Below are 113,266 nucleotides of genomic sequence, written 5' to 3'. Positions count from 1 at the left end.
ACCGGGTCGACGTGCACTACGTGGCGGCCACCGACCGGGCGACCAACGCGCCCTACACGGTGACCGGCCAGGACGGCACCACCAACCACACCGTCAACCAGCAGTCCGGCACCAACGGTGTGTGGGCCTCGCTGAACGGCGGCTCGCAGATCGACTTCAACGGCGGCACCGCGGGCAAGGTCGTCCTCGGCGACGGCCCGGCGTCCACCACGACCGCGGTGCTCGCGGACGCGGTGCGCTGGGTGAACCCGGCGTCCATCGTGAAGAACGTCGGCGAGTACAACCAGTGGCACAAGTTCCCGGTCACCGACACGGTCCAGCAGTGGCTCGACGGCTCGGCGACCAACCACGGCTTCGTGCTCAAGGCCACCGACGAGTCGGGCACCGCCCCGACCGGCGGCCCCCGCTACGAGGCCGGTGACGGCGACTACGGCGGCGAGACCGCGACCATTCCGCGGCTGACGGTGACGTACGGCAAGGTCGGCACGACGCTGAACTCGCCGACCGTGGTGCACTCCACGGGCCCCGAGCTGTCCTGGAAGGCGTACTCCAACACCACCGGCGACACCGGTCTGGACATCGTCGAGTACCAGCTGCACCGCTCCACGCAGCAGGCGTTCACCCCGTCCGCGGCGACCCTGGTCGCGCCGGTCGAGAAGACGGTGACGCAGTACACGGACACCAGCGCGACGCCGACCCCGGACTCCTCCTCGGTGGAGATCGGCCGGTCGTACTACTACCAGCTCGCGGTGAAGACCAAGAACGGCCAGCTGCTCGGCTCCCCGACGCGCGTCGTCGGCGTGCCCAAGGCGGGCCGCACCATGCGGCTGATCCAGGGCACCTCCGGAGTCACGGACACCACCCTGTCGTCCACGCAGCCCACCACCAACCTGGACACCATCTCCTCCCTGGGCGTGGGCCAGAAGTGGCTGAGCGTCGGCAACAACTCCTCGACGTACGGCAAGACCCGCGCGGCGATGAAGTTCACCACGTCGACCATCCCCACCACGGCGACGGTGCTGGAGTCCCGGCTGTTCATGTGGGGCGCGGAGACCACCACCGGCACCAACGGCGCCATCTACGAACTCCACGGTCTGACCAAGGACTTCACGGAGACCCAGGCCACCTGGAACAACGCCAACTCCACCACCGCGTGGACCGCGGCGGGCGGTGACTTCTCGGCCACCGTCTCCGACACGGTCGCGCAGGTCTCGGAGGTCGGCCGGCACTGGTGGGACGCCACGTCGCTCACCCAGGGCTGGATCAAGACGCCCACCAGCAACAAGGGCGCCCTGGTCAAGCTGAAGGACGAGACCACCACCGGCCCCCAGGAGCGCACCCTGTTCCTGGCCTCGGAGGCCTCCGACTACCAGCTCGGCCCGCTGCTGCGCGTGATCTACGTCGACTCCACGACCGAGGACACGTACTACGCGCCGCAGACCCCGGCCCGGATGACCCCCAACTCCACCTACTCGGTGGACTTCACGGTCACCAACACCACGTCCAGTGCGTGGGCGGCCGGTGAGCGGGAGCTGTCCTACACCTGGAAGCTGCCCGACGGCACCGTCCCCTCCTACGCCGGCACCTCGCTGGCCACGGCGATCCCGGCGCTCAGCCCGGGCCAGTCGGCCACGATCAAGGCGCAGGTCAAGACGCCGATCAACTCCGACTCCGGCAGCAAGAGCACGCACTTCGTGCTCAACTGGGACGTCCGCAAGATCGCCGACGGCACCTGGCTGTCCGCGGGCACGGGCGGTATCCCGACCCTGCAGCAGAACGTGGCGGTCGAGGACCCGACCTCCAACATGCTGGGCCTGGAGAAGTTCTACTCCTACACCGGCAAGAACACCGGTGCCGGTTCGACGGTGATGAACAACCTCGCCTCCGGCAACACCGTGTGGTCCTACGACGCGTTCAACAACCCCAGCCGGGGTCTGAACACGTTCGCGCGGTTCGCGTACAACTCGCTGGACACCAGTGACTCGATGATGGGCCACGGCTGGTCCGGTCAGGTCACCGGCCCGATCCGGCTGGGTGCGGCGCTGGACTTCCACCCCAACCCGAACCCGACGGAGATCCGTCTGCCCGACGGTGACGGCACCACGCACGTCTTCCGCAAGCAGGCGGACGGCACGTGGCAGGCCCCGGCCGGTGTCCACTTCAAGGTGTCCTTCAAGGCCGGCACCGAGTGCACCCCGGACAAGGACAACACCCCGGACGCCTGGACGCTGCTGCGCCCGGACGGCACCCGCTTCCTCTTCGGCTGCGACGGCTACCTCTCGTCCGTCGTGGACAAGAACGGCAACACGCAGTCGTACACGTACGAGGAGCGCAAGGCCCACGGCAAGCCGACCAAGTTCCTGAAGTACATCACCGACGCCTCGAACCGGCAGACGGTGACGGTCGACTACTACGAGCGGGGCGACTCGACCTACGAGTACATCGACGGCACCGGCGCCAAGGTCAGCGGCTCCGGCCTGACCGACCCCGACATCTACGACCACGTGAAGTCCATCACGGACATCTCGGGGTCCGTGACGGGGCTGCCGACGCGGAAGATCTCGTTCTACTACACCGTGCAGGGCCTGCTCGGTCGGTTCACCGACGGTGACGGCTCCAGCCAGCCGAAGGTCTTCAAGTTCACCTACGACGCCATCCAGGGCAACAAGAACGTCAAGCTGGTGACCGCCACCGACCCGCGCGGGAACGGCACTTCGCTGGCGTACCACGAGCCGCCCACGGGTGACGCGAAGTACCACTGGTGGACCAAGAGCATCACGGACCGTCTCGACGGGGTGACCGACTTCACGTACAAGACGAACCTCACCAACCCGAAGTTCGTCGACGCCACGGTCAAGGACGCCTTGTCGCGCTCGTCGCTGTACGTCACGGACGACTTCGGCCGCCCGGTGTCGACGACCAACGCCAAGTCCCAGACGTCGAAGATGAGTTGGGACGGTGACAACAACGTCACCTACCTGGAGGAGGCCAACGGCGCCAAGACCGCGTTCTGCTACGACCAGAAGACGGGCTTCCCGCTCTGGCAGCGCGACGCGGAGAACAACACCGCGGGCGTCCCGGACCAGGGCACGACCTGTGTGTCCGACTCCACCAAGTGGCCGGCGAACGCGGCGAAGTACCAGTACCAGACCCGCGCGGACGGCTACTCGGCCGACCTGTGGCGCAAGACCTCCCCGGAGGGCCACGCCTGGCAGTTCGGCTACGACACGTTCGGCAACCTGAAGACGGTCACCGACCCCAAGGGTGTCGCGACGGCGACGGCGGGCGACTACACGTCGTCGTACGACTACGACGCCTACGGTCAGCTGACCAAGGCGACGGACGCCAACGGCAACCCGACGACGTACAGCGGGTTCGGTGCGACGGGCTACCCGAGCACCATCACGGACGCGCTGAACAAGTCGACGACGTACGTCTACGACGAGCGCGGCCAGGTCACCGAGGTCACCGACGCGCTGGGCAAGAAGACCACGCAGACGTACGACGTGTACGGCCGTCCGCTGGTCAGCACGGTGCCGAAGGACCAGACCGCGGGCGTTCTGATCACGACCCCGGCTCCGGAGTACGACGCCAACGACAACGTCACCAAGTCCACCTCGCCGGGCGGCGCGGTCTCCACGGCCGTGTACGACAAGGCGGACCAGGTGGAGTCGGCGACGGCTCCGAAGGACACGGCGACGTCGGACGAGCGCAAGTCGCTCTACACGTACGACAAGGTCGGCAACCTCAAGACGGTCACCGAGCCCAAGGGCGCGCTGACCACCACGGACCCGGCCGACTACGTCACCACCAACCACTACGACGAGATCTACCAGCTCACGTCCGTGGTCAACTCGGCCGGTGACAAGGTCAGTTACGAGTACGACAACGTCGGCAACGTGGTCACGGTCATCGACCCGCGGAAGAACGCGACCGCGGACACCACCGACTACACCACCAAGACCGCCTATGACCTGAACCACCGGGCCACGACGGTCACGGACGCGGCCGGCAAGTCGACGAAGAAGTCCTACAACAAGGACGGACTGGTCGTCTCGACGACGGACGCGGAGAACAACACCACCACCATCGCCTACGACCAGCGCGGCAAGCAGACCGAGGTCAAGGTCCCGCACTCGGGCACCTCGACCATCACGTACCGCACGACCAAGTACGAGTACGACCAGGTCGGCAACGCCACCAAGGTGCTCACCCCGCGGACCGTGGCGGCCGGATCGACGGACGCGTTCACGGCCCGTACCGAGTACGACGCCCTGAACCGCCCGGTCAAGCAGTTCCAGCCGTACGACCCGGCGGACTCCCGCTACAACAGCCCGAACGTCTACACCCAGACCACGTACGACGCGGTCGGCCGGGTGGCCAAGACGTCGCTGCCGCCGTCGGAGGGCCAGACGGTCCGCAACGACACGACCTACGCCTACTTCGACAACGGCTGGGCCAAGTCGACCACGGACCCGTGGGACATCGTCACGTCCTACGACTACAACGAGCTCGGTCTGCAGACCGCGCGCACCCTCACCTCGGCGGGCGGCTCCTCGGACCGCACGATGAGCTGGACGTACTACCCCGACGGCAAGCTGAAGTCGAAGTCGGACGACGGCGTCCCCGCGGGCAAGTCGGTCGTTCTGGCCGACAACTCCGACACCCAGAACACCTCTGCCACCGGCACCTGGACGAAGGGGAACATCACCGGCCAGCACGGCTACGACCACCAGACGCACGCGGCGGGCACCGGCACCGACGCCTTCACCTGGACGCTCAACATCCCCAAGGACGGCACGTACACCGCGTACGTGAAGTACCCGAGGGTGACGGGTGCGGCGACGACCGCCAAGTACACGCTGACGCGCGGCACGACGACCGAGCCTTCGGTGACGAAGGACCAGAACGCCTCCACCGGTACCTGGGTCAGCCTCGGCTCCTACACCCTCAAGCAGGGCGAGGACACCAAGCTGAAGCTGGACCAGAACAGCGGCGGCATCGCCGTGGCGGACGCGGTCAAGCTGGTGCGCAGCACCACGGGCGAGACGGACACCGAGAAGAAGACCTTCGCGTACGCCTATGACGTCAACGGCAACCTGACGTCGATCGACGACACCTCGTCGGGCGCGAAGATCGACGCGTACACGGTCGCGTACACGGGCCTGAACCAGGTCCAGAAGGTGATCGAGGCGCTGGCCGGCACGGAGAAGAAGACGACGTCGTACACCTACGACGTCAACGGCCAGCCGGACACGGTGACTCACCCGGACCAGTTCTCCAAGTACACGTACGACCTGCGTGAGCTGGTGAAGACGGTCTCGGTCGGCAAGTCGGCCACGGACGCCTCGCCGAAGGTCACGTCGTACACGTACACCGACCGCGGCCAGAAGCTGCAGGAGACCAAGGCCAACAGCAACACCGTCGACCACACGTACTACCTCGACGGCGCGCTGAAGACCCAGGTGGAGAAGAAGGGCAACGGCACGCTCGTTGCCTCGCACACCTACTCCTACGACCCGAACGGCAACAAGTCGCAGGACGTGGCGAAGAAGATGAACGCCGACAACAACTCGGCGTACCTCGAATCGACCACGGACTACACCTACGACCCGGCCGACCGGCTCAAGCAGCAGGCGAAGACGGGCAGCGGCGCGGGCACGGACACCTATGTCCATGACGACAACGCCAACGTCATCAGCCAGACGGTCAACGGCACGAGCACCTCGTACAGCTACGACCGCAACCGTCTGCTCAGCGCCACGACCGGTACCTCGAAGGCGAACTACACCTACGACCCGTTCGGCCGCCAGGAGTCCGTCTCCGCGGACGGCAAGGTCATCGAGCGGAAGATCTACGACGGCTTCGACCATGTGATCGAGTCGCAGAAGATCGACAGCTCCGGTGCGCTGAAGTCGACGACGTACGCCTTCGACCCGCTGGACCGCACCACGTCGAAGACGGCCGACGGCAAGACCACCACGTTCAACTACCTCGGCATGACCGGCGAGGTGCTGAACGAGGAGGTCTCCGGCGAGCTCACCAAGTCCTACCAGTACAGCCCGTGGGGCGAGCGCCTGTCGCAGGTCAAGCACAACACGGACGGCACGACCGAGGACGGCTACTACGGCTACAACAGCCACACCGACGTCGAGACGCTGACCGACAGCACGGGCGACACCAAGGCCACCTACGGCTACACGGCCTACGGCGCCGACGAGGAGGAGGAGTTCACCGGCATCGACAAGCCCGATGCCGCCGATCCCACCAAGGAGGCGTACAACGCCTACCGCTACAACGCCAAGCGCTGGGACGCCCAGTCCGGCACCTACGACATGGGCTTCCGTGACTACAGCCCGGGTCTGAACCGCTTCACCACCCGGGACATGTACAACGGGGCGCTGGCCGACATGGGCCTGGGCACCGACCCGCTCACCGGCAACCGGTACTCGTTCGGCGGTGGCAACCCCACCACCTTCATCGAGTACGGCGGTCACCGTCCGATCGAGTGCAACGAGGCCGGTTACACCTGCTCGATGAACGACGGCGGTGGCTGGGACATCCAGGCAAGGGAGACGACCTCCACCCCGTCGGCCGACTCGAACATGGTCGACGGCCCGGTGAGCTGCTCGTTCGGCGCGCACACCGCGAACTGCGGAACCACGCAGATCACGGGTGAGCACTCCTGGATGAGGGGCCTGTCCAGCATCTACGGTTCGCAGAAGGACCTCGACACCTGGAACAGCTTCAACGGCTTCCTGTTCGGTGCGCTGACGCTCTTCGGGGCGGACTCGGCCGAAGGCTACGGAGCGAAGTACAAGGACGATTTCGTCGAGGCGTACGCGGACACGATCAAGGCCGCCGCCGCCAAGTACAACCTGCCGGCCGGTCTCGTCGCCGGTGTGGCGTACAACGAGGTGGGCGGCGACCCGCCGGTGACCGACGGCATCTCCTACAAGATCAATGGGAACAAGGCGTCGTTCGGCAATCTGAGCATGCAGGTCGGAACTGCTTCCGAAATGCTCGGATACGACCAGGCGAACATGTCGGAAGAGCAGCGCAAGTTGGTCATATCGTCGCTCGAAGACAACGTCCAGAACATCTTCCTGGCCGCCCGCTACCTTTCGGTCGGACGGGACAAGATCGCTCCTGGACGAGGGGCCGGTGATTTCAGCACCGACGATCTGCGGAATGTCGGCGCCTGGTATCAGGGCGGTCCCTACTGGCAGACAAACCCGAGCTCGCAGGCATACGGCAGCAGAATTGTCGGATGGCAGTCCCAGCTGGGGTACAAGCTAGGCTAGTATCTCGCCAGCTTTAAGGGGGGCGGCGGGTTCTCGCGAACTCGCCGCCCCCCGAATTCAGATTCACCATCAATTGTTATTCGTACTTGAAAGTGAGCAGTAATGGCGAGCAAGGTCAGCGGGGGCCGCATTACGCTGGTGGCATCCATCTACATCGCCGCACTCTTCGCTCTGCTGATCAGCAGGTCGGCGACCAACGAGGCGGATATGTACGGCGAGTCGCAGACGTACGACGTCGACAGCGTGACGAACGCCTACGTCTTCCTTTTCGTTTCTCTCGCTTTCCTGGCGCTGGCCTCCTGGATGGCCCGCTCGTGGAAGGTCTGCTGGGCCATCTCCGTGGGCGTCCTCGCCCTGCTCGTGCTGCGCTGGGCCGATATTCCGCAGCTGCTTTCGTGATCGTGTCCGGTCAACGTCCCGGGCCGGTTCCACGTCTTCGCACACGTGGTCCCATCCGAACTCACCCGCAGCAGACCCCCGCAGTCGGCGGCCCCGGCCCGGCGCCGGCTCCCGCGCGCGGCCTGGGACAGGCACCGGGTCCCCCTGCTGGCGACCCTCCCCCTGCTGCCCCTCTACGTGCTGTGGTGGACCCTCCTCGCCACCGGCGGCGGTGACCTCGCGGCCCAGCAGGCCTGGGCCGACTTCGCCTCACGGCACGGCGGATCGGCGTACAACCTGTTCTGGTACGGCGGGATGCACACCGCCAACTACAGCCTGATCTCGCCCTACTTGATGGCCGCGCTGGGCGTGCGCACGGTCACCGTGATCTCGGGGCTCGCCGCGTCCTGGCTGGCGGCGGTCCTCATCACCCGCTCCGGCGTCCGCCGGCCCCTCGGCCCGGCGCTCCTCGCGTCCCTCGCCCTGTGGTGCAACGTCGCCTCCGGCCGGACCACCTTCGCCCTCGGCGTCGCCCTGGGCCTCGCCGCCTGTCTGCTGCTCACCCGCGAGCGGCGGATCGCCCTGGCGGTGGCCTACGCGGCGCTGGCGGCCATGGCGAGCCCGGTGGCGGGCCTGTTCCTGGCGGTCGTGGGCGCTGCCCTGCTCCTCGTACGGGACTGGGGTCGGGCCCTCGCCCTTCTCCTCCCCCCGGCCGTCGTCGTCGGTGTGACGACGCTGCTCTTCCCGTTCACCGGCGAGCAGTTGATGCCCCCGGCCCGCGTCTGGCCGCCCGTCGTGCTGGGCCTGGCCGTGACCGCGCTGGCCCCGCGCGCCTGGCGGGTGGCCCGCTGGAGCGGCGCGGTGTACGCGGCCGGGACGGTCCTGACGTATCTGATCCCCTCGCCCGTCGGCACGAACGTGGAGCGGTTCGCGGAGCTGTTCGCGCCGGCCCTGCTGCTCGCGGCGCTGCTGAGCGCGCCCGGCCTGGCCGGACTGCGGCGGAATCTGCTGGTCGCCGCGCTGGTCTTCTCCCTCGCCTGGGTCGGCAAGAAGACGGCGGACGACCTGAAGGTCTCGACGCCGGTGCCCGTCTGGGCCGCCCACACCCAGGGCGTCATAGGCGCCCTCGACGGCCTCGGCGCCGACCGCACCCGCGTCGAGGTCGTCCCGGCCCGCAACCACCGCGAGGCCGTGGCACTCGCCCCGCACATCAACATGGCCCGCGGCTGGAACCGCCAGCTCGACAGGGAACGCGCCGGCCTCTTCTACGACGGCACGTTCTCCGCCGCCACCTACCGGGCCTGGCTGGACCGTTGGGCCGTCGGCCTGGTCGTCCTGCCCCTGGGCAAGCCCGACGGCTACGCCGAGGACGAGGCCCGGCTGCTCACCGACCGGCGCCCGGCCTGGCTGGAGCCGGTCTGGCAGGACGCACACTGGCGCATCTACCGCGTCCGCGACGCCGTCCCCCTGGTCTCACCCCCCGCGCAGGTCGTCCGCGCGACCGGCGCCGACCTGGTCGTCCACCTGCCCCGCGCGGCCACGGTGACCGTACGCGTGGCGTACTCCCCGTGGCTGCGCGCCGAGGACGGCTGCCTCTCCCGCCGGGGCGAGTTCACCCGCCTCACGGTCACGGCCCCGGGCGAGTACCGCATCAGCTCGGAATACGACCCTTCAGCGGCTCCGGCTCGGTGTTGACGGGCGCTTCCTCGGCCGAACGGGCGCGGGGGCCCTGGAGGGCGTACGTCAGGGCGAAGCCCGCGGCGACCACCGCCGCGCCGCCCGCCGCGTCCAGGACCCAGTGGTTGCCGGTGACGACGATCGCGGTGAGCGTGAAGAACGGGTGCAGCAGGCCGAGGGCCTTCATCCACATCCTCGGCGCGACGATCGCGATGACCAGACCGCACCACAGTGACCAGCCGAAGTGCAGCGAGGGCATCGCCGCGTACTGGTTGGTCAGCGCGGTGAGCGTGCCGTAGTCCGGCTTGGTGAAGTCCTGTACGCCGTGGACGGTGTCGATGATCCCGAGGCCGGGCATCAGGCGCGGCGGGGCCAGCGGGTAGAGCCAGAAACCGACCAGGGCGAGCAGGGTGGCGAAGCCGAGGGCGGAACGGGCCCAGCGGTAGTCGACCGGGCGGCGCCAGTACAGCAGGCCGAGGACGGTCAGCGGCACGACGAAGTGGAACGACGTGTAGTAGAAGTCGAAGAAGTTGCGCAGGAAGTCGACCTTCACCACCGCGTGGTTGAGGGCGTGCTCGATGTCGAGGTGCAGAAAGCGTTCGAGGTCGAGGATCTGCTGTCCGTGCGCCTCGGCCCGCTCCCGCCCGGCCGAGTTGCTGCCCCCGGTCGCCGCGAGGCGGACCTTGGAGTAGGCGGCGTAGGTGACCCGGATGAGGAGCAGTTCGAGCAGCAGGTTCGGCCGGGCCAGCACCCGGCGCAGGAACGGCACCAGCGGCACATGCCTGAAGCGGGTGGGCACGGGCGCCGCGTACGGCGTGGGAACCGGCGAGCGGTAGTACGGCGAGGTGCGGGACAGGAACGGCACGCACGTCGCGGCGGCGAGGGCGGCCAGCAGTACGACGTTGTCCCGCAGCGGGTACAGGAACGCCATGTTCGGCAGCATCATCTTCGCCGGGAGCGTCATCACCAGGACGACGGCGACCGGCCACACGTACCGGTCGGAGGCCTTCTTGCCGACCCGCCCGACGACCGCCAGCAGCACCCACAGCAGCTGGTGCTGCCAGGCCGTGGGCGTGACGACGATGGCGGTGCAGCCGGTGACGGCCACGGCGAGCAGCAGCTGGCCGTCACGGGCGTAGTGCACGGCCCTGCGGATACCGAGCACGGCCACGGCCGCGGACAGTGCGAGGAAGAGGGCGATCTCCAGCGGCCCGTCCGTGCCCAGCCGCAGCAGGGCGCCGTGCAGCGACTGGTTGGCGAGGTCGTCGGCGCGCCCGCCGAGCCCGACGCCCGCCATGTGGTGCACCCAGTAGGTGTACGAGTCGTGCGGCATCGCGGCCCAGGCCAGCAGCGTGGATCCGGCGAACGTCACGCCGGTCGCGGCGGCGGCCTGCTTGCGGCCCGTGAACCACAGCAGCGGCGCGAACAGCAGCAGCGTCGGCTGGAGCGCGGCGGCCACGCCGATGAGGACTCCGCTGCCGCGCTGCCCGCGCACGGCGAAGCAGCCCAACAGGACGAGCAGGACCGGAATGATGCTGGTCTGGCCGAGCCAGAAGCTGTTGCGCACCGGCAGCGACAGCATCAGCAGGCTGACCGCGACCGGCGCGGCCAGCAGGGAGGTCCGTCTGCTCACGGGCTGCGGCAGGGCACGGGCGGCGACCAGGCCGAGGGCCACGACGAGCAGCAGCGTGCCGAAGGTCCAGCCCCAGCCGAGGGCCTGCTCGGCGGACTTGGTCAGGGGCTTGAGGACCAGTCCCCCGAACGGGGTGCCGGTGAACTGCGTCGAGTCGTACAGCGACCCGTTCACATGCAGGACACCGTTGGGACCGACCCAGGTCTCCAGATCCGTCAGCCGCTCGCCCCGGGGGGTGCTGAGAACGACGGCCACCTGCCGGACGGCGAGGACGGCGGCGATCAGCCACAGCCCGATGCGGGCCGCGCGCAGGCGTGCCCCGGCCGCACCGACGGCCGTCGCTCCGAACGCATCCGCCGGTCGTCGCCCGCTGTGCTCCGCATTCGCCACGCCTCGTCGGCCTCCCGCCCCGTCCGCCCGCGCGTGCCCGCGCGGGGCTCCTTCTGTGAACCCTATGGGGCTCGCGCCGCCCCCGGACAGAGACGCAGGCAACCCCCGCTTCACCTGACGTCCGCTCTCCTTTTGTCCGGATGACGATAGTCCCGGGAGGGTCCCCGCGCCCGCGCACCGCGCGAGATCGATCACAATGCCGAACCGTGTACACGAAACCGAACACGCAGCCGTACCGTCTGAAGCCCTGGCGGCGCGTGACGGAAGGGGCCGAGGTGGTTCTCGCGCGGGAACGGGCGCGCGCCCGGGTGATCGCCGTACTCCTGGCCCTTCTCGCGCTGCAACTCGGCTCCCTGCTGGCACCGGCCTACGCGTGCGGCTGCGGGGCGATGGTCCCCGGGGCCGGGCAGCGGGTGTCGGTGGAGCGTGAGGTGTCCGTGGTCCGCTGGGACGGGCGGCGCGAGCAGATCGTGATGCGGCTGAGGGTCGACGGCGACGCCGAGCGGGCCGCCTGGATCCTGCCGGTGCCGAACCGGGCGACGGTCCGGCTCGGCGACCCCGCGCTCTTCGACGAACTGGACTCCGTGACGGCGCCCGTGCACCGGGTCCGCCACCACTTCTGGCCGCAGGACGGCGACTGGCCGCTGGTCACCGGCCGCGACTACGCGGGCCGGCCGCGCGGCCCCCGGCCCGGCCGGCCGGTCGGCGTGGTGGGCCGGCAGCGGCTCGGCCCGTTCGACGTGGCCCGGCTGACGGCCACCGACCCCGCCGCCCTGGACGGCTGGCTGGACACCAACGGCTTCACGCCGCCGCCCCGGCTGGCGGACGCCCTGGAGCCCTACGTCGACCGCCGCTGGGAGTACGTGGCCGTGCGCCTGGCCCCCGAAACCGCGGGCGCCCGGCTCGGCGGCGACCTCGACCCGCTGCACATCGGCTTCGCCGCCGAGGAGCCGGTCTACCCGATGCGCCTGTCGGGCCTGGCAGCCACACCGCAGTCCCTGGGCCTGTACGTCCTGGCCCGGCACCGCATGGAACCGGCCTCCCCGATCGGCGGCGAGCGCCCCCGCGTCACCTACGCCGGCCGGGTCACCCAGACCTCCGGGCCGCTGGCCGAGCTGGCCGCGGGCACGCCGTACCTGACGGCGATCGGCCAGGAGTTCCCGCGCCCCCAGGACATCTCCGGCGACCACGAGCTGCGCCGGGCGGCGGCGGACGACCCGTTCCAGCAGGTGATCTACGAGGACCGGCTGCGCACGGTGGCCGGCGTCCCGGCATGGCTGCTGACCGTGGCCGGCGGCCTGGCGCTGTCCGCCACGGCCGCGGTGGTCCTGGCCGTACGGCGGTCCCGGCGGCCGGCGCCGGAGTATATTCCTTAGCGCAGCTACTTAGCACCTCTAACTAGCCATGCGAAAGGCACAGGTTGATGAGCGACTCGCACCTCTGGAACGACGTCGACGCCTACTTCACCGCCCACCTCTCGCCCGACGACGACGCGCTCCAGGCGGCCGTCCACGACAGTGAGGCGGCCGAACTCCCGCACGCCGCCGTCACCGCCCCGCAGGGCAAACTCCTCCAGCTCCTCGCCCAGATCCAGGGCGCCCGGAACATCCTGGAGATCGGCACCCTCGGCGGCTACAGCACCATCTGGCTGGCCCGCGCCCTGCCCGCCGACGGCAGGCTGATCTCCCTGGAGTACAGCCCGGTCCACGCCGAGGTCGCCACCCGCAACATCGCGCGCGCGGGCCTGGACAAGCAGGTCGAGATCCGCGTCGGCCCGGCCCTCGACTCCCTGCCCCGGCTCGCCGACGAGAACCCGGCCCCCTTCGACCTGGTCTTCATCGACGCCGACAAGGCCAACAACCCGCACTACGTCGAGTGGGCCCTGAAGCTCACCGGCGAGGGCAGCCTGATCATCGTCGACAACGTGGTCCGCGGCGGCCGCGTGGCCGACGCCGACAGCACGGCCCCCGACGTCCGGGGCACGAGGGCCGCAATCGAGCTGATCGGCAGCCATCCGCGCCTGAGCGGCACGGCGATCCAGACGGTGGGAGAAAAGGGCTACGACGGCTTCGCGCTGGCGCGGGTGCTGGCCTAGACCTCGTGGTAGAAGCCGACGTTGACGCTGCGCGGCGCGGTGCGGTCCTGGACGACGACCTCACCGCTGCCGCCCCGCGGCAGGGCCACGGTGCCGCCGTAGGTGATGCCCTGCGCGTACTGGCCGATGGCGATCCGGACGTCGGAGGACGGCTCGGCCTGGGACCCGCGCAGCCAGGTCACCTGCCACGTCCCGTCCGGACCGCACAGGAACTCCAGGTGCACCCGGGAGACGAACAGCCAGTCGTCGGGGGTCACGAGCCGGCATACGGACTTGTCGCGGCCCACCCGCAGCACCGCCCCCGGCTCGCTGGGCGCGTCGGCCATGAGCATGCCGGCCGTGGCACCCTCCTCGGCCGAGGTGACTGCGGCCATGGTGAGTTCGAGCACGTGCGGTCCTCCTGAAATGGGCTTGGTCAGCGGCCGCATGATAAATCGCCCGGCCTCACCGCGTCCGGCACAATGGACGCATGACCGAGCGAAAGCCACCAGGCGTCCCGTTCGAGTCCTGGGTGGACAAGCAGATCCGCGACGCCGAGCGGCGCGGCGAGTTCACCCAACTCGCGGGCGCGGGAAAGCCGTTGCCGCCCGGAACCGACACCACCTACGACGAACTGTGGTGGATCAGGCAGAAGATGGCCCGCGAGGGCCTGGCCGTGCTGCCGCCGACACTGGCGCTGCGCAAGGAGGCGGAGGACACGCTCGCCGCGGCGCTGGACGCGCCCTCGGAGCGCATCGTCCGCAAGCTCCTCACGGACGTCAACGCCAAGATCCGCGACATGATGTTCAAGCCCCCGCCCGGCCCTCCGCTGGGCATGAAGCCGTACGACGTCGAGGACGTCGTACGGCAGTGGCGGGAGAGACGGGCGGCCGGTGAATCAGACGTGTAGCAGCCGTTCGGCCAGCTCGCGGTAGTCCCGCAGGGCCAGTCGGAGCTGTTCGGTGTCGGTGGCCGAGGCGGGCTTGCCCTCGCCGCCCTCCACGGCCTGCCAGGACCCGCGCAGGGTGCGCCGGCGCTGGGCCACGGCCTCCGTGAACCGTCCCGCGACCTCCTCCAGGACGTGGTCGGCCTCCTCCACGGCGGCACGCGGGCCGTCGACGAAGCCGGAGAGGGCGTGCTGAAGCCGCAGCTCCAGCTTGTCGCACTCGTCGCGCGGGAGGAGCGGGGTGTCGGCTTCGGTCATGTCACTCAACTCTCCTTGACCTGGGGCTTGTTCTCGGATTGCTGCGCGGACTGCTGCTGCTCGGGCTCCGCCCGGTGCCGGCGCCGTTCGGCCGGCCCCACCAGCTCCTCGAAGAGATGCCGGGCCTCGACCATGGCCTCGCGCATCTCCTCGGTGCCCGCATCCGCATGCGCGGTGCGGTGCACGCGCCGGTAGCCGTCCACGTGACCGGCGTGGTGGACGGAGAGCGCGGCGAGCTGCTCCTCGTAGCGCCCGCCGTCGGGGAAGCCCCGGGCGCCGGCCAGCTCCGAGAGCAGCCGGTCCGCCTCGGTGACGGCCTCCCGCGGCGAGTCGACGAAGCGCTCCTGAGCAGCCGTCCAGCGCGTCTCGTACTGCCTACGCTGCGCGGGCTCCAACGGCCGCTCACGCAACGAACCATGCTTCTGCACACGCTCACCGAGCTCCCGCTCGGCCACCTTGACGTCCCCGTCGTGCCGGGCCACGGCCCGGTCGTACTCGGGCCCGAAGCGCCGCCGGAGGCTCCGCCGGTTGCGCGGAGCTTGGGAGCGCAGGGCAACTGCGGCGGCGCCGGCGAGGACGACCGCCACGATCACGATCAGAGCGATGATCAGGCCTGTGGACATGGATGCCTTCCCGGGTTCTTCGAACCGGTACCGGGGTCGGGTAGCCGCGGGAAGGCTGTTCAAACGGCCGCGGGCCGGTGGGGGTTGGTCGACACCCGTAACGACCCTCCTCAACTGACCCGCGCCGCCGACCCGTTGTGCGGCTGTTCGCGGTCGGAGCCGCAGAGTTCGCCGTTCAGTTCCTTGACCAGTTGGGCGAGGTCGGTCGGGCGGTCGGGGCCCCACCAGTCGCCGAGGAGTTCGGCCAGGGATTCCTCGCGGGCCTGGGCGAGGTGGTCGGCGATCTCCCGGCCCTCGTCGGTGAGGACGAGGTCGAGGCCTTCGCGTCTGGCGAGTCGGCGTTCCTCGACCTGGCGGGCGGCGGCGAGGATCACGGGCAGCGGGACGGTGCTGCGTTCGGCGAGCTGTCCGGGCTCGACCCAGCCGTACTTTCTGATGCGCAGCAGCAGCCAGCTGGCGCCGGGGAGGAGGTCGTAGCCGGCGCGTTCGGTGATCTTCCGGTAGATCTCGCGGCGGCCCTCGCGCGTGCCGAGTACGGACAGCGCCCGGCACACCTCGTCGTACGACGACCGTTCGACGGGGTTGCTGGCGAGCGTCTCGGTGACGTCGGGCGCGGTGACGGAGGCGCGCAGCCTGTCCTCCTTGAGGAACCAGGCCAGGACGAAGCCGACGAGGGCGACGGGGGCGGCGTAGAGGAAGACGTCGGTGATGGAGGTGGCGTACGCGTGCACGGCCGCGGGTTGCAGCTCGGCCGGCAGTTCGGCGATGCCGCGCGGGTCGGCCTCCAGGGCCTCCGGCGAGACTCCGGCGGGTAGTTCGGCGCCCCGGAAGGCGTCGGCGAGTTTGTCGCCGAGGCGGCTCGCGAAGATCGTGCCGAAGATGGCGACGCCGAACGAGGCGCCGATGGACCGGAAGAAGGTCGCGCCCGAGGTGGCGACGCCGAGATCCTCGTAGGGCACGGCGTTCTGCACGATCAGCACGAGCACCTGCATGACGAGTCCGAGGCCCAGCCCGAAGACGAAGAAGAAGCTGCTCATCACGGCGGTGGAGCTGTGCTCGTCGAGTTGGTGCAGCAGGAGCAGTCCGAGGGTCGTGACTCCGGTTCCGGCGACGGGGAACACCTTCCAGCGGCCGGTACGGCTGACGATCTGCCCGGAGACGGTGGACGACAGCAGCAGCCCGAGCACCATCGGCAGCATGTGCACCCCGGACATGGTGGGGCTGACCCCCTGCACGACCTGGAGGAACGTCGGCAGATACGTCATCGCGCCGAACATCGCGAAGCCGACGACGAAGCTGATGACGGCGGACAGCGTGAAGGTGCGGACGCGGAAGAGTTTGAGCGGCAGTACGGGTTCGGCGGCCCTGCGCTCCACGGCCACGAAGGCCATGACGAGGAGCACGGCGAGGACCGCGAGTCCGACGATCTGCGGGGAGCCCCAGTCCCAGGTGGTGCCGCCGAGCGAGGCGACCAGAACCAGGCAGGTGGCCACGGAGGCGATGAGGAAGGTGCCGAGGTAGTCGATGACGTGGTGCGCGGTCCGGCGCGGGATGTGCAGGGCTGCGGCGATCACGGCGAGCGCGACGACTCCGACGGGGAGGTTGACGTAGAACACCCAGCGCCAGCTCAGATGTTCGGTGAACAGCCCGCCCAGCAGCGGCCCGAGGACGCTGGTCGCACCGAACACGGCGCCGAACAGCCCTTGGTAGCGCCCGCGTTCACGCGGCGAGACCAGGTCGCCGACGATCGCCATGGACAGCACCATCAACCCGCCACCGCCCAGCCCCTGGAGGGCCCGGAAGGCGATGAGCTGGGTCATGTCCTGCGCCATGCCGCACAGCGCCGACCCGATGAGGAAGATGACGATCGCGATCTGGAACAGCCGCTTGCGCCCGTACTGGTCGCCGAGTTTGCCCCACAGCGGGGTCGCTGCGGTGGACGCCAGCAGATAGGCGGTCACCACCCACGAGAGATGCTCCATCCCTCCCAGGTCGCTGACGATCGTGGGCAGCGCGGTCGACACGATGGTCTGGTCGAGCGCGGCAAGCAGCATCCCGAGCAGCAGGGCGCCGATCGGGACGAGGACGTTGCCCGGCACGTTCTCCCGGACGGCGGTGCCGTGCCGGGCGTGGGTGTCATCGGCCATGAGACCTCCCGGACGTCTCGTTCTCGCCCATCCCATCTTCCATCGTGATCGGTGTGACCGGTTATGGCCTGTTGAGTCCTATTGGAAGCCGGTATTCAGGGGGCTGGCGGGAAGAGTGTGGAGAAGTTCTGCATAATCTCTGGAGTTCTGGAGTTCGCGAGGGGAGGGACGAACAGATGACAGACCCGAAGGGCCATCAGTGCCCGGAGTGCGGGGCGCCACGGGGGGCCGACAACACCCCGTCCTGCGCCTGCACCCAGCGGGCCTCCGAGGCCCTGCGCGATGCGCGTACGGCGGAGGCGGCAGCGGCGGAGGACTTCGACCCGCTGCGCATACGGCCGTACGTGGAGCTGGAGGGCGCTCCCGCGGACGATCCTGCGCCGGACGACACGACCATGCCCCTCTCCCTGGCGCCGGACGTCCACCTGTTCGAGGCCCCCCGGGCGCCGGAGCCGGAGCCGGAACCGGCTCGGCAGCCGCAGGCACCGCGCGGGCGCCGCCGCCGTACCGCCCTGCTGGGGGCGGCCGGAGCCGTGGTCGCGGTGGTCGCGGCGGCCGGCATGGCGAGCGGCCTGTTCAGCTACGAGACGCCGACCCGGGACACAGCACTGCCGGACGACGTACGGGCGAGCGTGCCGGACGACACGACCTCGGAACCCGCGTCGATGGCGGAACCGTCCGCCGACCGGACCTCGGCGTCGCCGTCCCCGAGCGCGACGACGTCCCCGTCCCCGTCGGCAACCAGAACCTCCGCGTCCCCCTCGCCCTCGGAGTCCGCCACACCCTCCCCGACCCAGTCGGCGACCACCGCCCGCGCCTCGGACTCCCCGGCCCCCCAGACCGGCGCCCCGTCCACCGCCACCGTCCTGCGCCGCGGCGACCACGGCGCCGAAGTGACGGAACTCCAACTCCGCCTGGGCCAGCTGTACCTCTACAACGACGACGCCCACGGCAACTTCAACCGGCAGGTCGAGGAAGCGCTGAAGAACTACCAGTGGAGCCGCGGCGTGGGCCTCGACAACCTGGGCGTGTACGACGCGCAGACGCGGGCGAGCCTGGAATCGGAGACGTCGGAGCCGTAGCCCAGGAGCGCTCGCGCACGGCTCGCGCGCCCCTCGAACACCACTGCACGCGCGGGGGAATTGTGGACTCCCCTTCCGAAAAGCGCCCTATTTCCCCTCCTGACGCGCCCCTAGATTGATGAATGGTCGGTTCCGCCGACCGACAGACATCGGGCTCAGGAGGACTCCTTGAACAGCGTGTCGACCACCCCACTGCCGCCGGCCACTCTCAAGGACACCGCCGTGGAGGTGAAGGGCGTCAACGTCGTTTTCCACCGGCGGGGTTCCGAGCCGTACCAGGCCGTCACAGACCTCAGCTTCACCATTCCCAAAGGAACGGTGTTCTGCCTGTTAGGCCCCAACGGGTCCGGGAAGACCACCACGATCAACGTGCTGAACGGCCTGCTCAGGCCGACCGGCGGGGACGTCAGGGTGACCGGACTCGACCCGGCCCGGGACCGCAGGGAACTGCTCCGCCGCATCGCGCTGGTCCCACAGGAGACCGCGCTGTACAACGAGCTCACCGGGGCGGAGAACCTGGAGTTCCACGCCAAGTACTACGGCGTCGCCCCGCGCGAGATCCGGGACCGTATCGCACATGTGCTCGAACTGGTCGGGCTGACCGACCGGGCCGGCCACCGCACCGGCACCTACTCCGGCGGTATGCAGCGGCGCCTCGCGCTGGCCCGCGCACTGCTCACCGACCCCGAGGTGCTCTTCCTCGACGAGCCCACGCTGGGCGTGGACGTCCAGTCCCGGCAGGCGATCTGGGAGCGCATCGAGCAGCTGGCCGACGAGGGCAGGACCGTCCTGCTGACCACCAACTACATGGAGGAGGCGGACGCGCTCGGGCGCGAGGTGCACATCATCGACCACGGCGCGACGGTCGCGCACGGCACCCAGGCCGAGCTGAAGGCGCTGGTCCAGGGCAGCAGGCTGGTGCTCGACTTCGCCGCGCCGGAACGGGCCCAGCGCGCCCGTGCCGTGCTCGACGCCGTCTCCCCCGCCACCATGCCCTCGGAAGCGGCGCTGAGCCTCGCGGTCCCGCGCGGCGTGGAGACCGTCGCCTTCCTGCGCCAGGTGCTCGACGAGGTCGACGCGGTGGGCGGCGTGACCGGCTTCCGCTTCAGCGAGCCCAGTCTCCAGGACGTCTTCCTGCACTTCACCGGCCGCGCGCTGCGCGACTGACCGGCCCGAGGCGGAAGGAGCCACGCGATGCGATCCATCTGGGCCCTGGCCGGCAAGGACCTCACGGTCACCCGGCGCAGCCCCACGTTCCTCGCGATCACCGTCCTCGTACCACTGGTCTTCGTCGGCCTGTACGCCCTGCTCGTGAAGGTGTCCGCGACCAGCCCGGTCGCGATCGCCCAGGAGGGCACCGGTCCGCACAGCCAGCGGATGGTCCAGGTCCTGCGGGACATGTCCAGCGTCGACGGGGAGTTCTTCGAGATCCGGACCACCGACCCGGACGAGGCGCGGCGGATGTTCGACGACGGCGAGATCGGGGCCGTACTGACGATCCCGGCCGACTTCGACCAGCGGGTCGAGGCCGGCGAGCCGGTGTCGGTACCGCTCCAGGTCTTCAACATCAACTCCGACGGCACCAAGAACTTCCAGCTCCGGGCGGAGCACGCGGTGCGCCAGTTCGCCGCGGACGAGGGCGGCTCACTGGCCACCGTGAAGGAGACCTCGGCCTTCTCCGAGGACATGCGGATCACCGTCTATCTGGGCACCGGCCTGCTGATGTTCGCCATCCTCTACGCCTCGATGGTGAACACCGGCACGCTGGTCGCCAGAGAGTGGGAGGAACGCACGGCCAAGCCACTGGTCCTCTCCCCCGTGGGCAACACGCCCTTCGTACTGGGCAAATGGCTGGCAGCCGCGGCACAGACAGTGATCAGCATGATCGGAGTGCTGCTGGGACTGGCCTGGCTGCTGGACTATCCGGTGTTCAGCCTCGGCTGGAACAGCCTGCTCGCCATGGTCGCGCTGTTCGCCTACGGCGCCGGATTCGGCGCCCTGATCGGGGTGGCCCTGCGCAAGTCGCTGCCGATGATCCCGATCTGTGTGGTGCTGGCGGTGACGCACTTCTTCGTCAGCGGCTACGAGTCGTATCTGCGGGGCTTCGCCCACGGCGGCGCCGTCGAGGGGCTGTGGCAGGCCACCCACTGGGCGCCGATGGGGCTGCTCACCGACCAGATGCGCTTCGAGGTGTCGGGGCTGAAGTCCGTCTCGCTGGACTGGTCGGCGATGGGCTGGACCCTCGCCGCGGCAGCGGCGCTCACCGCGCTCGCGGTGCTGCGGATGCGCCGGGCACTGTCGTTCGGCCAAGGCCAGTGAGGAGGGCCCCAGCCATGGAGAAGATCCGTGCTGTCCGGGCGACCAACCAGCGCAATCTGCGCCTCCTGAGGCGCCGGCCGGACCTGCTGGCCCAGTCGGTGCTCGTGCCGATCGTGATGCTCCTGCTCAGCGCGCTGATCTTCGGCGCGGGCGGAGACGACTGGCCGGTGGGCGTGACCGACCACGCGAAGAGCGAGCAGTCGGCGGCGCTGGTCGACGCGATCGAGGAGAGCAGTTCCACCATCACCCCGTACTTCCGGACCATCGAGACGGATGCGACCGAGGCCAAGGAGATGCTCGACGAGGGCCGTATGCAGCTGGTCGTCGAGATCCCGCCCGACTTCGACCGGACCCGCCAGGTGGACATCACCACCTACAACATCAACAGCGACGCGACGAAGAACCTCCGGCTGCGGGTCGAGGACGCGCTGAACGCCTTCGATGCCAAGGCGGGCAACCTCGGTGTCACCGTCGATCTGCGCACGGTCGAGCCGGAGGACATCCCGCGCTCGGAGTTCATCGCCGGCGGACTGACGCTGCTCGCGCTGTTCTTCGGCGCGGCACTGATCGCCGCGAACCTGTTCGCCGTGGAGCAGGAGCAGCGCACCACGAAGGAGCTGCTGCTGACCCCGGTGGGCGCCGGTACGGCGGCACTGAGCTGCATGCTCACGGGAACGGCGGTCGCGTTCCTCACGACGGTCCCGACCTATGTGACGGGCTGGCTGGCCTTCGGCCTGACCCCGGACCCGTCGGCCCTGCTCCAGGTCCTGCTCTTCATGACCCCCCTGATGCTGGCCTGCGCCGGTACGGGCGTCCTGCTGGCCCAGCTGCTGCGCCACCACCGCAGCATCCAGCCCCTGCTGATCCTGGTGGCCATCGCCACCTTCTTCTCGGCGGGCGGTTTCGTCAGTGTCCCCGGGCTGCCCCCGGAGGCCCGTGCCTTCGCCGACTGGTGGCCGCTGTCCCGCATCTTCGAGTGGAACAACCCGGTACTGCACCACTTCGCCGACAACTTCCCCGCCCAGCAATGGGCGTGGGCGCTGGCGGTAGCCGTACTCGGCGCGCTGGCGGCCCTGTGGGCGGCCCGCAAGGAACGCTACGCAGCGCACTCGGCGGGCCAGTAAGGACAGGTCCCCGCCGTGGAGCCCGGCAAGGTGCTCCACGGCGGGGACCTGTCAACGTCTCAGTCGAGGCAGAACTCGTTGCCCTCGATGTCCTGCATCAGCTGGCAGGACTCGTTGACACCGTCGGCGACCAGCAGTTTCCCGCGTACCGCGCCGAGCTCTGTCAGTCGCGTGCACTCGGCCTCAAGCGCGGCCAGCCGCTCCTCGCCCACGAGCCCGGTGCCGACCCGCACATCGAGATGCACCCGGTTCTTGACGACCTTCCCCTCGGGAACGCGCTGAAAATACAGCCGCGGGCCCACACCGGTGGGGTCGGCGCAGGATGCGTCCGCCGGCCCCGAATACCCCTCGGGCACCGCACGCTCGAACTCTTCCCAAGTGGCGAACCCCTCGGGTGGCGGCGGCCCGTCATATCCCAGTACCTGAGCCCAGAAACGGGCGACGAGCTGAGGTTCCGCGCAGTCGAAGGTGACTTGGACTTTCTTGATCGTCGTCATCGGCCCATCGTAGGGACGGGGTTCTCGACCGGGGGCTGAAACAGCCCGGTCGCCGCGTCAGCCCACGTGCAGCCGGACTCCGCCGTCCGCCGGCTCCACCCGTACCTCGGTGAGATCCCGGACCACCACGTCAGGCCCGTGGAAACCGGCCCGCGGGCCGACGCCCACGACGCGCATGCCCGCCGCGCGCCCGGCCTGGATTCCCGCCGCCGAGTCCTCGAAGACGACGCAGTCGGCGGGATCCACACCCAGCTCCGCCGCGCCCTTGAGGAACCCTTCCGGATCCGGCTTGCTCGCGCCGACGGACTCCGCGGTCACCCGGACATCGGGCAGGGCGAGCCCCGCCGCCGCCATCCGCGCCGTGGACAGGGCCACATCCGCCGACGTGACCAGGGCGTGCGGCACGGGCGAGGGTCCCCGCAGCGAGGCCAGGAACTCGCCCGCACCCGGAATGGCCACGACGCCGTCCATGTCCGCGGTCTCCTCCGCGAGCATGCGCGCGTTCTCGGCGTGGTTCTGCGCCATCGGCCGCCCGGGCAGCAGCAAGGCCATCGAGGCGTACCCCTGCCGCCCGTGCACGACCTTCATGACCTCGTCGCCGTTCAGTCCGTGCCGGTCGGCCCAGCGGCGCCAGATCCGCTCCACGACGGCATCCGAGTTGACGAGGGTGCCGTCCATGTCCAGCAGCAGGGCACGGGCGGTGAGCACGGTGGTGGCGGTGGCCGTCATCGGCAGCTCCAAAGCGCGGGACGAGGGACAAGGTGGTCCCGCCCGCCGGTCAGGGAAAACGAGCGGGAGCCACTTTGTTCCTCTACGGTACAAAACCAAACCATGATCACGCCACCACTCCGCCGAACGTTCACACGCCGTTCAGCAAACCCGGCGATCACCCGGCAATCGCCTCCCACAGGCTCCACACCCCCAGCGCCAGCATCAGCAGCGCCGCGATCTGCGTGATCAGCCGCAACGGCACCCGCTTCATCAGCGCCTTGCCGCCGACGATGCCGAGCCCGGCCACGGCCCACAGCGCCAGCACCGCGCCCAGCCCCACCGACAGCGGATCGTCGTACCGCGCCGCGAGGTTCGCCGTCATGATCTGCGTCAGATCACCGAACTCGGCGACGAGGATGAGCATGAACCCCGCCCCGGAGACCTTCCAGAACGACTGGTTCTCCGGCTTGCGGACCTCCTCCTCGTCCTCCCCCTTCTTCATCAGCAGCACCGCCGCACCGCCCAGGAACAGCACACCCGTCAGCGCGTGCACGATCTGCTGCGGCAGCAGCGTCAGCACACTGCCGGCCGCCACGGCGAGCGCCACATGCAGGGCAAACGCGGCGGCGACGCCCGCGAAGACGTAGGAGGCGCGATAACGGGTGCCGAGGACGAGCCCGGCGAGCGCCGTCTTGTCGGGCAGCTCGGCCAGGAAGACGACGCCGAAGACGAGCGCCACAACGCTGAAGCTGATCAAGGTTCCTCAATCGGTCGGGGCTGCCCCACCGAGAGTTCCTACCGCTGCACGGCGACACCTCGGCACGGCAGCACACGGTCAGTGCACTGCTTGCCGAAGGTCTCGCTGGCCGGTCCGCGCAACGCGGACCTGCCTCCGGGCGCCGGCTCAGACGAGCTGAGCAGTATGTCGACGGTCCGGCGAAGAGCTACTCCCCTTCATGCGCCGTCCATCGTACGTGATCGTTTCGCCGTAAACCTTGTCATGTCATGCACGCGTCATTAACTTCTCACGCAACGCACACCTCCCCGCAACACGGCGTGGCGAGCATTCAGGCGCCCGCAACGCCCAACACCCCCACACCCCCAAGGGAGTTCGCATGTCGAAGTTCTACGCGCGTCGACGGCTGAGCATACTCGCGGCCATGACCGGTCTCATAGCCTCCGTCGGCCTCTTCAACGGCCCGACCGCCTCCGCCGCCCTCCCGACCCCGGTCAGCGCCTCCACCGCCCGCACCTACCTCGCCTCGCTCACCGTCGCCACCGAGGACCGCACCGGCTACAACCGCGACCTCTTCCCGCACTGGATCACCCAGTCCGGCACCTGCAACACCCGCGAGGTCGTCCTCAAGCGCGACGGCTCGAACGTCGTCCAGGACTCCTCCTGCGCCGCCACCAGCGGCAGCTGGTACTCCCCCTACGACGGCGCCACCTGGTACGCCGCCTCCGACGTCGACATCGACCACCTCGTCCCGCTGGCCGAGGCCTGGGACTCCGGCGCCGACAGCTGGACCACCTCCCGCCGCCAGGCCTTCGCCAACGACCTGACCCGCCCGCAGCTGATCGCCGTCACCGACAACGTCAACCAGGCCAAGGGCGACCAGGACCCGGCCACCTGGATGCCGTCGATCACCTCGTACCGCTGCACCTACGTCCGCGCCTGGGTCCAGGTGAAGTACTACTACGGCCTCTCCGTCGACTCCGCCGAGAAGAGCGCCCTCACCAGCTACCTGAACAACTGCTGATCGACAGCAATTGGTGATCCCGGAACCTCCCCACCGGCCTCCGTCGTTCCGTACCGTACGGGGCGACGGAGGAGGGGATCACCGTGGCCGAGCTGCGCCTGGGACCACTGCTGAGGTACGCCGACGGCTCGTCCGCGACCGTCTGGGTCGAGGCGAGCCGTCCGTGCACCGCCGAGGTGCGCGGCGCGGACGGCGCCCACGGCACGTCCCGCACCTTCCAGATCGCCGGGCACCACTACGCACTGGTCGAGGTCACCGGCCTGACACCGGGCACGGCACAGTCCTACGAGGTGCTCCTCGACGGCGCCCCCGTGTGGCCGCCGCCCGGCTCCCCGTTCCCGCCGTCCGTCATCCGCACCCCGAGCGCCGACGACCCCGTCCGCGTCACCTTCGGCTCCTGCCGCTGGGCCGCCCCGCCGGAGGGCGAGCAGGACCCGGTCGGACCCGACGCCCTGGACACCCTGGCGGCCCGGATCGCGGCCGACCCGGGATCCGACCGGCCGGACGTCCTGCTGCTGCTCGGCGACCAGGTCTACGCCGACGAGACCTCCGAGGCCACCCGCCGCTGGCTGGCCGCGCGCCGCGACCTGAGCGACCCGCCGGGCAACGAGGTGGCGGACTACGAGGAGTACACCCGCCTCTACTACGAGTCGTGGCTCGACCCCGAGGTTCGCTGGCTGCTGTCCACCGTGCCCAGCTGCATGATCTTCGACGACCATGACGTCATCGACGACTGGAACACCTCCGCCGCCTGGCTCGCCGACATGCGGGCCACCCCGTGGTGGCGCGAGCGGCTGCTGAGCGGCCTGATGTCGTACTGGGTCCACCAGCACCTGGGCAACCTCTCACCGGCCGAGCTGGCCGCCGACCCGCTCTACGCCGCCGTACGACAGACCCCGGACGCCACCGACGAGTTGCGCGCCTTCGCCTGCAAGGCCGACGCCGACCCGGGCTCGGTGCGCTGGAGTTACCGGCGCGACTTCGGCCGCGTACGCCTGCTGATGGTGGACACCCGCGCGGCCCGCGTCCTCGACGAGGAGCAGCGCGCGATGCTCGACCCGGGCGAGGCGCAGTGGCTGCGCGAGCAGACGCTGGACGCGCGCGAGGCGTACGACCATCTCCTCGTCGGCACCTCGCTGCCCTGGCTGCTGCCGCATCTGGTGCACGACGCCGAGGCCTGGAACGCGGCGCTGTGCCGGGGTGAACGGGGCGCGCGCTGGGCCCGGTTCGGGGAGGACCTGCGGCGCCGGGCGGATCTGGAGCACTGGGCCGCCTTCCCGGCGTCGTTCGACGCGCTGGCGGAGCTGATCCGCGAGGCGGGGTCGGGGTCCGGGGCACCGGCGACGGTGTGCGTGCTGTCGGGCGACGTCCATCACGCGTACGTCGCGGAGCCCACCTGGCCCTCCGGGGCGCCCGACTCCCGTGTCCTGCAGCTCACTTGCTCCCCCGTCCACAACTCCATCCCGCTGTCGATCCGGCTCGGCTTCCGCTTCGGCTGGAGCGCGGTGGCACGGGCGCTGGGCCGCCGGATCGCCGGGCACGGCGGGGTGCCACGGCCGCGCATCGACTGGCGGCGCACGGGCGGCCCGTGGTTCGGCAACCAGCTGATGACGCTGACGCTGCACGGGCGTTCGGCGACGCTACGGCTGGAGCAGGCGCGGGCGCGCCGGGGCGAGGGCGCCCGGCTGCGGACGGTCACGGAGTCCGAACTCACCCCGTAACCCGCCCCTTTCGCAGGTTTGCCGGGCCCGTGCCGGCGGTGACGCATCCCACAGAGTCCCCGCGCTTCGGGCACGCTTCCCCCTTCTCCCGGCGGGATGATGAAGGGACCGTCCGCTTCCGGCGTGCGGTCCCCCCAGCGCCCCCCACGCCCGGGAGTCACCTCCTTGTCCGCACCCCCAGCGGCCCCCGCGCCCGTCTCCGTCGCCGTGGTCGGCGCCGGCCCGCGCGGCACCAGCGTCCTGGAGCGCCTGTGCGCCTCCGCCCCCGAGCTCCTCCCGCCCGGCACCCGGCTGACGGTCCATGTCATCGACCCGGCGCCACCCGGCCCCGGCCGCGTCTGGCGCACCACCCAGCCCCCGGAACTGCTGATGAACACCGTGGCCTGCCAGGTCACCCTGTTCACCGACACCAGCGTGGACTGCTCGGGCCCGGTCCGCCCCGGCCCCAGCCTGTACGAGTGGGCGGCGGGCGCGCTGGGCCCCGACGACTACCCCACCCGCGCCCACTACGGCCGCTACCTGGAGTGGGTGTTCGCGAAGACGGTCCGCGAGGCCCCGGAAGCGGTGAGCGTCCGGACGCACACGGCCCGCGCGATACGCCTCGACGACACCCTCGACGGCCGCCAGACCCTCACCCTCGACAACGGCGGCGTCCTGTCCGGCCTCTCCGCCGTCGTCCTCGCCCAGGGCCACCTGCCGACGGCTCCGGACGCCGAGCAGCACCGACTGACCGCGTACGCCGAACGGCACGGCCTGCACTACGTCCCGCCCGCGAACCCGGCCGACGTGGACCTGACCGCCGTACGCCCCGGAGAACCGGTGCTGTTGCGCGGTCTGGGCCTCAACTTCTTCGACCACATGACCCTGTTGACCACCGCCCGCGGCGGCCGCTTCACCCGCACCGACGGCCGTCTGCGCTATCTGCCCTCGGGCAAAGAGCCCCGCCTGTACGCCGGTTCACGCCGCGGCCTGCCCTACCAGGCGCGCGGCGACAACGCCAAGGGCCCCTACGGCCGCCATGTCCCGCTGCTGCTCACCCCCGAGGTGATCGCCGGCTTCCGCAAGCGGGCCGATGCCGGGGAGGCGCCGGACTTCGCGGCGGAGATATGGCCGCTGGTGGCGAAGGACGTGGAGACGGTCTACTACACGGCCCTCGTCCCCGCGCCCGGCTTCCGCGACCGCTTCCTGGCCACCGCGCACCGCAGCCCCCAAGAGGTGGCCGTACTGGAGGAGTTCGGCATAGCGCCGGCCGACCGCTGGTCCTGGACCCGGATCTCCCACCCGTACGCGGAGCGGAACTTCACCGGCCCCGGGGCCTGGCGCTCCTGGCTGCTGGCGTATCTGCGCGAGGACGCCGAGCAGGCCGCCCTGGGCAATGTGGCGGGCCCTTTGAAGGCCGCCCTCGACGTACTGCGCGACCTGCGCAACGAACTGCGCCGGATCGTCGACCACGGCGGCCTGCCCGGAGCCTCCCGCCGGGACCACGTGGACCGCTGGTACACCCCGCTCAACGCCTTCCTCTCCATCGGCCCGCCCCGGCGCCGCATCGAGGAACTGGCGGCCCTGATGGAGGCGGGCGTGGTGGAAGTGGTGGGCCCACGCCTGGAGATACGGGAGGACGGGGACGCCTGGACCGCCCGCTCCCCGGCCGTCCCGGACTCGGCGGTCCGCGTCACGGCCCTGATAGAGGCCCGCCTCCCGGAACCGGACCTGCGCCGCACCGCCGACGGTCTCCTCGCCCGCCTGCTGAGGGCGGGCCACTGCCGCCCGCACACGGTCGACGGCTACGAAACCGGCGGCCTGGACGTCACCCAGCGCCCCTACCGCCTGATCAACCGTCAGGGCCGCCCCCACGAACGGCGGTTCGCGTTTGGAGTCCCCACGGAGGGCGTCCACTGGGTCACCGCGGCGGGCGCCAGACCGGGTGTGGATTCGGTCACGCTTTCGGACGCCGACGCGGTGGCGAGAGCCGCTCTACGTGCGGTCACGGCGGCGGAGGGGCGGCCTCCGGGGTCTTTCACACGGCCGAATGTTGAACTTGCAAGTATCGATGTGGCCCGCCTACCGTAGGAGCCCCAACAGGAACGTCCGTCCCCACGTCCCCAAGGAGCTCCCCACATGACCGGACGCCTCAACAGCGCCCAGCCGTACGCCCTCGGGCTGTTCCGCATTGTCGTCGGCCTGCTCTTCGCCTGCCACGGCGCATCCAAGCTCTTCGGCGCGTTCGGCGGCCAGACCGTCGACGCGGGCAGCTGGCCCAACTGGTACGCGGCCGTCATCGAGTTGGTCGGCGGCAGCCTCGTCCTGCTCGGCCTCGCCACCCGCGCCGCGGCGTTCATCTCCTCCGGCGCGATGGCCTACGCCTACTTCAAGGTCCACCAGCCGTCCGCCCTGTGGCCGATCGAGAACAGCGGCGAAGGCGCCGCGATGTACTGCTGGGCGATGTTCCTGCTGATCTTCACCGGTTCCGGCGCGTTCGGCCTGGACCGCCTGCTCGCCAAGCGCGGCACGACGACGCAGGAGAAGCCGACGGTGGCGCCGGTGGCAGCCTGAGGTTCCCCGCAACGGCCGCGCCCGTCCTCGCTGTTCGGCGAGGACGGGCGCGTACTCCTTCCGTCAGGCGACGACCCAGCCGAAGGGCACGGTGAAGCAGCCGACCCTGACCTTGCTGCCCGGCTCGTCATGGATGACGAGGGAGGCGGCCTCACCCTGCCGGAAGCCCCAGCCGTGCCGGGCCCGGGCCTCGCCCGCGCCGTGCTCGTCGGCGGTGAAGTCGAGCCAGACCTCGTTCTCGGCGTTGACGTGATCCGGGTGCGCCGAGACCTCGTGCTGGTAGTGCCCGCCGGCGGCGGCCGGATCGGCGCCGCAGGGCTTCTGGTGCACATGGACGCTGTACGCATGACCGGGCTTCATGCCCGCAACCCGCAACTTGACGCTCGTCGCGCCGCCGACCGGCGCCATGTGCTGCTCCACCTCGATCCACGAGGCGGCCGGGACGAGCTCCATGTCGTACGTCACCGCCGCCGACGGAACGAAGGCTCCGGGCGGCGCGAACTGGGCGTCCGTCCGCATCGAGTAGCCGTGGGCGCCACCGTCGGCGCCGGCGGCGAGCACGGCCGCGACGAAGGCGCCCGCGCATATGCCTGCCACCATGATGAGTTCCTAACGTCTGTGTCTGCGCCCCCTGCTTCCGTGCTACGGGAGAGTCGCGGCCCCCGCTCCCCGGGGACCGTCAGCCGGGTGAACATCACGTGTTGAACACACGGGTCCCCCGTGAACCACCCGTCACTCCCGTGCGGCGTACGCTGTACAGCCACGGGGGAAACGGGGAGTCGGGGTGCTGGAAAGTTTCGAAAGTATCGGATCACTGACCGCCAGCCCATGGATCTACGGGGTAGTCGCCCTGTCGATCCTGCTGGACGTGTTCGTGCCGGTCCTGCCGAGCGGCGTACTGGTGATCATGGCGGCGACGGCGGCGGCAGCGGGTACGGCGGCGGAGGTCCCCGACATCCTGGCGCTGACACTCTGCGCGGCAACGGCATCGGTCCTCGGTGACCTGGTGGCCTACCGCCTCGCCTGGCACGGCGGCGCCCGCGCGATCGCCCGCTCCCGGCGCATCAGGTCGGCGCAGGAACGTCTCGGCGCGGCCCTCGCCCGCGGCGGCGGCGCGCTCGTGGTCCTCGCCCGCTTCGCACCGGCCGGCCGCTCGGTCGTCTCCCTCGGCGCCGGCGCCGCACGCCACCGCGCCCGCGACTTCCTCCCCTGGTCCGCCCTCGCCGGCCTCTCCTGGGCCACGTACAGCGTCGCCCTCGGCTACTTCGGCGCCCAATGGATGGGCCGGAGCTGGCTGGCCACGGGCGTGTCCCTCGGCGCACTGGCCGCGGCGGGGGCGGGGGCGACGTATTTGGTACGCCGGGGACCGGCGAAGGCGTAGGGCGACTGCGGGCCACCGCGCAGCTGCGGGCCGTCATCCCTCAGCGACTGCGGGCCGTCGTCCCGCAGCACGCCTACCCCTCCCGCACCCGCTTCAGTGACATCCGCGCCTGCACCCGCTCCGCCGCCGCGACCTCCGCCCAGAACCGGTGTCCGCTCACGAACACCGCCAGCTCGTGCTCACGGCGCCGAAGCTTCTCCACCTCCGCCTGCTCATCGGCCGTCCAGCCGGGAGAGGCGGGGCGCTCGACCTTGCGCCACCCGTTGTCGTCACTGAAACCGTCCAGCGGCTCGACCGACCAGGGCAGCCGCTTCAGCAGGGCCGACAACTCGGCCCGGACCTGATGCAGCTCCTCCTGACCGGCGAGGAGGTCACTCGGAAAGTCATAGGTCGTAGCCACGCCGCAATGCTACGCCTGTTCGATTTCGAGAGGCGAGCCGCTTCAGGGGGTTCACGCGAACGGGTGTGACTGCTGCGCCGAGCCACCCGGTGCCGCGGCTCCGGGAAGCGACGGCGGCGACGAGTCCAACCACCCCCACGTCCCGTCCATGGACACCCCTCACCCCCGAACACCAGGCTCGCCCCATGACCGGACTCCTCGCGCTGGCCCTCGGCGCCTTCGGCATCGGCCTGACCGAGTTCCTGGTAGCCGGACTCCTGCCCCAGGTGGCGACCGACCTCGCGGTCTCCGAGGCGACAGCCGGATGGCTCATCTCCGGCTACGCCCTGAGCGTCGCCGTCGGCGCGATCGCCCTCACCGCGGCAACCGCACGCCTCCCGCGCAAGAACGTCCTCGTCGCCCTGCTGACCCTGTTCGTCATCGGCAACCTGCTGTCCGCCGTCGCCCCCACCTACCCGGCGATGCTGCTGGGCCGGATCATCGCGGCACTGTGCCACGGCTCCTTCTTCGGCATCGGCTCCCTGGTGGCCCGCAGCCTGGCCGCACCGGAGAAGAAGTCCCGAGCCGTCGCCGTCATGTTCGCCGGCCTCACCCTCGCAAACGTCCTCGGCGTCCCCTTCGGCGCCCTGATCGGCGAACGCTGGGGCTGGCGAGCCGCCTTCTGGGCCGTCACCGCCATCGGCGTACTGGCACTCGCGGGCATAGCCACCCTCGTCCCCACCGCCACCCCGGACCACCGGACACACCCCGCCCTGCGCACCCAGATCCGCGCCTTCCGCTCCCCCCAGGTCTGGCTCACCCTCACCGCCACCGCCCTCGGCTACGGCGGCATGTTCGGCGCCTTCAGCTACATCGCCTACACCTTCACCGAGGTCAGCGGCTTCTCCCCGACAGCCGTCGCCTGGCTGCTGATGCTCTACGGCGTCGGCCTGGTCGTAGGAAACCTGCTCGGCGGACGCGCAGCCGACCACGACCGCGACCGCACCCTGCTCATCGCCCTGCTCGGACTCACCGTCACCCTGACCCTGTTCGGCCTGCTGGCCGCCAGCCCCACGGCATCGATCGTCCTCGTCTTCCTGCTGGGCCTGACCGGCTTCGCCGCCGTCCCCGGCCTGATCACCCGCGTCACCGACCACGCCCACGGAGCGCCGCTGGCGGCCGGCGCCAACGTCTCCGCGTCCAACCTCGGCAACGCCCTGGGTGCCTGGCTCGGCGGCCTCGCCCTCACCGCCGGCCTCGGCTACACGGCACCGCTCCACGTCGGCGCCGGGATCACCCTGACCGCCGTCGTCGTCATGGCCGTAGCCGCGGGAAATCCCTTTCGCGTTCCGGAGACACGCAAGGCAGCCTGGACGCACCACCACCAGGACCAGCCCTCACCCGAACGGAGCCCCACGGCACCATGACCACCCCCTGGACCACCCGCCCAGAAACCCCCGCCGACACCGCCACCATCCGCGAAATCGTCCTCGCCGCGTTCGAGACGCCCCTGGAGGCCGACCTGGTGGACGCCCTGCGCACCGACACCGCCTGGATCGACGGCCTCTCCGTCGTCGCCGCGGGCGCGGACGGCACACCGGTCGGCCACGCACTGCTCACCCGCTGCCACATCGGCGACGTACCGGCCCTGTGCCTCGCCCCCGTCTCCGTGCTGCCCGAGCACCAGAAGACCGGAGCGGGCGCCGCGGCGATCACGGCGGTGCTCGCGGCGGCGAAGGCGCGGGGCGAGCGGTTCGTCACGGTCCTCGGCCACCCGGCCTACTACCCGCGTTTCGGCTTCACCCGCGCCTCCGCCCACGGCATCGGCGTCACCTTCGACGTCCCCGACGAGGCACTGATGGCCCTCACCCTGGACGCCGACCACCCGCTGCCCGCGGGCACCATCCGCTACGCCGCCCCGTTCGGCATCTGACGGCGCAGCGGACCTCAACACCTCTCTGCCGACGTCAGTGCCCCGCAGCCCTCAACTCCCCCACCAGACGGGCGGTCACCGGCACGGCAACACCATGGCGCTCGGCCGCACGCAGCAGCGCACCGCCGATCGCGTCCAGCTCCAGCGGCCGCCCCGCCTCCGCGTCCCGTTGCATCGAGGACTTGGTCTGCGGCGGAAAGGCGTCGTAGCGGGCGAGGGCCTGGGCCGGATCCGCCGGGCCGCCGCACGCGCGACTCACCGCCGCCGTCTCCTCCACCAGAGCCGTCAACTCCTCGCGGTACCGCGTGCGTACGTCACCCAGCGGCAGCGCATGACGGGTCGTCAGCAGCGCAAAGGGCGCCAGGAACGACATCTTCGCCCACAGCGCCGCCGTCTCGTCCTCCAGCACCCGGGTGACCGGACCGACCGCCCCGAGAACACCGGCCAGCGCATCCAGCCGCTCGCGCGACACCGCGTCACCGGTCAGATCGACCTCCGCGAAGGGACTGGCGTGCTCGATCACACCAGGGGCGACCCGGGTCGACTCGACGCGGATGACGGCCGGGGCCACCAGGTCGTCGCGGTGGTGCGCACGCAGAACAGCGGGATGCTCGACCCCGTTCAGAAACGGCACGAGAAGCGCATCCCCCAGAGCCTTGGCCGGGATGCGTTCCAGCGCCGCGTCCAGGGCGGTGTGCTTGACCGCGACCAGACAGACATCCACCGGCTCCCGCAGCTCCGTGTCCGCCTCGACACCCGCCCGGAAGTCACCGTAGAGCCCACTGCGGACCTGAATCCCGTCCGCACCCAAGGTACGGACCGTCTCCTCCCCGGCCAGACAGATCACACGGTGCCCGGCCCGCGAGAGCAGGCCTCCGAGCAGGCCGCCGATGCCACCGGGCCCGAGTATCGCCACGGTGAGGTTGTTGCCGTCGGACATGGCTGTACATCCCTTCGTCGGTCGGCCCCGGTTCGGTGGCCGCCTCGAAGTGATCATGACAGAGCCCGGACGCGGACGGGGGCGGATTGTCAGACCCGGGGTCCAGACTGAAGACATGTGCCGCAGCATCAAGACACTTCGCCCGCCCGCACAGCCCGAGCAGGCCACCGACGCCGAGATCCGCGCCGCCGCCCTGCAGTACGTACGCAAGGTGTCCGGCTTCCGGGCCCCCGCCGCCCACAACCAGGAGGTCTTCGACCACGCAGTCGACGCCATCGCCCAGGCCACCGCGAACCTGCTGTCCGGCCTGGAAATACGCGGCCAGGCATCCCGCAAGGCCGGCTAGCCCGACACTCCCCGGGCACGCAACGAGACCGTGGCACGCGGCAAGTTCAAGGGGCAGGTTGGCGACTGGGGACGCCGTGGCTCCCGCATCACCCTCGTCGACGAGGAGGCCAGCACCGTGTTGACGAGCTGGCCAGAGGGGGCGTAGTGGCCTGCGATGATGACTGCATGGATCAAGAGCCAGCATCACCCGCCGACGAGGAGTCGGCGTGATCTACCCCGGCCTCATCGGAGGTGCTGTCCTCCTTGCCGTCGTCGTGGCGGGTGTCGTGATCGGGCGTGCGTTCTGCCTGGAGTGCCGGGCTCGGCGGGAGCGGTAGAGCGGCGCTACTCGGGATCGTGGAGCGCGTGCTTCTTCAAGCACGACAACTAGTCCTCGGACTGCGCGCGGACGCCCCAAGGGCCCGCCACCGCGCGAGCCTTCGCTGTTTCGACACTCGTTCGTGTCACAGGACCACCACTCCACCTCCACAACTCCCACACGCGGCGCAAGATGCTCCCCAACTGACTGAACACCCCTGGGGGACACTATGCGCACTCGCACCATCGCGGCCGCTCTGGCAGCAGCAGCCCTACTGGCGCTCACCGCCTGCGAAGGCACCAACGACACCAGCTCCAACAAGCCGGACACCGCCTCGCAGGACACCAGCGGCCAGACCATGCAGGACACCGACACCACCGGGGCCGGCACCGACGCGCCCGCAGACGACGCCGGCGCCGGCGAGGCTGAGTCGGAGACCGCAACACTGCCCGACCTCGTCGGCCTGGACCTACAGGCCGCCCAAGACGAGGCACAGGCCGCCGGGTTCTACGCCCTCGACGACCAAGACGCCACCGGCCAAGACCGCTTCCAGGTCCTGGACCGCAACTGGACCGTGTGCAGCCAGGAGCCCGCGGCTGGCACGCACCCCACGGACACGCTCGTGACCCTGTACGCGGTCAAGGACACCGAGACCTGTTGAGCCCCCTCGACCGGCCCGGCCTCCCTCCCGGCGGCCGGGCCTTCGCATGCCCGGAGGCGGCCATGAGCGTCGACCGGGACAAGCGACCCGTCGACGAAGACGACTACCGGCGCGTCGCCGAGCTGCACGCCCTCGGCATAGGGCGGAACGCCATCGCCCGCGAGATCAGCCGCGCCCAGCGCACCGTCTCGGTCACCCTGGGCTCTGACTCGGTCAGAGCGCTCCGCCCCACCCCCTGCCCGGGGTGGGGCGGTCTACGTTTGTGGACTTTGATCACAGGAGAGGCCTCCCGGGGGTTTCCCCGAAAGGCCTCTGACCTGCTACTTATCCTTGGTGGGCGCGGACGGTTTCGAACCGCCGACATCCTGCTTGTAAGGCAGGCGCTCTACCACTGAGCTACGCACCCGGGACAGGCCGACAGCCTACATTGTCCCGGGCCCCGCCCTGCAATCCGGTATCGCGCGGACAGGGGGTGCTCCATTCCTGGGGACTGAGCGGAAACTCGTCCTGTTCCCAGGACGAATGCCCAGCCGCGTGCCCCGAGTGGTGCTGGGCACACTGGTCGCCCGCTTTCGCTCCGCATCCGGGCGGCACGGATCGTGTCCGTGGTCCGGGCATGCGGGGGCGGGGTCCCTCACGCCTCCGGGGCTCCGGTCCGGCCTGGCTGGTCCGATGCCCCGCACGATCGCTCCGGTCGTGCGGGGGCGGTGCCATCCGTCGCCGGATCGGATGCCCGAGGGCGCGCCGTCCGATCGCCACGGCCGCCGCGTCGTGGCGCTGGGTCTTGCGAGTGGAGGTCGTCAGCGGCTTCTGCCAGTGCTGGGCACCCCACCGGGAGGTGTACGCCGGGTCCACCGCGACGATCGCGATGTTCCGTTCGGCCGCCATCGACACCAGCCGGGCACGGAGCCTGGCGGTGGGGAAGCGGGAGACGAGACGGCGGAACTTCTTGCTGCGGCCCTGCCGCTCGCGGCTCGTGCCGTCGGCGAAGTCGAGGTCCTCGATCGCGATCGCCGTGGCCCCGCTCCTGCGGGTGTGGTGCAGCAGACGGGTCAGCGCGTGCCGGATCTGCGCGTCCCGGTGCTGCGCGCTGCCCGACAGGTCGTAGAGGAACCGCCGTGGCTCTCCGACCGGGTTGCCGTGCACGTCGAGGCGCCAGGCCGCGAGGTGGTCCTCGTTCATGTCCACGGCGACCACGCCATGGGCCAGCGCCGCTCGAAGCGGCATCACCGGGACCGGCATGCGCTTCCAGGAGGCGGTCACGTACCAGCGGCAGCGCAGGGTGTCGTGGTGGATGCGATAGGCCACCGCGCGGCTCGCGACGATCCGGTCCTGCCACTCCCCGCTCCGGTGGGTGAACGCCACGGTCGCGGCGAGCACATACCGGCCGTGCGGGGCATTGGCCAGATGGGACAGGGCAGCCGGCAGCCTGATCGACACCTGTCCGGCGTCGGTGACACGGATGGTCTCGTTGCCCCAGCGCTTGCCGGACTCCCCGTCCGCGGCGAGGAACATCCGGGCAGCCTGCCACCGCTCCCGCCATGTCTCTCGGCTCAGCCCGGTCTCGTCCAGCCGGTGGGCCGTACGCGCGAGCCGCTTACCGCCACGCACCACCCGCACCCGGCCTGCCGCCCAGTCCGCCTCCAGAGCAATCAGCCTGTGCCGGAGAGCCCGGAGGCGCCGGGACTTGGCATGCCACTCCGACCGGGTGGCGTAGCCGCGCGCCGGCCCGGCCCGTTTGTCGGCCTTGGTGCCCAGCGGCCGGGCCAGGCGGGCCTCGATCCGGGTGATCTCGCCTCTCAGCCACGCCATTTCGGCCGCCTGGCCGCGCCTTGCCAGCGCCCACTGGTCGTCCGTCGACCTGGTGACGCTGCCCGCCCAGCGTGCCGAGGAGGACACGGTCAGCGCCCGCTTCCGTGAGGCCCACGAGGCAGCATCGTGGGCCGGCCCCTGCCGGGACCGCGCCGCGAGATCCGCGGACGCCAGCGAGCCGAGGAACCGTCCCACCTCGTTGAGCACCAGCGCGTCCGCCGACGTCACCCGCAGTCGCGTCCGGATCGAGACTCCGGTGGGCCCGGACACCAGGAACGGCGCCGTCAACTCCCGCAGACCGCCCACCCGCCACCCCTCACCGGAACGAAGATCCTTACATCGCATCCAACGACCGTCGCCCCGCCAGGTCACTCATTCGAGGCAAGCACTCCAGTCCCACTTCAGGGCTCCCCTGGGGTTATCCCCACCCCCAACCCGGGAGCATCCCGGATCCCCCCGAGCCCGGCGGATGCCTACCGTCGAAGGACCGTCCTAGCCGTCAGGGGGAGTCCGTCGTGGCCCGTAGCAGCGTTTCCGTCCGTGCCTTTGCCGTCAGTGGTGTTGTCGCCTTGCTTGCCCTGGGGCTCGGGGCCTGTGCGGATGCGGGGGATGACAAGGAGCCGGAGACGCGGAGTTTTGGTGTGGAGGGGCGGACGCTGACCGTCGACTCCGACGACTCGGCGTTGGAGATCGTTTCCGTGGAGGGCGCCGCGGAGGGGAAGATCGAGGTCACGCGGTGGTTCAAGGGGTCGGTGGTTGCGGGGGACGAGCCCGAGGTGACCTGGGCGATGGCGGACGACCGGCTGACGTTGCGGATGAACTGTTCCGGTGTGATCGCCGACTGTGAGGCCAAGCACCGTATCGAGGTGCCGCGCGGTATTGCGGTGAAGGTGGAGGACGGGGACGGGAGTGTGCGGGCGTCCGGCTTCGAGGACGCGCTGAGTATTCGAACGGGTGACGGTTCCGTCCGTGTCACCGACTCCAGTGGTCCGCTGGAGCTGCGTTCCGGTGACGGTTCGGTCCGTGCCGAGGTGGACTCGCGCGAGGTGCGTACCCATACCTCGGACGGCTCGGTGCGGATCGAACTCGGCGTGGTGCCCGACCTGGTGGAGTCCCGCAGCGGCGACGGTTCGGTGACGATCGAGGTGCCGCGGGCGGCCTACCGGGTGACGGCGGAGACGGGGGACGGCGGGGTGGATGTGTCCGTGCCGCGGGACGAGTCCAGCGCCCATGTGGTGAACGCGCACACGGGCGACGGCAAAGTCACGGTCCGAACCGCGAACTAACCGGCCCGTGTGTTCGTCCTTAACCGGTGGGAGAATGACAGCGCCGGGCAGGGCGGACGACAGCACGGGAGAGGGATGTGACGGCGACACCTTCGCAGTCGGACTCGCCGTCGGTGCCGCGTGCACCCCGTCAGGCGCTCAGGGACGCTCTCACCCTCGTGGGCCTGCCGCTGCTCGCCGCCCTCGCGCTGCCGGCCGCGTTCGCCGGCGGCGGCACCCGGCGCTGGTTCGGCGGGCGCGCGGACAACCAGCGGGCGGAGGCGCAGGCCGCGAAGGACGCCGCCGCGGCCGCGTTCTACGAACTCGACACCGCCCAGCGCGATCTGCGGATCTCGATAGAGACGATCACGGCCGTCGACGACTCCCCCGCCGCCCGGCGCGCGGTCACCGACTTCCGGGCGATCAGCGGGCGGATCGACGAGGCCAGCCACCAGTACATCCAGGCCGTCGACGCCCACGACCTCGACCGGGACGACCTGGAGGCCTCGGCCGCCGCTCAGGCGCGTACCGCGCTGACCCGGGCCAAGGAGGAGCTGGGGCGGGTCAAGCAGGAGCTGGACCGCTTCGCGGACGGGCTGGGGCCGCTGCTGGGCAAGGCCGAGACGCAGCTGGCCCGGCTGGCGCCCGCGGTGGAGCGCGCCCGGCAGGGGCTGCTGGCCGCCTCGAACGCCCTGGACGCCGTGCGCGGCTCAGGGCTGAAGGCGGACGATCTCGCCGCCCGGCTGGCGGCGCTCGCCCCGGAGCTGACCAAGCTGAACCAGGGCGCGGGGCAGCACGGTGTGCCGCAGACCCTGGAGCGTGCCGAGCGGGTCGCGCGGGAGGCCGAGGCGGTCCGTGTGGAGGCCGACCGGCTGCCGGAGCGGGCGGCCGAGATCGATCACCGGCTGGTGTCCCTGCGGACCCGTGCGCAGGCTCTTACGACCCGTTCCGGGCAGGTCGAGCCGGTGCTGAGCGAGTTGCGGCGGCGGTTCACCGCGGCCTGCTGGCAGGACCTGCAGTCGGTGCCTGACCACTCCGCGGAGAACGTGCGGCAGGCGGAGCTGAAGCTGAAGGAGGCGCAGGCCGCGCGGGACGCCCAGCGCTGGCCGGACGCGACCGCCCTGCTGTCGACGGTCCGGGCGCTGCTGAACTCCACCGACGAGTCCGTGTCGGCCGCGAGTGACCGCCTGCGGCGGCTGAACGCCGTGCAGAAGGATCCGCAGGCCGAGATCGACCGCACCCGGTTCGCGATCCGGGACGCGCAGCGGCTGGCCATGGCCGGCCGGCACACGCCGGATCCCCGGCATGCCCGGCCGCTGGACGACTCCGTGGCCCGTCTGGAGCGGGCGATCGGCACGCTGGAGGGGCGCCACCCGGACTACTGGCACTTCCTGACCGAGACGGAAGCGGTACGGCGGACGGTGGCGCGGGTGGTCGCGCAGATCCGTGAGGAGCGGGGGGCCTCCGGCGGTTAGGCCGGCGGTTAATCTGTCGGCATGCCTCGCTATGAGTTTCGTTGCCGATCTTGCGGCGACACGTTCGAAGTCAGCCGGCCCATGGCTCAGTCCTCGGAGCCGGCTGCCTGCCCTGCGGGGCATGAGGACACCGTGAAGTTGTTGTCGGCGGTGGCTGTGGGTGGGACCGCGAGCACCCCCGCCGGGCCTGCGCCCAAGGCGGGTGGCGGGTGCTGCGGTGGGGGCTGCTGCGGCTGAGTGGGCCACTGCGGGTGCGTTGTGGCTGGTCGCGCAGTTCCCCGCGCCCCTAGGTCGGCTTCCTCGACGTTCTCAGGAACTCCCGCAGAATCCTCTCCCCCGCCAGCACCCCCCGCTCCGGCAGCGCGGCGATCGTCGGGGCCGTCCAGCCGTCGTCGGCCAGTTCGCCGTGGCCCGGGCGCCAGCCCTTGTCCGCGGCGAGGAGAAGGTCCGCGTCGAGGAGTGAGTCGCCCGCGGCCAGCGTCAAGTCCGCGCCCGTTCGCCTGGCCACCTCGTGCATGGCCGCGCTCTTGGTCAGCGGCTTCGGTACGGCGTAGATCTTGCGGCCCTGGAGCGAGACCGTCCAGCCGCGGTTCTCCGCCCATACCGCGAGTTCCTTCACCCAGTCCTCGGGCAGGAGTTCGCGTTCGACGACGAGGTAGGCGAAGAGGTCCTCGGCGATGCGGTGCTTGCGCACCCACACCGGGTCGGCCGTCGCCATCAGGTGGTCGCGGACCTCGGCCAGTGGCGCGCACTCGTCGGCCAGCCGTGCCTGCACGCGCGCGTGCCAGTCGGCGTCCGAGACGCCGTCCACCAGCAGGTGCCCGCCGTTGGCGCAGATCGCGTAAGTGGGCGCGGGGCCGGGCAGGTTGATGCGCTGGTACTGCTTGCGGGTGCGGGTCGTCGTCGGTACGAAGACGGCCGCGTCGCCCAGTTCCCCGAGCAGCCCGGCGGCCGTCTCGGTCATGTACGACAGGGGCTTGCTCTCGTGCACCTCGACGCAGAGCAGCCGGGGTGCCCGCGCGTCCGGCATGGTCAGCGCGAGGGCCGCCGAGGAGTAGATGAGCGTACGGTCGAGGTCGCTCGCCACGAGTACCGGCATCAGACGTTCACCGCCTTGCCGTCGGCGCCCGTCGCGCCCCGCGTGTACTTGGGGTGGATCAACCCCACGCAGGTGTACGGCAGTTCGGCGACCTCTTCCACCGGGACCCCTCTCTGTTCGGCCAGCAGGCGTACGTGGTCCAGGTCGGCGCCGGCTCCGGCGCGCGCCAGGATCTTCCAGGGGACGCGGCGCAGCAGGACCCGGGTGGTCTCGCCGACGCCGGGCTTGACGAGGTTCACGTCGTGGATGCCGTACTCCTCGCTGATGCGCTCGACGGCGGCCCAGCCCTCCCAGGTGGGGGTGCGGTCGGCGGAGAGCAGTTCCTTGGCCTGGGCGTCCACCGCGTCGGCGACCTCGGGGAAGCGGGCGGCGACGGCGTCGAGGAACTCCACGGAGACATCGGCGCCGGCGAGTTCGCGGTAGAACTTGGCGCCGTGGAAGTCGTTCGGGCCGACCAGGTCCGCGCGCAGCACGGTACGGGAAATCAGGCCGGACACCGTGGAGTTGAGGCAGGCGGAGGGGATGAGGTAGTCCTCGCGGGTGCCGTAGGTGCGTACGCAGGAGCCCGGGTCGGCGAGCACCGCGATCTCCGGGTCGAAGCCGGTGACGCCCTCGGCGGCCTCGAACTCCTCGATGGCGGCGGCCAGTTCGCGGGTGATGGCGCCCTTGCCGGTCCAGCCGTCGACGAAGACGACGTCGGCCGGGTCGTGGTGGGCGGCCAGCCAGCGCAGGGCGTTGGCGTCGATGCCGCGGCCGCGCACGATGGAGACGGCGTAGTGCGGCAGGTCGAGGCCGTGGCGGTGCTGGGCCCAGCGGCGCATCAGCACGCCGACGGGCGTGCCGGCGCGGGCCAGCGAGACCAGCACGGGGCGCGGGGACCGCTCGGCGAGCACGACCTCGGTGACCGCGCCGACGGCCTGCGCGAGGCGGGCCGCGGACGCGTCCAGGGCGGTGTGGAACAGCTCCTGGTACTGCTCGCTCGGCTGGTACTCCACCGGCAGCGACTCGGCGTAGTGCGCGCCGCCGCTCTGGATGGCCTCCTCGCGCTCCTCGGTGGGCGCCTCCAGGGTCACGTCGGAGAGGTCCTGGAGCAGCCAGCCGACCTCCTCGGGCGGGTACGAGGAGAAGGCGGGGCCGCGGAGGGGCTCGGGCAGCATCGAGGGCCTTTCGGGTACGTACGAGGGGACGACCGCGAGGACGACCTGCGGCGTGTGTGCTCTGAGCTGCGCGAGCAGGCCGTCGGGGGCGTGCAGTTCCGGTGTGTCGGCGGTCGAGTCGACCACGGCGACCACGGCGTCGAAGCCGGCGCCGGCGACGTTGTAGGCGTAGCGCTCGCCGGGGCCGTCGGCCGGGTCGTCGTGGGCGGGGAAGACGAGGCGGCTGCGTATCGCGTAGCCGGGGTCGTCGACGGCGAGGACGGGCGAGCGGGTGGTGGTGGAGTAGCGGACCTCGGCGTCGGTGATCTGCTCCAGTTCGCGGGCGAGGCGGAGGGGGGCGTACATCAGCTCTTCGAAGCCGAGGATGTGCACTCGGTGCGCATTCTCGGGGAGTGCCTCTGCCAGGCGGGCTGCCATGGCGGGGAGGGCGTTCTCCAGGCGTATTCGGTGCTGCGGAGTGAAGCCGTGGCGGCCGCCGTCGGGGAGGCCGAGGGGCCAGCGCAGGTCTACCCGCTTGATCGTTGGCTGCGGGTCGGTGGGGGCTTGTCGCGCAGTTCCCCGCGCCCCTGGGACGTCTTCCCACTCCCCGACAAGTTTCCGGCCCTTCTCCAGGACCCCCTCCGGCAGCCGTACGTTTCCGCGCGCCGCCGCCACCAGGTCCACCTCCGCGCCTATCTCCCGCGCGAACGCCTCCAAGCGCCCCGCGTCCGCCGCCGAGCGCATGTCCACCAGCGCGACCACCACGTACCGCCGTCGCGGATACCGCTCGTGAAGATCCCGCACGGTGTTCAGCACCGTGTTCCCCGTGGAGAACTCGTCGTCGACCAGGACCAGCGGGCCGTCGCCGGCCAGCAGCGCCGGGTTCTCGGGGAGCAGCAGATGAGAAGTCGCGTGGGAGTGGGACTCCTCGAAGCCGCCCGCCGGGGCCACGCCCGCGACCGGGCGGCGGGTGGAGTGCAGGTACGGGGCCAGGCCGATGCCGTCGGCGACGGAGTGGCCGAGGCCGGTCGCCGTCTCCGCGTAGCCGAGAACGACCGCGGCGGCCGCCTCCTCGGCGCCCAGGAGGTCCCGTACCCGGCGTCCCAGGGCGAATCCGTAGCCGTAGACCACGGACGGTGACTGGGGTACGTGCTTGCCGAGGACGTGGGAGACGAGGAGGTGCGCCCGCTTGGGGTTGCGGCGCAGCGCGAGTCCCAGCAGGTCCGTCAGCTGCTCGTCGCCGTCGAGCTCGACGCCGAGTCGCTCGGCGACCCAGCTGCCGGACCAGACCCCGTTGTTCACTGCCTTGTTCATGCGTCCCTTGGTTGTCAGGTGTCAGTCGGCGATGCCGGCGGCGAGCAGCTCGACGAATCCGACGTCCTCGTTGGCCACTCCGAAGACCTCGGCGCGCAGCAGAGTGCGCTCGGCCCAGGCCCGGTGCGGCTTCACCTCGTTCATCTTGTTCGTGTACTGCGACCTCAGTACGCCTCCGCCGCCCCGCTCGGGGCGCAGGATGTCCTGTGCGTCGCTGAACTCCTCGTGGCTGACCACGGACAGCGCGTGCACGGGGAGCACGTGGGAGGGGTGGATGCAGGTCTTGCCCGTGAGGCCGTTGGCCTGGTCGAGGGCGATCTCGCGGAGCAGGCCGTCCATGGCGTGCTCGATGAGGGCCTCGCGCAGTTCCTCGGCCTGGCCCTCCAGGAAGGGGCTGCGGCGCAGCTGGGGCTTGAACATGCGCTCCTGGACGCGGAAGTACTCCCAGACCGGGCCGGTGACGGTGAAGCCGGTGCCGTCGGCGCGGCCGAGCATGTTGACCACGTCGGCGATGACGGAGGCGACGATCTGGACGTCGTAGGCCGTCATGTCGGGAGCGCGGCGCAGTCCGTAGGAGGAGCAGAAGTCGGTCACGCCGAGCCGCAGCGCGAGCACTCTTTCACGATACTTGTCGACCGCCCGGAAGATCCCCTCCAGCGTCTCCACGCGGGACTCGCGGAAGAGCAGCTCGGGCGACTCCAGCACGGGCATGGCGAACAGACGGCGGCCGCTCGCCGTCTCGGCGGCCGTGAGCGCCTCCAGGAAGGGGATGCCGCGCTCCTCGGTGAACTTCGGCAGCACGAATCCGGACAGCAGCCGGACTGCGGGGCCGAGGCGTCGTACGAGGTCGGGGATCTGTTCGGGGTGGCGGACCCGGATGAACAGCAGGGGCAGCTCGTCGCGGTCGCGTCCGGCGAGGTCGGTGAACTGCCGGACCAGGTTCTCCTCACCGGCCTGGACGTCCTCGTCGCCGATCGAGTCCTCCAGACACAGCACCATCGAGACCACGCCGCGGTCGGCCTGCTTGAGGATGTCGTCCGCGAGCCGCGGCCGGGTGGCCGGGCTGTACAGCGTGGCACCCAGGGCGGTGGAGAGCAGGCGGGCCGGGGAGTCCGCGTCGAAGACGCAGGGCTCCTGGTGGAAGAGGCGCTGCCGCACCTCTGGGGCGATGTGCCCGAAATGACGCATAAAACTCCCCCGTGGTGACTGAGCGACCCCTGTGATCCGTTCACAGGTGGCCGGTAATAGTACGTAGAGACCCATGTCAGGGGTTCCCGCCGAGCATGAATTTCTGGTAACGCGGGTGCGGACACAGTCAGGTGATCATGTACCCCCGCGTTGTCGTGATCACTACCGAGAGGGCAGGATGACGGCATGACGCACGCCATGTTGAAGGGGTCGAACGTCCCGCTCGAAGCCACGGCCGTACGTGCCGTGCTGCGCTGGACGCCCGGGCAGGGGGTCCCGAAGGTCGATGCCTCGGCGCTGCTCCTCGGCCCCGACGGGCGTGTGCGCTCCGACGAGGACTTCGTCTTCTACAACCAGCCCCGGCACCCCTCCGGGCAGGTGAGGCTGCTCGGCATGAAGCGGGACGCCGAGGGTCCCACAGACACGATCCAGACAGATCTGGCCGGTGTCGAGCCCGACGTCAGTCAGATTCTCCTGGTCGCTTCGGCGGAGGACGTCACCTTCGACCGCGTACGGGGTCTGCGCATCCTGCTGTACGACGCCTCGGTCGCGGACGGCGAGCCGCTGGCGCACTTCGACATCAAGCCGGAGACGGGCAAGGAGACCGCCCTGATCTGCGGCGAGCTGTACCGCCGCGGGGAGGGCTGGAAGTTCCGTGCCCTGGGCGAGGGCTATTCGAACGGCCTGCAGGGCCTGGCGACCGACTTCGGGATCATGGTCGACGAGTCGGAGGCGGCGGCCCAGGAGGAGCCCCTGTCGCAGCCGCTGCCTCCGGAGCAGCCGACGACCGCGGTCCCGCCCCAGCCGGCCTACGGCTATCCGCAGACCCCGCCGACGACCCAGCCGGCCTACGGCTACCCCCAGCCGACCAGCCAGCCCGCGTACGGCGGCTACGGCTACCCGCCCCCGGTGTCCCCGCCGACGCCGGTCCCGACGGGCGAGTTCCGGATGCCGCCGCAGGGGCCGCAGTTCATCGGGCGATAGAGGCGGGCTTGCTCAGCGATCCGCCTTGGCCTTGTAGCCCCGCCCCCACTGCAGTCCCCACCCGTACAGCCGGTCCAGCTCGGCCTGGAACCCGTAGACGAACTTGACCTCGCGCCGGACGAGGATCTCGCCCTTGACGTTCTCGATCATGACGACGGCGCAGGACCGTGCCTGTGGGTGCCGTTCGTCCAGGCCGATCTCGATGCGCGGCCCGTTGCTCGGGTAGAGCGTCACGACCGCGTGGGTGCGGTCGAAGGCCGGCGTCTGGTCGTAGATGTAGACGAAGACCAGCAGCCGCCTGATGTTCTCCCGCTGGTCGAGATTGACGTAGATCGTCTCCCCGGACGCCGACCCGAACCGGTCGTCGCCGCTGAGCTTCACGTATGGCGGTGAGTTGACGTCCCCGAGGAGGCCGCCGAGCGGCTGGACGACCCCCTTGGTGCCGTCGGCCAGCTCGTACAGGCACCCGAGGTCGAGGTCGACGTTCACCATGCTCTGGCTGTGTCCGACGACCTCCGGCGGCTTCAGCGCCTTGAACGGATGCCGCAGCAGACTCTCCCGCTGCGGCCCGCCTATGTCGGAGCTGCGCATCCGCCAGTTGAGGTTGATGCGCAGGTGGCCGGTGGCCGCGTCCTGCTTGGTGAGCGAGACCTGGCCGTGCCGTTTGGTCAGTTCGATCGAGTTGGTCGACGCGCTGCCCGAGTCGAACTGGGCAGCGCGTCCGCGCCAGAGCAGTCCGTCCAACAAGCCCATTCCCGCCCCCACCGTCACTGGCATCCACTGAAAAAACCGGCGGGGCGGCCGGAGGCCCGGCCGCCCCGCACAGAGCGTTCCTCACCCGGAGGGCTGTCACACCCCGGACGCGACCTCAGTCTTGTCGTCCGAGGCCTCAGCTTTTCCCTCGGCCGCCGCCAGCGCGCGGTTGCGGCGGACGGAGGACCAGAAGGACCAGCCGATCAGGGCGACGCCGATCAGGCCGGTGATGACCTCGTGGATCTCGTACTGGATGGTGACGAGAAGGAGGACGGCGAGGGCGCCGATCGCGTAGTGCGCGCCGTGCTCCAGGTAGACGTAGTCGTCCAGGGTGCCCTGGCGGACCAGGTAGACCGTCAGCGAACGGACGTACATGGCACCGATGCCGAGGCCGAGCGCCATCAGGACGATGTCGTTGGTGATGGCGAAGGCGCCGATGACACCGTCGAAGGAGAAGGACGCGTCCAGGACCTCCAGGTAGAGGAACATGAAGAACGCGGCCTTGCCGGCGAGGGCGACGGCCGAGCGGGGCTTGCCGGTGCGGGCGGCCTCTTCCTCCTCCTCGTGCTCGCGCTCCTCCTCTTCTTCGAGCTTGTCCTCGAAGTAGCCGGAGAGACCGCCGACGATCATGTAGGTGATCAGACCGGCGATACCGGAGAGGAGAACCGTCTCTGCCTTGTCGACATGCATGCCGCCGTGCTGGTGGGCGTTGGCCGCGAAGGTCATGGCGGAGACGAGCAGCACGATCAGCGCGATGCAGACCGACAGCATGTCGATCTTGCCGAGCTTGGCCAGCGGGCGCTCCAGCCAGCCGAGCCACTTGATGTCACGGTCCTCGAAGATGAAGTCGAGGAAGATCATCAGCAGGAACATGCCGCCGAAGGCCGCGATCGCCGGGTGGGCGTCGGTGACGAGCTGCTCGTACCGGTCCTTGTCGGTGAGCGCGAGGTCGACGGCCTCGATCGGACCCATGGACGCGGTGACGGCAACGATGACGACAGGGAAGACCAGTCGCATACCGAAGACGGCGATCAGCACACCGATGGTGAGGAAGATCTTCTGCCAGAAGGCATTCATCTTCTTCAGGATCCCGGCGTTGACCACTGCGTTGTCGAAGGACAGCGAGATCTCAAGGATGGAGAGGATCGCCACGATGCCGAAGGCGGTCCACCCCCCATAGAGGACCGCCGCGACGAGGCCGAGCGCGGTGACCGCAAACGACCAGCCGAAGGTTTTCAGAACCACTGGCTACCCAATCCCTGTGTTGGGGGCGCCCCCAGACGGAGTCTGGGGGAGGGTCTCCCCCGCGCCGTACTCGGCTTTACGAACTTTTGAAGCCGGAGTCTAGTCGGCCCCGCTGCCCACCCCACCGGGTACCTCTTTTTGCTCATAACGCGTTATGAGACGTTGACCCCGAAGTCCAGGGCGATGCCCCGCAGTCCCGACGCGTACCCCTGCCCCACGGCGCGGAACTTCCATTCGCCCTGGTACCGGTAGACCTCGCCGAAGATCATCGCCGTCTCGGTGGAGGCGTCCTCGCTGAGGTCGTAGCGGGCGAGTTCCTGGCCGTCGGCCTGGTTCACCACGCGGATGAAGGCGTTGCTGACCTGGCCGAAGGTCTGGCCGCGCTCATCGGCCATATGGATGGAGACGGGGAAGACGATCTTGTCGCACTGGGCGGGGACCTTGGAGAGGTCGATCAGGAGCGACTCGTCGTCGCCGTCGCCCTCACCGGTGAGGTTGTCGCCGGTGTGCTCCACCGAGCCGTCCGGGCTCTTGAGCTGGTTGTAGAACACGAACCACTCGTCCCCCATCACCCGCCCGCCGTTGCACATCAGGGCGCTGGCGTCGAGGTCGAAGGGGGCTCCGGTGGTGGAGCGCGCGTCCCAGCCGAGCCCGATCATCACCTGAGTGAGGTTCGGTGCGGCCTTGGACAGGGAGACATTGCCCCCCTTGGCGAGCGTGACGCCCATGATGCTGATCCTCCCCGGGTGATGCTTCTTTGGTTGTTTCCCTGCGCGTCCGGCGCCGCACGCAAACCGTGCGGCGCCGGACGGTGCGAGCGCCGGCTCAGACGTTGACGCCGAAGTCCTGCGCGATGCCGCGCAGGCCCGAGGCGTAGCCCTGGCCGATGGCGCGGAACTTCCACTCCGCGCCGTGGCGGTAGAGCTCACCGAAGACCATGGCGGTCTCGGTGGAGGCGTCCTCGCTCAGGTCGTAGCGGGCGATCTCGGCGCCGCCGGCCTGGTTGGCGACGCGGATGAACGCGTTGCGCACCTGGCCGAAGGACTGCTGACGGTTCTCGGCGTCGTAGATCGACACCGGGAAGACGATCTTCTCGACGTCGGCCGGGACGCCCGCCAGGTCGACCTTGATCTGCTCGTCGTCGCCCTCGCCCTCACCGGTGAGGTTGTCACCGGTGTGCTCGACCGAGCCGTCGGGGCTCTTGAGGTTGTTGAAGAAGATGAAGTGCGCGTCGCTCGCGACCTTGCCGGACGAGTTCAGCAGCAGCGCGCTGGCGTCCAGGTCGAAGTCGGTGCCGGTCGTGGTGCGGATGTCCCACCCCAGACCGACGATGACCGCGGTCAGGCCAGGGGCCTCCTTGGTCAGCGATACGTTGCCGCCCTTGCTGAGGCTGACTCCCACGAGTCCTCCATTGGTGTCCAGGGGCGGGGAGCCCCGCCATGCTTGTGATACCGGATCAACGACTCGATCCTAGTAACGGGTTCCCGAAGCCCGCAGGCCTTGGTACCGAAGAATCACAGGGTGTCGAGCGCCTTGACGTACTCGTTCAGGTCACGGGCGTCCGGCAGACCGTTGACGACGGTCCAGCGGACGACGCCCTCCTTGTCGATGACGAAGGTCCCGCGCACCGCGCAGCCCTTGTCCTCGGCGAAGACGCCGTAGGCGCGGGAGACCTCGCCGTGCGGCCAGAAGTCGCTCAGCAGCGGGTACTCCAGGCCTTCCTGCTCGCCGAAGACGCGCAGGGTGGGGACGGAGTCGTTGGAGACGGCGAGGATCTGGGTGTCGCGGTCGGAGAACTTCGGCAGGTTGTCCCGCAGCTCGCACAGCTCGCCGGTGCACACGCCGGTGAAGGCGAACGGGTAGAAGAGCAGCACGACGTTCTTGTGGCCGCGGAAGTCGGACAGCTTCACGGTCGCGCCGTGGTTGTCCTTGAGCTCGAAGTCGGGGGCCTTTTCGCCGACCTGGATGGCCATCGCGGGCGTGTCCCTTCGGTGGGGCTGTTCGGGTGGTCGGGACCACCCTACGCAGCGATCACCGAACGGCGGCGGACGGGCCGACCGACAAGCCGGCCCGTCCGGTGTGTTCAGCGGAGGGTCACCTCTTGGGGGACTTGGCTGCCTTCGGCGTCACCAGCCGGCTGCCGCTCCAGTCCTTGCCGACGCTGACGCTCTTGGATGCGGACAGTCCGGCCGTCGTCGCGGCTTCGGAGATGTCGCTCGGCTCGACGTAGCCGTCCCGGCCCGTCTTCGGCGTCAGAAGCAGGATCGAGCCGCCCTCTTCGATGTACGTGGTGGCGTCCACCAGCGCATCCGTCAGGTCGCCGTCCTCGTCGCGGAACCACAGCACCACGGCATCGGCGACGTCGTCGTACTCCTCGTCCATCAGCTCGCTGCCGATGACTTCTTCAATCGCCTCGCGGAGTTCCTGGTCGACGTCGTCGTCGTAGCCGATCTCCTGGACCACCTGCTCGGGCTGGAACCCCAGCCTTGCGGCAGGGTTCGTCCGCTCCTCCGCGTGGTCCGCGGTCGCGCTCACGGGTTGCCTCCTGATCATGTCTTCGGATGGGGGTCCCCCCAGGCCCGTCCAGGGCTCTGGGGGAAACTCAGCTCGCGCGTGCGCGAAGCATTGGCCGTAGTCCACACGGGCGGGGCGGATCGCGCAAGTACCCGGCCGTCGAGACCGCCGAAACGGTGACGTTCCGGGCTGTGTCACCGCAACTCTCGTCATGGCGCCATGCCCCCAAGGTGACACACGCCACACCGTTCTGCCCTCTTTGCGCTTTTGAGAACCCTCCCGGCGCAGCACGCTTGGATTACCTCGCAGTAGAGATGACGTTTGCCGTCGCGCGGTACACGATGGGGAACGGTGCAGGCACAGCGGACCCACGAGAACAGCCCGAAAACCAGCCCTCTGACAGGTAAGGAACAGCGTGGCTTCCGGATCCGATCGCAATCCGATCATCATTGGCGGCCTTCCGAGTCAGGTTCCTGACTTCGATCCCGAGGAAACCCAGGAGTGGCTCGACTCCCTCGACGCCGCAGTGGACGAGCGCGGCCGCGAGCGGGCCCGCTACCTGATGCTCCGGCTGATCGAGCGGGCCCGCGAGAAGCGCGTGGCCGTGCCCGAGATGCGCAGCACGGACTACGTCAACACGATCGCGACCAAGGACGAGCCGTTCTTCCCCGGAAACGAGGAGATCGAGCGCAAGGTCCTCAACGCGACCCGGTGGAACGCCGCGGTCATGGTCTCCAGGGCGCAGCGGCCGGGCATCGGCGTGGGCGGCCACATCGCCACCTTCGCCTCCTCCGCCTCGCTGTACGACGTGGGCTTCAACCACTTCTTCCGCGGCAAGGACGAGGGCGACGGCGGCGACCAGGTCTTCTTCCAGGGGCATGCCTCGCCCGGCATCTACGCGCGCGCGTTCCTGCTGGACCGGCTCAGCGAGCAGAACCTGGACGCGTTCCGCCAGGAGAAGTCGAAGGCGCCGTACGGGCTGTCGTCGTATCCGCACCCGCGGCTGATGCCGGACTTCTGGGAGTTCCCGACCGTGTCGATGGGTCTCGGCCCGATCGGCGCGATCTACCAGGCGCGGATGAACCGCTACATGCACGCGCGCGGGATCGCCGACACCTCGAAGTCGCAGGTGTGGGCGTTCCTCGGCGACGGCGAGATGGACGAGCCGGAGTCGCTCGGCCAGCTGTCCATCGCCGCCCGTGAGGGCCTGGACAACCTCACCTTCGTGGTCAACTGCAACCTGCAGCGCCTCGACGGCCCGGTGCGTGGCAACGGCAAGATCATCCAGGAGCTGGAGTCGATCTTCCGGGGTGCCGGCTGGAACGTGATCAAGCTCGTCTGGGACCGCACCTGGGACCCGCTGCTGGCCCAGGACCGGGACGGTGTGCTGGTCAACAAGATGAACACGACCCCGGACGGTCAGTTCCAGACGTACGCCACCGAGACCGGCGCGTACATCCGTGATCACTTCTTCGGGGACGACCACCGGCTGCGCGCGATGGTCGAGAACATGACCGACGACCAGATCCTGCACCTGGGCCGTGGCGGTCACGACCACAAGAAGATCTTCGCGGCCTTCTCGGCGGCCAAGGCGCACAAGGGCCAGCCGACGGTGATCCTGGCCAAGACGATCAAGGGCTGGACGCTGGGGCCGAACTTCGAGGGCCGCAACGCCACGCACCAGATGAAGAAGCTGACGGTCGACGACCTCAAGCGCTTCCGCGACCGCCTGCACCTGCCGATCTCCGACAAGGAGCTGGAGTCCGGCGCGCCGCCGTACTACCACCCCGGGCGGGACTCGGAGGAGATCCAGTACATGCACGACCGCCGCCATGGGCTCGGCGGTTACGTCCCGACCCGTGTCGTGCGCGCGAGGCCGCTCGCGCTGCCGGACGAGAAGACGTACGCGACCGTGAAGAAGGGCTCCGGCCAGCAGTCGATCGCCACCACCATGGCCTTCGTGCGGCTGCTCAAGGACCTCATGCGGGACAAGGAGATCGGCAAGCGGTTCGTGCTGATCGCGCCGGACGAGTACCGCACGTTCGGCATGGACTCATTCTTCCCGAGTGCGAAGATCTACAACCCGCTCGGGCAGCAGTACGAGGCCGTGGACCGCGATCTGCTGCTGGCCTACAAGGAGGCGCCGAACGGGCAGATGCTGCACGACGGCATCTCCGAGGCCGGCTGCACGGCCTCGCTGATCGCGGCGGGCTCGGCCTACGCCACGCACGGCGAGCCGCTCATCCCGGTCTACGTCTTCTACTCGATGTTCGGTTTCCAGCGCACCGGTGACCAGTTCTGGCAGATGTCGGACCAGCTCTCGCGCGGCTTTGTGCTCGGCGCGACCGCCGGGCGCACGACGCTGACCGGTGAGGGTCTCCAGCACGCGGACGGCCACTCGCAGTTGCTGGCCTCCACCAACCCGGGCTGCGTGGCGTACGACCCGGCGTTCGGCTTCGAGATCGCACACATCGTGCAGGACGGTCTGCGCCGGATGTACGGCCCGACGGCCGACGGCAAGCCCGGTGAGGACGTCTTCTACTACCTGACCGTCTACAACGAGCCGATCCAGCACCCCGCCGAGCCGGAGAACGTCGACGTCGAGGGCATCCTCAAGGGCGTTCACCGGTTCAGCGAGGGGACGGCGGGCTCGATCCCGGCGCAGATCATCGCGTCGGGTGTCGCGGTGCCGTGGGCCGTGGAGGCGCAGCGGATCCTCGCCGAGGAGTGGAACGTCAGGGCCGACGTGTGGTCGGCGACCTCCTGGAACGAGCTGCGGCGCGAGGCCGTGGCCTGCGAGGAGCACAACCTGCTGCACCCCGAGGAGGAGCAGCGCGTGCCGTACGTGACGCGCAAGCTCACCGGCGCGCAGGGTCCGTTCGTGGCCGTGTCCGACTGGATGCGATCGGTTCCGGACCAGATCGCGCGGTGGGTGCCGGGGACGTACCAGTCGCTGGGCGCGGACGGCTTCGGCTTCGCGGACACGCGTGGTGCGGCGCGGCGCTTCTTCCACATCGACGCGCAGTCGATCGTGGTGGGCGTGCTGACCGAGCTGGCGAAGGAGGGCAAGGTCGACCGTTCGGCGCTGAAGCAGGCGATCGACCGGTACCAGCTGCTCGACGTCACAGCGGCGGACCCGGGAGCGGCGGGCGGCGACGCGTAGCGCTGCTGGAGGACGGATCGAAGGTCGCCCGAGGGCCGAGGGGCTCCTGCCCCTCGGCCCTCGGGCGTTTCCTACGATGCGGGCATGAAGCAGCAATCCGCCCAGGTCCGCTGGGAACGGCACACACAACGCCCCTTGATGGCGCTGGCGGTGCTGTTCGCCATCGCCTACGCCGTGCCGATCGTGGACACCGCGGCGAGCAGGGCGCTGACCCGGACCTGCACGGTGGTCGAGTGGGTGGTGTGGGCGGCGTTCGCCGTCGACTACCTGATGCGGCTGGGCCTGGCCGAGCGCCGGGGGGAGTTCATACGGCGGCACTGGCTCGACCTGGGCGCGGTGCTGCTGCCGCTGATACAGCCGCTGCGGCTGTTGCGGCTGGTCTCCACGCTGATGCTGGTGGGGCGGCGGGCGCGGATGGCCTCGCAGGTCCGCCTGACGACGTACGTCGTGGGTTCGGTCGTCGGCCTGATGATGTTCGGGTCGCTGGCGGTGCTGTCCGTGGAGCGGGACTCGCCGGATGGGAACATCAAGACGCTGGGTGACGCGGTGTGGTGGTCCTTCACGACGATGACGACGGTCGGCTACGGCGACCACGCGCCGACGACCGGTCTGGGCCGCATCCTCGCCGTCGGACTGATGCTCTCCGGGATCGCCCTGCTCGGTGTGGTCACCGCGAACATCGCGGCCTGGTTCATAGCCCGCTTCGAAATGGACGACGTCGAGGAACGCCGCCAGACGGAGGCGATCCAACTCCTCACGGAGGAGGTACGGCTGCTCCGCGCGGAGGTGGCGGCATTGCGGGAACCGTCGCCGTGAGCGAGGAGGGCCACAAGCGTGCCGGCTGCCGGCGCGCTGTCCCCCTCCGGCAGCGCGCCGCAGCACCGGCCGCCCTGTATGCCGTACGAACTTGCCCGAGGAACATGCCGTACGGAGGGCTTGACCCACTGTGACCTGCGGTGTGTGTCGAGGACGAGGAATCTTTAGCGAAGTCACCCTGATAGGGGAAATCTCCGTGGGGGCGGGACCGGCACTGACGGAGAGCCCGCGCGACGCACGGTGACCGAACGCGGCCTTGAAACGTGATACGCGTCACTCGGTTAACGCGAGACTCGTTCGTTCTCCTAGTGTGTCCTCCCAGTGACTTCCTTCGACACCTCCCCCCAACTGAACGTCTGGCGCGCACTGCTCGCGCTGGCCGTGGTGTTCGTGATGCTCGCGACCACCGGCTGGACCGCCCTGCGCAACCAGCGGACGACCCCGGCGCTCCAGGCCTCGCTGTCCTCCTGGGAGCACGGCCGTATCGCCGGTCACGCACTGCCCGACCCGGACGCCGGCCCTGCCCTCCTGGCCCGGTTCTTCGCCTCGCTCACCGCGCAGCAGCGCGCCTCCCTGGCGCACCGCTACCCGCTCGCGGTCGGCAACATGAACGGCGCCCCGGTCGAGCTGCGCTACGAAGCCAACCGCATCGCGCTGGGGCAGGCCCGCAAGGTCGAACTGAAACGCATGCACGACAGCCGGCTCACCCCCGAGGGGCAGCAGGAGGCGGGGCGCCGTATGCACCGCTACGAGTCGCTGATGAGCCCGGACCGGAACGTGCTGGCCTTCGACCCGGAGGGCTCGGGGCGGGTCGCCGAGGTGTTCGGGGACCTGGACAAGGCCCAGCGGGTCTCGATCGTCGTCCCCGGCGTCGACACCGACGTCCTCACCTTCCAGCGCACGAACCGCAAGTACTCGGCGCCCGTCGGCATGGCGGAGGCCCTGTACACGGCGGAGCGCACGGTGAGCCCGACCACGCGTACCGCCGTGATCGCCTGGGCCGACTACACCGCGCCCGGCGGCCTCGGCCTAGACTCGGCCACCGCCATGCGCGCCGAGGCCGGCGCCGTCCGCCTGAACGCGCTGGTGCGCGCGCTGCCCGGCAGCTCGCCCGTCTCGCTGTTCTGCCACAGCTACGGCTCGGTGGTCTGCGGGGTCGCCGCGCACACCCTGCCGGGCCGGGTCGCCGACATAGCGGTGGCGGGCAGCCCCGGCATGCGGGTCGCCAAGGCCTCGCACCTGGAGACCTCGGCCCAGGTGTGGGCGATGCGGGACGCGGACGACTGGATCCAGGACGTGCCGTACCTGGAGCTGGGCGGACTGGGGCACGGGGCCGACCCGATGTCGTCCGAGTTCGGGGCGCGCGTGCTGTCGGCGCGGGACGCGGAGGGGCACGCCGGCTACTTCGTGCCGGGCACGGACAGTCTGCTGAACTTCGCGGAAATCGGGGTTGGCGCGTACCGCTCGGTGCACTGCGCGGGCGATGACGAAGCCTGCCGGGAGGGTTTGTCCGGCACCGCGACGGCCGGACGCGCGTAGAGACCAGAAGAAGCGCGGGCTGCGCAGGGAGGCGACGGAGGAACTCGTGCCGCATACGATGAGCCGCATGGGTGACGTACTGGCCGGATTTCATGCCGCCTGGGAGTTCGAGTCCGACTCCGTGCTCATCCGTTACGAACGGGGGATTCGAACACCTAAGCTCCATCAGGCGCTGGGGGAACGCCGTCTCCCGCTGGCGGCGATCTCCACGGTGACGCTCACGCCCGGCAAACGCGGGACCGTGGTGCTGCGGGTCGAGCCGCGCGCGGGCGCCGATCCGCTGATGGAGGCGGCCGCGGGGCAGCTGAAGGAGCACTGCGACCCGTATCGGCTGGTGCTGCCTGCCGACCGGGAGACGCTCGCGGAGTACTACGCCGACGAACTGCGCGCGAAGCTGACGCAGTCCGGGCCGGCGGAGCGATTCCTTGTGCCGGCGCCCGAGGTGCCGTTGCAGTTCAAGGCCTACGACGGCAAGGCGTCCTTCGACGGGCGGACCGTGCACTTCCGGTGGTTCTGGACGGGCGCGTCGTCGGCGAAGTGGAAGGCCGGGGACCAGTCCTTCGCGGTGGGTGACCTGAGCGGGGTCGAGTGGCGGTCGCCCGAGGTCTTCGAGGGGCATCTACGGCTGGTACGGCGGGACGCTCCGCCGGTCGCACAGGCCGACCAGGATCCGGCGGCCGTGGTGTTCGGGCTGGGATACGGGCCGGTGCACGAGTCACTGCCGTTCGCCGCGGCCGTACTGGCGGCGGTTCGCTCCGCGGGGACCGCTGTCCCGGCTGCGGCTGCGCCGCGCCGGGATCCTGCGGACATCGCCGAACGGATTCGTCATCTCGGGGAGTTGCACCAGGCCGGGCTGGTGACCGATGAGGAGTTCTCCTCCAAGAAGGCCGAGTTGCTGGCGGAGTTGTAGATCTCGGCTTTCCGCCGGTGGGGGCTGGTCGCGCAGTTCCCCGCGTCCCTGGGTAGCTCTACTCCCGTCCGGCGGAAGTGAACGTCATGTCCGCGTACCGGTCCCCCGCCACCTTCTGGGCGATCGGTTCCAGCAGGGCCAGTTGATCCTCCGTCAGTTCGATCCGGGTGGCCGCCGTGTTCTCCTCCACGCGGCCCGGCTTGCGGGTGCCCGGGATCGGGACCACCGGGAGGGCGTGGACCGTGGCCTGCTGCTGGGCCCAGGCCAGGGCGATCTGGCCGAGGGAGACGCCGTGGGCGTCGGCGACCGTGCGGATCGGCTCCAGCAGGGCCGCGTTGGCCGCCGCGTTCTCGCCGGTGAACCGGGGCTGCTGACGGCGGAAGTCGTCGGACGTCAGGTCCTCGGCCTTCGCGAAGGAGCCGGTGAGGAAGCCACGGCCGAGCGGCGAGTACGGCACGAGCGTCACGCCCAGTTCACGGGCGGCCGGCACCACGTGCGCCTCGATGTCGCGGCTGAACAGCGACCACTCCGACTGCACGGCCGCGATGGGGTGCACGGAGTGCGCGGCACGCAGTTCCCCTGCCGTGACCTCGCTCAGACCCAGCTGCTTCACCTTGCCCTCGCGGACCAGGTCGGCCATGACACCGACGCTCTCCTCGATGGGGATCTTCACGTCCCGGCGGTGCATGTAGTAGAGGTCGATCACGTCGACGTCCAGGCGCTTCAGGCTCGCCTCGACGCAGGCGCGGATGTAGGGCGCATCGTTGCGGATGATCCGCTTGGTCGGGTCGTCGGGGTGGATCGCGAGCGCGAACTTCGTGGCGATCACGAGCTCGTCCCGGTGCTGCTTGAAGAACGGCGAGAGGAAGCGCTCGTTCTCGCCCGCGCCGTAGGCGTCCGCGGTGTCGTACAGCGTGACGCCCAGTTCCAGGGCCCGCTCCAGCGTCGCCCGGGACTCCTTGGCGTCCGAGGGGCCGTAGGCGAAGCTCATGCCCATGCAGCCGAGGCCCTGTACGCCCACCTCGGGGCCGCCCTCGCCCAGTCGTGCCGTCCGGATCCTGCCGTTGTCGGTCATCGGGGCCTCTCCGACGCCAGGGCGTGCCCGGCGTCACCGTAGAAAGCGATCTTGCGGTCGAGCACGGCGAGCGTGTCCTGGAGCTCCGCGATCCGGGCCAGGACGTCCCGGCGGGTCGTCTCCAGCAGTTCGTAGCGCTCGCCGTAGGTGTGGTCTCCTTCGCGCACCAGTTCGGCGTACCGCACCATGTCGGCGACCGGCATGCCGGTGAGCCGCAGCTTGCCGACGAGGTCGAGCCAGTCGAGGTCGCGGTTGCTGTAGCGGCGCTGGCCGGTGTGCGAGCGGTCGATGTGCGGCATCAGGCCGATGCGCTCGTACCAGCGCAGGGTGTGCGCGCTCAGGCCGGTGAATGCGGCAACCTCGCTGATCGTGTAGCTGTCCTGGCCGTCCGGCCGCCGGTCGGGCTGGGGCGGTCCGGCGCAGGTGTCGGTCCTGGTACCCGTGGTCTCCGTCACCGTCATGACCTCAACGCTATGGCCTTGGAGTGCACTCCAAGCAAGCGGAACAGGTGAGAAAACCACGGGACATGAAGTGATCGCCGTGGCTAGCGTGCGGGACATGAGTCTCGTACGTCGCGCCACGGCCGAGGACGCCGCCGAAGTGCTCCGGCTGCGCCAGGTGATGATCGATTCGATACCCGGAGCCGACACGTCCACGGACTGGCACCCGGCCGGCCTGGTGGGCCTGCGGGCACGGCTGGCCGAGCCGGACGGGGATCTCGCCGCGTTCGTCGTCGACCACCCGGACCGGCCGGACGCCCTCGCCGCGCTGGTCGTGGGGACGGTGGAGTACCGGATCGGCAAGCCGGCCAACCCGCGCGGCCTGTGCGGATACGTCTTCAGCGTGGCCACCGACCCGGACGCGCGCCGCCGGGGCCATGCGCGCGCCTGTATGGAGTCGCTGCTGGAGTGGTTCCGCGAACAGGGCGTCGGCCAGGTCGACCTCACGGCCTCCGCCGACGCCGAGCCGCTGTACGCCTCACTGGGCTTCGCGCGTACGCCCGACCCCTTCATGCGGCTGGCGCTCTGAGCACCTTTAGGCTCGGGGGCATGAACAGCCTCGCGTTGATCGAGAACTGGCCGGTCCCCACCGCCGCGGCGGGCGTCGTACGAGCCGACGGCACGGTCCTCGGTACCCACGGTCCGGTCGGCCACCGCTTCCCGCTCGCCTCGGTCACCAAGCCGCTCGCGGCCTACGCCGCGCTCGTCGCGTACGAGGAGGGGGCGATCGAGCTCGACGAGCCGGCGGGGCCGGCCGGGGCCACCGTCCGCCATCTCCTCGCGCACACCTCGGGGCTGGCCTTCGACGAGCACCGGGTAACGGCACCGGCCGGGGAGCGGCGGCTGTACTCCAACGCCGGGTTCGAGCAGCTCGGGGATCACATCGCCAAGGCCGCGGACATGCCGTTCGCGGAGTATCTGCGGCAGGCGGTGCTGGAGCCGCTGGGCATGACGTCCACGTCGCTTGAGGGCTCACCGGCCAAGGACGGGGTGTCCTCGGTGGCCGATCTGCTGCGGTTCGCGGCGGAGGTGCAGGCGCCGCGGCTGCTGGACCCGCGGACGGTGGCGGAGGCGATGACGGTCCAGTACCCGGGGACGAAGGGCGTCCTGCCGGGCTACGGCCACCAGAACCCCAACGACTGGGGGCTCGGCTTCGAGATCCGCAACGGCAAGTCCCCGCACTGGACGGGCGCTTCGTCCTCGCCGCGCACCTTCGGCCACTTCGGGCAGTCGGGGACGTTCCTGTGGATCGACCCGGATGCCTCGGTGGCGTGCGTCGCCCTGACGGACCGGGCGTTCGGGCCCTGGGCGGTCGAGGCGTGGCCGGCGTTCACGGATGCGGTGCTGGCGGAGCTCTAAGCCATCTCCCACATCAGCAGCTCCGTCTCCGTGACCCCCACCGCCTCCAGGTCCTTTGTGTCCGTGAGCCGGGCCGCGTCGCCGGGGCCCAGCTGTTCGGGGCCCAGCTGCACTTCGCCGCGTACGACATGGACGTAGACGTACCGCCCGTCCGGCACCGCCGTCCGCTCCCCCGCCGCAAGGCGTCGTACGTGCAGCATCGCGCCCGCCTCCGGGATTGCGTACGGCGTGGAGTCGGCGATGCCGTGGACGGTTTCGTAGGCGGGGTCGCCGCCGGGGGTCAGGGGGGCCAGCCAGGTCTGGACGAAGGTGAGGGGGACCGTCGCGTCGTTGCGCTCCACGTGGCGGACGCCTGCCGCCGAGCTCAGGCGCTGGACGTCGCCGGGGCGGACGACCGTCTCGTGGCCCGTGGAGTCGCGGTGGGTGAGTTCGCCCTCCACCACCCACGTCACGATCTCCGTGTGGCTGTGCGGATGCTCGTCGAAGCCGGCGCCGGGGGCGAGGCACTCCTCGTTGCAGGCGATCATCGCGCCGAAGCGGAGATTGTCGGGGTCGTAGTGGGGGCCGAAGGAAAAGGCGTGCCGGGAGTCGATTCCCGCCGCCGCGTCGCCCCCTGGGTAGCGCTCGTCGGCGCGCCGTACGTCCATCACGGATCCCACCGTAGACCCCGACGGCGCACGCTCCCGTCCGGATAAGGCAGTCTTGTCCCCGTGCCCGAACCCGAAACCGGCCATGCCGGAGCCCCAGCGCGTAACGCCCACCCGCACTCCGCGACCCTGAAGCGGCTGGAGAAGTCCTCCGGCAGCCTCGCCGCGCAGGCCATCGCGCGCATGGACGAGACGCTGCCGTGGTACCGGGCCATGCCCCCGGAGAACCGTTCCTGGATCGGTCTTGTGGCCCAGGCCGGTATCGCCGCCTTCACCGAGTGGTTCCGGCATCCCGATGCCCCGCAGGCCATCTCCACCGATGTCTTCGGGACCGCTCCGCGCGAGCTGACCCGGGCCATCACGCTCCGGCAGACCGTCGAGATGGTGCGGACCACCATCGAGGTCATGGAATCCGCCATCGACGAGGTGGCGGCTCCCGGCGACGAGTCCGTGCTGCGCGAGGCGCTGCTCGTCTACGCCCGTGAGATCGCCTTCGCCACCGCCCAGGTCTACGCCCAGGCCGCCGAGGCACGCGGTGCCTGGGACGCGCGGCTGGAGTCGCTGGTGGTCAACGCCGTGCTCAGCGGGGAGGCCGACGAGGGCGCGGTCAGCCGGGCCGCCGCCCTCGGGTGGAACTCGCCCGAACATGTCTGCGTGGTCCTCGGGACCGCTCCGGACGGTGACTCCGAGTTGACCGTCGAGGCCATCCGGCGGGCCGCCCGGCATGCCAAGCTCCAGGTGCTCACCGGGGTGCTCGGGGACCGGCTCGTCGTCATCGCGGGCGGCAGCGACAACCCGCTCGCCGTGGCCAAGTCGCTGATCGGGCCCTATGCCGCCGGGCCCGTGGTGGCCGGTCCGATCGTGCCCGACCTGCTGGCCGCGACCCGGTCCGCGCAGGCCGCCGCGGCGGGCCTGAAGGCGTGTTCTGCCTGGCAGGACGCCCCGCGGCCGGTCCTGGCGGACGATCTGCTTCCGGAGCGCGCGATCGCCGGGGATCCCAGTGCGCGCGAGCAGTTGGTGGAGGAGATCTACAGACCGCTGGAGGAAGCCGGCTCGGCGCTTCTGGAGACGCTGTCCGTCTATCTCGAACAGGCGAGCAGTCTCGAAGGCGCGGCCCGCATGCTCTTCGTGCATCCCAACACCGTGCGCTACCGGCTCCGACGTGTGACTGACGTCACCGGCTGGTCGCCGTCCGATGTACGCTCCGCGTTCACGCTGCGGATCGCGCTGATCCTGGGGCGTCTGGTCGACGGGGATCTCCAGCCGTAGGGTTTTGTCGGGGGCCCACAAAACCCCCTCGTGTTCTTCGTCCCTGTCCCCACGGGCGGCCGTGGCCGTCCACAAGAGAGAGTGTGAGAGTGCTCGTACTCGTCGCTCCCGGCCAGGGCGCCCAGACGCCCGGCTTCCTGACTCCTTGGCTCGACCTGCCCGGTGCCGCTGACCGCGTCACCGCGTGGTCGGACGCCATCGGACTGGACCTCGCCCACTACGGCACCAAGGCCGACGCGGACGAAATCCGCGACACCTCGGTGGCGCAGCCGCTGCTGGTCGCCGCCGGGATCCTCTCGGCCGCGGCACTCGGTGACGTGGCACCCGGTGCCGTCGCGGGCCACAGCGTCGGTGAGATCACCGCCGCCGCCTTCGCGGGCGTCCTGGACGACACCGCCGCGCTGACCCTCGTACGCAGGCGCGGTCTGGCCATGGCCGAGGCCGCCGCGATCACCGAGACCGGTATGTCGGCGCTGCTCGGCGGCGACCCGGAGACCTCGGTCGCGCACCTGGAGAAGCTCGGTCTGACCCCGGCGAACATCAACGGCGCCGGTCAGATCGTCGCCGCGGGCACGCTGGAGCAGCTCGCCGCGCTGAACGAGGACAAGCCCGAGGGCGTACGCAAGGTCGTGCCCCTGAAGGTCGCGGGCGCCTTCCACACGCACCACATGGCCCCCGCCGTCGAGAAGCTGGCCGAGGCCGCCGAGGCGCTCACGCCCGCCGACCCCACGGTCGCCTACGTCTCCAACAAGGACGGCAAGGCCGTGGCCACCGGCACCGAGGTGCTCGACCGGCTGGTCGGCCAGGTCGCCAACCCGGTCCGCTGGGACCTGTGCATGGAGACCTTCAAGGAGCTCGGCGTCACCGCCCTGCTGGAGGTGTGCCCCGGCGGCACCCTGACCGGCCTCGCCAAGCGTGCGCTGCCCGGCGTCAAGACGCTGGCCCTGAAGACCCCCGACGACCTCGACGCGGCTCGCGAGCTCATCGCAGAGCACAGTGCCTGACAAGGAGCCCTGGAGCATGGCGAAGCTGAAGCCCAGCAAGGGCCACCCGTACGCGCGCATCCTCGGTGTCGGCGGCTACCGTCCGACCCGGGTGGTGCCCAACGAGGTGATCCTGGAGACGATCGACTCGTCCGACGAGTGGATCCGCTCGCGCTCCGGCATCGAGACCCGGCACTGGGCCTCCGCCGAGGAGACCGTCGCCGCGATGTCGATCGAGGCGTCCGGCAAGGCGATCGCCGACGCCGGGATCTCCGCCGAGCAGATCGGCGGTGTGATCGTCTCGACCGTCTCGCACTTCAAGCAGACGCCGGCCGTGGCCACCGAGATCGCCGACAAGCTGGGCACGAACAAGGCCGCCGCCTTCGACATCTCGGCCGGCTGCGCGGGCTTCGGCTACGGCCTCACCCTCGCCAAGGGCATGATCGTCGAGGGCAGCGCGGAGTACGTCCTCGTCATCGGCGTGGAGCGGCTGAGCGACCTGACCGACCTGGAGGACCGGGCGACGGCCTTCCTGTTCGGCGACGGCGCCGGCGCGGTCGTGGTCGGTCCGTCCCCCGAGCCCGCGATCGGCCCGACCGTGTGGGGCTCCGAGGGCGACAAGTCCGAGACCATCAAGCAGACCGTGCCGTGGACGGACTACCGCGAGGGCACGGTCGACAAGTTCCCTGCGATCACGCAGGAGGGCCAGGCGGTGTTCCGCTGGGCCGTGTTCGAGATGGCGAAGGTCGCCCAGCAGGCGCTGGACGCGGCCGGAATCACCCCGGACGAGCTGGACGTCTTCATTCCCCACCAGGCCAACGAGCGGATCATCGACTCGATGGTGAAGACGCTGAAACTGCCGGAGCACGTCACGGTCGCTCGCGATGTGCGCACCACCGGCAACACCTCGGCCGCCTCGATTCCGCTCGCGATGGAGCGGCTTCTGGCGACCGGTGAGGCGAAGAGCGGCGACACCGCGCTCGTCATCGGCTTCGGGGCGGGTCTCGTTTACGCCGCCACGGTCGTTACCCTCCCCTAGGCACACCGTGCCGGATCCCCGGATCCGACGCGGGCCAGCCAAACCCTCTGGATTACTACGAAGGAGCGCCTGACATGGCCGCCACTCAGGAAGAGATCGTCGCCGGTCTCGCCGACATCGTGAACGAGATCGCCGGCATCCCGGTCGAGGACGTCCAGCTGGACAAGTCCTTCACCGACGATCTGGACGTCGACTCCCTGTCCATGGTCGAGGTCGTCGTCGCCGCCGAAGAGCGCTTCGACGTCAAGATCCCGGACGACGACGTCAAGAACCTCAAGACGGTCGGCGACGCTACCGACTACATCCTCAAGCACCAGGCCTGAGTTTCCACTTAGGCCGGACGTGCCCGGCCCCGCCACCCGGCGGTGGCGCCGCTGAATCCTCGTATCCCGTTGGAGAAAGAATTCCCGTGAGCTCGACCAATCGCACTGTGGTCGTCACCGGTATCGGCGCAACCACACCGCTGGGTGGCGACGCGGCCTCTACCTGGGAGGGCCTCGTCGCCGGACGTTCCGGCGTCAAGCCCCTGGAGCAGGACTGGGCCGCCGAGCAGGCGGTCCGCATCGCCGCACCGGTCGCCGTTGAGCCGACCGAGGTGATCCCGCGTCCGCAGGCCCGCCGTCTGGACCGCTCGGCGCAGTTCGCGCTGATCGCGGCTCAGGAGGCGTGGAAGGACGCCGGTTTCGAGGCGAAGGCCGGAGAAGACCCAAACGTCGACCCGGACCGGCTCGGTGCCGTCATCGCCTCCGGCATCGGCGGCGTGACGACCCTCCTCGACCAGTACGACGTGCTCAAGGAGAAGGGCGTTCGCCGCGTCTCCCCGCACACCGTCCCCATGCTGATGCCGAACAGCCCCTCCGCGAACGTGGGTCTGGCCGTGGGCGCCCGTGCGGGCGTGCACACGCCGGTCTCCGCCTGTGCGTCGGGTGCCGAGGCCATCGGCTACGCCATCGAGATGATCCGTACCGGCCGCGCCGACATCGTCGTCGCCGGTGGCACGGAGGCGGCGATCCACCCGCTGCCCATCGCCGCGTTCGGCAACATGATGGCGATGTCCAAGAACAACGACGACCCGCAGGGCGCGTCCCGTCCGTACGACGTCGGCCGTGACGGCTTCGTCCTCGGCGAGGGCGCCGGCGTGATCGTCCTGGAGTCCGCCGAGCACGCCGCGAAGCGCGGTGCCCGGGTGTACGCCGAGGCGGTCGGCCAGGGCATCTCCGCCGACGGCCACGACATCGTGCAGCCGGAGCCGGAGGGCCGCGGTATCGCGCACGCCCTGCAGAACCTGCTGGACCGCACCGACCTGGACCCGTCGGAGATCATGCACGTGAACGCGCATGCGACCTCCACGCCGGCCGGTGACATCGCCGAACTGAAGGCGCTGCGGAAGGTGTTCGGCGAGGACACCGACCACTTCGCGGTGTCCGCGACGAAGTCCATGACCGGGCATCTGCTCGGTGGCGCCGGTGGTGTCGAGACGGTCGCGACCGTGCTCGCGCTGTACCACCGGGTTGCTCCGCCGACCATCAACGTCGAGAACATCGACCCGGAGGCCGAGGCCAACGCCGACGTCGTCCGCGGTGAGGCGCGCAAGCTGCCCGTCGAGGGCCGCATCGCCGCGCTGAACGACTCGTTCGGCTTCGGCGGCCACAACGTGGTCCTGGCGTTCCGCACGGTCTGAGAAGCGCCTGTACGTACGTGAAGGGGCCCCCACCATCAAGGTGGGGGCCCCTTCACGTGTCGGTCAGACCACCTGGTGCAGCCAGCGCACCGGGGCGCCCTCGCCCGCGTACCGGAACGGCTCCAGTTCGTCGTCCCAGGGCTTGCCGAGGAGCTTGGCGATCTCCGCCTCCAGGTCGGTCTCGCCGCGCTGGGAGCGGGTCAGGGCGGCGCGCAGCCGGTCCTCCGGGATCAGGATGTCGCCGTGGATGCCGGTGACGGCATGGAAGATGCCGAGGTCGGGGGTGCAGCTGTAGCGCTCGCCCTCGGCGGTGGCGCAGGGCTCGGCGGTCACCTCGAAGCGCAGCAGGTGCCAGCCGCGCAGGGCCGAGGCGAGTTTGGAGGCCGTGCCGGCCTCGCCCTGCCAGGAGAACTCCGAGCGCCAGGTGCCAGGGGCGGCGGGCTGCCGGATCCAGTCGAGGTTGACGCGCGTGCCGAGCACCCCGGCGACGGCCCACTCGACGTGCGGGCACAGCGCGCGCGGCGCGGAGTGCACGTACAGAACTCCACGTGTCGTCACCGGGACCTCCGGGCAGAGCGGGACATCTTGCGAACTGGCGGACGGCCGTGGCCGGGCAGCCACGTTGATGGCGAGGCTACCGTGCGGCGGCGCAAGGAGTGTGACGTACCGTCGGTCCCGGTGCCGTGAAACGCCCGCCATTCACCCGGCAGGACGCCTGTACGGGTCGGAAGCGTTGCATCGCGCGCGGTCGGGAACTCCCGCACGTTGTCATGGAGGGGGAGTTCTGTTCGACGACCGAGGGGATCAGCTGCGGATGCGGAAGCCAAGCCACCGCTCACCGGCCGTTGTCGCTGTCCTGTCCGCGGCCGTCCTGGGCGTCACCGGTTGTGACGCCGTCGGCGGCAATGCACCGGGTCCGTCCGGGACGGACGCGGTGAGCGTGAAGCCGTCGCCGAGACCGACGCCGGTCTGGGACCGCAGCCCGGAGTCGGTCGCGGCCGTGGGCGACTCCATCACCCGCGGCTTCGACGCCTGCTCGGTGCTGTCGGACTGCCCCGAGGTGTCGTGGGCGACGGGCAGCAGCGAGGAGGTGGACAGTCTCGCCGTACGGCTGCTGGGCGAGGCGAAGGCGGGGCAGCACAGCTGGAACTACGCGGTGACCGGGGCGCGGATGGCGGACCTGGCCGGGCAGATGGCACAGGCGGCGACGCGCAGGCCGGAGCTGGTGGCCGTGATGGCCGGGGCGAACGACGCCTGCCGGGACACCACCTCGGCGATGACCTCGGTGGCCGACTTCCGCACCCAGTTCGAGGACGCGATGAGCACGCTGCGCGAGGCACTGCCCAAGGCGCAGGTGTATGTGGCGAGCGTGCCGAACCTGAAGCGGCTGTGGTCGCAGGGGCGGACCAATCCGCTGGGCAAGCAGGTGTGGAAGCTGGGCATCTGCCCGTCGATGCTCGGTGACGCGGACGCCCTGGACTCGGCCGCCACCCTGCGCCGGGACACGGTGCAGAAGCGGGTGGAGGACTACAACGACGTCCTGAAGGAGGTCTGCGCGAAGGACAAGCGGTGCCGGTTCGACGGAGGCGCGGTCCACTCGTACCGCTTCGGCACGGAGCAGCTCAGTCACTGGGACTGGTTCCATCCGAGTGTGGACGGGCAGGCGCGGCTGGCCGAGATCGCCTACCGGACGGTCACGGCGAAGACGGGGTGACTGGGCGAGGACCGGGTGACTTAGGGTTCGCCCATGATTTCGCACACGTTTTCGCGCATGAACGAACTCTTCGGAACACTTTCCGATGGCACCCCGGTGCACCGCTGGACCCTGGAGCGGGCGGGCGTGCGGGTGCGGGTCCTGACGTACGGCGGGATCGTGCAGTCGGTGGAGGTCCCGGACCGTGAGGGCGTCGCCGGGAACGTGGTGCTGGGGTTCGCGGAGCTCGCCGGCTACCCCGCGCATCCGGAGCCGTACCTCGGCGCCCTGGTCGGCCGGTTCGCCAACCGGATCGCGGGCGGCCGCTTCCCGCTGGACGACCGGACGTACGCGCTCGCGCGGAACAACGGCCCCAACTGTCTGCACGGCGGCGAGCGCGGCTTCGACAAGCGCGTGTGGGACGCGGAGCCGGTCGAGCACGGCGTGCGCCTGTCGCGGGTCGCTCCGCACGGCGAGGAGGGCTTCCCGGGCCGTCTGGAGGTCTCGGCGACGTACACGCTGGACGCGTCCGGCGCGCTGGGGATCGCCTACGAGGCCGTCACGGACGCGCCGACAGTGCTGAACCTGACGAACCACAGCTACTTCAACCTGTCGGGGGCGGGGAACGCGGGCGGCCACGAACTGCGGCTGGACGCCTCGCGGTTCACGCCCGTCGACGCGGATCTGATCCCGACCGGCGTCGAGGCCGTCGAGGGGACCCGCTTCGACTTCCGTGCGGCGCGCAAGGTCGGCGCCGGGTACGACCACAACTTCGTGCTCGACAAGGGCGTGAGCGAGGACCCGGTCGAGGTCGCCGAGCTGTACGACCCCTCGTCCGGGCGGGTGCTGACGGTCGCGACCACCGAACCGGGCCTCCAGCTGTACACCGCCGACCACTTGGCGGAGCCGTTCGCGCCGGGCGAGGGCATCGCCCTGGAGACCCAGCACTTCCCCGACTCCCCCAACCGCCCGGAGTTCCCCAGCACGGTGCTGCGGCCGGGCGAGGTGTTCCGCTCCCGAACGGTGTACGGGTTCGCTACGCGCTAGCGGTGTTTCAAAGCGCCGACGGCCCCACCGCGGCCACCACCTCGATCTCGATCTGCGCCTCCGGCCGGAACAGCTTCGGCACCTCGAAGGTCATGCTGGTGGGCGGGGTGCCGGTGATCACCTCGCGGCGTACGGCGCCGTACTCGTCGAGCTGCGAGATGTCGGTCAGGTAGGTGCGGATGTTGATGATGTCGGCCAGGGTCGCGCCGTGCGCCCCGAGGAGGGCTTCGAGGATCGCGAAGATGCCGCGGCTCTGCTCGGCGAGCGTGTCGCCCTCGGCGATCTGGCCCGAGACGAACAACAGCGCGCTGCCGTCGGCCTGTTCGACGCGGGCGACCTGGGAGTAGGCGGGGCTGTACGGCTGCGGGGCGTTGGCGGGGTTGTCGAGGGTGACCTTCATATCGTGCTCCCTGCTCGGATGCGGTCTGCGGCTACGGAGATGTCGGCGGCCGGGACATCGGCCTTGCGGAGGTGGTCCAGCACGGCTTCCAGCGCGGGCAGTTGAGCCGCGTCGGCGACCAGGGCGAGGTCCTTCACGGCGAGTCCGGTGCCGAAGTGGACGCCCTCGGCGAAGGCGCGGGCAACGGCGCCGGCGAGCGGGCTGTCCGCGAGGGCCCTACGGGCGACGGCGTCGTCGAGGCCGAGCGCGTCCGCCAGCCGCAGGGACTCGGCGACGAGGGCGACCCCGCCGATGACGGCCGCGTTGACGACGAGCTTCAGTGCCGCGCCCGAGCCGAGCCCGCCGGCCGGGACGACCTCGCCGAGCCGGGCGAGCACCTCGCGCACGGCGTCCGTGTCACCGCCCGCGAGGATGCGCAGTTCACCGGTGGCCGCCCGGTCGGTGCTGCCCATGACGGGCGCGTCGACGAGGTTCACGGTGGTGGCGAGCCGGGCGGCGAGGTCCCGTACGGCGTCCGGGCCGACGGTCGACATCTCGATCCAGTGGGCGCCGGGACGCAGGGCGGGTACGGCCTCGTCCGCGACCGCGGCGAGGGCGTCCGGCCCGGCGAGCATCGTGATCACGACGTCGGCGCCCCGGACGGCGTCGGCCGGTGAGGCGGCGGCCGACGCGCCCTCGGCGACCAGCGGACCGGCCTTCGCCGCCGTGCGGTTCCAGACGGTCAACGGGTGCCCGGCGGCGAGGAGTCGGCGGGCCATCGGGGCACCCATGTGCCCCAGCCCCAGAAAAGCGATCTTCTCCATGCCGACGACGCTAGGCCCCGCCCATCGATGCGACAAGCGAATGTCTAGCATGGCTGCCATGCCGAATCCGCATCACGCACCGTCCGCGGGCGAACCCGACCTCTCCACCGTCTGGCTGCGGGTCTTCCTGGAGGTCGCCCGGCACGGCTCCTTCACCGTCGCCGCCCGCACGCTCGGCTGGACGCAGTCCGCGGTGTCCCGGCAGATCTCCTCGCTGGAGGGGGCGCTCGGCGGCGCCCCGCTGTTCGACCGGCTGCCCAGGGGTGTGCGGCTGACCGAGGCCGGCCGGGTCCTCGTCCCGCACGCCGAGTCCGTCGCCGCGACGCTGCACGAGGCCGGGCGGGAACTGGCCGCCCTGCGCGAGGCGGCCGGCGGACGGCTGCGCTTCGGCGCGTTCGCCACCGCCGACGCGGCCCTGGTGCCGCAGGCGCTCGCCGCGTTCCGCGCCCGCCACCCCCGTGTCCTGCTCTCCCGCGAGGAGGGCTTCACGCCCGCCCTGCTGGACCGGCTGACCGCCGGTCACCTGGACCTGGCGGTCGTCTCGACGACGGGCCGCGCCCCGCTGGAGGCGTACGAACTCCACCATCTCCTGGACGAGTCGCTGTACGTCGCCGTCCCCGCCGGTCATGAACTGGCGGGCGGCGGCCCGGTGCGGCTCGGTCAACTCGCCGACGCCGACTGGATCTCCGGCAGCGCACGCCCCGAGGGCACCCTCCTGGACGCGGCGCTGCGCCAGGGCTTCCGGCCGCGCGTGGCGCACGTCGTCGGCGAGTGGACCGCCAAGCAGGGCTACGTCGCCGCGGGCCTCGGCGTGACCCTGGTCCCGGCGCTGGCCGCGGCGTCCGTACGGCAGGACGTCGTCCTGCTGCCGGTGCTCGACGAGGGCGCCCCGGCCCGGGCGGTGTACGCGGCGACGGCGCGGGGGCGGTCGCTCACACCGGCCGGGCGGGCGTTCCTGGGGGCGTTGCGGGAGGCGGCGGACCAGGTCGGCAGGGTGTGACGGAGGGAAGAGTGCGGGCGATCCTGAGGATCGCGGGCAGTACGCCGGTCACGCGCTGACGTCCGCACTCTCGTCCGCGCCGTCCTCCAGCGTCTCCTCGTCGAGGAGTTCGCGGGCCAGGAGGGTGGCGCCGGCGACCGCGCCCGGCATCAGGAACACCGCGACGAACGGCACCAGGAAGGCCAGGGCGAGGGGTGTGCCGAAGCCCCAGACGAGGGTCCTGCGGGCGCGCAGGAGGGTGAGGCGGTCACGGAGTTCGACGCCGCGGCGCTGCATGGCCACGGCGGTCAGCTCCTCGGTGAGGAAGAAGCCGGTGACGAGGAAGCCGATGACCGGGACGACGGTCTGGCCGACGACCGGGATGAAGCCGAGGCCGAAGAGCAGGACGGCCCAGATTCCGGCCCGGATGACGATCCGCAGGCTGTCGCGGCCCGAGATCCACAGCTCGCGCCAGAGCGGCAGCCCGGACTCGGGGGCCGTACCGTCCGGGGACACGTCACGGTCGACCTTCTCGGAGAGGCTCTCGTAGAAGGGCTGGCCGATCAGGAGCGTGACCGCGGTGAAGGTGACGACGGACAGCAGCAGCGCGAGCGCGAACAGCACGACGGTGAGGAAGCCGCGGAAGAGACCGAGCCAGGGGCTCGACCAGTCGTCGGCGAAGGGGGTCGCCCAGGCCACGAAGTCGTCGCCCCACGCGGACAGCGCGACGAGCGCCGCCGCGTAGAGGACGAGTGTGATCAGCCCGGGGATCAGTCCGAACTCGTACTGCTTGCCGTGCCGGGCCACCCATCGCTGGCCCCTCAACAGGAACCGGAAGCCCACCCCAAGATCGCGCATGGGAGGCACTCTATCGAGCGGGATCCGGTCACCCCGGAGCCACCGCCACCATCACTCCCGGCTCCGCCGCCGGCGACACCGCCGCCGACACCCGTACCGCTGCCGCGCGCGCGATCCGGCCCGTGCGCGAGGCGGCGGCCAGGAGCAGGGGCTGGATGCGCTCCAGGCCGGAGACCAGGAGCTCCTCGCCCGCGATGAGCGCCGGGCGGGCGGCCTTCGTGGTGGCCGCCGCGGCCTCCGTGAGGTCGGCCAGCGGGGGCAGGGTGGCACGTACGACGTTGGCGCCGGCGACCGCCGCCCGCTCGGCCAGGGCCACCTGGAGGGGCATCAGCGGGGCCAGTGCGGCCGTCAACGCGTCGGCGATGCGGCGGAGTTCGGGGGTGCCGTCGCGCAGGACCTCGGCCGCCGAGCGCAGGAACGGGGTGAGGGCGAGCAGGACGCCCGCGACCAGGCCCGCGCCGGCCGGCAGCAGCGGAGACGTCGCCTCCACCAGGTCGCCGAGCGCCGTCGCGAACTCCTCCACCGCCGGCTCCACCGCGTCCAGCACCGGCAGCAGGCTGTCGCCGAGGGCGGTCAGCAGGGCCTGGGCCGGTTCGCTGACCGGGTGCACCGCGAGCGGGGCGCCGCTGGTGCCGAGGCGGGTGAGGGTGTCGACGATGCGGTAGAAGGCCTCCTGGGCCTGCGGGGAGGCGCTGGCCTCGGCGAGTTCCGCCGTGGTCTGGCGCAGGACGCGCAGCACCTCCGCGCCCGAACCGTCCCTGGGGTCGAAGGTGTTGATGGCGATCCTGGTGAGGTTCCCGGCCGTGTCCAGGAGCTGGCCGGTGATGTCCGTCGTGTTGCGTGCCATGCGCAGTACGTCGTCCCTGTTGGGGAGCGAAGGGATCGTCGCCATGGAGCTCTCCTCGCCTCGGGCACCCTCACCCACAGGATGCCCTCTCCCCGCCGCCCGACATACGCCATCCGGGGCATCGGTGACACGAACTCCCTCTTGTTGTAGTTGAGTCGAACAGGTACACCTCGCCGTACCGATCTCAGGAAGTCCCCGGAGGAGGTACGCGTGCGCACCACAAGGACCGTTCCCGCGAGACCCGTTCCGATCGTCGTCCTCGCCCTCGCCACGGCGGGGTCGCTGTTCCTCACCCCGCACACCGCCGGCGCGGATCCGCAGCCGCCGACCAGGGAGCGTGCGGCTCCCGACGACCGGGCCGCCCGCGCCCCGGAGAGCGCGGCCCGGCGGGCCCTGGCCGCGGACGACACCCTGTCCGACGCCGTCCGCGGCTATCCGCGCGAGCAGACCCTCGCCCCCGACCCGGAGAACCCAGCCGACAAGTCGATCAAGCTGGGGCTCACCCCGTACCACGCGATCGCCCCGAAGCTGAACGCCCTGCAAGGGCTAGGCGACCGGGTGAGCGTGGAGATCGCGGGCCGGTCGGCCGGCGGGCACCGCCTGTATCTCGTGACCGTCACCGCGCCGGAGAGCGACCGGCAGGCGCGCGCCCAGGAGCGGATGCGCGAACTCATCGAGAGCGCGCCCGCGGCGGCCGCCAAGAGCCCCGAGATCAAGGCGAGTTACAAGGCGCCCGTCTTCTTCAACAACAACATCCACGGCAACGAGTGGGAGGGCACCGACGCCTCCCTGAAGCTGATCGAGCGGCTCGCCACGGCGAACGACGCGCAGACCAGGAACCTGCTCGCCCACAACCGCCTGTACTTCAACATCACCGCCAACCCGGACGGCCGTATCGCGGGCACGCGCGCGAACGCCAACGGCTTCGACATGAACCGGGACTTCGTCACCGCCTCGCAGCCCGAGGTGCGGGCGATGCGGCAGATCATGACCGACAAGCAGCCGGCCGTCATGCTCGACCTGCACGGGTACGTCAACGGAACCCTCATAGAGCCCACCACTCCCCCGCACGGCGAGAACTACGAGTACGACCTCTTCCTGAAGAACACCTACGCCAACGCCCTCGGCATGGAGGACGCCGTCAACGGCCTCGGCTACACGCCCGAGAAGGACGGCGTCGAGCCCGCGCAGATCCCGTTCCGGGACCAGGAGGAGGGCTGGGACGACTGGCCGCCGATCTTCACCCCGCAGTACGCGGCCTTCCACGGCACGGTCGCCGCGCACACGGTGGAGATCCCGATGCGGGTGAACAACACGGCCTACGACACCCTGCCTGTCGCCGAGTTGAGGCGCCGGTCGGCCATCAACGTGGACGTCGCGGGCGCCGCCCTGAACGCCACCCTCGACTTCGTCCAAGAGCGCCGGGCCTCGCTGATCGCCGACCAGATCGAGGTGTTCCGGCGCGGGGCCGCAGGCGCGGCGCAGGTGCCGGTGTCGGAGGAGACCGTGCCGGGGGTGCCGGGCATCGGGCCCGAGGACGTCTACACGACCACCTTCCCGCGCGCCTACGTCATCCCCGGCGGCAGCACCGCCGCGGCGCGGCTCGTCGACCATCTGATCGCCAACGACGTCCGCGTCAGCCGCGCGAGCCACTCCTTCCGGCTGGGCGGGAAGACGTATGCGCAGGGCAGTTACGTCGTCGATCTGCGGCAGGCCAAGCGCGGGATGGCGAACGTGCTGCTGGCCGACGGGCGGGACATCAGCGACAAGGTGTCGGTGATGTACGACATCTCGGGCTGGAGCCTGGGCCGGTTGTGGGGTGCCACGGTGGAGTCGGTGCCGGGCGGCAGCCTGGCCGGGCTGCCGCTGCGGCCCGTCGAGGCGGCCGCGCCCGTCGACCATGTCGCCCCGCGCGGCGACCTGCGGCTGCGACTGACCGACCCGAACGAGGTGGCCGCGCTCAACTCACTGCTGGCGCAAGGGATTTCGGTACGGCAGGCGGCGGACGGCAGTGCGCTGGTGCCGGGCTCGGCGCGGGCCGAGGCGGCGGTCGCGGCCCGGACGTACGACGTCGCCTTCGACGCGACGCGGCTGACCGGCGGCACCGAGCTGCGCCGGGTGCGGGTGGCGGCGGCGGTGACGCCGGGTGAGCTGTTCGCGCTGCGGGAGATGAACTTCGACGTCACTCCGGTGTCCACGGCCGTGCTGAACGCGGGCTTCGACTGGTCGACGGCGGATGTGCTCTTCGTGTCGGCGGGACTGGACCACGGCGGCCTCACGGCGCCCGCCAGGGCCGCGCTGGACGCCTTCCTGGCCGGGCACGGTCTCGTCGGGCGGGGCGCGATGGGTGCGTCGGTGAGCTCGGCGGCCGGGCTGCTGGCGGCCAAGCCCGTCGAGGGCAACGGGGACGCCAACGGCGTGGTCCGCGTGGCCAATACGGGCGGCGTCGTCACCGGCGGCGCCCCGGACCACTCCTTCGTCTACGCGCCGGTGTGGTTCACCGATCTGGGGCCCGGGGTGCGGGTCGAGCAGTCGTACGCCACCGGGAATCCGCTCGTCTCCGGGCACTGGCGGCCGGCGGAGGACGGCTCGGGCGGGCCGGCGGACGCGGCGGGGCAGCCTTCCGTGATCAGCGGCGCGCACGCGGTCCTGTTCGGCACCGAGCCGCTCTTCAGGGATCATCCCAAGGGAGAATTCGCCCAGGTGGCACGGGCGTTGTTCACCATGGCACACGCGCACAGCGGTTAGTCGACAACGAGGAGAGCGGATGACGCCGGAGATCCACGGCACCGTCGCGGACGGGTTCGAAGCGGTGCGCGAGGAGTTCACCTCCTTCGTGGCGAGCGAACGGCCGGACTACGAGGGGCAGTTGTGCGCGTATGTGCACGGCCGCAGAGTCGTCGACCTGTGGACGGGGGACGGCGCCGACGCGGACTCGCTGTACGGCGTGTTCTCGTCGACCAAGGGCGCCGCCCATCTCGTGGTCGCCCTGCTGGTGCAGGACGGCACCCTGGAGCTGGACCGCAGGGTGACGTACTACTGGCCCGAGTTCGGGTCCGAGGGCAAGGGCTCGCTGACCCTGCGCGACCTGCTCGCGCACCGGGCGGGTCTGGTCGGCCTCGACTCCGGGTTCACCGCCGTGGAGCTGGCCGACGACCGGGTGATCGCCGAACGGCTCGCGGACCAGCGGCCGTTCTGGCGTCCGGGCACGGCCTTCGGCTATCACGCCCTGGTCATCGGCGCGCTCACGGGCGAGGTGGTGCGCCGGGCCACCGGCCGCACCCTCCAGGAGGTGTACGAGGAGCGGATCCGCGCCCCGTACGGCCTTGACTTCTTCCTGGGCCTGCCCGAGGCGCTGGAGCCGCGCTTCCGCTCGGTGCTGCCGATGGTTCCGACGCCGGAGCAGCAGGCGCTGCTGGACGCGAGTCCGACCGGCCCGCACACGCTCTCCTCGATCGCCTTCAACACGCATGTGCCGGACGCGGGCGAGCTGGTGGACCACGCCAACTCCCGGCTGGTGCGCGCCAAGGGGCCCGCGTCGGCGGGCGGGGTGGCCGCCGCGCGCGGGCTCGCCGGGATGTACGCGGCGGCGATCAGCGAGGTGGACGACAGGTCGCCGCTGCTGAAGCCGGACACGATCGCCGAGTTCGGCCAGATCCACTCGGTCGGCTACGACCTGGTGGCGCGGACGCACAAGGCGTTCGGGCTCGGCTTCCAGGCGACGGCGGACGTCTGGTACCCGTTCCTGGGCGCCGGCGCCTTCGGCCACAGCGGCGCGGGCGGCTCCCAGGGCTTCGCGGATCCGCGCAGCGGGCTGGCCTACGGCTACACCCGGCGACGGTGCGCCTTCCCGGGCGGGGCGGCGCCGGAGAACGTGGGGCTGGTGCGGGCGGTGCACAGGGCCGCTCTGGCTGTGTGACACGGGCGGAGGCCGCACCCCTGTGGTCAGGGGTGCGGCCTCCGTCGTACGGGTTTCAGGCCAGGGTGACCGTGATGTTGCCCCGGGTCGCCTTCGAGTACGGGCAGACCTCGTGGGCCTTCTTGATCAGGGTCTGGGCCGTCTCCGCGTCGACGTTCGGGATGGTCGCCGAGATCTCGACGATGATGCCGAAGCCGTCCTCGTTCTTGCCGATGCCGACCTTCGCGGTGACGGTCGAGCCGGTGATGTCGGCGTTCTCCTGGCGGGCCACGACGCCGAGGGCGCCCTGGAAGCAGGCGCTGTAGCCGGCGGCGAAGAGCTGCTCCGGGTTGGTGCCGGCGCCGCTGCCGCCCATCTCCTTCGGCGGGTTCACGACGACGTCGAGCTTGCCGTCGTCGGTGGCGACCCGGCCGTCGCGGCCGTTCTCGGCGGTGGCGACGGCCGTGTAGAGGACGTCGGTCTGCTGAATGGCCATGCGGTGTCTTCTCCTCTTCCGTCCGTCGCGACTCGCGCCCACGATCGGCGACGGTTTCGGAAAGAAGTTACCGCATGTCGGAAAGTCCGTGAAGCTTACAGCTTGACGATCATCTTGCCGGTGTTGTCGCCGCGCAGGACGCCGAGGAACGCCTCCAGGTTGTTCTCGATGCCCTCGGCGACCGTCTCGCGGTACTTCAGCGCGCCCGAGGCGACCCAGGGGCCGACCTCCTGGACGAACTGCGGCTGGAGGTCGTAGTGGTCGCCGACCAGGAGACCCTCGATACGGCCGCGGGTCTGGATGAGGCGGGCGAGGTTCCGCGGGCCGGGGGCGGGCTCGGTGTTGTTGTAGACGGAGATCATTCCGCAGACCGCGATACGGCCGCCCTGGTTGAGCCGGCCGATGGCGGCCTCCAGGTGGTCGCCGCCGACGTTGTCGAAGTAGACGTCGACGCCGTCCGGGGCGGCCTCCTTCAGCTGCTCGCTCACCGGGCCGGCCTTGTAGTTGAAGGCGGCGTCGAAGCCGTACTCCTCGACCAGCAGCTTGACCTTCTCGTCCGAGCCGGCCGAGCCGATGACGCGGGAGGCGCCCTTGAGCTTGGCGATCTGGCCGACCTGGCTGCCGACGGCACCCGCGGCGCCGGAGACGAAGACGGAGTCGCCCTCCTTGAAGGCGGCGGTGCGCAGGAGGCCGGCGTAGGCGGTGAGGCCGGTCATGCCGAGGACGCCGAGGTACGTGGAGAGGGGCGCGGCGTTCGGGTCGACCTTGACGGCGCTCTTCGCGTCCACGGCGGCGTACTCGCGCCAGCCGAAGAAGTGCAGGACGTGGTCGCCGGCCTTGATGCCCTCGGCGTTGGAGGCGATGACCTCGCCGACCGCGCCGCCCTGCATGACCTTGCCGAGCTCGAAGGGGGCGACGTAGGACTTCGCCGAGCTCATGCGGCCGCGCATGTAGGGGTCGACGGAGAGGTACTTGTTCCGGACCAGGACCTGGCCGTCGCCCGGGGTCGGGACCTCGGCCTCCACCAGGGCGAAGTCCTCGGACTTCGGCCAGCCGACGGGACGGGTGAGCAGGTGCCACTCGCGGTTGAGCGTGGGGGATGCCATGGGTGCCTTGCCTTTCCGGATTACTTCAGGCCCGATTACTTCAGTACCTGAAACAACCATGCGCCTAAATATTTCATGTTGTCAAGTAATCGGGGTAGGGTGGAGGTATGTCCACTCCTCAGAAGACCCGTCCCGACGACCTGACGATGGAGGTCGTCGACCTCATCGGCTCGGTGGTGGCGCGCTACCACGAGGAGTACGAGGAGGCTGCGGCGGAGCATGCGTTGACGGGGGCGCAGGCGCGGTTGCTCGGGCTGCTGTCGTTGGAACCGCTGCCGATGCGGAAGCTGGCGCAGAGGCTGAAGTGCGAGCCGTCGAATGTGACGGGGATCGTGGATCGGCTGGAGGCGCGGGGGCTGGTGGAGCGGCGGCCGGATCCTGCGGATCGGCGGGTGAAGGTGGCTGCCGCGACGGCGGAGGGGCGGCGGGTGGCTCGGGGGTTGCGGGAGTCGCTGCGGTTTGCCCGGGAGCCGTTGGCGGGGTTGTCGGAGCCGGAGCGGGTGGCTTTGCGGGATTTGCTGCGGCGGATGCTGGAGGCGTAGGTGGGGGTGCGGGGGGCTGTTTTCGCCCCCGCCGCCCCTACCCGTCCCGTCCTCCAGGGGCTGCCGCCCCTTCGACCCCGCCCGCGGGGCTTCGCCCCTGCACCCCACCAGGGGCTTCGCCCCTGGACCCCATCGGCCTGAACGGCCTCGTCCTCAAACTCCCCCAGAGGGGGGACCCCCAACGGGCTGGATGTAGCGACCGGCGCCGACAGGTGCCGCCCCCGCGGCAGACGTTACGTGCACCACCACAGGAAGCGACTGCACGTTTCCGACGGGGACGGGTCCGGGGTGGGGGGGTTGGTTGTCGGGGCGGTTGTGGGGGCGGGGGTTGGGGCCGCGGGGGTGGGGGCCGGGGCTGCCGTGGTGTCGGGGGGCGTGCCGTCCGTGGTGGAGGACTGGGTGTCCTTTGTCGGGTTGTCGCTCGGGTCCGGGGAGGCCTTGTCCTTCTCGGGGTTTGATGCCGAGGGGGAGGTGGAGGCGTTCGGGGCGGTGGTGGTCGTGGACCCGTTCGCCTCGTCGCCCAGGGGTTCCGCCGGTTCGCCGTCCTTGGACGTTCCGCTGCCGTCCGCCGACTCGTTGCCCGCCGCCGCGGGGGGCGTCGTGGAGCCGGGGGCGTCCATGCCCAGCTCGGCGAGGCTGAGGCCGCCGGCGGCCAGGACGAAGCCCGCGGTGATCAGCAGGACACGCCGACGGCGGCGCCGGTGCGCGGCTGCCTTGCGATCGCGACGGCTGACGCCCGCCGAGGGCGGAGTCTCCGAATCGACATCGACTTCCTCGGCCTCCGGCGCGCCCTCGGCATCGTCGTAGCCCCCCTCGTACGGGGCCTGATGCGCGTCGTCGTCCGCGTACGCGCGGAGTTCTTCGATCGCGGCGCCGCAGCCCGGGCAGGCGAGGGCGCCATTGAGGTGCCGTCGGCACGGGTGGCAGTAGTCCATGACGCGGGAAGACTAAGTTCCTCGCAGGTAACGTTCATAGGCGCGACTGTGAAAGTTGTGTGCGGAACTAACCGTTCCGGCGCGGCGAGTTGAGGCGTACACCCCGTAGACGCCCATGGCGCCGAAAGCCGTATCGAAAGCCTCACCGAAACCGTTATGTGTTCGACCCATTGACACCCCCGCCACCCCGTCCTTACTGTCACGCCAGCATTTCGAACGTGTGACGAAATTTCGAACACACATTTTTTGGGCCGACGACGCAGCAAGGGGCAACTGCCGTGCGCATCACCGGAATCAGCACACACGTGGTCGGAACGCCGTGGCGCAACCTGACCTATGTCCAGGTGCACACCGACGAGGGCATCACGGGAGTCGGCGAGACCCGCATGCTGGGTCACACCGACGCGCTGATCGGCTATCTGCGAGAGGCCGAGGCCAACCACATTCTCGGTTCCGACCCGTTCGCCGTGGAAGACCTCGTGCGCCGTATGAAGTACGGCGACTACGGCCGCGCGGGTGAAATCGTCATGTCCGGCATCGCCGTCGTCGAGATGGCCTGCTGGGACATCAAGGGCAAGGCCCTGGGCGTGCCCGTCTGGCAGCTCCTGGGCGGCAAGGTGACCGACAAGGTCAAGGCCTACGCCAACGGCTGGTACACGACCGAGCGGACGCCCGAGGCGTACCACAAGGCCGCCCAGGGGGTCATGGAGCGCGGGTACCGGGCTCTCAAGATCGACCCCTTCGGCACCGGGCACTTCGAGCTCGATCACGAGCAGACGCTGTACGCCGTCTCCCTCATCGAGGCCGTGCGCGACGCCATCGGGCCCGACGCCGAGCTGATGCTGGAGATGCACGGCCGCTTCTCCCCCGCCACCGCCGTCCGGCTCGCCAAGGAGCTCGCGCCCTTCAAGCCGGCCTGGCTGGAGGAGCCCTGCCCGCCGGAGAACCTCAAGGCGCTGGAGAAGGTCGCCGCGAAGGTCGACATCCCGGTCGCCACCGGTGAGCGGATCCACGACCGGATCGAGTTCCGGGAGCTGTTCGAGAGCCAGGCCGTCGACATCATCCAGCCCGACGTCGGTCACATCGGGGGGATCTGGGAGACGCGCAAGCTCGCCGCCACCGCCGAGACGCACTACATGCTCGTCGCTCCGCACAACGTCGGTGGGCCGGTCCTGACCGCCGCCTCCCTCCAGGTCGGGTTCACCTCCCCCAACTTCAAGATCCTTGAGCACTTCAACGATTTCGCCGACGCGGACATCAAGAAGGTCGTCAAGGGCGCGCCGCAGGTGAACCCGGAGGACGGGTGCTTCCATCTCTCCGACGCGCCCGGTCTCGGTGTCGAGCTGGACGTCGACGCCGCCGCCGAGTTCCCGCAGCAGCAGGCCCGCTTCGACCTGTGGGCCGAGGGCTGGGAGCAGCGCAAGCCGAAGGGCGGGGAGAAGTGAGCACCGCCGTTGTCATCGAGGGGCCTGGGGAGCACCGGCTCGCCGATCACACTCCTCGCGAGCCCGGCCCCGGCGAGGCGCTCGTCCGCGTCCACGCCGTCGGCATCTGCGGCAGCGACCGCGAGGTGTACCAGGGCAACCGGCCCGAGGGGTATGTCCGTTATCCGCTCACGCCCGGCCACGAGTGGTCGGGAACGGTCGCGGCGGTCGGCGCCGGGGTGCCTTCCGCGCTCGTCGGCCGCAAGGTCGTCGGCGAGGGCTTCCGCAACTGCCAGGTCTGCGACCGCTGCCACTCCGGCGAGACGACGCTGTGCACGGCCGGGTACGAGGAGACCGGGTTCACCCAGCCGGGCGCGATGGCGGCCACACTGACGCTTCCGGCGCGGCTGCTGCACATCCTGCCGGACGACTGCGACCTGACCGCGGCCGCCCTGCTGGAGCCGGCCGCCTGTATCGCCGCCGCGGCGATCAAGGCGAACGCGCTGCCCGGCGAGCGGGTCGCCGTCGTCGGCACCGGAACGCTCGGCATGTTCGCCGTGCAGTTCCTGCGGGCCGGCTCGCCGGGCGAGCTGCTGGTCGTGGGCACGCGCCCGGACCGGGCCGCGCTGTCGCGGGACTTCGGGGCCACCGACTTCCGCACCAGGGACCAGGAGCTCCCGGACGACTTCGACGTCGTGATCGAGACCGCCGGGTCCGCGTCCGCCGCGCGCACCGCCGCCTCCCTGCTCAGGCGCGGCGGGCGTCTGGTCCTGACGGGTATCCCGGCGCCGGGCGCCGAGGGTCTCGACCCCACCGACCTGGTCGTACGGCAGCTGGAAGTGCACACCGTCTTCGGTGCGCCGCCGGACGCCTGGGCCCACACGGTGCGGGTGTTCGCGGCCGGGCTGCTCGACCCGCTGCCGCTGGTCACGCACGAGCTGCCGCTCGACGGGTTCCCGCAGGCCATCGAGCTGGTCGGGTCCGGTGATCCCAAGGTCGGCAAGGTGCTCCTGCGTCCCTAGCCGTACGCCGGTACGGGGGTTACCTGACGAGTCCCCGTACCGGCGTACACCCACAGCCCTCCACACCCTGAGCCGCGAACCTCGTCCGAAATATCGAACAAGAAGGACAGCTTGTGACCGACGCTTCCGCAGCCCGCCGCCCCGGTGAGCAGGCGCTCGCCGCCCTCGGCCTGGGCGCGCCCGACCTCTCCCCCGCCGACGCCTCGCCCCACACCTTCCCGGGCGGCGGCCGCTGGCGCACCGAGATCCCCTCGTGCGAGGGTCCCGAAGCGCTGGCCGTCGTCCTGAAGGAAGCCTCCCGCCTGGACGTGCCGATCCACCGGATCAGCCAGGGCAGCGGCGTGTGGATGCTCACCGACTCCGAGATCACCGAGATGGTCGAGGCGACCGCCGAGCGCGACATCGAGCTCTGCCTGTTCACGGGCCCGCGCGGCACCTGGGACATCGGCGGCTCCACGCGCACCGATTCCCGGGGCGCCGGACTGCGCGCCCGCGGCCACGACGCCGTCGCCGGCTGCGTCGAAGACGCCGTCCGGGCAACGGAGTTGGGCGTCAAGTGCCTGCTCGTCGCCGACGAGGGCGTGCTGTGGACGCTGCACCGGGCACGGGCCGCGGGGATCATACCGGCCGACACGACTCTCAAGGTGAGCGCGCTCATCGGCCCGGTCAACCCGGCCGCGTACGCCGTCTACGAGCAGCTCGGCGCCGACTCGATCAATGTGCCCAGCGATCTGACGCTCGATCACCTCACCGAGATCCGGCGGGTGTCGGCCACCCCCATGGACATGTACATCGAGGCACCCGACGACCTCGGCGGCTATGTGCGGATGTACGAGGTCGCCGAGCTGATCCGGCGCGGCGCACCGCTCTACCTGAAGTTCGGCCTGTCGAAGACGCCTGGGATCTACCCGTACGGCCACCACCTGCGCGATCTGACCCTGTCCACGGCCCGGGAACGGGTGCGTCGGGGCCGGCTCGCCCTGGACCTGCTGGCGCGGCACGGAGCGGACGGGGACATGGCCCCGCTCGGCTCCCGGCTGCCCGGCGCCCTGAAGCGGTTCGAAACGCCCGCATAACGATCGGCGCTTCGAAACTCCCTCATAACGTTCCGGACAACGCCCCTTCACAGAAGTCGACGCAGCCACACACAATCCCACACACCTGCTCTCGGTCGAACGTGGCCACGCAATCCCGATCCACTCGCACCACCAGACCGAACCAGCCCCACACATCAAGGATGATGATCATGCGTACTCGCCGAGCCGCACTCGCCGCCATAGCCAGCGCCGCCTCCCTCGCCCTCACCCTGACCGCCTGCGGTCAGGACTCCGAGGGCGGCAGCGAGGACAAGGGCGGCAGCACCGAGGGCGCCACCATCGGCATCGCGATGCCGACCAAGTCCTCCGAGCGGTGGATCGCCGACGGCAAGAACGTCGTCGCGGACCTGGAGTCCAAGGGCTACAAGACCAAGCTGGTCTACGGCGAGGACGACCCCGACCAGCAGGTCTCGCAGATCGAGAACCTGATCACCCAGGGCGTGAAGGCCCTGATCGTCGCGGCCATCGACAACAAGTCGATGAACAACGTGCTCCAGCAGGCCAAGGACGCCGACATCCCGGTCATCTCCTACGACCGCCTGATCCTCGGCACCGAGAACGTCGACTACTACGCCTCCTTCGACAACGAGAAGGTCGGCGAGCTCCAGGCCACCTACATCGTCGAGAAGCTCGGCCTGAAGGACGGCTCCGAGAAGGGCCCGTTCAACATCGAGCTCTTCGCCGGCTCCAACGACGACAACAACACCCGCTACTTCTTCCAGGGCGCGATGAACGTCCTGCAGCCCTTCATCGACAAGAAGCAGCTCGTCGTCCGCTCCGGCCAGACCAACCTGACCCAGGTCACCACCCTGCGCTGGGACGGCGGCACCGCCCAGAAGCGCATGGACGACATCCTGACCTCCGCGTACAAGAGCGAGCGGGTCGACGCCGTGCTCTCGCCGTACGACGGCATCTCCATCGGCATCCTCTCGGCGCTGAAGTCGGACGACTACGGCTCCAAGGACAAGCCGCTGCCGATCGTCACCGGCCAGGACGCCGAGGTCGCCTCGGTGAAGTCGATCATCGCCGACGAGCAGTCGATGACCGTCTACAAGGACACCCGCGAGCTCGCCAAGGTGGCCTCGAACATGGTCGACGCGGCGCTCAACGGCAAGAAGCCCGAGGTCAACGACGAGAAGACCTACGACAACGGGTCCAAGGTCGTCCCGGCCTTCCTGCTGGAGCCGGTGAGCGTCGACAAGGCCAACTACAAGGCCACCGTCGTCGACTCCGGCTACATCAAGGAAAGCGACCTCAACTAACCCACCGCCGTCACCCTAGGGATTGGAAGGCACGACCATGGCGGGACCCGTCCTGGAAATGCGCTCGATCGTCAAGACCTTTCCCGGCGTCAAGGCGCTGTCGGACGTCACTCTGACCGTCCAGCAGGGCGAGGTCCACGCCATCTGCGGCGAGAACGGCGCCGGCAAGTCGACCCTCATGAAGGTCCTCTCCGGCGTCCACCCGCACGGCACGTACGAGGGCGAGATCCTCTTCGAAGGAGAGGTCTGCGAGTTCAAGGACATCAGGGCCAGTGAGCATCACGGCATCGTGATCATTCACCAGGAGCTGGCCCTGATCCCCTACCTCTCCATCGCGGAGAACATCTTCCTCGGCAACGAGCACGCCACCCGGGGGATCATCAGCTGGACCGAGACGCTGCGGCACGCCACCGAGCTGCTGCGCCGGGTCGGTCTCAGCGATCACCCCGACACCCGCGTCGCCGACATCGGCGTGGGCAAGCAGCAGCTCGTCGAGATCGCCAAGGCGCTGTCGAAGAAGGTGAAGCTGCTCATCCTCGATGAGCCGACGGCCGCCCTGAACGACGAGGACAGCAGCAAACTCCTGGATCTCATCCTGGAGTTGAAGAAGCAGGGCATCACCTCGATCATCATCTCGCACAAGCTGAACGAGATCCGCAAGGTCGCCGACTCGGTGACCATCCTGCGCGACGGGCGGACCATCGAGACGCTGGATGTGAAGGCCGAGGAGACCACCGAGGACCGGATCATCAGCGGGATGGTCGGCCGGGACCTGGAGCACCGCTTCCCGGAGCGGACCCCGCACCAGCCGGAGGAGGGCCAGGCGCCCGCCCTGGAGGTCCGCAACTGGACCGTCCACCACCCCATCGACCAGCAGCGCAAGGTCGTCGACGATGTGTCCCTCTCCGTCCGGCGCGGGGAGATCGTCGGCATCGCCGGCCTGATGGGCGCCGGCCGCACCGAGCTGGCGATGAGCGTCTTCGGCCGCACCTACGGCCGGTACGCGGGCGGCACCGTCCTCAAGGACGGCACGGAGATCCGTACCAAGACCGTCCCGGAGGCGGTCAAGAACGGCATCGCCTACGTCACCGAGGACCGCAAGCACTACGGCCTCAACCTCATCGACACCATCAACCGCAACATCTCGCTCAGCGCGCTGGGCAAGGTCGCCAAGCGGGGCGTGATCGACGAGCACGAGGAGCGGCAGGTCGCCGAGGGCTTCCGCAAGTCCATGAACATCAAGGCCCCGACCGTCTTCGAGCCGGTCGGCAAGCTCTCCGGCGGCAACCAGCAGAAGGTCGTCCTCAGCAAGTGGATCTTCGCGGGTCCCGATGTGCTGATCCTGGACGAGCCGACGCGCGGTATCGACGTCGGCGCCAAGTACGAGATCTACACCGTCATCGACCAGCTGGCCGCCCAGGGCAAGGCGGTCGTCTTCATCTCCTCCGAGCTGCCCGAGCTGCTCGGCATGTGTGACCGCATCTACACGATGGCCGCCGGGCGGCTGACCGGTGAGTTCTCGCGGGCCGAGGCCTCGCAGGAATCGCTGATGCGCCAGATGACCAAGGACAAAGAGGTATCCCGATGAGCACGGATGTGACCGCCAAGACGCCGGCCCCGGCGCCGCCCGGCAAGGGCGGCTCGGCCACCGGGGACGGACTGCTTCAGCTGCTGATGGACGGCATGCGCCGCAACATGCGCCAGTACGGCATGCTGTTCGCGCTCGGCCTGATCGTGGTGCTGTTCGCCGTGTGGACCGACGGCGACCTGCTGCTGCCGCGCAACGTCTCCAACCTGGTGCTGCAGAACAGCTACATCCTGATCCTCGCGATCGGCATGATGCTCGTCATCATCGCGGGCCATATCGACCTCTCGGTCGGCTCGCTGACGGCGTTCATCGGCTCCATGGCAGCCGTGTTCATGGTGAAGAACGACCTTCCATGGCCGGTGGCGGTCGTCCTCTGTCTCGCCATGGGCGCGGTCGCGGGCGCGGCACAAGGGTTCTTCATCGCCTACGGCGGCATACCCTCGTTCATCGTCACCCTCGCGGGAATGCTGATCTTCCGCGGTCTGACCGAGATCTTCCTTGAGGGCCAGACCCTCGGCCCGTTCCCGGAGGGGCTGCAGAAGGTCGCCAACGGCTTCATGCCGGAGGTCGGACCGAACACCAACTACCACAACCTCACACTGCTGCTCGGCCTCGCGCTGATCGCGTTCGTGGTCTTCCAGGAGTTCCGCGACCGGCGCCGCCAGCAGGAGTTCCAGCTGGACGTCCTGCCGTTCAACCTGTTCCTGCTCAAGCTGGTCGCGCTCGGCGCCGCGATCCTCACCGTGACGCTGCTGCTGGCCAGCTACAAGGGCGCCCCGTACGTCCTGCTGATCCTCGGCGCGCTGCTCGTCGCCTTCGGCTACGTGATGCGCAACGCGATCGTCGGCCGCCACATCTACGCGATCGGCGGCAACCTCCCGGCGGCCAAGCTGTCGGGTGTGAAGGACAAGAAGGTCACCTTCCTGGTCTTCCTGAACATGGGCATGCTCGCGGCCCTGGCGGGTCTGGTCTTCGCCGCCCGCTTCAACGCGGCCTCGCCCAAGGCGGGCCTCAACTTCGAGCTGGAGGCGATCGCGGCCTCGTTCATCGGCGGTGCGTCGATGAGCGGCGGTGTCGGCACCGTCCTCGGCGCGATCATCGGCGGTCTGGTCCTGGGCGTGCTGAACAACGGTATGAACCTCGTCGGCATCGGCACCGACTGGCAGCAGGTCATCAAGGGCCTGGTGCTGCTGGCGGCGGTCGGGTTCGACGTATGGAACAAGCGCAAGGTCGGTTCGTAAGTCGCTCGGGCCCCGCCGGAAGGCGGGGCCCCTTCCTTTGCAGGAGCCGCACATGGAACTGAGCAGACGTACCGTCATAGCCGGGGCCGCGGCCGCCGGTGTCACCGCCGCCGTGAGCGGCACAGCCCATGCCACGGGAGGCAACAAGCCGGTGAAGTCGCTCTTCGGCAAGCTCGCCGACGGCACCAAGATCCACATCTGGTCCCTGGAGAACGGCGGCACCCGCCTGAAGGTCCTCTCCTACGGCGGTATCGTCCAGTGCCTGGAGGTCCCCGACCGGCGCGGCCGGTACGCGAACATCTCCGCGGGCTTCGACAACATCGAGGACTACGTCGCCTCCAGCCCCTACTTCGGCGCCTTGATCGGCCGTTACGGCAACCGCATCGACAAGGGGCAGTTCACCCTCGACGGCAAGGCCTACCAACTGTCCGTCAACGACGGCGAGAACAGCCTGCACGGCGGGGCCAAGGGCTTCGACAAGCGGGTGTGGGACATCGAGCCGTTCACCAAGGGCTCGGACGTCGGCCTGTACCTGTACTACACGAGCGTCGACGGCGAGATGGGCTACCCCGGCACGCTGAAGACGAAGGTGACGTACACCCTCACCAAGCACGGCGACTGGCGCATCGACTACGAGGCCACCACCGACAAGGCCACCGTCGTCAACCTCACCAGCCATGTCTACTTCAACCTGGCTGGCGAGGGCAGCGGCACGATCGAGGACCACGAGCTCACGATCGCCGCCTCCCGCTACACGCCCACCGACTCGGGCCTGATCCCCACGGGCGAGCTGGCCAAGGTCGCCGGCACCCCCTTCGACTTCCGCAAGTCGAAGCGGATCGGCCGGGACATCCGGGTCGCGCACCCCCAGCTGGTCACCGCCAAGGGCTTCGACCACAACTGGGTGCTCGACAAGGGCATCACCGCCCGGCCCGAGCACGTCGCCACCCTGCGCGACCCCGCCTCCGGCCGCACGATGAAGATCGCCACGAACGAGCCGGGCCTGCAGTTCTACTCCGGCAACTTCCTCGACGGCACCCTGACCGGCACCTCCGACCGCATCTACCGGCAGGGCGACGCTCTCTGCCTGGAGACGCAGCACTACCCGGACTCGCCGAACCAGCCGTCGTTCCCGTCGACGGTGCTGCGGCCGGGGCAGACCTACCGGACGACGACGGTGCACTCGTTCCATGCGTGACCGTCTCTCATAGCCCGTTCACAACTTCCCAACAAATTCACAGTGGTTGAACGGCGCCACACAGGCATCCGTATCCATGGGTGGCCCGCGCTCCCCCGCGCGGGCCACCTGGACCCGGAGGTTGCCTTGGCTGAGAACGTCACCTCGCTGTTCCGCAGCACGGCGGCGCACAGCCCCTCGATGGCCGCGCTGACCCGTGAGGGCGGTGACGGGGCCGGGCCGATCGACTTCTGCATTCCGTGCAACCCGTACTTCCCCACGCCCGCCATGTTCGACGACATGGCGGGCCGGTTGCGCGACATCATCACGTACTACCCCAGCAGCGCGGACACGATCACGGCCGAGCTGTGCAGCCTCCTCCAACTCCCGCCGCAGGCAGTGGCGATGGGCAATGGCTCGACCGAACTGATCACCTGGATCGACCACTTGCTCGTCCGCGAGTCCCTCGCCGTCCCCGTCCCCACCTTCGGCCGCTGGACCGACCAGCCCATGGAGACCGGCAAACGGGTCGACATGTTCCCGCTCCAGGAGTCCAGCGGCTTCGCCCTCGACCTCGCGCAGTACGCCGAGTTCATCCGCGCCCGGGGCACCCGGGCCGCCGTGATCTGCAACCCGAACAACCCCGACGGCGGCTTTCTGCACAAGCACTCCATCGTCCAGTTCATGGACGCGATGGCGGATCTGGACCTGGTCGTCATCGACGAGTCGTTCCTGGAGTTCGCCGACGCGGAGGCCGAACCGTCGGTGGTCCAGGAGGCGCTGCTGCGCCCGAACGTCATCGTGCTGCGCAGCCTCGGCAAGAACTTCGGGCTGCACGGCATACGGTTCGGCTATCTCGTCGCCAATCCGGCGCTCGCGGGCCTGGTCCGCTCGATGCTGCCGAAGTGGAACCTCAACGCGTTCGCCGAGCATGTCGTCTTCATGCTGAAGAACCACGGTCCGGAGTACGCGGAGAGCCTGCACCAGGTGCGCCGCGACCGCCTGGACATGGCGAGCCAGCTGGCCGCGCTGCCCGGCCTGACCGTCTATCCCTCGCAGGGCAACTTCCTCTTCGTGCGCCTCCCCGTGGGCGCCGAGGGCACCGTGGTCCGGGACCGGCTGCTCACCGAGCACCGGATCCTGGTCCGCGAATGCGGCAACAAGATCGGCTCGTCCAGCCGCTTCCTGAGACTCGTGGTGCGCCCCCAGGTGGACGTGCGTCGCCTGGTGTCCGGCCTGGAGCAGGTGCTCTACGGGACCAGGAGGGGAGCCGCCGTGCCCGAGCTGGCTACAGGGACCAGCTACAGCTCGGGTACGGCGGCCGTGGACCGGCTGGTGGGCTCCACGAACGGGGCGGGGGTGCCGATGCCGGCAGCGATGCCGATGCCGATGCCGGTGCCAACCCCCGCGCCTGCGCCCGCGCCTGCCCCTGCGCCCTATCCGCAGCCGGTGGCCCCGGCCGCGGCCGCGGTCGGCCTTACCCCGCCCGGTGTACCGGCCCGCGGGGGCCTCACGGCGGCGCAGGTACGCGGTACGACGGGACCTGCGCCGGGGCTGACCCCGGCGCCCGCCACCGGCTGGCCGAACAGCCCCAGCTGGCCGAACGCGGCGGGGATGGGGCAGGCGGGGTGAGGGGCGGTCGGCCGGGTCAGTACGCGACGGGCCATCCGCTGCTCCAGTTCAGGAGGTTGATCCCGAGCTTGGGTGTGCCGTTGTCGTTGCCGTCGTAGTAGTGGTAGACGATCAGGTCGCCGTCGACGTCGTTCATGATCGACTGCCCGCCGGGGCCGATGACGCTGCCGTGCGACTCCAGCACCGGGGTGCCGCCGTTGTTCATCATCGAGACGCCGTTCTTGTCGTAGTACGGCCCGGTGATGCTGGTGGCGCGGCCCACCTTCACCTTGTACGTCGAGCTGGTCCCGGCGCAGCAGGTGTCGTACGAGGCGAAGAGGTAGTAGTAGCCGCCCCGCTTGACGATGAACGGCGCCTCGACGGCCTTGGTCCCGGTCGGGCGGGAGGCGAGGGAGTACCGGGTGGTGTTGGTGGACAGCTGCTTCCCGGTGGAGGGGTTGATCTGGATCATCTTCAGGCCGGTCCACCAACTGCCGAAGGACAGCCACCACTTGCCGTCGTCGTCGACGAAGAGGTTCGGGTCGATGGCGTTGTAGTCGCCGGCCGAGCTGGACGTGTAGACGATGCCGTAGTCCGTCCAGCTGCCCGGCAGTCCGGTGGTGGAGCCGGCCAGTCCGATGGCCGAGGTGTTCGTGCCGAACTTCGAGACGGAGTAGTACATCAGGTACTTGCCGCCCCGGTACGAGATGTCCGGCGCCCAGGCCTCCGGCACGGAGGAGTACGTCGACCACCAACTCGGGCGCGAGGAGAAGGCGTCGGCGCCCGCGCTGAACGCGATCCGGTTGCTTGAGGTCTTGCCGGCGAGGCCGCCGCCCGTGGCGTACAGCAGGTACTGCCCGGACGAGGTGCGGATCATCGTCGGGTCGTGGACGACCGTGGAGCCGGTGACCGTACCGGGGTTGGGGTAGGCCGAGGCGGTGGACGGGACGAGGGCGAGGAGGGCGGCGGCGGGGAGGGCGAGGAGGGTGGTTCTGCGGCGAATGGTGGCGCGGGGGGTGCGGGGGGTGCGGCTCATGCGGGTTCTCCTTGCGGGTGGGGATGCAATGTGCTCGATATTTCGAACAACGCTCGCAAGTTCGAACGGGACCGTAGATTCGAACCCCATCCGCGTCAATGGTCCGCGCAGCACCAACTGTCAGTCGGGGAGCTCTTCTTCACGCGCCCGGCGAAGTGACCGCCGTAACCGTCACGCTCGCGTACCTCATCGCGAAGCCGCCGCCCAGTGCGTCCACCGCAGCTCCCATCCCCTCCAGCAGTTCCCCGAGTTGTTCCGCCGGGAGCTGTGTGAAGGGGCCCAGCGTGGGGAGTTGGTCCAGCCAGGTCTCGCGGGTGTACGTCCACTCCCAGTCGTGGCGCCACTCCGCCGGCCCGCCGAACGCACCCGCCGCCCGTATCCCCTCCGCCGCCTTCGCGCACATCAGCGCGTATGCCTCCATGGACTTCCGAGTGATCCAGCGCAGGTCCATCGGCGCATCCGGCAGCACCCGTGCGAAGACCTCGGTGAAGGCGTCCGCCGCCTCGGGCGGGAACTCGAAGGCGTTCCAGAAGACGGCCAGCCGGCCGCCGGGACGCAGCGCCTGAGCCGCCTTCGCCGCTCCCGCGAACGGGTCGACCCAGTGCCAGGCCTGGGCGGCGACGACCGTGTCGAAGCGGCGGCCGACCGGGTCCCACGCCTCGAACGTCGACTCCACGACGTCGATCCCCGTCCCCCGGGCCACCTCCGCCATGCGCGCGTCCGGCTCCACCCCCAGCACCCGGCATCCCGCCGCCCGGAACTGCCGGGCGGCGATGCCCGTGCCGCTGCCGACGTCGAGGACGTCCGGGCCGGGGCTGCCGCCGACGATGCGGTCGACGAGGGCGTCGGGATAGCGGGGGCGGGCCCGGTCGTAGCGTTCGGCGTCCGCACCGAACGACTCCGCCACCTGGCGCTGCCGATGAGGTTCGGGGGCAGAGGGACGGAAGCCCTCCGGCTCTATAGTGGGCATGTGCCCACCATAGTGGGCGAGCGCCCACTTGTAAGCCCCGAGTGACGGAGAGCCGATATGCCCACCGGCGTAGCCATGCGCGACGCGCGCTCGCAGTTGTTCGACGCCGCCGAGCGCATCCTGCTCCGGGACGGGCCGGACGCCCTGACCAGCCGTGCCGTCACCACCGAGGCCGGCTGCGCCAAGGGCGTCCTGCACCGGCACTTCAGCGACTTCGACGCCTTCCTCACCGAGCTCGTCCTGGACCGGATCGGCCGGATCGAGAACCAGGGCTCAACCTTGCACGCCTCCGCCGGCACCGGCACGGTCGCCGGCAACCTCACCGAGGCGCTGACCGAGCTGCTCGGGTCGGTCGCCGTGTCGATGGTCGGGCTCGTCACCTCCCGGGACAAGCTGCGCGACCGGCTGCGCCGGACCACCCCTGTCGGCATCCCGGTGCTCACCGAGGCCGCCGCGATGATCGCCGCGTATCTGACCGCCGAGCGGGAGCTGGGCCGCGTCGCGGCCGATGCGGACGTGGACGTGCTCGCCCCCACCCTGATCGGCACCGGGCATCTGCTGTTCGCCGACCGCAAGGGCACGCCGCCGACGCCTGAAGCCGTCGGGAAGGCCGTGACCACGGTCGTCGCCCACGTCGTGCAAGAACCCTGACCGGCAAGGGACTTGACGGTTTCGGCCCTTATCCGGCTGACAGCCCCCTGACAGTCTCCGTCCCTACGGTGCCGTGTCCATGACATACACCTCAGGCTCAACCCCCACTCCGATCGGGCGTCGCACCGTACTGATCGCCACCGGCGCCACGGCCGCCGCCCTGGCCGTCCCCGCCGCCGCGCCTGAAGCCCCCACAGCCGACACCGCTCCCGTCGCCGCGGCGGCCGTCTGCACCCTCACCAAGGAGATGACCGAAGGCCCCTACTACCTCGACGGGCAGTACGTCCGCGGCGACATCACCGAGGGCAAGACCGGCTTCCCGCTCAAGCTGGCCCTCACCGTCGTCGACGACGACACCTGCGCGCCGATCCCGAACGCCCTGGTCGAGATCTGGCACGCCGACGTCCTCGGCGAGTACTCCGGATTCGTCGGCAACAACGGCCACAACGAGCCCGACAGCGGCACCTTCCTGCGCGGCGGCGTCCTCACCGACTCCACCGGCGTCGCCCGCATCACCACCGTCTACCCGGGCTGGTACCGCGGCCGCTGCGTCCACATCCACATCAAGGTGCACACGGACGTCACGCTCACCTCCGACGGCTCCTTCACCGGCGGCCAGGAACTCCACACCGGCCAGCTCTTCTTCAACGAGACGATCACGGCCCGGGTCGGCGCACTCTCGCCGTACTCGGCCAACACGGTCACCCGCACCACCCTCGCCCAGGACTCCATCTACGACGAGGGCGGCGCCGCATCCGGCCTGCTCACCCTCACCGCCCTGGGCAGCTCCCCCTCCGCCGGTTACACCGGCACGCTCACCCTGGGCATCGAGCAGGGCTGACCCGGGTCGCTAGGGGTTCTCCCAGGCCGCCGGCTCCGCCGCCAGCTGCTGTACCGGCTCGGGGAGCTTGTCCGCCGCGATGTCCGCGATGGTGACGCCCTCCAGGATGCGGCGGACGTTGGCGCGCAGGGCGATCCAGAGCGGGAGGAGCGGCTCGGCGGAGCCGGCGTAGGACAGGCCGGTGGGGCGGACCCCGCGCACGGAGACGATGGGGCCGTCGACGGCGCGGATCACATCGGCGACCGTGATCTCCGAGGCGTCCCGGGCCAGCCGGTAGCCCCCGTTCCCGCCGCGCCGGCTGTCGACCAGACCGGCGCGGCGGAGGTCGCCGAGGATCCCCTCCAGGAACTTGTGCGGAATGTCCTGCGCCACTGCCACGGCCTCCGCCTTCACCGGGTCACCGTCACCGCCCTGTCGTACGGCGAGCTCCAGTACCGCCCGTACCGCGTAGTCCGCCCGTGCCGAGATCCTCATACGACCATTGTCGCCGGTGTCCCCGGCGCGCGGGGTCAGGCCAGCCGGATCACGTTCCAGGACAGCGGTTCCAGTACGGCGGTGAGGGTGCCGTCCCGGAGCGCCGTGCCCTCGGCCGTGTGCGGCGTGACCCGCTCGGGGTCGTCGAGGGTGTTGCGGGCGTCCGGGTCGGTGTCCGAGAGCACGCTGTGCTCGACGACCCGGCTCAGGTCCAGGCCGTTCAGGGCGACTTCGAGCGGCAGCGAGTCGGTACGGCTGCGGTTCACCGCGAACACGGTGACCGTCCCGTCCTCGGCGCGCACGGCGGTGGCGTGCAGCAGGTCGGTCTCGCCGTACTTCTTCGTCTCGTAGGTCGGCGAGTCGACGCGGACGTCGAGGACCTCGCCGCGGCCGTACTTCGAGGCCTGGGAGAAGGGGAAGAACGTCGTCTGGCGCCAGGCCGGGCCGCCGGGCTCGGTCATGATCGGGGCGATGACGTTCACGAGCTGCGCGAGGCAGGCGACCGTTACCCGGTCGGCGTGCCGGAGCAGGGCGATCAGCAGGGAGCCGAAGACGACGGCGTCGGTGACGCTGTAGTTGTCCTCCAGCAGCCGCGGCGCCTCCGGCCAGTCCAGGGCGCTGACCTCGGCCTCGGTGCGGGTCATGTACCAGACGTTCCACTCGTCGAAGGAGAGGTTGATCTTCTTCTTCGACTTCAGCCGGGCGCCGACGTGGTCGCAGGTGGCCACGACGTTGTCGATGAAGGACTCCATGTCGACGGCCGAGGCCAGGAACGAGTCGACGTCGCCGTCGTGCGGCTCGTAGTAGGCGTGCAGGGAGATGTGGTCGACCAGGTCGTACGTCTCCTGGAGGACCGTCGCCTCCCACTCGGCGAACGTGTCCATGCCCTGCCCGGAGCTGCCGCAGGCGACGAGTTCGACGGACGGGTCGATCTGCCGCATGGCGCGGGCCGTCTCGGCGGCGACCCTGCCGTACTCCTCGGCCGTCTTGTGGCCGGTCTGCCAGGGGCCGTCCATCTCGTTGCCCAGGCACCAGAGTCTGATGCCGAAGGGGTCCTTGTCGCCGTGCCTGACGCGCAGGTCGGAGAGTTCGGTGCCGGCGGGGTGGTTGGCGTACTCCTGGAGCTCGATGGCCTCCGCGACGCCTCGGGTGCCGAGGTTGACGGCCATCATGGGCTCGGCCTGGGGGCCGACCTTCTTGAGGAAGTCGATGTACTCGGAGAGGCCGAAGCGGTTGGACTCCGTCGTGCGCCAGGCGAGGTCGAGGCGGCGGGGCCTTTCGTCCACCGGGCCCACGGAGTCCTCCCACTTGTAGCCCGAGACGAAGTTGCCGCCGGGGTAGCGGATGGCGGTGACGCCGAGTTCCCTGACGAGGTCCAGGACGTCCTGGCGGAGGCCGGCCTCGTCCGCGGTGGGGTGGTCGGGTTCGAAGATGCCTGTGTAGACGCAGCGGCCGAGGTGTTCCACGAAGCTGCCGAACAGGCGGGGGTTGACCTCGGCGACCTTGAAGGCCGGGTCCAGGGTGAAGCGGGCGGTGCGCATGGTTTCCTTTCGTGTGCGGGTGGGTGGGGGCTTGTCGCGCCCACGCGGCGGAGCCGCAAATTGATACAGCCCCGCGCCCCTAAGCCACGTTCGGCCAGCCGTCCTTTGTCCAGCTCAGCCTGTTGAGCCCCAGCTTGGGCGTGCCCTCGTCCTGTGCGTCGTAGTAGTGGTACGCCAGCCAGTCACTGCCCTTGTCCTGGAACACCGACTGGCCCCCCGTGCCGATGAACCTCCCGTGCCCCTCCAGCACCAGGTCGCCGCCGCCCTCCAGCATCGGCTTGCCGGTGCTGTCGACGTAGGGGCCCTTGATGTCCGTGGAGCGGCCCACCTTGATCTTGTAGGTGGAGTTCACGCCGGAGCAGCAGGCGTCGTAGGAGGCGAAGAGGTAGTAGTGGCGGCCGTGCTTGACGATGTACGGGCCCTCGACGGCGTACGGGAGGTCGGGCCTGGTTGCCAGGTGGTGGACCGTCGCTCCCGTCACCGCCTTGCCCGTGCTCTCGTCGATCTCGACCATGCGGATGCCCGTCCAGTACGAGCCGAAGGACATCCAGAGCTTGCCGTCCGCCTTGATCAGGGCGGGGTCGATGGCGTTCCAGGAGTCGGTGCGCTCGGAGGAGAAGACTTTGCCGTGGTCGGTCCAGGTGCCGGGCAGGCCGGACGGGGAGGTGGCGACGCCGATCGCCGAGTGGTTGGTGCCCCAGGAGGAGACGGCGTAGTACAGCCAGTACTTGCCGTCGCGGTAGGAGATGTCGGGGGCCCACGGGTCGCCGGTGTCGTTGTACTCGTACCACCAACTCGGCGGGGTGGCGAAGGCGTTGCCCGCGTCGTCCCACTGCTTGCCGTCCTGCGACAGGCGGGCGCCGATGATGCCGCCCGTCGAATAGGCCGCGTAGCCGCCGGACTTGAGACGGATGACGGTCGGGTCGTGGATGATCTCCTGGCCGGTGATGGGGCGCGGGTCGGGGTAGACCTCCGCCGCCTGCGCCGTGTGCGGGAGCAGGGCCAGGAGGGCCGCCGTGGCCACCGCGGTGAGGGTTCTGCGCACGGTTACTGTCCCGCCAATCCCGTGTGGGCCACGCCCGCCACGATCTGCCGCTGGAAGAAGACGAAGACGACGATCAGGGGCAGGCCGGCCATCAGGCCGCCGGCCATCAGCTGGGCCCACTGGATGCCGTAGGAGTTCATGACGGTCGCGATGCCGTTCGGCATGGTCATCAGGTCGGGGTTGTTGGTCACCATGTAGGGCCACAGGAAGTTGTTCCAGGAGGCGATGAAGGTGAAGATGCCGACCGCCGCCAGGGAGGGGCGGGCGAGCGGGACGACGATGGTGAAGAAGACCCGCCAGCGGCCCGCGCCGTCGATGAAGGCCGCCTCCTCCAGCTCGCGCGGGATGCCCTGGAAGAACTTGTAGAGGATGAAGACCATCGCGGCGGGCGCGCACTGGGGAAGGATCATGCCCCAGTAGGTGTCGACCATCCCCATCTGCTGGACCGTGGTGAACAGGGGGACGCCGAGGATCGCCGGGGAGACCATGAGGCCGGCCATGACGACGCCCAGCAGGACGTTCTTGCCGCGGAACTCGGTGCGCGCGAAGCCGTATCCGGCGAGGGCGCTGACGACCAGCACGATCGACGTGACGCACACCGAGACGACCAGGGAGTTCACGAACCAGTTGGTGATGTTGCCGGTCTCGAACAGGGCCTTCCAGGCCTGGCCGGTCCATTCGGCGGGCAGCCAGTGCGGCGGGATCTCGGCCGCCTCGGCCTCGGACTTGAACGAGGTGAGCAGGGCGGCGGCGATCGGTGCCAGGAAGACGGCGGAGACGGCGACGCCGATCAGCGTCAGGACGATCTGGCCGGGGGTCCAGGAGCTGCGGGGCTTGAGCCGTACCTGGGTGCTGCTCATCGGGTGCCCTCCTCACGGGTGCGCAGCAGCCACATCCGCGACAGGGCGACGACTGCGATGATCACGAAGAAGATGATGGACATCGCGGAGGCGTAGCCCACGCGGTAGCTGGTGAAGCCCTGTTCGAGGGTGTACTGGACGAAGGAGCGGGTGGAGAGCTCCGGTCCGGGGCCGAAGTCCATCATCACGACGGCCTGGTCGAAGAGTTGGAGCGAGGCGAGGATCTGGAGGGCGATCACCAGGCCGGTGATGTTGCGCAGCATGGGCAGGGTGATGTGCACCATACGGTTCCAGGCGCCCGCGCCGTCGAGCTTGGCGGCCTCGTACAGGTGGGCGGGGATGCCCTGGAGGGCGGCGAGGTAGAGCAGGAAGCTGAAGCCGACGGTCCACCACAGGGTGGTGATGACGATGGCGAGCATCGCGTACGACTTGTCGGTCAGCCAGGGCGTCTCGATGCCGAGGGTGTGGTTGAACAGGCCGATGCCCTGGGTGAACAGCCACTGCCACATGTTGGCCGCGACGGTCGACGGCAGCAGGAACGGCGCGAAGAAGCACAGCCGCCACAGCCACTTGGCGTGCTCGATGTTGTGGGCGAGCATCGCGAGCAGGAAGGCGAGGACCGTGATGCAGGGGACGACGAGGAGCGTGAAGTACGCGCTGTGGCCGAGCGCGTCCCACATCGCCGAGTCGTTCAGGGCTTCGCGGTAGTTGTCGAAGCCGACGAAACTCGCGCCCTCGCCGGAGATGTTGGCGTCGGTGAAGCTGAGGTAGACGCCGCGCAGCAGCGGCCAGATCACGAAGAGCACGAAGAGGGCGAGGAACGGGGCGACGAACCAGCCGCCGTGCTGGAAGCCCTGCCTGCGGCGGACGGTCGCGGCGGCCGTGGCGGTCCTCGCCCGGGCCGGTGCGACGACGGTCTGAGCACTGGTCGTCATGCGACCGCACCTCCCTGCGCGGCAGTTGTGCCGTCCATCGGGTTCTTCGAGGCGAGGAGCGTGGTGAGCCGGTCCTTCATCCGCCGGGCGACGGCGTCCGGCTTGGCGGAGCCCATCGTCGAGGAGACGACGACCGGGCCGAGGTCCTGGGCGAGCACACCGGTGGAGCCGGCGAACCACACCTTCGGCTCGGTGGCCTGGTGGTCCATGGCGCTCACGTACTCGTTCTGCGGGGTGAGTTCCTGGTACGCGGCCGTGGACAGGGTCGGTGTGTAGGCGGGGATGTGGCCGCCGGCCGCCCACTGCTGGGCGTGCTGGACGACGTAGGCGGCGAGTTGGTGGGCGGCTTCGTTGGTGGCGCCGCCGCGGCCGGACTGGTGCGGCAGGACGAACGCGTGCGACTCGGCGTGGGTGGCCTGCTTGCCGAAGACGGGCGGCAGCGGGGTGGCGCCGTAGTCCAGCTTCGCGCCGGAGAAGACGGGCACCGACCAGTTGCCCTCCCAGGTGAAGGGGGCGCCGTTGATGAACTGCTCGCCGGTGGGAGCGCCGGGGATGACATAGCCGTCGGTGACGTGCCGGCGGAGGAACTCCAGGACCTGGGTGGCCTTGTCGGCGTCGAAGGTGACCTCGGTGTTGGCGTCGTTGAACCAGGTGCCGCCGAGCTGGGTGTAGAAGGCGACGAAGAACCACCACTGGAAGTTCTGGTCGTTGGCCCACAGGCCGATGGTCTGCAGGCCCTTCTGCTGGACCTGCTTGGCCTTCTTCAGGACGTCGAACCACTCGGTGGTGGAGGCGACCGGGATCATCCGGCCGTCGTCGCCGAGGAGATCGGCCTTCTTCAGTACGTCCTTGCGGTAGAAGCAGAGCTGGACATGGATGTCGAGCGGCAGGGCGTAGAGCTTGCCGTCGATGACGCCGCGGTCCCACAGCGCGGGGTTGTAGTCCTCCTTGCGTACGCCGTACTTGGCGAGGAGGTCCATGTCCCACGTGTCGAGGAGCCGGCCCGGCGAGAAGCCCGCGACCCGGCCCAGGTGCATGACGGAGAGGTCCGGTGCGCGGTTGCCGGCGGCCGCCATGGCGAGCTTGGTGTAGAAGGGGTTGCCCCACTGGAGGGTGGAGTCCTTCACGTCGATGCCGGGATTGTCCTTACGGAAGGAGTCCAGCATCGCGATCATGTTGGAGCCGTCGCCGCCGCTGAAGAGGTTCCAGTAGCGCACACGGGTGTCCGCGCCGGAGGCGAGTGCGTCGGCCCCGGTCCCGAGCGCCGCGAAGCCGAAGCTTCCGGCGACGGTCAACCCGCCCATTCCGGCGAGAAGTTGCCTGCGACTCAGGCCAGGTCGTCCCATGCCCTGCCCTTACTGTTGAAGATTTGAGTGGTTCGTTGGCGTCTACTGCTAAAAGTCCGTTCGAAATTTCGTATGGCGCCCGTAACTTCGAACGGGACCGTAAAGTTCATGTGCCTGCACGTCAATGGGTTACGCAACATTTCGAAGGCACTTTCAAGCCGCGGCCGATCGCACCCGGCCGGTCAACCGGTCGTTCCCGGTTGAACTACGGTCGTCGGATCGCATGACGCGGACAGTTGTGGCCGCGTAGTCTCGAACGGCCCGCCGGGCGACTCCGGGACGGCGGCGAGACGAGGGGGAACGATGGACATCGCGGGCGCGCGGAGGAGGGCGTCCCGGGTTGCGGCGGCGCTGCGGCGCTCACGCGGCGGCCCCACCATGCGCGGCCTCGCGGCCGACCTCGCCACCGCCCTGCGGGCCAGACCCCGCCCCCCGGCCGACGTCCGTGAACTGTGCTCGGCACTGTGCGAGGAGATGAGCAGGCGGCGCGGCGGGCGACCCGTCGAGCTGCGCTTCGAGCGGTTCCCCGACGAACTCGAAGTCACCGGCCTGTGGGTGGAGTTCCAGGACTTCGACCTCGTCATCGTCGAGGAACGCGCCGAGGCCGTACAGCAACTGGTCATCCTGGGCCACGAGTTGTGGCATCTGCACGCCGGGCACCGGCACGGGGTGGGCGGGGCCGCCGCCCGCGCCCTGGCCGGCGAACCCGACTGGACGGACGCCGCCCTGGCCGTCGCCGCCCGGCACGGCTCCCGGGAGCGGGACGAGGCCGAGGCGGACGACTTCGGGCACCGGCTGGCGGCCGCCTTCCGGCCCCTGCTGTCCGGGCGGGGCACCGAGGCGTCCCTCGATCCCGTCCAGCGGTCCATGGGCTACCACCGACGACACGGAGGTGCGGCGCCGTGATGATCGCCCTCACCGGTGCGGCCGCCGACTCGGCCACGCTCGTGCTGGACGCGACCCGCATCCTCGGCGACTTCAACAGCTCCTTCTGGATCCCGACCGCCGTCCTGACCGCCGCCCTGGCGATCAAGCTGCCCAGCATCATCAGGATGTGGCGGGACCCGCTGCTGCGCGCGGTCGGCGGCCTGCTGCTGTTCGCCTGCGCCGTGTTCGTCTTCGCGGCCCCGAACACCATCGCCTGGACCAACCGCGTCACCGGCGTGCCCAACATCTCGGCGCCCTGGGTGTACTCCCTGCTCACCGCGCTCTGCGCGTCCTGGCTGCTGCTGATCATCGCCTGGCGCAACGGCATCTCCGAGGGCTCGGCCCTGACCCGCCGCGCCACCCGCTGGGTGGTCTCCGTCTACGCGGCCGTGGTCGTCGCCCTGTGGGTGCTCTTCGCCCTCGCGGACGCCCCCGTGGAACGGCTGCGGGACCTGGACACGTACTACGCCAACACCCCGTTCATGCGCGAGGAGATCCTGCTCTACCTGCTCGCGCACACCGTGGCCTGCGCCATCACGGCACGGCTGGTCTGGAACTGGATCCGCACCGACGGCCTCGACGCCTGGCTGCGCTGGGGGCTGCGCTTCCTGGGCATCGGCTACGCGACGAACCTGCTCTTCGACGCGACCAAGCTCACCGCAGTCGTCGCCCGCTGGACGGGCCACGACCTGGACTGGCTGAGCACCGTCGTGGCACCGGCCGCCGCCTGCGTCTCCGCCTCCCTGGTGGCCATCGGCTTCATCATTCCGCACGCGGGCCAGTACCTTCAGGAGCACTGGCGGATCCGGCTGCGCCATCTGCACCTGCGGCGTCTGTCCCGGCTGATGCAGTCGGTCACGGGCACCCGCGAACCCTTCACCCTGCGCGGTCCGGGCGAACTGCGGCTGATCCGCCGGGAGACGTTCATCCGCGACGCGCTCCTCCAGGTGGCCCGGCACCTCGACGAGGGCCTGCGCGGCCGCTCCCACGACGCGGCCCTCGCCCTCGGCTTCGCGCCCGCCCGGGCCGAGGCGCTGGCCGCCGCCGTGACGATCCTGGACGCCGTCGAGACGCGCAGGCGGTCCCCGGAGACGGACAGCACGGCCTCCCCGTCCGGCCCCGACACCGCCTATCTGCTGCAGGAGATCCAGGCCGTGTCCCGTGCTCTCCGCCACCCCGACGACATGGCGGCGGTACGCGCCCGAGCGACCGCCCTGGCAGAGAGTGCCCCTGCATGAGTGAACGTCATACCCCCGGCGGCAGAACCGCTGTCGTGCTGGGGGGCTCCCACACCGGCATGCTCGCGGCCCGTGCACTGGCCGGGTGCGTCGACCGGGTCGTCGTCGTCGAGCGCGACACCCTGCCCGACGGGCCCGGACCGCGCAAGGGACTGCCGCAGGCGCGGCACGCGCACATGCTGTGGTCGGGCGGGGTCCGGGCCATGGAGGAACTGCTGCCCGGGATCGCCGAGGTGCTGCGCGGGGCGGGGGCGCGCCGGCTGCCGGTCACCACGGACGTGGTCGCCCTGTCGGCGCAGGGCTGGTTCCGGCGCTGGCCCGAGTCGCACCATGTGATCCTGGCGAGCCGGGACCTGCTGGACGCGACGATCCGTACGCAAGTCCTCGCCGACGAGCGGATCGAACTGGTCGGCCGGGCGGAGGCATGCGGCCTGGCCGGTACGGACGCGGCCGTGACGGGCGTACGGATCCGGATGCACGACGGCGCCGAACGCACCCTGGAGGCCGACCTGGTCGTCGACGCCACCGGCCGCGGTTCCGGCGCCCCCGGATGGCTGGCGGCGCTCGGACTGCCCGCGCCGGAGCGGCGCGAGGTCGACTCCGGGCTGGCCTACGCCAGCCGGCTCTACCTCGCCCCCGAGCAGGCGCGGGACGGCTTCCCGGTGGTCAATGTGCAGCCCGACCCGCGGGACGGGGGGCCGGGCCGGGCGGGCTTCCTGCTGCCCATCGAGGACGGCCGGTGGATCGTCACCCTGTCCGGCACCCGCGGCGGCGAACCCACCGGCGGCGCCGAGGAGTTCGTCCGGTTCGCCCGTGAGGAGCTGCGGCACCCGGTGATCGGCGAGCTGCTCGCGCGCGCCGAGCCGCTGTCCGACGTGGCGTTCACCCGCTCCACCGTCAACCGGCGTTATTTCTACGAGCGGATGGCGAGGTGGCCGGAGAACTTCGTCGTCCTCGGCGACGCGCTCGCCGCGTTCAACCCGGTCTACGGGCACGGCCTGTCGGTCGCCGCCCAGAGCGCCCTGCTGCTGCGGGACGTGGTGCGGCGGCACGGGGCGGCGGCGCCGGGGCTGGCGCGCCGGGCCCAGAAGGCGGTGGCCCGCCCGGTCCGCGCGGCCTGGGATCTGGCCATCGGCCAGGACGTCTTCTACCCGGGCGCGACGGAGAGCGGGCCCACGTTCAGGGAGCGGCTGGTGGCCGCGTACGTCGGCCGGCTGATGTACACGGCCACCGGCAACGGGCGGATCGCCCGGCGGGTGACGGATGTGACGTCACTGGAGCGGCGGGCGGAAGTGCTGCTGACGCCTAGCGTGCTGCTGGCGGCTGCCGTCGGCCCGCTCAGGCCGGTGCCTGGCGGGCCGCCGTTCACCGTGGAGGAGCTGAAGCGGGCGGGGTTGCAGTAGTCACCCGGCGAAGGCCGGCTGCGCCAGCCCCTTCCCCACCCCCGGCACCACCAGCAGCGAGCCCGCCACCGGGTGCGGGGCCTCCAGGCCCACCCGCGCCGTGGTGATGTACAGGTCGGTCAGGTCCGCGCCGCCGAACGCGCACGCCGTCACCCGCGGGGTGGGCAGGGTGATCACCCGGTCCAACTCGCCCGCGGGTGTGTAGCGGCGTACCGCCGCGCCGTCCCACAGGGCGACCCAGACGCAGCCGTCCGCGTCGACGGTGAGGCCGTCGGGGAATCCCGCGCCGTCCTCGATCCCGGCGAACGGGCGGCGGTTGGTGACCTGCCCGTCCTCGTGGTCGAAGACGTCGACGCGGCGCGTGGGCGAGTCGACGTAGTACATGAGTCGGCCGTCGGGGCTCCAGCCGGTGCCGTTGCTGACGGCGACGTCGCCCAGGACCTGCTGGACGGTGCCGTCACCGGTGATCCGGGACAGCGTGCCGCCGCCCGCCGCCTCGTCGTAACGCATGGTGCCGGCCCACAGCGAGCCGTCGGGGGCGACGGCGGCGTCGTTGGCACGGCGGCCGGGGACGGGCTCATGGTGGAGCCAGCGGAAGGAGCCGTCCGGGTCGAGGACGGCGACTCCGTCGCGGAGGTTGAGCACAAGACCGCCGCCGGAACGGGGCTTCACCGCACCCACGTGCTGGTCCGTCGTGCGGACGGTCCGGCGGCCCGAGGACGGGTCGTAGGTGTGGATCCGCGCGCCCAGGATGTCGATCCAGATCAGCAGGCCGCTCGCCGGGTCCCAGGTCGGCCCCTCGCCGAGGGTCGCCTCGGCCCGTACCGCCACCTCGTACGCGGTCATGCCACGCTCCGGTGTCCGAGCCGCTCCGACAGCTCGGCGGCGCCCTTGGCGGCGAGCTGCTCCAGCTCCGTCCTGCGGTCCTCGCTCCAGCGGATCATCGGCACGGAGATGGACAGCGCGGCGACGACCCGCCCGGTGCGGTCGCGCACCGGCGCGGCCACGCAGGAGACGTCCGGGTTGGACTCACGGCTCTCCACCGCGATCCCCCGCTCACGGATTTCGGCAAGGGCCTCGCGCAGCGCGCCCGGTTCGGTGATGCTGTTCGGGGTCATCGCGACCAGCTCGGCATCGTCCGGGATGCGCGAGGTGAGCTCCGGCTCGGGCAGCGACGCCAGCAGCATCTTGCCGACGGAGGTGCAGTGGGCGGGCAGGCGACGGCCGGCCGCCGACACCATGCGCACCGCGTGCGTGGAGTCGACCTTGGCGATGTAGATGACGTCGGTGCCCTCCAGGATCGCCACGTGCACCGTCTCGTCGCAGGTCTCGGCGACCGACCGGGCCACCTGCTGGCCCTCGGCGGCGAGGTCGAGCTGCTCGGCGTACCGGCTCCCGAGCTGGTACGGGCGCACGCCGAGCCGGTAGCGGCCCGGCTGCCCCGGCACCGGGGTGATGTACGACCGGGCGGCGAGCGTGGTGACCAGCTCGTGCACGGTGGTGCGCGGGAGCTGGAGCTTGCGCACGATGTCGGGGGCGGAGAGCGTGCCGTCCCCGTCGAGGAAGAGCTCAAGGATGTCGAGAGCCCGGGTCACGGCAGGTACAAGGCGTCCCACGTCCGGCCCCCTCCCTAAAGTCAGGCTGTGTTCGAAATTTCAACAGCCGATCGGAATGGCGAACACAGGTTACTCAAGGTGAGTTTGCCCGGGCAATGGGCCTGCAGTGATCCGATCTCCGGGCGCCGCGCGCTCACGCCTCCCGGAGGTGGTCGAACGCGGTGCTCAGCAGGTCGAGCGCCACGGCCGGGGTGCGTTCCTCCTCCGGCAGGCCGGCGTACGCGAACAGTGCGGAGCGCATCGCGCCGACGGCGGCCCGGGCCAGCACGGCCGCGCGCAGCGGCGTGGCCCGATCGGGGTCGTGCTCGGCGAGCCGCTCCAGCAGGGCGCCGGCCAGACCGTCCTCGAACTGGCTCAGCACCGGCAGGAACTGGCGCACCGGCTGGCCGGGAAAGCGCTGCGGCGGCCCGCTGAACATCAGGCCGGGGGCGCCTTCGGCGATGAGGTCGAGAAGGGCGCCCAGGACGGCGGTGTACGGGTCCTCGCCCGCGGGGCGGGCGACGACATGGGCCCGCATGACCGGGATGAGGTCGAGGACCTCGTCGAGGACCAGGTCCTCTTTGGAGGGGAAGTAGCGGAAGAAGGTCCGCTCGGTGACTCCGGCGGCCGCCGCGATGTCCCTCACGGTGGTCTGCGCGTAGCCACGCTCCTCGAACATGCGGTGGGCGGCCTCCTGGAGTGCCTTGCGCGTCGCCGCCTTGTGCGCTTCGCGACGCCCGCGCGGCTCCGCGGAGGGGGTGTCGAGGGTTGCCATGAGCGGAGTATCTCAGGCGGAAAACCGACGGTACAGAATCTGTCAGTCATGACAGATTCGCTATGCTGTCAGTCATGACACTTTTTCGGAGGGGGCGTGTGCTCCGCGGGCGGGTGTCCCGCAGAGCCCGTCTGATCGCCCTGGGCCTGGTCGGCGCGGTGCTGCTCACCGGGGGCGCGGCCGAGGCGGTGGCCCGTCACCGGGCGGCCGACCGGCTCGCGGATCACATGGAGGAGCGCCTGCAGACCGGCATTGACGTGGGCTTCGGACCGACGCCGGTGATGCTGCAACTGGCCCGCGGGTCCTTCCCCAAGGTGGAGGTCTCCGGCGAGGGCGCGACGTTCCGCCGGTTCTCCGGGGTGGACCTGCACGCCGAACTCGCCGATGTGGTCCGCACCGGCGACGGGCTGTCGGTGGCCGACACCCAGGTCAGCGCCGAGCTGACGGACGCCGCCCTGGCGAGCGCCGTCGCCACGATGACCGAGGGCGGAATCGCCGTCGCGGGGGTGACCACCGACCAGGAATCCGGCGAACTGATCGTGCACGCCGGTCCTGCCGGACGGATCTCCGTCGGTTTCCGGCCGGTCCTTGAGAAGCAGGGAATCCGGTTTGAACGCACCACCGTGAGCGTCGGCCAGCGTGTCGTCCCCGACGCCCTCGCCGGCCAGCTGCTCGGGGACGCCCCGCAGGAGCTCGACCTGTCCGGGCTGCCCCTCGACCTGGAACCGGAGCAGCTCGACGTCACCGCCGACGGGCTGCGCCTGGAACTGGCGGGAGGCAGTACGACCGTGAAGGCCTGACCCGCCCCGCCCCCTTCTTATGACGCCTCCCTCTCCTACGACGCCTCCCCCCACCGCACATGCCACTACTGCACGAGGAGCATCTCCGTGGCGACATGGCTCTATCGGATCGGTCTCGGCGCCTACCGCCGTCGGCGGCTGGTCCTCGCGGCCTGGCTGGCCGTGCTGACCGGCGCCGTCTGCGCGCTGCTCGTCGTGGGCGGCAAGCTCGACAACGAGTTCACGATTCCCGGCTCCGAATCCCAGCAGGCGCAGGACACGATGGCCGAGGACTTCCCGGCCGCCGCGGGCACCAGCGCCCAGATCGTGTTCACCGCACCCGAGGGCAAGGTCACCGATCCTGAGGCCATGCAGGGCATCCAGCGGACGCTGGCCGCCGCGCAGGACGCCCCACAGGTCGCCGCGGTGATCCCGCCCGACAAGGCCGGAACCGTCACCCCAGACGGGCGCACCGCCCTCGCCCAGGTCAACTACGACGTCAGTCGCTCCGACCTGGACGACGGCACGCTCGACTCCCTGGAGAAGACCACCGAAGCTGCCGAGAAGGCGGGCCTCGATGTCTCCGTGGGCGGTCAGGCCTACGGAAACGGCGTGCTCACCCCCAGCGTCCTCGAACTGCTCGGTGTCGTCGTCGCGCTGGCGGTGCTCGCCATCACCTTCGGCTCGCTGCTCGCCGCCGGGATGCCGCTGCTGACCGCCTTCGTCGGCATCGGCACCGGGCTCGCCGGGCTGCTGGCGGTGTCCTCGGGGGTGACGGTGTCGTCGACCGCGCTGAGTCTCGCGCTCATGCTCGGGCTCGCCGTCGGCATCGACTACGCGCTGTTCGTGCTGTCCCGCCACCGGACCCAGCTCGCCCAGGGGATGGACCCACGCGAGTCGGCCGGCCGCGCAGTCGGCACGGCGGGCAGCGCGGTGGTCTTCGCCGGGACCACGGTCGTCATCGCGCTGGTGGGTCTGGTCGTGGTGCGCATCCCGTTCCTGACGGTCATGGGTCTGAGCGCGGCGGCAACCGTGCTCATCTCCGTGCTGGTGGCGGTGACCCTGCTGCCGGCGCTGTTCGGCCTCGCGGGGGCACGGCTCGCGCCACGTCCGGGATCACGGGCGGCGCGGCGGGCGGCCGTGACCGCCGAGGAGGAGAACACCGGGAAGGTCATGGGGCGGCGCTGGGCCCGGCTCGTCACCCGGCGCCCGCTGCTCGTCGTCATCGGCGCCGTCGCCGCCCTGGTGACCCTCGCGCTGCCCGCCGCCGATCTGCGGCTCGCGCTGCCCGACAACGGCACGGCGGCGCACGGGACGTCGCAGCGCGAGACGTACGACACCGTCGAGAAGACCTTCGGGCCCGGCTTCAACGGGCCGCTGCTCGTGCTCGCCGAGGCGGACACCCCCGGGGAGGCCGGGCAGCGGCAGGTGGCCACGGTCGCCGGCCGGTTGCAGAAGCTGCCGGGCGTGGTGAAGATCGGCCAGCCGCAGTACGCGCCCGAGTCCGGGCGGGCGGTGATCCAGGTCGTGCCCGAGGGCGGCCCGCAGGACGAGGCCACGCAGGACCTGGTGGACGCCATCCGCGACGACGCGTCCGCCATCGAGCGGGAGACCGGCGCCGCCGTCTCCGTCACCGGCACCACGGCGATCGGGATCGACGTCTCCGACCGGCTGAGCGCGTCCCTGCTGCCGTTCGCGGCGGTGGTCGTCGGGCTCTGTCTCGTCCTTCTGCTGCTGGTCTTCCGTTCCCTGGTCGTGCCGGTCAAGGCGACCGTCGGCTTCCTGCTGTCGGTCGGGGCCTCCTTCGGCGCGGTCGTGGCCGTGTTCCAGTGGGGCTGGCTGGCCGACGCACTGGACGTGGCCAGGACCGGACCCGTCGTCAGCTTCCTGCCGATCGTGCTGATGGCGGTGCTCTTCGGCCTGGCGATGGACTACGAGGTGTTCCTGGTGTCCGGCATGCGCGAGGAGTGGGTGCGCACCGGCCGGGCCAAGGACGCGGTGGTCGACGGGGCCGCGCATGCCTCGCGGGTGGTGACGGCGGCGGCGCTCATCATGTTCTTCGTCTTCGCCAGCTTCGTGACGACGGAGGACGCCATCGTCAAACCCATCGCGTTCTCCCTGGCGTTCGGCGTGCTGGTGGACGCCTTCGTCGTCAGGATGACCCTCGTGCCCGCGGTCCTGGCGATGGTGGGACGCGGTGCCTGGTGGCTGCCACGCGGTCTCGACCGGCTGCTGCCCGACCTGGACATCGAGGGCGCACGACTCAAAGAGCCGGCCCCGGCCGAACCGGAACGGCCACTGACCGAAATCAACGCCAGCTCTGGCTGAATTCACCGGGGTACCGTTCAAGACATCTGAACCACCCAACGAAATACACGACGTCGGCCTGCCTCCCGGGTTTACCGGGAGGTAGACCGACGTTTTTGCGCCGCTAATTGTTACCGGCGAGGAAATTTACACTGGAATATTTGATTCCACTAGTAGCCCTGTGTTTGACTGAGGTCACCGGATCGAATCCGGATCGAACGGGGGAGAGACAGACCACTCTTCTTTACATCTTCCGTACGCCGTTCCGGCGTATCTCCAACTGGACGCTCCGACCTGCGCAAAGATGCCCGGTCGGAGTCCATCGGCACGCACGATTCCCTCTCCCGCCGTAGGCCCATGCGGCCATTTTCTGCCGCCCGAAAGCCAAGGGAACACGCATGCATCTCGAAGAGAAAATCGCCCCTGCCCGCCATGGGCTGCGCGCCGCAGCGCGCCCTGTCATCACCGGCGCCGCCCATTCCTTCCCGGAAACCCGGACCAGCCAGGACGACCTCTGGAAGGAATTCTTCCTGGAGCACTACGACGGTTTCCCGCTGGCTCGCCGGATATTCGAGAATTCCGGAATCAGCTCCCGCTCCACGGCCGTGGACCCGCGCGCCGAGAGGGAAGTGTCCAACTGGAGCACCGGACAGCGCATGGCGCGCTACATCGAGGAGGCCGTGCCCCTCGGCAAGCGCACCGTCTCCAACGCCCTGGAGGCCGCGGGCCTGGCCCCGTCGGACGTGGGCCTGCTGGCCGTCGCGTCCTGTACCGGCTACACCACGCCGGGCCTCGACTTAAGGCTCGCGGACGAGCTGGGCATGAGCAGCAGGGTCCAGCGGCTGTTCATCGGCCACATGGGCTGCTACGCCGCCGTCCCCTCGCTCGGCGCGGTCTCCGACTTCGTCGCCTCGCGCGGCCGGCCGGCAGTGCTGCTCTGCCTGGAGCTGACCTCGCTGCACGTCCAGCCGCCCACCCGGGACATCGAGCAGATCGTGGCGCACGCGCTGTTCGCCGACGCCGCCGCGGCCGTCGTCGTGGAGCCCGACGCCGGCGCCGGGTCCGGCTACGAGGTCATCGACGTCGTCGCGGCCACCGACCACAGCACCGCCGACCTGATGAGCTGGCAGATCACCGACCTCGGCTTCAAGATGGGCCTGTCCCCCAAGGTCCCCGACATGCTCGCGCAGCACGTCGGCGAGGTGGTCCGCGACCAGCTGCTCGCCCCGCACGGGCTCACGCCCGAAGAGGTCACCGGCTGGGCCGTGCACCCCGGCGGCAAGCGCATCCTCGAAGTCGTCGGCGAGCGGCTCGACCTGCCCTCCGACGCACTCGACGCCTCCTACGGCGTCCTCGACGAGTGCGGCAACTGTTCCTCGCCCACCGTCCTGATGGTCCTTGAGCGTCTGCCCCGCACCGACGGCCCGGTGGTCGCCATGGCCTTCGGTCCGGGCCTCACCCTGTACGCGGCCCTGCTGCGCCGGTCCTGAACCGGCCGGGGCTCCGACGGACCACACTTCCGTCGGCCCGCCCCGAGCACCTTCTGGCACGACCCACGGACACCGACCCAAGGACGAACGGAAGGAACAGCTGCGCCATGCCCACCCCGACCTCACCGGGCCAGGTCTTCGTCACCGGCACCGGACGCTGCGGCTCGACCCTGGTCTCCGAGCTGCTGCGCGAACACCCGCAGGCCCTGAGCCTGTCCGAGCTCTTCAACCACCTCACGGACATGTACCGGATCACCGCCCGGGTCTTTCCCGAAGGCCCGCTCACGGCCGCGGAGTTCTGGGACGTCCTGTCCTCCCGCAACACCGTCAACCGGCTGCTGACCGCAAACGGTCTGGCCCCGAGGGAGGTCCTCTACCGCCCCTCGCCGACCACCCGTTTCCAGGCCGACACCGGCATCCCGGCGGTCCTGCTGACCACGCTCCCCCACCTCACCGACACCCCCGACGAGCTGTACGACGAACTCGAAGCGGCCGTCGCCGAGTTCCCGGACGCCCGGGCCGGCGAGCACTACCGGCGCCTGTTCGCCTGGCTGTGCACGCGCTTCGGCAAAACCCTGTGGGCCGAGCGCAGCGGCGGCTCGCTGATCCTCGCCGGGCAGTTCCGCGAGCACTTCCCCGACGCCCGCTATCTGCACATCGTGCGCGACGGCCGGGACACCGCGCTGTCGATGAGCCGCCACACCGGCTTCCGGATGGCGGCGGTGGTGATGGCACTGCACCTCACCCTCGGCCACGACCCGTACGCCGAGACGTCCGAGCGGGACGTCGAACGCGATCTGGGCTTCGTACCGGAGGAGTTGCTGCCGTTCCTGCCGGAACGTTTCGACGCCGACGCCGTGCGCGACTACCGGCTCCCGGTCTCGCTGTTCGGCACGTACTGGGCCGACGAGATGCAGCGCGGCATGGAGGCGATGTCCGCGCTGCCGCAGGAGAACGTGCTGCACGTCTGGTACGAGGACCTGCTCGCCGCGCCCGAGGAGTCCCTGCACCGCATCGGCGAGTTCCTCGGCGCGGACTTCGTGGACACCGACTGGGAGCGCCGGTGCGCGGCCAAGGTGGGCGCGCCCTCGTCCTCCTGGCGCGATCTGCCCGACGCCGAGCGCGAGGAGCTGGACCAGGCGTGCGCCGCCGGGTTCTCCGTACTCGCCGCGCACGGTGTCGTCCCCATGGCCCCCGCGACGGCAAGGAGCAGCGCATGAAGACCCCGCTGACCAAGGGCGCCACGGTGTGGCTGACCGGGCTGCCCAGCTCCGGCAAGACGACGCTGGCCCAGGCCCTGGCCAGCCGCCTCACCAGGGAAGGGCATCGGGTCGAAGTACTGGACGGCGACGAGATACGCACCTTCCTCAGCGCCGGCCTCGGCTTCACCCGCGAGGACCGGGACACCAACGTGCAGCGCATCGGCCTGGTCGCCGAGGTGCTGGCACGCAACGGCATCCTGGCGCTGGTCCCGGTCATCGCGCCGTACGCCGACAGCCGGGAGGCGGTCCGCAAGCGGCACGAGGCGAGCGGCACCCCGTATCTGGAGGTGCATGTCGCCACCCCGCTCCAGGTGTGTGCCGTGCGCGATGTGAAGGGCCTGTACGCGCAGGCCCGCGCCGGGCGGCTGTCCGGGCTCACCGGGATCGACGACCCCTACGAGCCGCCGCAGTCGCCGGACGCGAAGGTGGAGACCCAGCTCCAGTCCGTGGACGAGTCGGTGACCGCCGTGCACGCGCTGATGGCCGAGCGGGGGCTGCTGTGACGACGGTTGCCGCCCGGCTCGGGCACACCGACGTCCTGGAGGCGGAGGCGGCGTACATCTTCCGGGAGGTGGCCGGCGAGTTCGAGAAGCCGGTGCTGCTGTTCTCCGGCGGCAAGGACTCCGTCGTGATGCTGCATCTGGCGCTGAAGGCGTTCGCGCCGGCGCCGCTGCCGTTCGCGCTGCTGCATGTGGACACCGGGCACAACTTCCCGGAAGTGCTCGCCTACCGGGACCAGGTGGTCGCCGCACATGGGCTCACCCTCCATGTGGCGTCCGTACAGGACTACATCGACCGGGGTGTGCTGCGCGAACGTCCCGACGGCACCCGCAATCCGCTCCAGACGCTGCCTCTGCTGGAGGCGATCAGCGGCGGCGGGTTCGACGCGGTGTTCGGCGGCGGGCGGCGCGACGAGGAGAAGGCCCGGGCCAAGGAGCGGGTCTTCTCGCTGCGGGACGAGTTCGGCACCTGGGACCCGCGCCGCCAGCGGCCCGAGCTGTGGCAGCTGTACAACGGCCGCCATCTGCCCGGCGAGCATGTGCGCATCTTCCCGCTGTCCAACTGGACCGAGCTGGACGTGTGGCAGTACATCGCCCGCGAGGGCATCGAGCTGCCGTCCATCTACTTCGCGCACGAGCGGGAGGTGTTCCTGCGGTCCGGCATGTGGCTGGCGCCCGGCGACTGGGGCGGCCCGAAGGACGGCGAGCCGGTGGAGAAGCGCCGGGTGCGCTACCGCACCGTCGGCGACATGTCCTGCACCGGCGCCGTGCTGTCCGAGGCGTCCGGCGTCGACGAGGTGATCGTCGAGATCACCGCGTCCCGGCTCACCGAACGCGGCGCCACCCGGGCCGACGACCGGCTGTCGGAGGCCGCGATGGAGGACCGCAAACGCGAGGGGTACTTCTGACATGACCGCGGATGTGACCGCTCCGGGCCATCCCCCGCATATCACCGCCGCCCTGATGGTCCGCGACATCTTCCAGGAAGCCAGGTCCCGGCTGACCGCCGGGCCGGGCGCGCAGAAAGGACGCGTGAACCCCATGGCCACCGCCCAGCCCTCCGAGGCGACCGCGGCCGAGGCTGACCTGCTCCGCTGGGCCACCGCCGGCTCGGTGGACGACGGCAAGTCCACCCTCGTGGGACGGCTGCTGCACGACTCGAAGTCCGTCCTCGCCGACCAGTTGGAGGCCGTCGCCCGCGCGTCCTCCGGCGAGGGCCCCGACCTGGCCCTGCTCACCGACGGGCTGCGCGCGGAGCGCGAGCAGGGCATCACCATCGACGTCGCCTACCGCTACTTCGCCACGCCCCGGCGCCGGTTCATCCTGGCCGACACCCCGGGACATGTGCAGTACACCCGCAACATGGTCACCGGCGCCTCCACGGCCACGCTGACCGTGATCCTCGTCGACGCCCGCAAGGGCGTGGTGGAGCAGACCCGGCGGCACGCCGCCGTGTCGGCGCTGCTGCGGGTGCCGCACGTGGTCCTCGCCGTCAACAAGATGGACCTCGTCGACTACGAACAGTCCGTGTTCGCCGACATCGCCAAGGAGTTCACCCGGCTCGCCACCGAACTCGGCATTCCCGAGGTCACCGCGATCCCGATCTCCGCGCTCGCCGGTGACAACGTCGTCGAACCGTCCACCCGTATGGACTGGTACGACGGCCCGACCGTGCTCGCCCACCTGGAGACCGTGCCCGTCACGGACGAGGTGACCGACGGACCCGCCCGGTTCCCGGTCCAGTACGTCATCCGCTCCGGCGACGTCCGCCGCTACGCCGGCCAGGTCGCCGCCGGTGTGCTGCGGGTCGGCGACCGGGTCACCGTGCTGCCGTCCGGGCGCACCACCACCGTCACCGGCATCGACGTGCTGGGCGCCCCGGCCGAGCTGGTCCGCTCGGCGCAGTCCTGCGCGCTGCGGCTCGCCGACGACCTGGACGTCTCGCGGGGCGATCTGATCGTCCCGGCGGCGGCGCTGCCCGCGGTGTCCCGGGATGTCGAGGCGGCCGTGTGCCATCTGCACGAGCGGCCGCTCAGGCCCGGTGACCAGGTGCTGCTGAAGCACACCACGCGCACCGTGCGCGCGGTGGTCCGCCGGATCCCCGGATCGGGGCAGCTCGACCTGAACGAGATCGGCCAGGTCGCCCTGCGCACCGCCGAACGGCTGGCGTTCGACCAGTACGAGGACAGCCGGCGCACCGGCTCCTTCGTGCTGATCGACCCCGCCGACGGCGCCACGCTGACCGCGGGCATGGTCGGCGCGACCGCTCCGGGACTCCCCGATGCGGCTGCCTGAGCGCAGCCCGGTGTTCCGCCCCTCCCGGCGTCCGCTCCGCGCGGCCCTCGCGCTGCTCCTGCTGCTG

Annotated in this window: 103 protein-coding genes, 1 tRNA gene and 1 pseudogene (2 of these 105 cut by a window edge); 61 read left to right on the top strand and 44 right to left on the bottom strand. The window is 70.3% G+C overall.

What is annotated here, in order from left to right; all coding sequences use genetic code 11:
* The 3 genes from AB0Q90_RS06110 to AB0Q90_RS06100 form a co-directional block, all read left to right on the top strand.
* On the top strand, positions 1–7,304 hold the 3' portion of the coding sequence (locus AB0Q90_RS06110; protein ID WP_363159775.1) for a DNRLRE domain-containing protein. It extends 457 nt beyond the left edge of the window; only the last 7,304 of its 7,761 coding nucleotides appear in the window; its start codon lies off the left edge, out of view; it ends in the stop codon at positions 7,302–7,304.
* 102 nt (positions 7,305–7,406) lie between these two features.
* Positions 7,407–7,703 carry a hypothetical protein gene (locus AB0Q90_RS06105; protein ID WP_363159597.1) on the top strand — a complete coding sequence of 99 codons (297 nt, stop codon included), beginning with the start codon at positions 7,407–7,409 and terminating at the stop codon, positions 7,701–7,703.
* 45 nt (positions 7,704–7,748) lie between these two features.
* Entirely contained in the window at positions 7,749–9,377 is a 1,629-nt protein-coding gene (locus AB0Q90_RS06100) for a hypothetical protein (RefSeq protein ID WP_363159598.1), read from the top strand.
* Here the strand turns inward: AB0Q90_RS06100 and AB0Q90_RS06095 are convergent.
* Complete coding sequence (locus tag AB0Q90_RS06095) at positions 9,334–11,382, bottom strand: bifunctional glycosyltransferase 87/phosphatase PAP2 family protein (RefSeq protein WP_363159599.1); 2,049 nt, start codon at positions 11,380–11,382, stop codon at positions 9,334–9,336. The two genes, AB0Q90_RS06100 and AB0Q90_RS06095, sit on opposite strands and share 44 nt — an antisense overlap.
* 275 nt (positions 11,383–11,657) lie before the next feature.
* Here AB0Q90_RS06095 and AB0Q90_RS06090 point away from each other — a divergent pair, with 275 nt between their 5' ends.
* Entirely contained in the window at positions 11,658–12,758 is a 1,101-nt protein-coding gene (locus AB0Q90_RS06090; RefSeq protein ID WP_363159776.1) for a DUF2330 domain-containing protein, read from the top strand.
* A gap of 47 nt (positions 12,759–12,805) precedes the next feature.
* Positions 12,806–13,477, top strand: coding sequence for an O-methyltransferase (locus AB0Q90_RS06085; RefSeq protein ID WP_363159600.1), 672 nt, complete (start codon positions 12,806–12,808; stop codon positions 13,475–13,477).
* On the opposite strand, the gene AB0Q90_RS06080 is transcribed toward AB0Q90_RS06085, so the two are convergent.
* Positions 13,474–13,866 (bottom strand): hypothetical protein, encoded by a 393-nt coding sequence (locus AB0Q90_RS06080; RefSeq protein WP_363159601.1) that lies wholly within the window; start codon positions 13,864–13,866, stop codon positions 13,474–13,476. The two genes, AB0Q90_RS06085 and AB0Q90_RS06080, sit on opposite strands and share 4 nt — an antisense overlap.
* 80 nt (positions 13,867–13,946) lie before the next feature.
* Here AB0Q90_RS06080 and AB0Q90_RS06075 point away from each other — a divergent pair, with 80 nt between their 5' ends.
* The gene (locus AB0Q90_RS06075) at positions 13,947–14,366 is read left to right on the top strand and encodes a DUF1992 domain-containing protein (protein ID WP_363159602.1); all 420 of its coding nucleotides are present in this window, start codon (positions 13,947–13,949) and stop codon (positions 14,364–14,366) included.
* Here AB0Q90_RS06075 and AB0Q90_RS06070 read toward each other — a convergent pair.
* From AB0Q90_RS06070 to AB0Q90_RS06060, 3 genes and pseudogenes are all read right to left on the bottom strand, one after another.
* Positions 14,355–14,639 (bottom strand): annotated as a pseudogene (locus AB0Q90_RS06070) (hypothetical protein); the annotation flags it as partial. The gene AB0Q90_RS06075 and the pseudogene AB0Q90_RS06070 sit on opposite strands and share 12 nt — an antisense overlap.
* A 26-nt stretch (positions 14,640–14,665) precedes the next feature.
* Positions 14,666–15,283 (bottom strand): hypothetical protein, encoded by a 618-nt coding sequence (locus AB0Q90_RS06065; protein ID WP_363159603.1) that lies wholly within the window; start codon positions 15,281–15,283, stop codon positions 14,666–14,668.
* Between the two features lie 110 nt (positions 15,284–15,393).
* Complete coding sequence (locus AB0Q90_RS06060) at positions 15,394–17,430, bottom strand: MDR family MFS transporter (RefSeq protein ID WP_363159604.1); 2,037 nt, start codon at positions 17,428–17,430, stop codon at positions 15,394–15,396.
* 176 nt (positions 17,431–17,606) lie between these two features.
* Here AB0Q90_RS06060 and AB0Q90_RS06055 point away from each other — a divergent pair, with 176 nt between their 5' ends.
* The 4 genes from AB0Q90_RS06055 to AB0Q90_RS06040 all read left to right on the top strand — a co-directional run bounded on the left by AB0Q90_RS06055 (position 17,607) and on the right by AB0Q90_RS06040 (position 21,955).
* Positions 17,607–18,512: a peptidoglycan-binding protein gene (locus AB0Q90_RS06055; RefSeq protein ID WP_363159606.1), complete on the top strand. Its 906-nt coding sequence runs from the start codon at positions 17,607–17,609 to the stop codon at positions 18,510–18,512.
* 177 nt (positions 18,513–18,689) lie between these two features.
* Positions 18,690–19,679, top strand: a complete 990-nt coding sequence (locus tag AB0Q90_RS06050) for an ATP-binding cassette domain-containing protein (protein ID WP_363159777.1) — start codon at positions 18,690–18,692, stop codon at positions 19,677–19,679.
* 27 nt (positions 19,680–19,706) lie between these two features.
* On the top strand, positions 19,707–20,831 hold the full coding sequence (locus AB0Q90_RS06045; protein WP_363159607.1) for an ABC transporter permease: 1,125 nt from the start codon (positions 19,707–19,709) through the stop codon (positions 20,829–20,831).
* A 14-nt stretch (positions 20,832–20,845) separates the two neighbouring features.
* Complete coding sequence (locus AB0Q90_RS06040; protein WP_363159608.1) at positions 20,846–21,955, top strand: ABC transporter permease; 1,110 nt, start codon at positions 20,846–20,848, stop codon at positions 21,953–21,955.
* A gap of 59 nt (positions 21,956–22,014) precedes the next feature.
* Here AB0Q90_RS06040 and AB0Q90_RS06035 read toward each other — a convergent pair whose 3' ends face one another.
* The 3 genes from AB0Q90_RS06035 to AB0Q90_RS06025 form a co-directional block, all read right to left on the bottom strand.
* Positions 22,015–22,452: a VOC family protein gene (locus AB0Q90_RS06035; protein WP_363159609.1), complete on the bottom strand. Its 438-nt coding sequence runs from the start codon at positions 22,450–22,452 to the stop codon at positions 22,015–22,017.
* Between the two features lie 57 nt (positions 22,453–22,509).
* Positions 22,510–23,181, bottom strand: a complete 672-nt coding sequence (locus AB0Q90_RS06030; protein WP_363159610.1) for an HAD family hydrolase — start codon at positions 23,179–23,181, stop codon at positions 22,510–22,512.
* Positions 23,182–23,338: 157 nt separating this feature from the next.
* Complete coding sequence (locus AB0Q90_RS06025; protein WP_363159611.1) at positions 23,339–23,920, bottom strand: TMEM165/GDT1 family protein; 582 nt, start codon at positions 23,918–23,920, stop codon at positions 23,339–23,341.
* Positions 23,921–24,278: 358 nt separating this feature from the next.
* Between AB0Q90_RS06025 and AB0Q90_RS06020 the strand changes: the two genes are divergently transcribed.
* The 4 genes from AB0Q90_RS06020 to AB0Q90_RS06005 all read left to right on the top strand — a co-directional run bounded on the left by AB0Q90_RS06020 (position 24,279) and on the right by AB0Q90_RS06005 (position 29,197).
* Entirely contained in the window at positions 24,279–24,923 is a 645-nt protein-coding gene (locus tag AB0Q90_RS06020) for an HNH endonuclease family protein (protein WP_363159612.1), read from the top strand.
* Between the two features lie 83 nt (positions 24,924–25,006).
* On the top strand, positions 25,007–26,644 hold the full coding sequence (locus tag AB0Q90_RS06015) for an alkaline phosphatase D family protein (RefSeq protein WP_363159613.1): 1,638 nt from the start codon (positions 25,007–25,009) through the stop codon (positions 26,642–26,644).
* Between the two features lie 165 nt (positions 26,645–26,809).
* Complete coding sequence (locus tag AB0Q90_RS06010) at positions 26,810–28,714, top strand: FAD/NAD(P)-binding protein (protein WP_363159614.1); 1,905 nt, start codon at positions 26,810–26,812, stop codon at positions 28,712–28,714.
* A gap of 48 nt (positions 28,715–28,762) precedes the next feature.
* Positions 28,763–29,197: a DoxX family protein gene (locus tag AB0Q90_RS06005; RefSeq protein WP_363159616.1), complete on the top strand. Its 435-nt coding sequence runs from the start codon at positions 28,763–28,765 to the stop codon at positions 29,195–29,197.
* A 63-nt stretch (positions 29,198–29,260) separates the two neighbouring features.
* Here the strand turns inward: AB0Q90_RS06005 and AB0Q90_RS06000 are convergent, their stop codons facing one another.
* Entirely contained in the window at positions 29,261–29,797 is a 537-nt protein-coding gene (locus tag AB0Q90_RS06000) for a superoxide dismutase family protein (protein WP_363159617.1), read from the bottom strand.
* A gap of 184 nt (positions 29,798–29,981) precedes the next feature.
* On the opposite strand from AB0Q90_RS06000, the gene AB0Q90_RS05995 reads away from it, so the two are divergent.
* Positions 29,982–30,578: a VTT domain-containing protein gene (locus AB0Q90_RS05995; protein ID WP_363159618.1), complete on the top strand. Its 597-nt coding sequence runs from the start codon at positions 29,982–29,984 to the stop codon at positions 30,576–30,578.
* 73 nt (positions 30,579–30,651) lie between these two features.
* On the opposite strand, the gene AB0Q90_RS05990 is transcribed toward AB0Q90_RS05995, so the two are convergent.
* Positions 30,652–30,978, bottom strand: coding sequence for a hypothetical protein (locus AB0Q90_RS05990; protein ID WP_363159619.1), 327 nt, complete (start codon positions 30,976–30,978; stop codon positions 30,652–30,654).
* 185 nt (positions 30,979–31,163) lie between these two features.
* Here AB0Q90_RS05990 and AB0Q90_RS05985 point away from each other — a divergent pair, with 185 nt between their 5' ends.
* Positions 31,164–32,384 carry an MFS transporter gene (locus AB0Q90_RS05985; protein ID WP_363159620.1) on the top strand — a complete coding sequence of 407 codons (1,221 nt, stop codon included), beginning with the start codon at positions 31,164–31,166 and terminating at the stop codon, positions 32,382–32,384.
* Complete coding sequence (locus tag AB0Q90_RS05980; RefSeq protein WP_363159621.1) at positions 32,381–32,890, top strand: N-acetyltransferase; 510 nt, start codon at positions 32,381–32,383, stop codon at positions 32,888–32,890. The genes AB0Q90_RS05985 and AB0Q90_RS05980 overlap by 4 nt, the downstream gene beginning before the upstream one ends.
* A 34-nt stretch (positions 32,891–32,924) precedes the next feature.
* On the opposite strand, the gene AB0Q90_RS05975 is transcribed toward AB0Q90_RS05980, so the two are convergent.
* Positions 32,925–33,830 (bottom strand): 2-dehydropantoate 2-reductase, encoded by a 906-nt coding sequence (locus AB0Q90_RS05975; protein WP_363159622.1) that lies wholly within the window; start codon positions 33,828–33,830, stop codon positions 32,925–32,927.
* A 115-nt stretch (positions 33,831–33,945) separates the two neighbouring features.
* Here AB0Q90_RS05975 and AB0Q90_RS05970 point away from each other — a divergent pair, with 115 nt between their 5' ends.
* Both AB0Q90_RS05970 and AB0Q90_RS05965 read left to right on the top strand, forming a co-directional pair.
* The gene (locus AB0Q90_RS05970; protein WP_363159623.1) at positions 33,946–34,176 is read left to right on the top strand and encodes a DUF2277 domain-containing protein; all 231 of its coding nucleotides are present in this window, start codon (positions 33,946–33,948) and stop codon (positions 34,174–34,176) included.
* A gap of 529 nt (positions 34,177–34,705) precedes the next feature.
* Complete coding sequence (locus AB0Q90_RS05965; protein WP_363159624.1) at positions 34,706–35,137, top strand: PASTA domain-containing protein; 432 nt, start codon at positions 34,706–34,708, stop codon at positions 35,135–35,137.
* A 331-nt stretch (positions 35,138–35,468) separates the two neighbouring features.
* Here AB0Q90_RS05965 and AB0Q90_RS05960 read toward each other — a convergent pair.
* Both AB0Q90_RS05960 and AB0Q90_RS05955 read right to left on the bottom strand, forming a co-directional pair.
* Positions 35,469–35,543, bottom strand: a tRNA-Val gene (locus AB0Q90_RS05960).
* The gene (locus tag AB0Q90_RS05955; RefSeq protein WP_365732691.1) at positions 35,534–37,255 is read right to left on the bottom strand and encodes an IS200/IS605 family accessory protein TnpB-related protein; all 1,722 of its coding nucleotides are present in this window, start codon (positions 37,253–37,255) and stop codon (positions 35,534–35,536) included. The genes AB0Q90_RS05960 and AB0Q90_RS05955 overlap by 10 nt, the downstream gene beginning before the upstream one ends.
* A 209-nt stretch (positions 37,256–37,464) precedes the next feature.
* On the opposite strand from AB0Q90_RS05955, the gene AB0Q90_RS05950 reads away from it, so the two are divergent.
* The 3 genes from AB0Q90_RS05950 to AB0Q90_RS05940 all read left to right on the top strand — a co-directional run bounded on the left by AB0Q90_RS05950 (position 37,465) and on the right by AB0Q90_RS05940 (position 39,926).
* Positions 37,465–38,235, top strand: coding sequence for a DUF4097 family beta strand repeat-containing protein (locus AB0Q90_RS05950; RefSeq protein WP_363159626.1), 771 nt, complete (start codon positions 37,465–37,467; stop codon positions 38,233–38,235).
* A gap of 77 nt (positions 38,236–38,312) precedes the next feature.
* Positions 38,313–39,689, top strand: a complete 1,377-nt coding sequence (locus tag AB0Q90_RS05945; RefSeq protein WP_363159627.1) for a hypothetical protein — start codon at positions 38,313–38,315, stop codon at positions 39,687–39,689.
* A gap of 21 nt (positions 39,690–39,710) precedes the next feature.
* Positions 39,711–39,926: a zinc ribbon domain-containing protein gene (locus AB0Q90_RS05940; RefSeq protein ID WP_363159628.1), complete on the top strand. Its 216-nt coding sequence runs from the start codon at positions 39,711–39,713 to the stop codon at positions 39,924–39,926.
* A 49-nt stretch (positions 39,927–39,975) separates the two neighbouring features.
* On the opposite strand, the gene AB0Q90_RS05935 is transcribed toward AB0Q90_RS05940, so the two are convergent.
* The 3 genes from AB0Q90_RS05935 to AB0Q90_RS05925 are packed head-to-tail and all read right to left on the bottom strand — an operon-like array spanning position 39,976 to position 44,426.
* Positions 39,976–40,788 carry an HAD family hydrolase gene (locus AB0Q90_RS05935; RefSeq protein ID WP_363159629.1) on the bottom strand — a complete coding sequence of 271 codons (813 nt, stop codon included), beginning with the start codon at positions 40,786–40,788 and terminating at the stop codon, positions 39,976–39,978.
* On the bottom strand, positions 40,788–43,238 hold the full coding sequence (locus AB0Q90_RS05930; RefSeq protein ID WP_363159630.1) for a phosphoribosyltransferase: 2,451 nt from the start codon (positions 43,236–43,238) through the stop codon (positions 40,788–40,790). The genes AB0Q90_RS05935 and AB0Q90_RS05930 overlap by 1 nt, the downstream gene beginning before the upstream one ends.
* Positions 43,239–43,259: 21 nt before the next feature.
* A complete protein-coding gene (locus tag AB0Q90_RS05925; protein WP_363159631.1) occupies positions 43,260–44,426 on the bottom strand; it encodes an HpcH/HpaI aldolase/citrate lyase family protein in 1,167 nt (388 codons plus the stop codon).
* A gap of 186 nt (positions 44,427–44,612) precedes the next feature.
* On the opposite strand from AB0Q90_RS05925, the gene AB0Q90_RS05920 reads away from it, so the two are divergent.
* Entirely contained in the window at positions 44,613–45,410 is a 798-nt protein-coding gene (locus tag AB0Q90_RS05920; protein ID WP_363159632.1) for a TerD family protein, read from the top strand.
* Positions 45,411–45,422: 12 nt separating this feature from the next.
* On the opposite strand, the gene AB0Q90_RS05915 is transcribed toward AB0Q90_RS05920, so the two are convergent.
* The 6 genes from AB0Q90_RS05915 to AB0Q90_RS05890 form a co-directional block, all read right to left on the bottom strand.
* Positions 45,423–46,163 carry a Tellurium resistance gene (locus AB0Q90_RS05915; RefSeq protein WP_363159633.1) on the bottom strand — a complete coding sequence of 247 codons (741 nt, stop codon included), beginning with the start codon at positions 46,161–46,163 and terminating at the stop codon, positions 45,423–45,425.
* Positions 46,164–46,259: 96 nt separating this feature from the next.
* Positions 46,260–47,408, bottom strand: coding sequence for a DUF475 domain-containing protein (locus tag AB0Q90_RS05910; protein WP_363159634.1), 1,149 nt, complete (start codon positions 47,406–47,408; stop codon positions 46,260–46,262).
* A gap of 152 nt (positions 47,409–47,560) precedes the next feature.
* Positions 47,561–48,136, bottom strand: a complete 576-nt coding sequence (locus tag AB0Q90_RS05905; RefSeq protein ID WP_188286540.1) for a TerD family protein — start codon at positions 48,134–48,136, stop codon at positions 47,561–47,563.
* Between the two features lie 97 nt (positions 48,137–48,233).
* Positions 48,234–48,809, bottom strand: a complete 576-nt coding sequence (locus AB0Q90_RS05900; protein WP_269659090.1) for a calcium homeostasis/redox stress adaptation protein — start codon at positions 48,807–48,809, stop codon at positions 48,234–48,236.
* A 113-nt stretch (positions 48,810–48,922) separates the two neighbouring features.
* Positions 48,923–49,381, bottom strand: a complete 459-nt coding sequence (locus tag AB0Q90_RS05895) for a peroxiredoxin (RefSeq protein ID WP_363159635.1) — start codon at positions 49,379–49,381, stop codon at positions 48,923–48,925.
* A 121-nt stretch (positions 49,382–49,502) separates the two neighbouring features.
* On the bottom strand, positions 49,503–49,943 hold the full coding sequence (locus tag AB0Q90_RS05890) for a DUF3052 domain-containing protein (RefSeq protein ID WP_363159636.1): 441 nt from the start codon (positions 49,941–49,943) through the stop codon (positions 49,503–49,505).
* Positions 49,944–50,337: 394 nt separating this feature from the next.
* On the opposite strand from AB0Q90_RS05890, the gene aceE reads away from it, so the two are divergent.
* From aceE to AB0Q90_RS05870, 4 genes are all read left to right on the top strand, one after another.
* The gene (gene aceE, locus AB0Q90_RS05885) at positions 50,338–53,085 is read left to right on the top strand and encodes a pyruvate dehydrogenase (acetyl-transferring), homodimeric type (RefSeq protein ID WP_363159637.1); all 2,748 of its coding nucleotides are present in this window, start codon (positions 50,338–50,340) and stop codon (positions 53,083–53,085) included.
* A gap of 84 nt (positions 53,086–53,169) precedes the next feature.
* Positions 53,170–53,901, top strand: a complete 732-nt coding sequence (locus tag AB0Q90_RS05880; RefSeq protein ID WP_363159638.1) for an ion channel — start codon at positions 53,170–53,172, stop codon at positions 53,899–53,901.
* 321 nt (positions 53,902–54,222) lie between these two features.
* Positions 54,223–55,440 (top strand): alpha/beta hydrolase, encoded by a 1,218-nt coding sequence (locus AB0Q90_RS05875; RefSeq protein ID WP_363159639.1) that lies wholly within the window; start codon positions 54,223–54,225, stop codon positions 55,438–55,440.
* Positions 55,441–55,498: 58 nt separating this feature from the next.
* Positions 55,499–56,350, top strand: coding sequence for a DUF4429 domain-containing protein (locus AB0Q90_RS05870; RefSeq protein ID WP_363159778.1), 852 nt, complete (start codon positions 55,499–55,501; stop codon positions 56,348–56,350).
* Between the two features lie 58 nt (positions 56,351–56,408).
* On the opposite strand, the gene AB0Q90_RS05865 is transcribed toward AB0Q90_RS05870, so the two are convergent.
* The gene (locus AB0Q90_RS05865) at positions 56,409–57,425 is read right to left on the bottom strand and encodes an aldo/keto reductase (RefSeq protein ID WP_363159640.1); all 1,017 of its coding nucleotides are present in this window, start codon (positions 57,423–57,425) and stop codon (positions 56,409–56,411) included.
* On the bottom strand, positions 57,422–57,886 hold the full coding sequence (locus AB0Q90_RS05860; RefSeq protein ID WP_363159641.1) for a MerR family transcriptional regulator: 465 nt from the start codon (positions 57,884–57,886) through the stop codon (positions 57,422–57,424). The genes AB0Q90_RS05865 and AB0Q90_RS05860 overlap by 4 nt, the downstream gene beginning before the upstream one ends.
* A gap of 97 nt (positions 57,887–57,983) precedes the next feature.
* Between AB0Q90_RS05860 and AB0Q90_RS05855 the strand changes: the two genes are divergently transcribed.
* A complete protein-coding gene (locus tag AB0Q90_RS05855) occupies positions 57,984–58,454 on the top strand; it encodes a GNAT family N-acetyltransferase (RefSeq protein WP_363159642.1) in 471 nt (156 codons plus the stop codon).
* 20 nt (positions 58,455–58,474) lie between these two features.
* Positions 58,475–59,284, top strand: coding sequence for a serine hydrolase domain-containing protein (locus tag AB0Q90_RS05850; RefSeq protein WP_363159643.1), 810 nt, complete (start codon positions 58,475–58,477; stop codon positions 59,282–59,284).
* Here the strand turns inward: AB0Q90_RS05850 and AB0Q90_RS05845 are convergent.
* Complete coding sequence (locus AB0Q90_RS05845) at positions 59,281–59,931, bottom strand: pirin family protein (RefSeq protein WP_363159779.1); 651 nt, start codon at positions 59,929–59,931, stop codon at positions 59,281–59,283. The two genes, AB0Q90_RS05850 and AB0Q90_RS05845, sit on opposite strands and share 4 nt — an antisense overlap.
* A 63-nt stretch (positions 59,932–59,994) precedes the next feature.
* On the opposite strand from AB0Q90_RS05845, the gene fasR reads away from it, so the two are divergent.
* The 5 genes from fasR to fabF all read left to right on the top strand — a co-directional run bounded on the left by fasR (position 59,995) and on the right by fabF (position 64,903).
* Complete coding sequence (gene fasR / locus AB0Q90_RS05840) at positions 59,995–61,200, top strand: fatty acid biosynthesis transcriptional regulator FasR (RefSeq protein WP_363159644.1); 1,206 nt, start codon at positions 59,995–59,997, stop codon at positions 61,198–61,200.
* A gap of 89 nt (positions 61,201–61,289) precedes the next feature.
* Positions 61,290–62,204, top strand: coding sequence for an ACP S-malonyltransferase (locus AB0Q90_RS05835; protein WP_363159645.1), 915 nt, complete (start codon positions 61,290–61,292; stop codon positions 62,202–62,204).
* Between the two features lie 16 nt (positions 62,205–62,220).
* The gene (locus AB0Q90_RS05830) at positions 62,221–63,222 is read left to right on the top strand and encodes a ketoacyl-ACP synthase III (RefSeq protein WP_363159647.1); all 1,002 of its coding nucleotides are present in this window, start codon (positions 62,221–62,223) and stop codon (positions 63,220–63,222) included.
* Between the two features lie 74 nt (positions 63,223–63,296).
* The gene (locus AB0Q90_RS05825; RefSeq protein ID WP_007381745.1) at positions 63,297–63,545 is read left to right on the top strand and encodes an acyl carrier protein; all 249 of its coding nucleotides are present in this window, start codon (positions 63,297–63,299) and stop codon (positions 63,543–63,545) included.
* 86 nt (positions 63,546–63,631) lie between these two features.
* On the top strand, positions 63,632–64,903 hold the full coding sequence (fabF, locus tag AB0Q90_RS05820; RefSeq protein ID WP_363159648.1) for a beta-ketoacyl-ACP synthase II: 1,272 nt from the start codon (positions 63,632–63,634) through the stop codon (positions 64,901–64,903).
* Between the two features lie 63 nt (positions 64,904–64,966).
* Here the strand turns inward: fabF and AB0Q90_RS05815 are convergent, their stop codons facing one another.
* Positions 64,967–65,461 carry a DUF3145 domain-containing protein gene (locus AB0Q90_RS05815; RefSeq protein WP_363159649.1) on the bottom strand — a complete coding sequence of 165 codons (495 nt, stop codon included), beginning with the start codon at positions 65,459–65,461 and terminating at the stop codon, positions 64,967–64,969.
* Positions 65,462–65,717: 256 nt separating this feature from the next.
* On the opposite strand from AB0Q90_RS05815, the gene AB0Q90_RS05810 reads away from it, so the two are divergent.
* Together AB0Q90_RS05810 and AB0Q90_RS05805 are read left to right on the top strand one after the other, a co-directional pair.
* A complete protein-coding gene (locus tag AB0Q90_RS05810) occupies positions 65,718–66,617 on the top strand; it encodes an SGNH/GDSL hydrolase family protein (RefSeq protein WP_363159650.1) in 900 nt (299 codons plus the stop codon).
* Positions 66,618–66,674: 57 nt separating this feature from the next.
* Positions 66,675–67,643, top strand: a complete 969-nt coding sequence (locus AB0Q90_RS05805; RefSeq protein ID WP_363159651.1) for an aldose epimerase family protein — start codon at positions 66,675–66,677, stop codon at positions 67,641–67,643.
* A gap of 7 nt (positions 67,644–67,650) precedes the next feature.
* Here AB0Q90_RS05805 and AB0Q90_RS05800 read toward each other — a convergent pair whose 3' ends face one another.
* Both AB0Q90_RS05800 and AB0Q90_RS05795 read right to left on the bottom strand, forming a co-directional pair.
* The gene (locus AB0Q90_RS05800; RefSeq protein ID WP_363159652.1) at positions 67,651–68,043 is read right to left on the bottom strand and encodes a RidA family protein; all 393 of its coding nucleotides are present in this window, start codon (positions 68,041–68,043) and stop codon (positions 67,651–67,653) included.
* The gene (locus tag AB0Q90_RS05795; protein ID WP_363159653.1) at positions 68,040–68,846 is read right to left on the bottom strand and encodes an NAD(P)-dependent oxidoreductase; all 807 of its coding nucleotides are present in this window, start codon (positions 68,844–68,846) and stop codon (positions 68,040–68,042) included. The genes AB0Q90_RS05800 and AB0Q90_RS05795 overlap by 4 nt, the downstream gene beginning before the upstream one ends.
* A 49-nt stretch (positions 68,847–68,895) precedes the next feature.
* Here AB0Q90_RS05795 and AB0Q90_RS05790 point away from each other — a divergent pair, with 49 nt between their 5' ends.
* Positions 68,896–69,846: a LysR family transcriptional regulator gene (locus AB0Q90_RS05790; RefSeq protein WP_363159654.1), complete on the top strand. Its 951-nt coding sequence runs from the start codon at positions 68,896–68,898 to the stop codon at positions 69,844–69,846.
* A 48-nt stretch (positions 69,847–69,894) separates the two neighbouring features.
* On the opposite strand, the gene AB0Q90_RS05785 is transcribed toward AB0Q90_RS05790, so the two are convergent.
* Together AB0Q90_RS05785 and AB0Q90_RS05780 are read right to left on the bottom strand one after the other, a co-directional pair.
* A complete protein-coding gene (locus AB0Q90_RS05785) occupies positions 69,895–70,683 on the bottom strand; it encodes an EI24 domain-containing protein (protein WP_363159655.1) in 789 nt (262 codons plus the stop codon).
* A gap of 28 nt (positions 70,684–70,711) precedes the next feature.
* Positions 70,712–71,575, bottom strand: a complete 864-nt coding sequence (locus AB0Q90_RS05780) for a hypothetical protein (protein ID WP_363159657.1) — start codon at positions 71,573–71,575, stop codon at positions 70,712–70,714.
* Positions 71,576–71,740: 165 nt separating this feature from the next.
* Here AB0Q90_RS05780 and AB0Q90_RS05775 point away from each other — a divergent pair, with 165 nt between their 5' ends.
* Positions 71,741–74,278: a M14 family zinc carboxypeptidase gene (locus AB0Q90_RS05775; RefSeq protein WP_363159658.1), complete on the top strand. Its 2,538-nt coding sequence runs from the start codon at positions 71,741–71,743 to the stop codon at positions 74,276–74,278.
* Positions 74,279–74,297: 19 nt separating this feature from the next.
* Complete coding sequence (locus AB0Q90_RS05770; protein ID WP_363159659.1) at positions 74,298–75,449, top strand: serine hydrolase domain-containing protein; 1,152 nt, start codon at positions 74,298–74,300, stop codon at positions 75,447–75,449.
* A 55-nt stretch (positions 75,450–75,504) separates the two neighbouring features.
* Here the strand turns inward: AB0Q90_RS05770 and AB0Q90_RS05765 are convergent, their stop codons facing one another.
* Complete coding sequence (locus AB0Q90_RS05765) at positions 75,505–75,924, bottom strand: organic hydroperoxide resistance protein (RefSeq protein WP_363159660.1); 420 nt, start codon at positions 75,922–75,924, stop codon at positions 75,505–75,507.
* Between the two features lie 95 nt (positions 75,925–76,019).
* Entirely contained in the window at positions 76,020–77,030 is a 1,011-nt protein-coding gene (locus tag AB0Q90_RS05760; RefSeq protein ID WP_363159661.1) for an NADP-dependent oxidoreductase, read from the bottom strand.
* Positions 77,031–77,137: 107 nt separating this feature from the next.
* Here AB0Q90_RS05760 and AB0Q90_RS05755 point away from each other — a divergent pair, with 107 nt between their 5' ends.
* Positions 77,138–77,572 (top strand): MarR family transcriptional regulator, encoded by a 435-nt coding sequence (locus tag AB0Q90_RS05755; RefSeq protein ID WP_363159662.1) that lies wholly within the window; start codon positions 77,138–77,140, stop codon positions 77,570–77,572.
* Positions 77,573–77,805: 233 nt separating this feature from the next.
* On the opposite strand, the gene AB0Q90_RS05750 is transcribed toward AB0Q90_RS05755, so the two are convergent.
* Positions 77,806–78,507 (bottom strand): hypothetical protein, encoded by a 702-nt coding sequence (locus AB0Q90_RS05750; protein WP_363159664.1) that lies wholly within the window; start codon positions 78,505–78,507, stop codon positions 77,806–77,808.
* Between the two features lie 278 nt (positions 78,508–78,785).
* Between AB0Q90_RS05750 and AB0Q90_RS05745 the strand changes: the two genes are divergently transcribed.
* The 8 genes from AB0Q90_RS05745 to AB0Q90_RS05710 all read left to right on the top strand — a co-directional run bounded on the left by AB0Q90_RS05745 (position 78,786) and on the right by AB0Q90_RS05710 (position 88,950).
* Entirely contained in the window at positions 78,786–79,952 is a 1,167-nt protein-coding gene (locus AB0Q90_RS05745) for a mandelate racemase/muconate lactonizing enzyme family protein (protein ID WP_363159665.1), read from the top strand.
* Positions 79,949–80,953, top strand: a complete 1,005-nt coding sequence (locus AB0Q90_RS05740) for an alcohol dehydrogenase catalytic domain-containing protein (RefSeq protein ID WP_363159666.1) — start codon at positions 79,949–79,951, stop codon at positions 80,951–80,953. Before AB0Q90_RS05745 ends, AB0Q90_RS05740 begins: the two co-directional genes overlap by 4 nt.
* Before the next feature lie 113 nt (positions 80,954–81,066).
* Positions 81,067–82,029 carry a hypothetical protein gene (locus AB0Q90_RS05735; protein ID WP_363159667.1) on the top strand — a complete coding sequence of 321 codons (963 nt, stop codon included), beginning with the start codon at positions 81,067–81,069 and terminating at the stop codon, positions 82,027–82,029.
* A gap of 170 nt (positions 82,030–82,199) precedes the next feature.
* Positions 82,200–83,312: a multiple monosaccharide ABC transporter substrate-binding protein gene (chvE, locus tag AB0Q90_RS05730; protein ID WP_363159668.1), complete on the top strand. Its 1,113-nt coding sequence runs from the start codon at positions 82,200–82,202 to the stop codon at positions 83,310–83,312.
* A 37-nt stretch (positions 83,313–83,349) separates the two neighbouring features.
* Entirely contained in the window at positions 83,350–84,900 is a 1,551-nt protein-coding gene (gene mmsA, locus AB0Q90_RS05725) for a multiple monosaccharide ABC transporter ATP-binding protein (RefSeq protein ID WP_363159669.1), read from the top strand.
* Positions 84,897–86,141, top strand: a complete 1,245-nt coding sequence (gene mmsB, locus AB0Q90_RS05720) for a multiple monosaccharide ABC transporter permease (protein ID WP_363159670.1) — start codon at positions 84,897–84,899, stop codon at positions 86,139–86,141. Before mmsA ends, mmsB begins: the two co-directional genes overlap by 4 nt.
* 52 nt (positions 86,142–86,193) lie before the next feature.
* Positions 86,194–87,339: an aldose epimerase family protein gene (locus tag AB0Q90_RS05715; protein ID WP_363159671.1), complete on the top strand. Its 1,146-nt coding sequence runs from the start codon at positions 86,194–86,196 to the stop codon at positions 87,337–87,339.
* A 126-nt stretch (positions 87,340–87,465) separates the two neighbouring features.
* On the top strand, positions 87,466–88,950 hold the full coding sequence (locus tag AB0Q90_RS05710) for a histidinol-phosphate transaminase (protein WP_363159672.1): 1,485 nt from the start codon (positions 87,466–87,468) through the stop codon (positions 88,948–88,950).
* Positions 88,951–88,966: 16 nt separating this feature from the next.
* Here the strand turns inward: AB0Q90_RS05710 and AB0Q90_RS05705 are convergent, their stop codons facing one another.
* Both AB0Q90_RS05705 and AB0Q90_RS05700 read right to left on the bottom strand, forming a co-directional pair.
* Positions 88,967–89,965, bottom strand: coding sequence for an arabinan endo-1,5-alpha-L-arabinosidase (locus tag AB0Q90_RS05705; RefSeq protein WP_363159673.1), 999 nt, complete (start codon positions 89,963–89,965; stop codon positions 88,967–88,969).
* Positions 89,966–90,104: 139 nt separating this feature from the next.
* The gene (locus AB0Q90_RS05700; protein ID WP_363159674.1) at positions 90,105–90,935 is read right to left on the bottom strand and encodes a class I SAM-dependent methyltransferase; all 831 of its coding nucleotides are present in this window, start codon (positions 90,933–90,935) and stop codon (positions 90,105–90,107) included.
* Between the two features lie 57 nt (positions 90,936–90,992).
* Between AB0Q90_RS05700 and AB0Q90_RS05695 the strand changes: the two genes are divergently transcribed.
* Both AB0Q90_RS05695 and AB0Q90_RS05690 read left to right on the top strand, forming a co-directional pair.
* Positions 90,993–91,586, top strand: coding sequence for a TetR/AcrR family transcriptional regulator (locus AB0Q90_RS05695; protein WP_363159675.1), 594 nt, complete (start codon positions 90,993–90,995; stop codon positions 91,584–91,586).
* 79 nt (positions 91,587–91,665) lie between these two features.
* A complete protein-coding gene (locus AB0Q90_RS05690) occupies positions 91,666–92,427 on the top strand; it encodes an intradiol ring-cleavage dioxygenase (protein ID WP_363159676.1) in 762 nt (253 codons plus the stop codon).
* A gap of 9 nt (positions 92,428–92,436) precedes the next feature.
* Here the strand turns inward: AB0Q90_RS05690 and AB0Q90_RS05685 are convergent, their stop codons facing one another.
* From AB0Q90_RS05685 to AB0Q90_RS05660, 6 genes are all read right to left on the bottom strand, one after another.
* Positions 92,437–92,901 carry an Rrf2 family transcriptional regulator gene (locus tag AB0Q90_RS05685; protein ID WP_363159677.1) on the bottom strand — a complete coding sequence of 155 codons (465 nt, stop codon included), beginning with the start codon at positions 92,899–92,901 and terminating at the stop codon, positions 92,437–92,439.
* 35 nt (positions 92,902–92,936) lie between these two features.
* Positions 92,937–94,442, bottom strand: coding sequence for an alpha-N-arabinofuranosidase (locus AB0Q90_RS05680; protein WP_363159678.1), 1,506 nt, complete (start codon positions 94,440–94,442; stop codon positions 92,937–92,939).
* Between the two features lie 79 nt (positions 94,443–94,521).
* Positions 94,522–95,487 carry an arabinan endo-1,5-alpha-L-arabinosidase gene (locus AB0Q90_RS05675; protein WP_363159679.1) on the bottom strand — a complete coding sequence of 322 codons (966 nt, stop codon included), beginning with the start codon at positions 95,485–95,487 and terminating at the stop codon, positions 94,522–94,524.
* A 2-nt stretch (positions 95,488–95,489) separates the two neighbouring features.
* Complete coding sequence (locus AB0Q90_RS05670) at positions 95,490–96,347, bottom strand: carbohydrate ABC transporter permease (RefSeq protein WP_363159680.1); 858 nt, start codon at positions 96,345–96,347, stop codon at positions 95,490–95,492.
* The gene (locus AB0Q90_RS05665) at positions 96,344–97,282 is read right to left on the bottom strand and encodes a sugar ABC transporter permease (protein ID WP_363159681.1); all 939 of its coding nucleotides are present in this window, start codon (positions 97,280–97,282) and stop codon (positions 96,344–96,346) included. Before AB0Q90_RS05665 ends, AB0Q90_RS05670 begins: the two co-directional genes overlap by 4 nt.
* Positions 97,279–98,628, bottom strand: a complete 1,350-nt coding sequence (locus AB0Q90_RS05660) for an extracellular solute-binding protein (protein ID WP_363159682.1) — start codon at positions 98,626–98,628, stop codon at positions 97,279–97,281. Before AB0Q90_RS05660 ends, AB0Q90_RS05665 begins: the two co-directional genes overlap by 4 nt.
* 303 nt (positions 98,629–98,931) lie before the next feature.
* On the opposite strand from AB0Q90_RS05660, the gene AB0Q90_RS05655 reads away from it, so the two are divergent.
* The 3 genes from AB0Q90_RS05655 to AB0Q90_RS05645 are packed head-to-tail and all read left to right on the top strand — an operon-like array spanning position 98,932 to position 102,196.
* Positions 98,932–99,534: a toxin-antitoxin system, toxin component family protein gene (locus AB0Q90_RS05655; protein ID WP_363159683.1), complete on the top strand. Its 603-nt coding sequence runs from the start codon at positions 98,932–98,934 to the stop codon at positions 99,532–99,534.
* Positions 99,534–100,793, top strand: a complete 1,260-nt coding sequence (locus AB0Q90_RS05650) for an MAB_1171c family putative transporter (RefSeq protein WP_363159684.1) — start codon at positions 99,534–99,536, stop codon at positions 100,791–100,793. The genes AB0Q90_RS05655 and AB0Q90_RS05650 overlap by 1 nt, the downstream gene beginning before the upstream one ends.
* A complete protein-coding gene (locus AB0Q90_RS05645; protein WP_363159685.1) occupies positions 100,790–102,196 on the top strand; it encodes a pyridine nucleotide-disulfide oxidoreductase in 1,407 nt (468 codons plus the stop codon). The genes AB0Q90_RS05650 and AB0Q90_RS05645 overlap by 4 nt, the downstream gene beginning before the upstream one ends.
* On the opposite strand, the gene AB0Q90_RS05640 is transcribed toward AB0Q90_RS05645, so the two are convergent.
* The 3 genes from AB0Q90_RS05640 to AB0Q90_RS05630 all read right to left on the bottom strand — a co-directional run bounded on the left by AB0Q90_RS05640 (position 102,197) and on the right by AB0Q90_RS05630 (position 104,566).
* Positions 102,197–103,042 (bottom strand): SMP-30/gluconolactonase/LRE family protein, encoded by an 846-nt coding sequence (locus AB0Q90_RS05640; RefSeq protein WP_363159686.1) that lies wholly within the window; start codon positions 103,040–103,042, stop codon positions 102,197–102,199. It abuts the gene before it with no gap.
* A complete protein-coding gene (locus AB0Q90_RS05635) occupies positions 103,039–103,812 on the bottom strand; it encodes an IclR family transcriptional regulator (RefSeq protein ID WP_363159687.1) in 774 nt (257 codons plus the stop codon). The genes AB0Q90_RS05640 and AB0Q90_RS05635 overlap by 4 nt, the downstream gene beginning before the upstream one ends.
* A 133-nt stretch (positions 103,813–103,945) precedes the next feature.
* Positions 103,946–104,566: a TetR family transcriptional regulator gene (locus tag AB0Q90_RS05630; RefSeq protein ID WP_363159688.1), complete on the bottom strand. Its 621-nt coding sequence runs from the start codon at positions 104,564–104,566 to the stop codon at positions 103,946–103,948.
* Between the two features lie 74 nt (positions 104,567–104,640).
* Here AB0Q90_RS05630 and AB0Q90_RS05625 point away from each other — a divergent pair, with 74 nt between their 5' ends.
* The 8 genes from AB0Q90_RS05625 to AB0Q90_RS05590 form a co-directional block, all read left to right on the top strand.
* Complete coding sequence (locus tag AB0Q90_RS05625) at positions 104,641–105,366, top strand: DUF2993 domain-containing protein (RefSeq protein ID WP_363159689.1); 726 nt, start codon at positions 104,641–104,643, stop codon at positions 105,364–105,366.
* Positions 105,367–105,453: 87 nt separating this feature from the next.
* The gene (locus AB0Q90_RS05620; protein ID WP_363159690.1) at positions 105,454–107,673 is read left to right on the top strand and encodes an MMPL family transporter; all 2,220 of its coding nucleotides are present in this window, start codon (positions 105,454–105,456) and stop codon (positions 107,671–107,673) included.
* Between the two features lie 377 nt (positions 107,674–108,050).
* Complete coding sequence (locus AB0Q90_RS05615; protein ID WP_363159691.1) at positions 108,051–109,142, top strand: 3-oxoacyl-[acyl-carrier-protein] synthase III C-terminal domain-containing protein; 1,092 nt, start codon at positions 108,051–108,053, stop codon at positions 109,140–109,142.
* A 107-nt stretch (positions 109,143–109,249) separates the two neighbouring features.
* The gene (locus AB0Q90_RS05610) at positions 109,250–110,362 is read left to right on the top strand and encodes a sulfotransferase (RefSeq protein ID WP_363159693.1); all 1,113 of its coding nucleotides are present in this window, start codon (positions 109,250–109,252) and stop codon (positions 110,360–110,362) included.
* A gap of 8 nt (positions 110,363–110,370) precedes the next feature.
* On the top strand, positions 110,371–110,907 hold the full coding sequence (cysC, locus tag AB0Q90_RS05605) for an adenylyl-sulfate kinase (protein ID WP_363159780.1): 537 nt from the start codon (positions 110,371–110,373) through the stop codon (positions 110,905–110,907).
* Positions 110,904–111,812, top strand: a complete 909-nt coding sequence (cysD, locus tag AB0Q90_RS05600; RefSeq protein ID WP_363159694.1) for a sulfate adenylyltransferase subunit CysD — start codon at positions 110,904–110,906, stop codon at positions 111,810–111,812. The genes cysC and cysD overlap by 4 nt, the downstream gene beginning before the upstream one ends.
* Before the next feature lie 133 nt (positions 111,813–111,945).
* Positions 111,946–113,199 (top strand): GTP-binding protein, encoded by a 1,254-nt coding sequence (locus tag AB0Q90_RS05595; RefSeq protein ID WP_363159781.1) that lies wholly within the window; start codon positions 111,946–111,948, stop codon positions 113,197–113,199.
* A protein-coding gene (locus tag AB0Q90_RS05590) for an ABC transporter substrate-binding protein (RefSeq protein WP_363159695.1) crosses the window boundary here: on the top strand, positions 113,186–113,266 show its 5' end (the start). 1,062 nt of this gene lie beyond the right edge of the window; the window shows 81 of its 1,143 coding nt (coding positions 1–81); it begins with the start codon at positions 113,186–113,188; the stop codon falls past the right edge of the window. The genes AB0Q90_RS05595 and AB0Q90_RS05590 overlap by 14 nt, the downstream gene beginning before the upstream one ends.

It is taken from the genome of Streptomyces sp. NPDC079141 (assembly GCF_040686775.1).
In the GTDB taxonomy this organism is placed as follows: Bacteria; Actinomycetota; Actinomycetes; order Streptomycetales; family Streptomycetaceae; genus Streptomyces.
This window is presented reverse-complemented; position numbering and strand designations above follow the sequence as displayed.

What these genes read in the sequence shown, in the direction of transcription:
- AB0Q90_RS05755 (WP_363159662.1), top strand. Translation starts at nt 77,138, where the DNA reads ATGTCCACTCCTCAGAAGACCCGTCCCGACGACCTGACGATGGAGGTC.
- AB0Q90_RS05800 (WP_363159652.1), bottom strand. Translation starts at nt 68,043, where the DNA reads ATGAAGGTCACCCTCGACAACCCCGCCAACGCCCCGCAGCCGTACAGC.
- AB0Q90_RS06035 (WP_363159609.1), bottom strand. Translation starts at nt 22,452, where the DNA reads ATGACGACGATCAAGAAAGTCCAAGTCACCTTCGACTGCGCGGAACCT.
- AB0Q90_RS05615 (WP_363159691.1), top strand. Translation starts at nt 108,051, where the DNA reads ATGCATCTCGAAGAGAAAATCGCCCCTGCCCGCCATGGGCTGCGCGCC.
- AB0Q90_RS06075 (WP_363159602.1), top strand. Translation starts at nt 13,947, where the DNA reads ATGACCGAGCGAAAGCCACCAGGCGTCCCGTTCGAGTCCTGGGTGGAC.
- AB0Q90_RS05865 (WP_363159640.1), bottom strand. Translation starts at nt 57,425, where the DNA reads ATGACCGACAACGGCAGGATCCGGACGGCACGACTGGGCGAGGGCGGC.
- AB0Q90_RS05860 (WP_363159641.1), bottom strand. Translation starts at nt 57,886, where the DNA reads ATGACGGTGACGGAGACCACGGGTACCAGGACCGACACCTGCGCCGGA.
- AB0Q90_RS05640 (WP_363159686.1), bottom strand. Translation starts at nt 103,042, where the DNA reads ATGACCGCGTACGAGGTGGCGGTACGGGCCGAGGCGACCCTCGGCGAG.
- AB0Q90_RS05780 (WP_363159657.1), bottom strand. Translation starts at nt 71,575, where the DNA reads ATGGCGACGATCCCTTCGCTCCCCAACAGGGACGACGTACTGCGCATG.
- AB0Q90_RS05870 (WP_363159778.1), top strand. Translation starts at nt 55,499, where the DNA reads ATGAGCCGCATGGGTGACGTACTGGCCGGATTTCATGCCGCCTGGGAG.
- AB0Q90_RS05650 (WP_363159684.1), top strand. Translation starts at nt 99,534, where the DNA reads ATGATCGCCCTCACCGGTGCGGCCGCCGACTCGGCCACGCTCGTGCTG.
- AB0Q90_RS05795 (WP_363159653.1), bottom strand. Translation starts at nt 68,846, where the DNA reads ATGGAGAAGATCGCTTTTCTGGGGCTGGGGCACATGGGTGCCCCGATG.
- AB0Q90_RS06030 (WP_363159610.1), bottom strand. Translation starts at nt 23,181, where the DNA reads ATGACGGCCACCGCCACCACCGTGCTCACCGCCCGTGCCCTGCTGCTG.
- AB0Q90_RS05595 (WP_363159781.1), top strand. Translation starts at nt 111,946, where the DNA reads ATGGCCACCGCCCAGCCCTCCGAGGCGACCGCGGCCGAGGCTGACCTG.
- AB0Q90_RS06060 (WP_363159604.1), bottom strand. Translation starts at nt 17,430, where the DNA reads ATGGCCGATGACACCCACGCCCGGCACGGCACCGCCGTCCGGGAGAAC.
- AB0Q90_RS05765 (WP_363159660.1), bottom strand. Translation starts at nt 75,924, where the DNA reads ATGGCCATTCAGCAGACCGACGTCCTCTACACGGCCGTCGCCACCGCC.
- AB0Q90_RS05630 (WP_363159688.1), bottom strand. Translation starts at nt 104,566, where the DNA reads ATGGCAACCCTCGACACCCCCTCCGCGGAGCCGCGCGGGCGTCGCGAA.
- chvE (WP_363159668.1), top strand. Translation starts at nt 82,200, where the DNA reads ATGCGTACTCGCCGAGCCGCACTCGCCGCCATAGCCAGCGCCGCCTCC.
- AB0Q90_RS05905 (WP_188286540.1), bottom strand. Translation starts at nt 48,136, where the DNA reads ATGGGCGTCACGCTCGCCAAGGGGGGCAATGTCTCCCTGTCCAAGGCC.
- AB0Q90_RS05715 (WP_363159671.1), top strand. Translation starts at nt 86,194, where the DNA reads ATGGAACTGAGCAGACGTACCGTCATAGCCGGGGCCGCGGCCGCCGGT.
- AB0Q90_RS05880 (WP_363159638.1), top strand. Translation starts at nt 53,170, where the DNA reads ATGAAGCAGCAATCCGCCCAGGTCCGCTGGGAACGGCACACACAACGC.
- AB0Q90_RS06085 (WP_363159600.1), top strand. Translation starts at nt 12,806, where the DNA reads ATGAGCGACTCGCACCTCTGGAACGACGTCGACGCCTACTTCACCGCC.
- AB0Q90_RS05985 (WP_363159620.1), top strand. Translation starts at nt 31,164, where the DNA reads ATGACCGGACTCCTCGCGCTGGCCCTCGGCGCCTTCGGCATCGGCCTG.
- AB0Q90_RS05680 (WP_363159678.1), bottom strand. Translation starts at nt 94,442, where the DNA reads ATGCGCACCGCCCGCTTCACCCTGGACCCGGCCTTCAAGGTCGCCGAG.
- AB0Q90_RS05975 (WP_363159622.1), bottom strand. Translation starts at nt 33,830, where the DNA reads ATGTCCGACGGCAACAACCTCACCGTGGCGATACTCGGGCCCGGTGGC.
- AB0Q90_RS05770 (WP_363159659.1), top strand. Translation starts at nt 74,298, where the DNA reads ATGACGCCGGAGATCCACGGCACCGTCGCGGACGGGTTCGAAGCGGTG.
- AB0Q90_RS05655 (WP_363159683.1), top strand. Translation starts at nt 98,932, where the DNA reads ATGGACATCGCGGGCGCGCGGAGGAGGGCGTCCCGGGTTGCGGCGGCG.
- AB0Q90_RS05705 (WP_363159673.1), bottom strand. Translation starts at nt 89,965, where the DNA reads ATGAGCCGCACCCCCCGCACCCCCCGCGCCACCATTCGCCGCAGAACC.
- AB0Q90_RS05920 (WP_363159632.1), top strand. Translation starts at nt 44,613, where the DNA reads ATGACGCACGCCATGTTGAAGGGGTCGAACGTCCCGCTCGAAGCCACG.
- AB0Q90_RS05940 (WP_363159628.1), top strand. Translation starts at nt 39,711, where the DNA reads ATGCCTCGCTATGAGTTTCGTTGCCGATCTTGCGGCGACACGTTCGAA.
- mmsA (WP_363159669.1), top strand. Translation starts at nt 83,350, where the DNA reads ATGGCGGGACCCGTCCTGGAAATGCGCTCGATCGTCAAGACCTTTCCC.
- AB0Q90_RS05810 (WP_363159650.1), top strand. Translation starts at nt 65,718, where the DNA reads ATGCGGAAGCCAAGCCACCGCTCACCGGCCGTTGTCGCTGTCCTGTCC.
- AB0Q90_RS05790 (WP_363159654.1), top strand. Translation starts at nt 68,896, where the DNA reads ATGGCTGCCATGCCGAATCCGCATCACGCACCGTCCGCGGGCGAACCC.
- AB0Q90_RS05855 (WP_363159642.1), top strand. Translation starts at nt 57,984, where the DNA reads ATGAGTCTCGTACGTCGCGCCACGGCCGAGGACGCCGCCGAAGTGCTC.
- AB0Q90_RS05760 (WP_363159661.1), bottom strand. Translation starts at nt 77,030, where the DNA reads ATGGCATCCCCCACGCTCAACCGCGAGTGGCACCTGCTCACCCGTCCC.
- AB0Q90_RS05935 (WP_363159629.1), bottom strand. Translation starts at nt 40,788, where the DNA reads ATGCCGGTACTCGTGGCGAGCGACCTCGACCGTACGCTCATCTACTCC.
- AB0Q90_RS05750 (WP_363159664.1), bottom strand. Translation starts at nt 78,507, where the DNA reads ATGGACTACTGCCACCCGTGCCGACGGCACCTCAATGGCGCCCTCGCC.
- AB0Q90_RS05970 (WP_363159623.1), top strand. Translation starts at nt 33,946, where the DNA reads ATGTGCCGCAGCATCAAGACACTTCGCCCGCCCGCACAGCCCGAGCAG.
- AB0Q90_RS05645 (WP_363159685.1), top strand. Translation starts at nt 100,790, where the DNA reads ATGAGTGAACGTCATACCCCCGGCGGCAGAACCGCTGTCGTGCTGGGG.
- AB0Q90_RS05785 (WP_363159655.1), bottom strand. Translation starts at nt 70,683, where the DNA reads ATGCGCGATCTTGGGGTGGGCTTCCGGTTCCTGTTGAGGGGCCAGCGA.
- AB0Q90_RS05690 (WP_363159676.1), top strand. Translation starts at nt 91,666, where the DNA reads ATGACATACACCTCAGGCTCAACCCCCACTCCGATCGGGCGTCGCACC.
- AB0Q90_RS05695 (WP_363159675.1), top strand. Translation starts at nt 90,993, where the DNA reads ATGCCCACCGGCGTAGCCATGCGCGACGCGCGCTCGCAGTTGTTCGAC.
- AB0Q90_RS06065 (WP_363159603.1), bottom strand. Translation starts at nt 15,283, where the DNA reads ATGTCCACAGGCCTGATCATCGCTCTGATCGTGATCGTGGCGGTCGTC.
- mmsB (WP_363159670.1), top strand. Translation starts at nt 84,897, where the DNA reads ATGAGCACGGATGTGACCGCCAAGACGCCGGCCCCGGCGCCGCCCGGC.
- AB0Q90_RS05670 (WP_363159680.1), bottom strand. Translation starts at nt 96,347, where the DNA reads ATGAGCAGCACCCAGGTACGGCTCAAGCCCCGCAGCTCCTGGACCCCC.
- AB0Q90_RS05625 (WP_363159689.1), top strand. Translation starts at nt 104,641, where the DNA reads ATGACACTTTTTCGGAGGGGGCGTGTGCTCCGCGGGCGGGTGTCCCGC.
- AB0Q90_RS06020 (WP_363159612.1), top strand. Translation starts at nt 24,279, where the DNA reads ATGTCGAAGTTCTACGCGCGTCGACGGCTGAGCATACTCGCGGCCATG.
- AB0Q90_RS05660 (WP_363159682.1), bottom strand. Translation starts at nt 98,628, where the DNA reads ATGGGACGACCTGGCCTGAGTCGCAGGCAACTTCTCGCCGGAATGGGC.
- AB0Q90_RS06000 (WP_363159617.1), bottom strand. Translation starts at nt 29,797, where the DNA reads ATGGTGGCAGGCATATGCGCGGGCGCCTTCGTCGCGGCCGTGCTCGCC.
- AB0Q90_RS06055 (WP_363159606.1), top strand. Translation starts at nt 17,607, where the DNA reads ATGACAGACCCGAAGGGCCATCAGTGCCCGGAGTGCGGGGCGCCACGG.
- AB0Q90_RS05825 (WP_007381745.1), top strand. Translation starts at nt 63,297, where the DNA reads ATGGCCGCCACTCAGGAAGAGATCGTCGCCGGTCTCGCCGACATCGTG.
- AB0Q90_RS05845 (WP_363159779.1), bottom strand. Translation starts at nt 59,931, where the DNA reads ATGGACGTACGGCGCGCCGACGAGCGCTACCCAGGGGGCGACGCGGCG.
- AB0Q90_RS05830 (WP_363159647.1), top strand. Translation starts at nt 62,221, where the DNA reads ATGGCGAAGCTGAAGCCCAGCAAGGGCCACCCGTACGCGCGCATCCTC.
- AB0Q90_RS05915 (WP_363159633.1), bottom strand. Translation starts at nt 46,163, where the DNA reads ATGGGCTTGTTGGACGGACTGCTCTGGCGCGGACGCGCTGCCCAGTTC.
- AB0Q90_RS05980 (WP_363159621.1), top strand. Translation starts at nt 32,381, where the DNA reads ATGACCACCCCCTGGACCACCCGCCCAGAAACCCCCGCCGACACCGCC.
- AB0Q90_RS06105 (WP_363159597.1), top strand. Translation starts at nt 7,407, where the DNA reads ATGGCGAGCAAGGTCAGCGGGGGCCGCATTACGCTGGTGGCATCCATC.
- AB0Q90_RS05805 (WP_363159651.1), top strand. Translation starts at nt 66,675, where the DNA reads ATGAACGAACTCTTCGGAACACTTTCCGATGGCACCCCGGTGCACCGC.
- AB0Q90_RS05930 (WP_363159630.1), bottom strand. Translation starts at nt 43,238, where the DNA reads ATGAACAAGGCAGTGAACAACGGGGTCTGGTCCGGCAGCTGGGTCGCC.
- AB0Q90_RS05895 (WP_363159635.1), bottom strand. Translation starts at nt 49,381, where the DNA reads ATGGCCATCCAGGTCGGCGAAAAGGCCCCCGACTTCGAGCTCAAGGAC.
- AB0Q90_RS05700 (WP_363159674.1), bottom strand. Translation starts at nt 90,935, where the DNA reads ATGCCCACTATAGAGCCGGAGGGCTTCCGTCCCTCTGCCCCCGAACCT.
- AB0Q90_RS05965 (WP_363159624.1), top strand. Translation starts at nt 34,706, where the DNA reads ATGCGCACTCGCACCATCGCGGCCGCTCTGGCAGCAGCAGCCCTACTG.
- AB0Q90_RS05685 (WP_363159677.1), bottom strand. Translation starts at nt 92,901, where the DNA reads ATGAGGATCTCGGCACGGGCGGACTACGCGGTACGGGCGGTACTGGAG.
- AB0Q90_RS05850 (WP_363159643.1), top strand. Translation starts at nt 58,475, where the DNA reads ATGAACAGCCTCGCGTTGATCGAGAACTGGCCGGTCCCCACCGCCGCG.
- AB0Q90_RS05665 (WP_363159681.1), bottom strand. Translation starts at nt 97,282, where the DNA reads ATGACGACCAGTGCTCAGACCGTCGTCGCACCGGCCCGGGCGAGGACC.
- AB0Q90_RS05610 (WP_363159693.1), top strand. Translation starts at nt 109,250, where the DNA reads ATGCCCACCCCGACCTCACCGGGCCAGGTCTTCGTCACCGGCACCGGA.
- AB0Q90_RS06045 (WP_363159607.1), top strand. Translation starts at nt 19,707, where the DNA reads ATGCGATCCATCTGGGCCCTGGCCGGCAAGGACCTCACGGTCACCCGG.
- AB0Q90_RS05925 (WP_363159631.1), bottom strand. Translation starts at nt 44,426, where the DNA reads ATGCGTCATTTCGGGCACATCGCCCCAGAGGTGCGGCAGCGCCTCTTC.
- AB0Q90_RS06005 (WP_363159616.1), top strand. Translation starts at nt 28,763, where the DNA reads ATGACCGGACGCCTCAACAGCGCCCAGCCGTACGCCCTCGGGCTGTTC.
- AB0Q90_RS06040 (WP_363159608.1), top strand. Translation starts at nt 20,846, where the DNA reads ATGGAGAAGATCCGTGCTGTCCGGGCGACCAACCAGCGCAATCTGCGC.